At 32.6% G+C, this 115,343-nt stretch carries 115 protein-coding genes, 4 tRNA genes and 10 pseudogenes (2 of these 129 cut by a window edge); 81 read left to right on the top strand and 48 right to left on the bottom strand.

From position 1 onward, the window contains the following. The 3 genes in view from ACFE3K_RS02785 to ACFE3K_RS02795 are tightly spaced (at most 12 nt apart) and all read right to left on the bottom strand, a layout consistent with a single transcriptional unit that may run on beyond the window. A protein-coding gene (locus ACFE3K_RS02785; RefSeq protein ID WP_375359273.1) for a phospholipid-binding protein MlaC crosses the window boundary here: on the bottom strand, window positions 1–168 show its 5' end (the start). The gene continues 414 nt to the left of window position 1, outside the view; 168 of the gene's 582 nt are visible here — the first part of the coding sequence; the start codon lies at window positions 166–168; the stop codon falls past the left edge of the window. Between the two features lie 12 nt (window positions 169–180). Further along, entirely contained in the window at window positions 181–936 is a 756-nt protein-coding gene (locus tag ACFE3K_RS02790; protein ID WP_375359274.1) for a VacJ family lipoprotein, read from the bottom strand. A gap of 7 nt (window positions 937–943) precedes the next feature. Continuing rightward, window positions 944–1,966 carry an SAM-dependent methyltransferase gene (locus tag ACFE3K_RS02795; protein WP_375359275.1) on the bottom strand — a complete coding sequence of 341 codons (1,023 nt, stop codon included), beginning with the start codon at window positions 1,964–1,966 and terminating at the stop codon, window positions 944–946. A gap of 228 nt (window positions 1,967–2,194) precedes the next feature. On the opposite strand from ACFE3K_RS02795, the gene ACFE3K_RS02800 reads away from it, so the two are divergent. From ACFE3K_RS02800 to ACFE3K_RS02825, 6 genes and pseudogenes are all read left to right on the top strand, one after another. Then, complete coding sequence (locus tag ACFE3K_RS02800; protein ID WP_375359276.1) at window positions 2,195–3,397, top strand: pyridoxal phosphate-dependent aminotransferase; 1,203 nt, start codon at window positions 2,195–2,197, stop codon at window positions 3,395–3,397. Beyond that, a complete protein-coding gene (locus tag ACFE3K_RS02805) occupies window positions 3,394–4,026 on the top strand; it encodes a lysophospholipid acyltransferase family protein (protein WP_375359277.1) in 633 nt (210 codons plus the stop codon). Before ACFE3K_RS02800 ends, ACFE3K_RS02805 begins: the two co-directional genes overlap by 4 nt. 8 nt (window positions 4,027–4,034) lie before the next feature. Continuing rightward, entirely contained in the window at window positions 4,035–5,321 is a 1,287-nt protein-coding gene (gene waaA, locus ACFE3K_RS02810) for a lipid IV(A) 3-deoxy-D-manno-octulosonic acid transferase (RefSeq protein WP_375359278.1), read from the top strand. A gap of 4 nt (window positions 5,322–5,325) precedes the next feature. Then, window positions 5,326–5,877 (top strand): isopentenyl-diphosphate Delta-isomerase, encoded by a 552-nt coding sequence (idi, locus tag ACFE3K_RS02815; RefSeq protein ID WP_375359279.1) that lies wholly within the window; start codon window positions 5,326–5,328, stop codon window positions 5,875–5,877. A 231-nt stretch (window positions 5,878–6,108) separates the two neighbouring features. Next, window positions 6,109–6,184: transfer RNA gene (locus tag ACFE3K_RS02820), tRNA-Ala, on the top strand. Between the two features lie 140 nt (window positions 6,185–6,324). Further along, window positions 6,325–6,747 (top strand): annotated as a pseudogene (locus tag ACFE3K_RS02825) (hypothetical protein); the annotation flags it as partial. Window positions 6,748–6,749: 2 nt separating this feature from the next. On the opposite strand, the gene ACFE3K_RS02830 reads toward ACFE3K_RS02825, so the two are convergent. Beyond that, window positions 6,750–6,947 (bottom strand): hypothetical protein, encoded by a 198-nt coding sequence (locus tag ACFE3K_RS02830; protein ID WP_375359280.1) that lies wholly within the window; start codon window positions 6,945–6,947, stop codon window positions 6,750–6,752. 229 nt (window positions 6,948–7,176) lie between these two features. Between ACFE3K_RS02830 and ACFE3K_RS02835 the strand changes: the two genes are divergently transcribed. From ACFE3K_RS02835 to ACFE3K_RS02855, 5 genes and pseudogenes are all read left to right on the top strand, one after another. Next, window positions 7,177–7,548, top strand: a complete 372-nt coding sequence (locus ACFE3K_RS02835; protein ID WP_375359281.1) for a helix-turn-helix domain-containing protein — start codon at window positions 7,177–7,179, stop codon at window positions 7,546–7,548. Window positions 7,549–7,619: 71 nt separating this feature from the next. Next, window positions 7,620–7,829, top strand: coding sequence for a hypothetical protein (locus ACFE3K_RS02840; RefSeq protein WP_375359238.1), 210 nt, complete (start codon window positions 7,620–7,622; stop codon window positions 7,827–7,829). Next, the gene (locus ACFE3K_RS02845; RefSeq protein WP_375359463.1) at window positions 7,772–8,200 is read left to right on the top strand and encodes a transposase; all 429 of its coding nucleotides are present in this window, start codon (window positions 7,772–7,774) and stop codon (window positions 8,198–8,200) included. Before ACFE3K_RS02840 ends, ACFE3K_RS02845 begins: the two co-directional genes overlap by 58 nt. Before the next feature lie 285 nt (window positions 8,201–8,485). Beyond that, window positions 8,486–9,458 (top strand): annotated as a pseudogene (gene ftsZ / locus ACFE3K_RS02850) (cell division protein FtsZ); the annotation flags it as partial. A gap of 537 nt (window positions 9,459–9,995) precedes the next feature. Continuing rightward, complete coding sequence (locus tag ACFE3K_RS02855) at window positions 9,996–10,865, top strand: TIGR01459 family HAD-type hydrolase (RefSeq protein ID WP_375359282.1); 870 nt, start codon at window positions 9,996–9,998, stop codon at window positions 10,863–10,865. An 85-nt stretch (window positions 10,866–10,950) separates the two neighbouring features. On the opposite strand, the gene ACFE3K_RS02860 is transcribed toward ACFE3K_RS02855, so the two are convergent. Together ACFE3K_RS02860 and ACFE3K_RS02865 are read right to left on the bottom strand one after the other, a co-directional pair. Beyond that, on the bottom strand, window positions 10,951–11,661 hold the full coding sequence (locus ACFE3K_RS02860) for an IS6 family transposase (protein WP_375358489.1): 711 nt from the start codon (window positions 11,659–11,661) through the stop codon (window positions 10,951–10,953). A gap of 310 nt (window positions 11,662–11,971) precedes the next feature. Next, window positions 11,972–12,475, bottom strand: a complete 504-nt coding sequence (locus ACFE3K_RS02865; RefSeq protein WP_375359283.1) for a CarD family transcriptional regulator — start codon at window positions 12,473–12,475, stop codon at window positions 11,972–11,974. Between the two features lie 399 nt (window positions 12,476–12,874). Between ACFE3K_RS02865 and ACFE3K_RS02870 the strand changes: the two genes are divergently transcribed. From ACFE3K_RS02870 to ACFE3K_RS02885, 4 genes are all read left to right on the top strand, one after another. After that, window positions 12,875–12,949, top strand: a tRNA-Cys gene (locus ACFE3K_RS02870). A 21-nt stretch (window positions 12,950–12,970) separates the two neighbouring features. Beyond that, window positions 12,971–13,900 (top strand): site-specific tyrosine recombinase XerD, encoded by a 930-nt coding sequence (locus ACFE3K_RS02875; RefSeq protein ID WP_375359284.1) that lies wholly within the window; start codon window positions 12,971–12,973, stop codon window positions 13,898–13,900. Window positions 13,901–14,006: 106 nt separating this feature from the next. After that, window positions 14,007–14,717 carry an IS6 family transposase gene (locus ACFE3K_RS02880; RefSeq protein WP_375359285.1) on the top strand — a complete coding sequence of 237 codons (711 nt, stop codon included), beginning with the start codon at window positions 14,007–14,009 and terminating at the stop codon, window positions 14,715–14,717. Between the two features lie 157 nt (window positions 14,718–14,874). Further along, window positions 14,875–16,407, top strand: coding sequence for an Npt1/Npt2 family nucleotide transporter (locus tag ACFE3K_RS02885; protein ID WP_375359286.1), 1,533 nt, complete (start codon window positions 14,875–14,877; stop codon window positions 16,405–16,407). Window positions 16,408–16,634: 227 nt separating this feature from the next. On the opposite strand, the gene ccmA is transcribed toward ACFE3K_RS02885, so the two are convergent. Further along, window positions 16,635–17,237, bottom strand: coding sequence for a heme ABC exporter ATP-binding protein CcmA (gene ccmA / locus ACFE3K_RS02890; RefSeq protein ID WP_375359287.1), 603 nt, complete (start codon window positions 17,235–17,237; stop codon window positions 16,635–16,637). Between the two features lie 404 nt (window positions 17,238–17,641). On the opposite strand from ccmA, the gene acnA reads away from it, so the two are divergent. The 7 genes from acnA (at window position 17,642) to ruvC (ending at window position 26,289) form a co-directional block, all read left to right on the top strand. Continuing rightward, window positions 17,642–20,305, top strand: a complete 2,664-nt coding sequence (acnA, locus tag ACFE3K_RS02895) for an aconitate hydratase AcnA (protein ID WP_375359464.1) — start codon at window positions 17,642–17,644, stop codon at window positions 20,303–20,305. Then, the gene (locus ACFE3K_RS02900; protein ID WP_375359288.1) at window positions 20,289–20,645 is read left to right on the top strand and encodes a hypothetical protein; all 357 of its coding nucleotides are present in this window, start codon (window positions 20,289–20,291) and stop codon (window positions 20,643–20,645) included. The genes acnA and ACFE3K_RS02900 overlap by 17 nt, the downstream gene beginning before the upstream one ends. Next, entirely contained in the window at window positions 20,645–21,475 is an 831-nt protein-coding gene (gene queF / locus ACFE3K_RS02905) for an NADPH-dependent 7-cyano-7-deazaguanine reductase QueF (protein ID WP_375359289.1), read from the top strand. Before ACFE3K_RS02900 ends, queF begins: the two co-directional genes overlap by 1 nt. A 55-nt stretch (window positions 21,476–21,530) precedes the next feature. Next, window positions 21,531–21,881 (top strand): hypothetical protein, encoded by a 351-nt coding sequence (locus ACFE3K_RS02910; RefSeq protein WP_375359290.1) that lies wholly within the window; start codon window positions 21,531–21,533, stop codon window positions 21,879–21,881. A gap of 96 nt (window positions 21,882–21,977) precedes the next feature. After that, window positions 21,978–22,637, top strand: a complete 660-nt coding sequence (locus ACFE3K_RS02915; RefSeq protein ID WP_375359291.1) for an amino acid ABC transporter permease — start codon at window positions 21,978–21,980, stop codon at window positions 22,635–22,637. Window positions 22,638–22,704: 67 nt separating this feature from the next. Next, complete coding sequence (locus ACFE3K_RS02920; protein WP_375359292.1) at window positions 22,705–25,764, top strand: efflux RND transporter permease subunit; 3,060 nt, start codon at window positions 22,705–22,707, stop codon at window positions 25,762–25,764. 39 nt (window positions 25,765–25,803) lie between these two features. Then, window positions 25,804–26,289 carry a crossover junction endodeoxyribonuclease RuvC gene (gene ruvC / locus ACFE3K_RS02925; RefSeq protein ID WP_375359293.1) on the top strand — a complete coding sequence of 162 codons (486 nt, stop codon included), beginning with the start codon at window positions 25,804–25,806 and terminating at the stop codon, window positions 26,287–26,289. Here ruvC and ACFE3K_RS02930 read toward each other — a convergent pair. The 3 genes from ACFE3K_RS02930 to ACFE3K_RS02940 all read right to left on the bottom strand — a co-directional run bounded on the left by ACFE3K_RS02930 (window position 26,284) and on the right by ACFE3K_RS02940 (window position 28,314). Continuing rightward, window positions 26,284–27,021, bottom strand: coding sequence for an IS630 family transposase (locus ACFE3K_RS02930; protein WP_375359294.1), 738 nt, complete (start codon window positions 27,019–27,021; stop codon window positions 26,284–26,286). The two genes, ruvC and ACFE3K_RS02930, sit on opposite strands and share 6 nt — an antisense overlap. After that, entirely contained in the window at window positions 27,015–27,515 is a 501-nt protein-coding gene (locus tag ACFE3K_RS02935) for a helix-turn-helix domain-containing protein (protein WP_375358543.1), read from the bottom strand. Before ACFE3K_RS02935 ends, ACFE3K_RS02930 begins: the two co-directional genes overlap by 7 nt. 451 nt (window positions 27,516–27,966) lie before the next feature. Continuing rightward, entirely contained in the window at window positions 27,967–28,314 is a 348-nt protein-coding gene (locus tag ACFE3K_RS02940) for an ATP-binding protein (RefSeq protein WP_375359465.1), read from the bottom strand. A gap of 22 nt (window positions 28,315–28,336) precedes the next feature. On the opposite strand from ACFE3K_RS02940, the gene ACFE3K_RS02945 reads away from it, so the two are divergent. The 4 genes from ACFE3K_RS02945 (at window position 28,337) to ACFE3K_RS02960 (ending at window position 30,976) form a co-directional block, all read left to right on the top strand. After that, window positions 28,337–29,062: a hypothetical protein gene (locus tag ACFE3K_RS02945; RefSeq protein ID WP_342259684.1), complete on the top strand. Its 726-nt coding sequence runs from the start codon at window positions 28,337–28,339 to the stop codon at window positions 29,060–29,062. A gap of 75 nt (window positions 29,063–29,137) precedes the next feature. Then, window positions 29,138–30,547: an AAA family ATPase gene (locus tag ACFE3K_RS02950; protein ID WP_375359295.1), complete on the top strand. Its 1,410-nt coding sequence runs from the start codon at window positions 29,138–29,140 to the stop codon at window positions 30,545–30,547. Between the two features lie 4 nt (window positions 30,548–30,551). After that, on the top strand, window positions 30,552–30,704 hold the full coding sequence (locus tag ACFE3K_RS02955; RefSeq protein ID WP_375359297.1) for a hypothetical protein: 153 nt from the start codon (window positions 30,552–30,554) through the stop codon (window positions 30,702–30,704). Window positions 30,705–30,748: 44 nt separating this feature from the next. Next, window positions 30,749–30,976: a PD-(D/E)XK nuclease domain-containing protein gene (locus ACFE3K_RS02960; RefSeq protein WP_375359298.1), complete on the top strand. Its 228-nt coding sequence runs from the start codon at window positions 30,749–30,751 to the stop codon at window positions 30,974–30,976. A gap of 489 nt (window positions 30,977–31,465) precedes the next feature. Here the strand turns inward: ACFE3K_RS02960 and ACFE3K_RS02965 are convergent, their stop codons facing one another. The 3 genes and pseudogenes from ACFE3K_RS02965 to ACFE3K_RS02975 form a co-directional block, all read right to left on the bottom strand. Continuing rightward, on the bottom strand, window positions 31,466–31,669 hold the full coding sequence (locus ACFE3K_RS02965) for a hypothetical protein (RefSeq protein WP_375359299.1): 204 nt from the start codon (window positions 31,667–31,669) through the stop codon (window positions 31,466–31,468). 81 nt (window positions 31,670–31,750) lie between these two features. Next, window positions 31,751–31,969 (bottom strand): annotated as a pseudogene (locus ACFE3K_RS02970) (recombinase family protein); the annotation flags it as partial. 129 nt (window positions 31,970–32,098) lie between these two features. Beyond that, window positions 32,099–32,173, bottom strand: a tRNA-Gln gene (locus tag ACFE3K_RS02975). Between the two features lie 313 nt (window positions 32,174–32,486). Here ACFE3K_RS02975 and ACFE3K_RS02980 point away from each other — a divergent pair. The 18 genes and pseudogenes from ACFE3K_RS02980 to ccmE all read left to right on the top strand — a co-directional run bounded on the left by ACFE3K_RS02980 (window position 32,487) and on the right by ccmE (window position 48,184). Then, window positions 32,487–32,987, top strand: coding sequence for a helix-turn-helix domain-containing protein (locus ACFE3K_RS02980; protein ID WP_375359300.1), 501 nt, complete (start codon window positions 32,487–32,489; stop codon window positions 32,985–32,987). Further along, window positions 32,981–33,475, top strand: coding sequence for a transposase (locus ACFE3K_RS02985; protein ID WP_375359301.1), 495 nt, complete (start codon window positions 32,981–32,983; stop codon window positions 33,473–33,475). The genes ACFE3K_RS02980 and ACFE3K_RS02985 overlap by 7 nt, the downstream gene beginning before the upstream one ends. Next, window positions 33,445–34,050 carry an IS6 family transposase gene (locus tag ACFE3K_RS02990; RefSeq protein WP_375359302.1) on the top strand — a complete coding sequence of 202 codons (606 nt, stop codon included), beginning with the start codon at window positions 33,445–33,447 and terminating at the stop codon, window positions 34,048–34,050. Before ACFE3K_RS02985 ends, ACFE3K_RS02990 begins: the two co-directional genes overlap by 31 nt. Window positions 34,051–34,091: 41 nt before the next feature. Then, a complete protein-coding gene (locus ACFE3K_RS02995) occupies window positions 34,092–34,220 on the top strand; it encodes a hypothetical protein (RefSeq protein WP_375359303.1) in 129 nt (42 codons plus the stop codon). A 308-nt stretch (window positions 34,221–34,528) separates the two neighbouring features. After that, window positions 34,529–35,230 carry a VirB8/TrbF family protein gene (locus tag ACFE3K_RS03000; RefSeq protein WP_375359304.1) on the top strand — a complete coding sequence of 234 codons (702 nt, stop codon included), beginning with the start codon at window positions 34,529–34,531 and terminating at the stop codon, window positions 35,228–35,230. Continuing rightward, window positions 35,227–35,973, top strand: a complete 747-nt coding sequence (gene virB9 / locus ACFE3K_RS03005; protein ID WP_375359305.1) for a P-type conjugative transfer protein VirB9 — start codon at window positions 35,227–35,229, stop codon at window positions 35,971–35,973. The genes ACFE3K_RS03000 and virB9 overlap by 4 nt, the downstream gene beginning before the upstream one ends. Before the next feature lie 36 nt (window positions 35,974–36,009). Beyond that, entirely contained in the window at window positions 36,010–36,366 is a 357-nt protein-coding gene (locus ACFE3K_RS03010) for a Na+/H+ antiporter subunit C (RefSeq protein ID WP_341752284.1), read from the top strand. After that, window positions 36,363–37,769 carry a proton-conducting transporter membrane subunit gene (locus ACFE3K_RS03015; protein WP_375359306.1) on the top strand — a complete coding sequence of 469 codons (1,407 nt, stop codon included), beginning with the start codon at window positions 36,363–36,365 and terminating at the stop codon, window positions 37,767–37,769. The genes ACFE3K_RS03010 and ACFE3K_RS03015 overlap by 4 nt, the downstream gene beginning before the upstream one ends. After that, window positions 37,769–39,238, top strand: coding sequence for a proton-conducting transporter membrane subunit (locus tag ACFE3K_RS03020; protein ID WP_375359307.1), 1,470 nt, complete (start codon window positions 37,769–37,771; stop codon window positions 39,236–39,238). The genes ACFE3K_RS03015 and ACFE3K_RS03020 overlap by 1 nt, the downstream gene beginning before the upstream one ends. Window positions 39,239–39,903: 665 nt before the next feature. Further along, complete coding sequence (locus ACFE3K_RS03025) at window positions 39,904–40,251, top strand: CPBP family intramembrane glutamic endopeptidase (RefSeq protein WP_375359308.1); 348 nt, start codon at window positions 39,904–39,906, stop codon at window positions 40,249–40,251. A gap of 40 nt (window positions 40,252–40,291) precedes the next feature. Continuing rightward, on the top strand, window positions 40,292–41,923 hold the full coding sequence (locus ACFE3K_RS03030) for a proton-conducting transporter membrane subunit (protein ID WP_375359309.1): 1,632 nt from the start codon (window positions 40,292–40,294) through the stop codon (window positions 41,921–41,923). A 1-nt stretch (window position 41,924) separates the two neighbouring features. Next, a complete protein-coding gene (locus tag ACFE3K_RS03035; RefSeq protein ID WP_375359310.1) occupies window positions 41,925–43,979 on the top strand; it encodes a S9 family peptidase in 2,055 nt (684 codons plus the stop codon). A 194-nt stretch (window positions 43,980–44,173) separates the two neighbouring features. Continuing rightward, window positions 44,174–44,527, top strand: coding sequence for a phasin family protein (locus ACFE3K_RS03040; RefSeq protein WP_375359311.1), 354 nt, complete (start codon window positions 44,174–44,176; stop codon window positions 44,525–44,527). A 102-nt stretch (window positions 44,528–44,629) separates the two neighbouring features. Beyond that, a complete protein-coding gene (locus ACFE3K_RS03045) occupies window positions 44,630–44,884 on the top strand; it encodes a hypothetical protein (protein WP_375359312.1) in 255 nt (84 codons plus the stop codon). 456 nt (window positions 44,885–45,340) lie between these two features. Beyond that, a pseudogene (locus ACFE3K_RS03050) lies at window positions 45,341–45,649 on the top strand (transposase); the annotation flags it as partial. A 336-nt stretch (window positions 45,650–45,985) separates the two neighbouring features. Continuing rightward, window positions 45,986–46,966, top strand: coding sequence for a porphobilinogen synthase (hemB, locus tag ACFE3K_RS03055; RefSeq protein WP_375359313.1), 981 nt, complete (start codon window positions 45,986–45,988; stop codon window positions 46,964–46,966). 40 nt (window positions 46,967–47,006) lie between these two features. Then, on the top strand, window positions 47,007–47,663 hold the full coding sequence (locus ACFE3K_RS03060) for an SCO family protein (RefSeq protein ID WP_375359314.1): 657 nt from the start codon (window positions 47,007–47,009) through the stop codon (window positions 47,661–47,663). A gap of 107 nt (window positions 47,664–47,770) precedes the next feature. Further along, window positions 47,771–48,184 carry a cytochrome c maturation protein CcmE gene (gene ccmE, locus ACFE3K_RS03065; protein ID WP_375359315.1) on the top strand — a complete coding sequence of 138 codons (414 nt, stop codon included), beginning with the start codon at window positions 47,771–47,773 and terminating at the stop codon, window positions 48,182–48,184. A 350-nt stretch (window positions 48,185–48,534) separates the two neighbouring features. Here the strand turns inward: ccmE and uvrC are convergent, their stop codons facing one another. From uvrC to ACFE3K_RS03085, 4 genes are all read right to left on the bottom strand, one after another. Then, window positions 48,535–50,397, bottom strand: coding sequence for an excinuclease ABC subunit UvrC (uvrC, locus tag ACFE3K_RS03070; RefSeq protein ID WP_375359316.1), 1,863 nt, complete (start codon window positions 50,395–50,397; stop codon window positions 48,535–48,537). A 224-nt stretch (window positions 50,398–50,621) separates the two neighbouring features. Then, the gene (locus tag ACFE3K_RS03075; protein WP_375359466.1) at window positions 50,622–52,031 is read right to left on the bottom strand and encodes a sodium:solute symporter; all 1,410 of its coding nucleotides are present in this window, start codon (window positions 52,029–52,031) and stop codon (window positions 50,622–50,624) included. A gap of 117 nt (window positions 52,032–52,148) precedes the next feature. After that, window positions 52,149–52,580: a tRNA (adenosine(37)-N6)-threonylcarbamoyltransferase complex ATPase subunit type 1 TsaE gene (gene tsaE, locus ACFE3K_RS03080; RefSeq protein WP_342259499.1), complete on the bottom strand. Its 432-nt coding sequence runs from the start codon at window positions 52,578–52,580 to the stop codon at window positions 52,149–52,151. A 34-nt stretch (window positions 52,581–52,614) separates the two neighbouring features. Continuing rightward, window positions 52,615–53,301 carry a hypothetical protein gene (locus tag ACFE3K_RS03085; RefSeq protein ID WP_375359317.1) on the bottom strand — a complete coding sequence of 229 codons (687 nt, stop codon included), beginning with the start codon at window positions 53,299–53,301 and terminating at the stop codon, window positions 52,615–52,617. Between the two features lie 577 nt (window positions 53,302–53,878). On the opposite strand from ACFE3K_RS03085, the gene ACFE3K_RS03090 reads away from it, so the two are divergent. Next, window positions 53,879–54,379, top strand: a complete 501-nt coding sequence (locus ACFE3K_RS03090) for a helix-turn-helix domain-containing protein (protein ID WP_375359318.1) — start codon at window positions 53,879–53,881, stop codon at window positions 54,377–54,379. Next, on the top strand, window positions 54,288–54,932 hold the full coding sequence (locus tag ACFE3K_RS03095) for an IS630 family transposase (protein WP_375359319.1): 645 nt from the start codon (window positions 54,288–54,290) through the stop codon (window positions 54,930–54,932). Before ACFE3K_RS03090 ends, ACFE3K_RS03095 begins: the two co-directional genes overlap by 92 nt. A gap of 26 nt (window positions 54,933–54,958) precedes the next feature. On the opposite strand, the gene ACFE3K_RS03100 is transcribed toward ACFE3K_RS03095, so the two are convergent. Continuing rightward, window positions 54,959–55,035, bottom strand: a tRNA-Pro gene (locus tag ACFE3K_RS03100). A 118-nt stretch (window positions 55,036–55,153) separates the two neighbouring features. Between ACFE3K_RS03100 and trmD the strand changes: the two genes are divergently transcribed. Then, window positions 55,154–55,870 (top strand): tRNA (guanosine(37)-N1)-methyltransferase TrmD, encoded by a 717-nt coding sequence (gene trmD / locus ACFE3K_RS03105; RefSeq protein ID WP_375359320.1) that lies wholly within the window; start codon window positions 55,154–55,156, stop codon window positions 55,868–55,870. Further along, window positions 55,870–56,295, top strand: coding sequence for a 50S ribosomal protein L19 (gene rplS / locus ACFE3K_RS03110; RefSeq protein ID WP_375359321.1), 426 nt, complete (start codon window positions 55,870–55,872; stop codon window positions 56,293–56,295). Before trmD ends, rplS begins: the two co-directional genes overlap by 1 nt. A 12-nt stretch (window positions 56,296–56,307) precedes the next feature. Here rplS and recN read toward each other — a convergent pair whose 3' ends face one another. The 4 genes from recN to rseP all read right to left on the bottom strand — a co-directional run bounded on the left by recN (window position 56,308) and on the right by rseP (window position 62,795). After that, the gene (gene recN, locus ACFE3K_RS03115) at window positions 56,308–58,020 is read right to left on the bottom strand and encodes a DNA repair protein RecN (RefSeq protein ID WP_375359322.1); all 1,713 of its coding nucleotides are present in this window, start codon (window positions 58,018–58,020) and stop codon (window positions 56,308–56,310) included. A gap of 489 nt (window positions 58,021–58,509) precedes the next feature. Further along, window positions 58,510–59,289 carry an outer membrane protein assembly factor BamD gene (locus ACFE3K_RS03120; RefSeq protein ID WP_375359323.1) on the bottom strand — a complete coding sequence of 260 codons (780 nt, stop codon included), beginning with the start codon at window positions 59,287–59,289 and terminating at the stop codon, window positions 58,510–58,512. Between the two features lie 81 nt (window positions 59,290–59,370). Beyond that, entirely contained in the window at window positions 59,371–61,686 is a 2,316-nt protein-coding gene (gene bamA / locus ACFE3K_RS03125; RefSeq protein WP_375359324.1) for an outer membrane protein assembly factor BamA, read from the bottom strand. A 41-nt stretch (window positions 61,687–61,727) separates the two neighbouring features. After that, entirely contained in the window at window positions 61,728–62,795 is a 1,068-nt protein-coding gene (rseP, locus tag ACFE3K_RS03130; protein ID WP_375359325.1) for an RIP metalloprotease RseP, read from the bottom strand. Between the two features lie 86 nt (window positions 62,796–62,881). Between rseP and nusB the strand changes: the two genes are divergently transcribed. After that, window positions 62,882–63,364 (top strand): transcription antitermination factor NusB, encoded by a 483-nt coding sequence (gene nusB, locus ACFE3K_RS03135; protein ID WP_375359326.1) that lies wholly within the window; start codon window positions 62,882–62,884, stop codon window positions 63,362–63,364. Next, window positions 63,354–64,064 carry an RlmE family RNA methyltransferase gene (locus tag ACFE3K_RS03140; protein WP_375359327.1) on the top strand — a complete coding sequence of 237 codons (711 nt, stop codon included), beginning with the start codon at window positions 63,354–63,356 and terminating at the stop codon, window positions 64,062–64,064. The genes nusB and ACFE3K_RS03140 overlap by 11 nt, the downstream gene beginning before the upstream one ends. 24 nt (window positions 64,065–64,088) lie before the next feature. Here ACFE3K_RS03140 and dnaJ read toward each other — a convergent pair whose 3' ends face one another. The 3 genes from dnaJ to ACFE3K_RS03155 form a co-directional block, all read right to left on the bottom strand. Beyond that, window positions 64,089–65,216, bottom strand: coding sequence for a molecular chaperone DnaJ (gene dnaJ / locus ACFE3K_RS03145; protein ID WP_375359328.1), 1,128 nt, complete (start codon window positions 65,214–65,216; stop codon window positions 64,089–64,091). A 315-nt stretch (window positions 65,217–65,531) separates the two neighbouring features. Then, window positions 65,532–67,421: a molecular chaperone DnaK gene (gene dnaK, locus ACFE3K_RS03150; protein WP_375359329.1), complete on the bottom strand. Its 1,890-nt coding sequence runs from the start codon at window positions 67,419–67,421 to the stop codon at window positions 65,532–65,534. 93 nt (window positions 67,422–67,514) lie between these two features. Continuing rightward, window positions 67,515–67,682 (bottom strand): hypothetical protein, encoded by a 168-nt coding sequence (locus ACFE3K_RS03155; RefSeq protein ID WP_375359330.1) that lies wholly within the window; start codon window positions 67,680–67,682, stop codon window positions 67,515–67,517. Between the two features lie 93 nt (window positions 67,683–67,775). On the opposite strand from ACFE3K_RS03155, the gene ACFE3K_RS03160 reads away from it, so the two are divergent. From ACFE3K_RS03160 to rplT, 4 genes are all read left to right on the top strand, one after another. Next, window positions 67,776–68,225 (top strand): helix-turn-helix domain-containing protein, encoded by a 450-nt coding sequence (locus ACFE3K_RS03160; RefSeq protein ID WP_375359331.1) that lies wholly within the window; start codon window positions 67,776–67,778, stop codon window positions 68,223–68,225. Beyond that, a complete protein-coding gene (locus ACFE3K_RS03165) occupies window positions 68,219–68,866 on the top strand; it encodes an IS630 family transposase (RefSeq protein ID WP_375359332.1) in 648 nt (215 codons plus the stop codon). The genes ACFE3K_RS03160 and ACFE3K_RS03165 overlap by 7 nt, the downstream gene beginning before the upstream one ends. A gap of 269 nt (window positions 68,867–69,135) precedes the next feature. Beyond that, on the top strand, window positions 69,136–69,339 hold the full coding sequence (gene rpmI, locus ACFE3K_RS03170; RefSeq protein WP_341747956.1) for a 50S ribosomal protein L35: 204 nt from the start codon (window positions 69,136–69,138) through the stop codon (window positions 69,337–69,339). Window positions 69,340–69,366: 27 nt separating this feature from the next. After that, the gene (rplT, locus tag ACFE3K_RS03175; protein WP_341747957.1) at window positions 69,367–69,723 is read left to right on the top strand and encodes a 50S ribosomal protein L20; all 357 of its coding nucleotides are present in this window, start codon (window positions 69,367–69,369) and stop codon (window positions 69,721–69,723) included. 748 nt (window positions 69,724–70,471) lie between these two features. Here rplT and fabF read toward each other — a convergent pair. The 4 genes and pseudogenes from fabF to ACFE3K_RS03200 form a co-directional block, all read right to left on the bottom strand. Further along, on the bottom strand, window positions 70,472–71,731 hold the full coding sequence (fabF, locus tag ACFE3K_RS03185) for a beta-ketoacyl-ACP synthase II (protein WP_375359333.1): 1,260 nt from the start codon (window positions 71,729–71,731) through the stop codon (window positions 70,472–70,474). A 9-nt stretch (window positions 71,732–71,740) separates the two neighbouring features. Next, window positions 71,741–71,998 carry an acyl carrier protein gene (gene acpP / locus ACFE3K_RS03190; RefSeq protein ID WP_341747960.1) on the bottom strand — a complete coding sequence of 86 codons (258 nt, stop codon included), beginning with the start codon at window positions 71,996–71,998 and terminating at the stop codon, window positions 71,741–71,743. A 211-nt stretch (window positions 71,999–72,209) separates the two neighbouring features. Beyond that, the gene (locus ACFE3K_RS03195) at window positions 72,210–73,112 is read right to left on the bottom strand and encodes a TerC/Alx family metal homeostasis membrane protein (protein ID WP_375359334.1); all 903 of its coding nucleotides are present in this window, start codon (window positions 73,110–73,112) and stop codon (window positions 72,210–72,212) included. Window positions 73,113–73,174: 62 nt separating this feature from the next. Next, a pseudogene (locus tag ACFE3K_RS03200) lies at window positions 73,175–73,551 on the bottom strand (YqgE/AlgH family protein). A 183-nt stretch (window positions 73,552–73,734) separates the two neighbouring features. Here ACFE3K_RS03200 and ACFE3K_RS03205 point away from each other — a divergent pair. From ACFE3K_RS03205 to ACFE3K_RS03220, 4 genes are all read left to right on the top strand, one after another. Beyond that, on the top strand, window positions 73,735–74,427 hold the full coding sequence (locus ACFE3K_RS03205; RefSeq protein WP_375359335.1) for a CvpA family protein: 693 nt from the start codon (window positions 73,735–73,737) through the stop codon (window positions 74,425–74,427). Then, on the top strand, window positions 74,420–74,683 hold the full coding sequence (locus tag ACFE3K_RS03210; RefSeq protein WP_375359336.1) for a palindromic element RPE1 domain-containing protein: 264 nt from the start codon (window positions 74,420–74,422) through the stop codon (window positions 74,681–74,683). Before ACFE3K_RS03205 ends, ACFE3K_RS03210 begins: the two co-directional genes overlap by 8 nt. Before the next feature lie 381 nt (window positions 74,684–75,064). Beyond that, window positions 75,065–75,565 carry a helix-turn-helix domain-containing protein gene (locus ACFE3K_RS03215; protein ID WP_375358475.1) on the top strand — a complete coding sequence of 167 codons (501 nt, stop codon included), beginning with the start codon at window positions 75,065–75,067 and terminating at the stop codon, window positions 75,563–75,565. Then, window positions 75,559–76,119 carry an IS630 family transposase gene (locus ACFE3K_RS03220; RefSeq protein ID WP_375358342.1) on the top strand — a complete coding sequence of 187 codons (561 nt, stop codon included), beginning with the start codon at window positions 75,559–75,561 and terminating at the stop codon, window positions 76,117–76,119. The genes ACFE3K_RS03215 and ACFE3K_RS03220 overlap by 7 nt, the downstream gene beginning before the upstream one ends. On the opposite strand, the gene ACFE3K_RS03225 is transcribed toward ACFE3K_RS03220, so the two are convergent. Next, a complete protein-coding gene (locus ACFE3K_RS03225) occupies window positions 76,085–76,510 on the bottom strand; it encodes a helix-turn-helix domain-containing protein (protein ID WP_375359337.1) in 426 nt (141 codons plus the stop codon). The two genes, ACFE3K_RS03220 and ACFE3K_RS03225, sit on opposite strands and share 35 nt — an antisense overlap. Window positions 76,511–76,632: 122 nt before the next feature. After that, window positions 76,633–76,773 (bottom strand): transposase, encoded by a 141-nt coding sequence (locus ACFE3K_RS03230; protein ID WP_375359338.1) that lies wholly within the window; start codon window positions 76,771–76,773, stop codon window positions 76,633–76,635. A gap of 746 nt (window positions 76,774–77,519) precedes the next feature. On the opposite strand from ACFE3K_RS03230, the gene ACFE3K_RS03235 reads away from it, so the two are divergent. Continuing rightward, window positions 77,520–82,262, top strand: coding sequence for an autotransporter domain-containing protein (locus ACFE3K_RS03235; RefSeq protein ID WP_375359339.1), 4,743 nt, complete (start codon window positions 77,520–77,522; stop codon window positions 82,260–82,262). Window positions 82,263–82,349: 87 nt separating this feature from the next. Here the strand turns inward: ACFE3K_RS03235 and ACFE3K_RS03240 are convergent, their stop codons facing one another. Both ACFE3K_RS03240 and ACFE3K_RS03245 read right to left on the bottom strand, forming a co-directional pair. After that, window positions 82,350–83,243 carry an IS630 family transposase gene (locus ACFE3K_RS03240; protein WP_375359341.1) on the bottom strand — a complete coding sequence of 298 codons (894 nt, stop codon included), beginning with the start codon at window positions 83,241–83,243 and terminating at the stop codon, window positions 82,350–82,352. Further along, the gene (locus tag ACFE3K_RS03245; protein ID WP_375359342.1) at window positions 83,237–83,686 is read right to left on the bottom strand and encodes a helix-turn-helix domain-containing protein; all 450 of its coding nucleotides are present in this window, start codon (window positions 83,684–83,686) and stop codon (window positions 83,237–83,239) included. Before ACFE3K_RS03245 ends, ACFE3K_RS03240 begins: the two co-directional genes overlap by 7 nt. Window positions 83,687–83,814: 128 nt before the next feature. Here ACFE3K_RS03245 and ACFE3K_RS03250 point away from each other — a divergent pair. The 4 genes and pseudogenes from ACFE3K_RS03250 to ACFE3K_RS03265 all read left to right on the top strand — a co-directional run. Further along, window positions 83,815–84,141 (top strand): annotated as a pseudogene (locus tag ACFE3K_RS03250) (transposase); the annotation flags it as partial. A 107-nt stretch (window positions 84,142–84,248) separates the two neighbouring features. After that, window positions 84,249–84,467, top strand: a pseudogene (locus tag ACFE3K_RS03255) (pseudouridine synthase); the annotation flags it as partial. After that, a complete protein-coding gene (gene rsmD, locus ACFE3K_RS03260; RefSeq protein ID WP_375359343.1) occupies window positions 84,464–85,033 on the top strand; it encodes a 16S rRNA (guanine(966)-N(2))-methyltransferase RsmD in 570 nt (189 codons plus the stop codon). The pseudogene ACFE3K_RS03255 and the gene rsmD, both read left to right, overlap by 4 nt. A 219-nt stretch (window positions 85,034–85,252) precedes the next feature. After that, window positions 85,253–85,429, top strand: a complete 177-nt coding sequence (locus tag ACFE3K_RS03265; protein ID WP_375359344.1) for a transposase — start codon at window positions 85,253–85,255, stop codon at window positions 85,427–85,429. A 68-nt stretch (window positions 85,430–85,497) separates the two neighbouring features. Here the strand turns inward: ACFE3K_RS03265 and ACFE3K_RS03270 are convergent. Next, window positions 85,498–85,644: pseudogene (locus ACFE3K_RS03270) on the bottom strand (transposase); the annotation flags it as partial. 277 nt (window positions 85,645–85,921) lie between these two features. On the opposite strand from ACFE3K_RS03270, the pseudogene ACFE3K_RS03275 reads away from it, so the two are divergent. Further along, window positions 85,922–86,438 (top strand): annotated as a pseudogene (locus ACFE3K_RS03275) (transposase); the annotation flags it as partial. A gap of 87 nt (window positions 86,439–86,525) precedes the next feature. Here ACFE3K_RS03275 and ACFE3K_RS03280 read toward each other — a convergent pair. Next, complete coding sequence (locus ACFE3K_RS03280) at window positions 86,526–88,274, bottom strand: hypothetical protein (RefSeq protein WP_375359345.1); 1,749 nt, start codon at window positions 88,272–88,274, stop codon at window positions 86,526–86,528. Between the two features lie 430 nt (window positions 88,275–88,704). On the opposite strand from ACFE3K_RS03280, the gene ACFE3K_RS03285 reads away from it, so the two are divergent. Further along, window positions 88,705–89,553: a DsbA family protein gene (locus ACFE3K_RS03285; protein ID WP_375359346.1), complete on the top strand. Its 849-nt coding sequence runs from the start codon at window positions 88,705–88,707 to the stop codon at window positions 89,551–89,553. Window positions 89,554–89,933: 380 nt separating this feature from the next. Here ACFE3K_RS03285 and ACFE3K_RS03290 read toward each other — a convergent pair whose 3' ends face one another. The 5 genes from ACFE3K_RS03290 to ACFE3K_RS03310 form a co-directional block, all read right to left on the bottom strand. Then, window positions 89,934–91,463: an HlyD family type I secretion periplasmic adaptor subunit gene (locus ACFE3K_RS03290; protein WP_375359347.1), complete on the bottom strand. Its 1,530-nt coding sequence runs from the start codon at window positions 91,461–91,463 to the stop codon at window positions 89,934–89,936. Between the two features lie 9 nt (window positions 91,464–91,472). Continuing rightward, on the bottom strand, window positions 91,473–93,230 hold the full coding sequence (locus tag ACFE3K_RS03295; RefSeq protein ID WP_375359348.1) for a type I secretion system permease/ATPase: 1,758 nt from the start codon (window positions 93,228–93,230) through the stop codon (window positions 91,473–91,475). A gap of 490 nt (window positions 93,231–93,720) precedes the next feature. Next, window positions 93,721–94,746: an aspartate-semialdehyde dehydrogenase gene (gene asd / locus ACFE3K_RS03300; protein ID WP_375359349.1), complete on the bottom strand. Its 1,026-nt coding sequence runs from the start codon at window positions 94,744–94,746 to the stop codon at window positions 93,721–93,723. A 23-nt stretch (window positions 94,747–94,769) separates the two neighbouring features. Then, window positions 94,770–95,120: an HIT domain-containing protein gene (locus ACFE3K_RS03305; RefSeq protein WP_341747712.1), complete on the bottom strand. Its 351-nt coding sequence runs from the start codon at window positions 95,118–95,120 to the stop codon at window positions 94,770–94,772. Between the two features lie 51 nt (window positions 95,121–95,171). Next, entirely contained in the window at window positions 95,172–95,537 is a 366-nt protein-coding gene (locus tag ACFE3K_RS03310; RefSeq protein ID WP_375359350.1) for a DUF2628 domain-containing protein, read from the bottom strand. 90 nt (window positions 95,538–95,627) lie between these two features. Here ACFE3K_RS03310 and hslV point away from each other — a divergent pair, with 90 nt between their 5' ends. The 10 genes and pseudogenes from hslV (at window position 95,628) to ACFE3K_RS03360 (ending at window position 100,320) form a co-directional block, all read left to right on the top strand. Continuing rightward, complete coding sequence (gene hslV / locus ACFE3K_RS03315; RefSeq protein ID WP_375359351.1) at window positions 95,628–96,188, top strand: ATP-dependent protease subunit HslV; 561 nt, start codon at window positions 95,628–95,630, stop codon at window positions 96,186–96,188. Then, entirely contained in the window at window positions 96,185–97,549 is a 1,365-nt protein-coding gene (gene hslU / locus ACFE3K_RS03320; protein WP_375359352.1) for an ATP-dependent protease ATPase subunit HslU, read from the top strand. The genes hslV and hslU overlap by 4 nt, the downstream gene beginning before the upstream one ends. Window positions 97,550–97,551: 2 nt before the next feature. Further along, a pseudogene (locus ACFE3K_RS03325) lies at window positions 97,552–97,907 on the top strand (magnesium chelatase domain-containing protein); the annotation flags it as partial. Between the two features lie 21 nt (window positions 97,908–97,928). Further along, a complete protein-coding gene (locus ACFE3K_RS03330; RefSeq protein WP_375359543.1) occupies window positions 97,929–98,153 on the top strand; it encodes a hypothetical protein in 225 nt (74 codons plus the stop codon). A gap of 2 nt (window positions 98,154–98,155) precedes the next feature. After that, window positions 98,156–98,398, top strand: a complete 243-nt coding sequence (locus ACFE3K_RS03335; protein ID WP_375359467.1) for an ATP-binding protein — start codon at window positions 98,156–98,158, stop codon at window positions 98,396–98,398. Continuing rightward, window positions 98,376–98,924, top strand: coding sequence for an ATP-binding protein (locus ACFE3K_RS03340; protein WP_375359353.1), 549 nt, complete (start codon window positions 98,376–98,378; stop codon window positions 98,922–98,924). The genes ACFE3K_RS03335 and ACFE3K_RS03340 overlap by 23 nt, the downstream gene beginning before the upstream one ends. A 100-nt stretch (window positions 98,925–99,024) precedes the next feature. Beyond that, window positions 99,025–99,339, top strand: a complete 315-nt coding sequence (locus ACFE3K_RS03345) for a helix-turn-helix domain-containing protein (protein ID WP_375359354.1) — start codon at window positions 99,025–99,027, stop codon at window positions 99,337–99,339. 17 nt (window positions 99,340–99,356) lie between these two features. Then, complete coding sequence (locus tag ACFE3K_RS03350) at window positions 99,357–99,455, top strand: hypothetical protein (RefSeq protein ID WP_375359355.1); 99 nt, start codon at window positions 99,357–99,359, stop codon at window positions 99,453–99,455. Between the two features lie 72 nt (window positions 99,456–99,527). After that, window positions 99,528–99,803 carry a transposase gene (locus ACFE3K_RS03355; RefSeq protein ID WP_375359468.1) on the top strand — a complete coding sequence of 92 codons (276 nt, stop codon included), beginning with the start codon at window positions 99,528–99,530 and terminating at the stop codon, window positions 99,801–99,803. 46 nt (window positions 99,804–99,849) lie between these two features. Beyond that, window positions 99,850–100,320 (top strand): transposase, encoded by a 471-nt coding sequence (locus ACFE3K_RS03360; protein WP_375359356.1) that lies wholly within the window; start codon window positions 99,850–99,852, stop codon window positions 100,318–100,320. Between the two features lie 63 nt (window positions 100,321–100,383). On the opposite strand, the gene holA is transcribed toward ACFE3K_RS03360, so the two are convergent. From holA to ACFE3K_RS03375, 3 genes are all read right to left on the bottom strand, one after another. After that, the gene (gene holA, locus ACFE3K_RS03365; RefSeq protein ID WP_375359357.1) at window positions 100,384–101,361 is read right to left on the bottom strand and encodes a DNA polymerase III subunit delta; all 978 of its coding nucleotides are present in this window, start codon (window positions 101,359–101,361) and stop codon (window positions 100,384–100,386) included. 135 nt (window positions 101,362–101,496) lie between these two features. Continuing rightward, window positions 101,497–102,000: a hypothetical protein gene (locus tag ACFE3K_RS03370; protein WP_375359358.1), complete on the bottom strand. Its 504-nt coding sequence runs from the start codon at window positions 101,998–102,000 to the stop codon at window positions 101,497–101,499. Window positions 102,001–102,016: 16 nt separating this feature from the next. After that, the gene (locus ACFE3K_RS03375) at window positions 102,017–104,143 is read right to left on the bottom strand and encodes a ribonuclease E/G (RefSeq protein ID WP_375359359.1); all 2,127 of its coding nucleotides are present in this window, start codon (window positions 104,141–104,143) and stop codon (window positions 102,017–102,019) included. Window positions 104,144–104,722: 579 nt separating this feature from the next. Here ACFE3K_RS03375 and ACFE3K_RS03380 point away from each other — a divergent pair. The 4 genes from ACFE3K_RS03380 to ACFE3K_RS03395 all read left to right on the top strand — a co-directional run bounded on the left by ACFE3K_RS03380 (window position 104,723) and on the right by ACFE3K_RS03395 (window position 107,781). After that, complete coding sequence (locus tag ACFE3K_RS03380) at window positions 104,723–105,865, top strand: MFS transporter (RefSeq protein ID WP_375359360.1); 1,143 nt, start codon at window positions 104,723–104,725, stop codon at window positions 105,863–105,865. A 128-nt stretch (window positions 105,866–105,993) separates the two neighbouring features. Then, on the top strand, window positions 105,994–106,443 hold the full coding sequence (locus ACFE3K_RS03385) for a helix-turn-helix domain-containing protein (protein ID WP_375358564.1): 450 nt from the start codon (window positions 105,994–105,996) through the stop codon (window positions 106,441–106,443). Beyond that, a complete protein-coding gene (locus ACFE3K_RS03390; protein WP_375359361.1) occupies window positions 106,437–106,997 on the top strand; it encodes an IS630 family transposase in 561 nt (186 codons plus the stop codon). Before ACFE3K_RS03385 ends, ACFE3K_RS03390 begins: the two co-directional genes overlap by 7 nt. A gap of 34 nt (window positions 106,998–107,031) precedes the next feature. Further along, the gene (locus ACFE3K_RS03395; RefSeq protein ID WP_375359362.1) at window positions 107,032–107,781 is read left to right on the top strand and encodes a TlyA family RNA methyltransferase; all 750 of its coding nucleotides are present in this window, start codon (window positions 107,032–107,034) and stop codon (window positions 107,779–107,781) included. Window positions 107,782–107,828: 47 nt separating this feature from the next. On the opposite strand, the gene ACFE3K_RS03400 is transcribed toward ACFE3K_RS03395, so the two are convergent. From ACFE3K_RS03400 to ACFE3K_RS03420, 5 genes are all read right to left on the bottom strand, one after another. Continuing rightward, window positions 107,829–108,575, bottom strand: coding sequence for a hypothetical protein (locus ACFE3K_RS03400; RefSeq protein WP_375359363.1), 747 nt, complete (start codon window positions 108,573–108,575; stop codon window positions 107,829–107,831). Window positions 108,576–108,666: 91 nt separating this feature from the next. Then, window positions 108,667–109,890 (bottom strand): undecaprenyldiphospho-muramoylpentapeptide beta-N-acetylglucosaminyltransferase, encoded by a 1,224-nt coding sequence (gene murG, locus ACFE3K_RS03405; RefSeq protein WP_375359364.1) that lies wholly within the window; start codon window positions 109,888–109,890, stop codon window positions 108,667–108,669. Next, entirely contained in the window at window positions 109,887–111,035 is a 1,149-nt protein-coding gene (gene ftsW / locus ACFE3K_RS03410) for a putative lipid II flippase FtsW (RefSeq protein WP_375359365.1), read from the bottom strand. Before ftsW ends, murG begins: the two co-directional genes overlap by 4 nt. Then, window positions 111,022–112,416: a UDP-N-acetylmuramoyl-L-alanine--D-glutamate ligase gene (murD, locus tag ACFE3K_RS03415; RefSeq protein WP_375359366.1), complete on the bottom strand. Its 1,395-nt coding sequence runs from the start codon at window positions 112,414–112,416 to the stop codon at window positions 111,022–111,024. Before murD ends, ftsW begins: the two co-directional genes overlap by 14 nt. A 173-nt stretch (window positions 112,417–112,589) precedes the next feature. Further along, entirely contained in the window at window positions 112,590–113,960 is a 1,371-nt protein-coding gene (locus ACFE3K_RS03420; RefSeq protein WP_375359367.1) for a M23 family metallopeptidase, read from the bottom strand. Window positions 113,961–114,400: 440 nt separating this feature from the next. Here ACFE3K_RS03420 and ACFE3K_RS03425 point away from each other — a divergent pair, with 440 nt between their 5' ends. Both ACFE3K_RS03425 and ACFE3K_RS03430 read left to right on the top strand, forming a co-directional pair. Further along, window positions 114,401–114,901, top strand: coding sequence for a DUF2155 domain-containing protein (locus ACFE3K_RS03425; RefSeq protein ID WP_342259517.1), 501 nt, complete (start codon window positions 114,401–114,403; stop codon window positions 114,899–114,901). An 11-nt stretch (window positions 114,902–114,912) separates the two neighbouring features. Beyond that, window positions 114,913–115,343: the beginning of an O-antigen ligase family protein gene (locus tag ACFE3K_RS03430; protein ID WP_375359368.1), read on the top strand. 1,006 nt of this gene lie beyond the right edge of the window; 431 of the gene's 1,437 nt are visible here — the first part of the coding sequence; its start codon is at window positions 114,913–114,915; its stop codon lies beyond the right edge, outside the window.

The raw sequence follows: 115,343 nt of genomic DNA on the forward strand, positions 1-115,343 counted from the left end.
AGTTTTAGCTATTTTGGCATCTTGATCTAAACTCTCATCATTACATACATCTAGCCCATCTCTTATTAGCTGATTAACATAATTATCAACCACCATTTTGTCATCAGTAGCAGAATAGGCTGACAAAGATAGACAACTTAAAATTAAGCAAACAATAATTTTTTTCATAAGTAACTACTCTTAATTAGGTTTAGGGCATTTAAATTGATTAGGATAGACAATTACCGATTCACGATTTTGATGCGTAGCTGATCTTACAGCTATGTAAGGGTCAGTAGAACTACATCCTATATAGTCAGTAAACGGTAATAATCCTAACCTAGTATCTATAACTTGTACACTAGAAACTATGATTTCAAAATCTCTATGTACCGTGTACATTATAGGATTTAAGTAACTATTTGTAAATATAGCATCTGTACTATCTCTTGCATTAGTACTACCAAAAAATGGTATGACTAAATATGGTCCAGGACCAACTCCATAGTGGGCAAAAGTACTACCCAAAGTTTGTTTGGTAACTCTCAATCCAATTTTATCTGCTACATCAAATAACCCACCTATACCAAACGTAGCATTGATTAAAAATCTCCATAAGCTTTTCATAGTTTGGTCATAATTCATCTGTAGGCCATAATTGACGGCAGTCAAAGGTACACTAATATTATCTAGAAAACTGCTCACTCTAGCCCTAGTATAATTATTACTAATTCGTTTATAGCCTATACTAATAGGGCGTAAGAATAGATAGTCTAAAACAGAATTAAAGGCAAAAAATTTACGATTTAGTTTCTCATAAGGGTCATAGACTTGAGTACATCCCTTACCTTCATTATAAACATACCTAAAATCTTCATCATCTTGAGTATTTTGAGTACTCGCTATTGCAGTTATAGTAGAAAAATTAACTAACAACAGTAATATAAATTGCTTCATGGCAGTATTAATGGTTTTTCTTACAAATCACCATATAGTATTTATCATTTTTTTCTATAGCTAATTCTTCACTATTTAATATGGTAAACTTAGTTTGACCTAAAGCTTTCTTAATATCTGCTATAGTAAAAATAAATTCTTTTCTCTTTAATGAAAGGTTTGTGACGTTATCTATTGGTAAACAAAATGCAAAATATCCTAATACATTAACTATAGAATAAATAGAATTAAAGTAGTCTAATAGTTTTTTAGTAAACGCAAGAGAGTTAAAACTCAGTACTACATCATATTTATTAGAGTCGTGTTTAATAAAATCCGATATTGAAATTTCTAATAACTGTTCATAAATATTGCCATATACGGTAACAAGCTTATTCATAATTTCTGAATTTTCAACACCGGTAAAAGTAAAGCCATCAGGAAAACGCTTTGTCACTTCATAACCCACTAAGCCTATATTACTACCTAACTCCAAAATATGGTAATTATCAGGTAAGTCTGTTATGTTATTCATAGTTGTACTTACAAAACTGTAAGGTAGGTATAGTTTATTATTACTACGAAATTTATTGCCATAATATTCAGCGGTAAGATTTTTATATTGATGCCAAATTTGCGGTGGAATCTCTGACAAATTATTATAATTTTGTAGAAAAGATGCTAACTTTATTTGATCAGCTTCAAAAGCTCTTTGTAGATGATACAAAGCTTTTTCATAGTTATTTTTTAAGAAATATGTCCAACCAAGCCAATAATTAGCTTGATGGTCGTTAGGAGAAAGAATTGTATCAACCAATTTAAGCCTTAGTATAGCGTCATTTAAGTTATTTTTATACAAATGTTCTATACCAAGATTAAAATTAGTTTCTTTTAAGTGTGTTACCTTATATTTTACATCGACAAAATAATTGATAGATGTAAAGATTTTCTCCCTATACCAAGATGGGAAATTCTTACTATAATTATAGTATAATTTTATTTTGTCTTTTATTGAGCCGTAACTGTTACGAATAATTTTGCTGCCGAACATAAATTGCTATAAATTTGATTTTTTAAACATATATTCATCATATGATAACATATATATCAAATGACACTAATACTTAATAGTAATAAATTATATTGTACTAAATTCTGCTTTCAAGAATTGTTTTTTTTAACAATTATAGTATAATGCACCCGAATTTTGGATAAGAATTAACAAATTCTTATCCAAAATTCGGGTAATACGAAAATAATTATAAGGTTTTATAGAATCATGCCACTTATTGCTAAACGCTTAGATCTAATAAAACCATCTCCAACTTTAGCTTTAGTAAAAAAAACATTTGAACTAAAAAAGCTAGGTAGAGATATAATCTCTCTTGGGGCTGGTGAACCTGACTTTGACACACCCAATAATATCAAAGAGGCTGCAATTAAAGCACTGCGAGATGGTTTCACAAAATATACTAATGTTGATGGCATTTTGGAGCTAAAACAAGCAGTACAGACTAAATTCAAGTATGAAAATAATTTAGATTATGATCTAGATGAAATAATCGTATCAAGCGGTGGTAAACAAGTAATCTATAATTTATTTATGGCTTCCCTTAACCAAGGGGACGAAGTAATTATTCCCAGTCCTTACTGGGTCTCCTATCCAGATATGGTAATGTTAGCTGAAGGGATTCCAGTATTTGTTAATTGTGGCATTGACAACAATTTTAAACTTACTGTTGAAGCTCTAGAACAAGTAATTATCCAAAAAACTAAATGGTTAATTATTAATTCACCAAGTAATCCAACAGGGGCTGCATACTCTTACCAAGAGTTAGCAGATATTGCTGAGTTACTACGCAAATATCCCAATGTAAATGTTATGTCAGATGATATTTACGAGCATATTATTTTTGATGATTTTAAATTTTATACTTTTGCCCAAGTAGCACCGGATTTAAAAGATCGAATATTTACGATAAATGGTGTATCAAAAGCTTATTCTATGACAGGATGGCGTATAGGATATGGGGCTGGTCCTAAATCATTAATTAAGGCAATGACTATTATTCAGTCACAAAGTACTTCTAACCCCTGCTCTATAAGCCAAATGGCAGCTATTGAAGCTTTAACTGGCACTCAAGATTTTATTAAACCTAATGCAAAAAACTTTCAAAAAAAACGTGACCTAACCTTATCAATTCTAAGTGATATCAAAGGTGTTAGTTGTGATAAACCAGCAGGAGCATTTTATCTATTTCCTAAATGTAATGAATTATTTGGTTTGAAAACTCCCACTAGTAAAATTATCAAAAATAGTAACGATTTTGGAGAATATCTGCTTGAAGAATGTAACGTTGCGGTTATTCCTGGTATTGCATTTGGTCTAGAAGGTTATTTTAGAATTTCATATGCAACTTCGATAAAAAACTTGGAGCAAGCGTGCTCGCGTATAAAGAATGCTTGTAATCAATTAACGTGATAAAAAAAATCCTTAAAAAAAACAATTTTGTACTTAGTGTAGTTACTAAGTTATTGTATACTTATTTGAGAGTGGTTTATTTTACCTGTCGCTGGCAATTTGTTTTTTCAGATAATTACACTAAACAGCAATTTTTAGCAGAAAAAGGGGTGATTTTTGCCTTTTGGCATAACAGACTTGCTTTCGGTCCAGGAATATTTGCTGGTCATAAAGATATTTATGCACTTATTTCTCCTCATTCGGATGGTAAAATAATTGGTAATATTGTCAATAAGTTTGGCTTTGGGGTAATAAATGGTTCGACTAATAAAAATTCCGTAGCAGCTTTAAAAACAATTGTCAAAAAGTTACATAACGGTAGTAATATAGTGATCACACCAGATGGTCCACGTGGACCTATTTATAAGATCAATAGTAATATTAACAAAATTGCTCAAAAATATAATATAAAATTGATACTAGTTTCTTGTAGTGCTTCTAGATATTTTTTACTCAAAAGTTGGGATAAACTGATTATGCCTCTACCTTTTGGTAAAATAACAACTTTTATAGGCTTACCACTAGCTTTTGTAGGAAATGAAAACCAAGACAATATTAATTTAGCACAAGCATTAACAGGGTTGAAGTAAATCTATCTATGATCTATTTATACCATATCTTAAGTCTTCTACTTCTTCCAGTGTATTTTTTTTTATTAGTATTAAGAGTTATTGTTGGTAAAGAAGAGATAAAAAATATTGGTGAACGTTTTGCTATTGGGCATACACATACTAAACGAAATGAAACTTTAGTTTGGATACATGCAGCCAGTGTAGGGGAATCTATTATAGCGCTTACCTTAGTTGAAAATATTAATAATCTTTGGTTAAAAAGAACTATGCCAAAAACCTCCTTAAAGTTTTTGGTTACTTCGGGAACTAGAACTTCTGGAAAAATATTACAACAAAAACTACCGCAAAATGCCATTCATCAATTCATTCCTATAGACAATATTATTTTTGTTAAAAAGTTTTTTAGAACTTGGCAACCAAACCTAGGAATTTTTGTTGAATCAGAGTTATGGCCATGTCTCATTAGTGAAGGGGCAAAACATTGTGAACTATTATTATTGAATGCACGTATTTCTGATAAATCATTTGAATCGTGGAAAAAAATAAGTTCATTTTTTAGGTCAATTACCTGTAATTTTAGTAAAATTATTGTTCAAAGTAACACCGATTTTCAGAAATTCATGCAACTTGGCATGAATAATATAGAAAATTTAGGCAACATCAAATTTGCCAACAAAAAATTATCCGTGAATGAACACGAGTTAGCAATTTTAGCACAACATGTGAGTACTAAAAGAATCATCGTATTTGCCAGCACCCATCTGGAAGATGAATCAGTATTACTTAATGTTATAAAACCAATAAAACAACGATATCCAAATTGCTATTTTATTCTAATTCCACGCCATCCTGAACGTAAAAATGATATAGGAAAAGCATGTACTCAATTAAATTTAACCTATAGCATTAAGTCTGAACAAAACATACCTATTCTGACTGATGATCTTTACATCGTTGATAAATTTGGAGAACTAGGATTATTTTTTAGCATAGCGTATATCTCATTTGTTGGCGGTTCATTTAAACAAGGTGGACATAACGTACTTGAGCCAGCATATTTTGCCAATTATATTATATTTGGACCAGATATGAGTAATTCTGCTAATATTGCTAATGAAATGCTTACTAATAAAGCTGCTACTCAAATTCGAGATGAAAACGATTTGCTGAATAAAATTGAGTATCTTCTATCTGAGACTGGTACTCAGGAAGCTAAAGTTTATCAGGCTAATGCTTTGGAATTTGTCAATAAAAACCAACAAATTTTAGGTAATTATTTAAATATTATAGAAAAACACTTAGTGGGAAATTAGTGTTATGTTATACTCAGAACATGTGGTATTAGTTGATGAACAAGATAATATCCTTGGAATAGAGGATAAGTTAAAAGCTCATAATTCTAATACTCCATTGCATAGGGGATTTTCTGTATTTCTTTTCAATAGTCAAAAAGAAATTGTTATACAAAAAAGAAGTTTACTCAAAAAAACTTGGGGTGGATTTTGGTCAAATAGTTTTTGTGGACATCCACAAATTAACGAAACTTATGAACAAGCAATTTATAGGCATGCAAAATTTGAATTAGGTTTAGTAAATCTGCAGAAAGTATATTTTGTTGCTAATTATCGTTATAAATTTGCTATAAATAATATTGTAGAAAATGAAATATGCCCCATATATTTAGCTTTATCAGATGATATTATTAAAATAAATGAACAAGAAGTAGCCGAAGTAAAATTATTTAAATGGCAAGGTTTTAAGTTATACATAGAGGAATACTCCGAAAATTTTTCCCCTTGGTGTAAGGAAGAGCTTAAAATATTAGAAAATAACGAAATATTCAAAAAATTTATGGATTCATCTTTATAACTATAGTATAAAACTGGACTATGGCTAACCCGACTAATATTTAGCCAAATTCACAAACGTCATTGCGAGTAGCTACTTTAGTAGCGACGAAGCAATCCATAAAAGTGATTAGCAATGGATTGCTTTGTCGGCTTCTGCCTCCTTGCAGTGACACCAGTTTACTATGGCTAAATGCTAAGCGGGTTAGCTATAATGAGTATACTCACCGCAAAAGAATATATAGGGTATTTAGGGGTCATAGCTCAGTTGGTAGAGCGTTTGAATGGCATTCAAGAGGTCGAGGGTTCGATTCCCTCTGGCTCCACCACCTTACAATCAACTTTTTCGTACTTCGCTTAATTTTCCCTTCATACTCCGTATGCTCACTATATGCTCATCGCGTTTTTAAAAATAGTACTATATTTGTCTTAAATACCTCTTCTAAACTGATGTTTAAGTTGAGGCCTTATGCTCACTATATGCTCATCGCATTTTACTAATGATTGTGCAACGCATAATTTTGATGATCAAAATCAAATTATTTTCTATAATTTTGTTGGCAATTTTATTCCACCTGAATGGAATAATCTCTCATCTCATAATGGAAAAATATTAAGTAAGACTGCAAGGCAGTTACTCTCTCTAATAGTCTTTCGCTTGCAAATCTATCATAATAATAGCATTGACGAACTTAAGGAAACCTATCATTTCTTTCAAGAACATTTAGGTGTCTGTCAAGAACGTGTAAGACAATGCCTACTTGAGTTACAAAAAAGTGGTTTTATTCAAGTACACAACGCAACAATCGTAAAATATGGTATTAAATGCCGCAATACTCATTGTATTAAGCTAGCTAGAAATTTCCAACCTGCTTCTAATACCAATTGCAATAATTAACACGGTGTATTTATCCAATCTCTATACATAATTGATTTTACTAAATCTACATTATGAGCAAGTTGATTCCAAGCGTAACAAGCCATAGTAACGATATATTCATATACACCATAACATGGCACCGTCAAGTTAAGAGAAATGTAAATTAAGTATTGAGCAAATGTAGGGAATAATTTATAGATTATCAGTGACAATTGTTACCTAAATTTCAGTGCTATGTGTATTATTCAATCCCCAAAGAGATATCGTTTTCCAGTAAGCATTATTAGCCATGCAGTATGGTTATATCATCGATTCAATAATAGTTATACTAATTGCAATAATTAACACGGTGTTAAAAAATGGGTTTTTAACTGATAAATAGGTACTAAAATAGCTAGGTTAATATTACCGCAAGGTTTTGAAGGTCATGATTTTATAAAAATGATGAAACATGAGCCGCATGGTCGAAATCGTATACGTTTATTGGCGATGTATCACCTTCAATTAGGCAAATCTTTTAAAGCCATATCTGAAATAGTGAAGTCACACTGGAAAACCGTGCAATCATGGCTCAGAAGATTTAGGAATCATGGTTTTGAAGGATTATTTGAATCACAAAGAAGCGGTGCCCCTAGGAAGATTAACACTATACAAGAATCTGCTCTTTTTGATAAAATCAATACGCTCAGTAAAAGTAAAACTGGTGGGTATATAACTGGAAAAGAGCTACATATCATGTTACTTGAGGAATATGGTGCTAAATGTGCTTTAAAAACAGTCTACAATACTATGCACCGCCTTGGTTTTAGCTGAATTACTTCTCGTTCAATGCATCCAAAGTCAAATCAAGAGACTCAAAATAGATATAAAAAAACTTTCCAGACATGTTAACAAAATTATTAGCAAAAAATATCGATAGATGTAAAGTTGATATATGGTCTCAGGATGAAACTAGAGTTGGGCAACAAGGTAGCTTAACTCGTATATATGGGCTAAGCGTGGCACTAGACCCCGTAAAGTTCGGCAACAGCAATTTATTTCAACATATATTTACGGAGCTGCTTGCCATGAGACAGGAGAAGCTTGTGCATTAATTTTACCATATGCAAACACACAGGCAATGAATAAATTCTTAGAAGAGCTTTCTCGCAGTATTCAAGGCAACCGACATATAGCTTTACTAACGGATAATGCAGGTTGGCACACAGCCAAAAAACTAACTGTGCCAAGCAATATCACTTTGATACTGCTTCCGCCCTATGCACCGGAACTTAATGCAATGGAACAAGTTTGGGAATGGATTAAAAATCATTTCTTGTCTAACCAATGTTATGGTGTATATGAAGATATCGTTACTATGGCTTGTTACGCTTGGAATCAACTTGCTCATAATGTAGATTTAGTCAAATCAATTATGTATAGAGATTGGATAAATACACCGTGTTCATTATTGCAATTGGTATAAAACAGCAATTGAGCAAAGAATTGCATTTGCATCAGCTAAATCCATTTTGGACGAAGCCACTCAAAGACTTCTTGCTGCCTGAAATCTAAAAATATAGCTCTTTTTGATACTATTTTACTTAACTTGACGGTGCCCTTAGTTATATTACACCGCAGTGGTACTCATGTTGATTTATTCGAGTAATTTAAAACAACTCTTAACTATAAGGAAGGTTATTTTATGGTAGAAATTTTTGGATTCTTTACTATACTAACAACAATTTAACTTAACAGGTAGAGTATTATTATGGCTTTACATTTCAAAGCACTAGAGAATATAGTTCTTAAACCAGTTATTACAGTATTTGGTGTTGGGGGAGCTGGTGGTAATGCGGTAAATAATATGGTACTTGCAAAATTACAAGGAGCAAATTTTGTTGTTGCTAATACTGATGCACAATCACTAGAACATTCTTTATGTGATAATAAAATACAGTTAGGAGTTGCTATTACTAAGGGTCTTGGAGCTGGTGCATCTCCAGAGATTGGTGCTTTAGCCGCTGAAGAATCAGCTAACGAGATTAAGGGATACTTAGAGGGTAGCAATATGGTGTTTATCACTGCCGGGATGGGTGGAGGCACTGGTACAGGTGCTTCTCCGGTTGTTGCAAAGATAGCCAAGGAACTAGGAATTCTTACTGTCGGAGTGGTAACTAAGCCTTTTCATTTTGAAGGAAAGCATAGAATTAGAACTGCCGAGCAAGGTTTACTAGATTTACAGAAATTTGTTGATACTTTGATAGTAATACCGAATCAAAATTTATTTCGTATAGCAAATGAGAGTACTACATTTGCAGATGCCTTTAAAATGGCAGATGATGTATTACATGCTGGAGTTAGAGGGGTTACTGATTTGATGATCATGCCAGGGCTTATCAATCTAGATTTTGCCGACATTAGAACGGTGATGAGCGAAATGGGTAAAGCTATGATGGGTACAGGGGAATCCTCTGGCGAGGATAGGGCAGTTAAAGCTGCTGAAGCAGCTATCTCTAACCCATTATTAGATCATAACTCAATGCGTGGTGCTAGGGGGGTTTTAATTAACATTACTGGTGGTACGGATATGACATTATTTGAAGTTGATAGTGCTGCTAATAGAATTAGAGAAGAAGTAGGTGATAGCGATGCTAATATTATTTTCGGCTCTACGTTTAATCCAGAATTAAATGGTGTTATTAGAGTATCGGTAGTTGCTACTGGTATTGATGCTGATCACTCAATAAGTAGCAAATCCCAACCTATTGAATTAATAGCAAGTACTACTACGAGTTCTGAACAGATGGATAGTCAGTCCAATTCGATAGAAACAACAATATTAGAAGAAATTCCAGATTTTGCTCAATATACTGGTGAAAAGCCTAGTTTAGTGGATTCTGAAACACAACATTTAAATTTAAGTGTTCAAGCAACATCAATTGATATGCTAAATCAGCACACTATAAGCAGTAATGATACAAAATCATCTTTACTAAGTAGAATGTGGAATTCACTCAGATCTAATACTACTCAAACTCAGGAGCAAATAAAAAAGCCTACACCCCCTATTCTTCAGAAGGATAATGTAGAAGTTGATATCCATGATATTCCAACCTTTCTAAGGAAACCAAAATAATTTGTTAACATAATTTATTTTTTTATGAGAGATTTTGTTAGGGTAGGCTTTTAAATTACCCTACAATTTTCAACAAATATATTTTACTAAAAATATTTATTGTCTATTATCATCAGATTATCCTATAAGTATAGTGTGCAAAATGACAAAACTAGATTTTAGACATATTTCATCTGTAATAGATGATTATGATGTTTTTTTATTTGATCTTTGGGGAGTGGTAGTAGAAGGTAACCAAATTTATCCCGGAGTAGTTGACAATATTAACAAGATACTTAAACAACAAAAGAAAGTTTTTTTTGTTACTAATGCCCCACGCAACACATTTTCCTTATTTACTAAAATTAACAGCTGGGGCATTAACGCAACGAAAGAAATGATTATTAGTTCTGGTGAAGTAGCAATTGATATGATACTAGAAAGTGATAAAAGATTTGGTATAAAAAATCCTATAGTTTATCATCTTGGTCAAGAAAATAACGATCTTATGGACGGATTACAGACGCCTACCACCACAAACATAAATGAAGCTAATATTTTGCTGTTAACGCTTTATCGTGATGAAGGAAAAATTGGATATTTAAATGAGTTTGACGATTTATTAAAAACTGCAGTTAAAAGAAACATGGTTAGCATATGTGCGAACCCAGACCTTGGAATTAGACAACAAGGAATACAGAGATATTGTGCTGGATACTTTGCTGCAAAAATAAAACAATTTGGTGGTGAAGTAATTTTTACCGGCAAACCCTATATAGAAATATATCATAAAGTATTAACCCAATTACCAAATATTGCATTGGAACGTATTATTATGATAGGCGATACTTTCTATACTGATATTTTAGGAGCGAATAAAGTAGGAATTAATTCAGCTTTAGTATTAACAGGTAATGCTACAAAGTTTCATAACCAGTATCATACTATTGAAGAAAAAATGTACCATTTGGAAATTGCAGCAACTGAGCAGGGAGTAATGCCAAATTTTGTTATTCAATTGACTGCAGATTGACTCAGATAGTTGCCTCTTGCAAATACTTGCGGAGGCACCGTCAAGTTAAGTAAAATAGTATCAAAAAGAGCTATATTTTTAGATTTCAGGCAGCAAGAAGTCTTTGAGTGGCTTCGTCCCAAATGGATTTAGCTGATGCAAATGCAATTCTTTGCTCAATTGCTGTTTTACTATATCTTCCAACATTTACGGCAAATATATTTCTGACTTTTCCCATCAGTGATAATTTACAGTGGGCTGAATTAGGATGCTTAAATTTAATTAATATCTTCTCGTTGCGCCTAGTTGGTTGATGAGCATTCTCAACACGATTATTTAGTCTTTTATGAGTGCGATGCTCAGTTTTAGGGCACATAAGCTTAATCGGCTTAATGTAACTTCTGAGCTTATCAGTAACAATTACTCTTGGAGCTGGATAATGACCCAATAATTTTGATAAAAAACGAATAGCTGATTTTTTGTTACGACGCTTCTGCAGTAATACTTCTAATTCATGCCCCTCAGAGTCAACAGCTCTCCATAATATCAATACCTCGCCTTTAATCTTAATATTCATCTCATCTAAATGCCATTTATCAGTTGGTTTCCTCTCGCGCTTTCTGATAACATCTTGAAAATAAACCGCAAATTTATTGCACCAAAATCTTACTGTCTCATGACTTAAAATAATACCTCGATAGGCCATCTGTTCTTGTACATCTCTGTAACTATTATTGAATCGATGATATAACCATACTGCATGGCTAATAATGCTTACTGGAAAACGATGTCTCTTTGGGGATTGAATAATACACATAGCACTGAAATTTAGGTAACAATTGTTACTGATAATCTATAAATTATTCCCTACATTTGCTCAATACTTAATTTACATTTCTCTTAACTTGACGGTGCCCCTAGCTCTTCCTGAAGTTATATACTCTTCTGCTTTGAAGAATTGTTTTTTGAAAATATCATGGATTCGCATGCGTAACTATACTGTATGTACGCCTAGCATGCTCACCATTCATTTTCAAATCCAATTCTTCAAATCATTTGAGTATACTATCGTCTATCAACTCTTGAAATCATAGCAGTATATCAACTCGGGAAAATGAATTTTCAATTTACGCAGCGAGCTTATCTCTCAATACTTCAATTAATTTATTAATTGCTTCGTTAGGATTTATATTCTCAAGAATTGCAAGCTCCCCAGCTAGCCTATTTAAGGCTGATTCATAAATAGTCCTTTCACTATAAGATCGGTCACTATCAACATTCTTATAGAGATCTCGTACCACTTCTGCTACAGATACTACATTACCAGAATTTATTTTACCCTCATATTCTTGTGCTCTTCTACTCCACATCCTATTACCTTGCTTAGCTTTACCCTGAAGCGTTGAATATATTACAGCTAAATCAGTTTTACTAACAAGTTTTCTAAGACCCGAAATAGCAGCTCTGTTTACCGGTACTTTCAAAGTCATTTTGTCTTGAGGGAATGATATTACATAAACCTTAATATCAGTACCAGCTATGACTTGGTGTTCTACATTTACTATCTCTCCAACTCCATGAGATGGATATACAATTCTTTCTCCTACTTTAAATTCAGACGATGTTGACATGCTTACTCCTTTCCATTATAAAAACTTAGACCATGGTCAATTGATTTGAATTTGTGTCAGTGAGTTGCAAATAATTAAATCATAACTATAGATATTTTGCAAATCACAACACTAAAGATAACACTCCCTAAATATACTTGAATGTGACTCCAAATGAGATTTGAAAATGAGGAGAGAACACACTAGACGTACATACGGTACGGGAGTCCTTGATATTTTCAAATAACAATTCTTCGAAACAGAATTAGTATACAACACAGACTAATTTTACTCTGTGGTAGTATAGCATATTTTAGAAGGATAACAAAGTATAAGTTATAAAAAAATATTACCCTACCTAAAACAAAAGAAAAATAAGTTGCCTTTTGCTCTAATATTGGTTAGTATCTCAGCTCTTTAGGCTAGGTAGCAAAGTGGTAATGCCGTGGACTGCAAATCCTCAATGCGCCGGTTCGATTCCGGCCCTGGCCTCCATTAAAACAAACTGTACGTAATATGGTAGAGTTTATCGAACAATTCCTAGAAATGATTATAGCGGAGCGTGGTGTAGCTAATAATTCCGTACTTGGCTACAAAGGTGATCTGTTAGATTTCCAGAAATTTTTATCACAGAATAAATTGTTAGAGCTGAATATTAAAGCTGAAAATATTAGAGACTGGATAGAATATTTGGCTGGAAATGGCTTGCAGGCAAGATCAATCAACCGGAAGATATCCACTATAAAAAACTATTATGAATTTTTAATTAGCGAAAAGCATACCAATTATAATCCTGTTTTGATGGTAGATTTACCAAGATATCAAGCTAAACTTCCTTCTACATTATCAATTGATAAAATCAAAGATTTACTTTTCTATTGCAATCAAGACAAAAACCCTGATTCCATACGCCTAAAAGCAATGATTCATTTATTATATGCAAGTGGGTTACGTGTTTCTGAGCTTGTCAGTATAAGGTTAACTGATATTTTAGTAAATCAAATGTCCCAAAATATTAGAAAAATATTTTCAATAATCGGTAAAGGTAATAAAGAAAGAATGGTGATAATCAATGAACAGGCTAGCATGAGTTTGTCCGATTATTTAACTATTCGTAGTAAATTTATAAGCAAAAAACACCCTAAAAGTCAAATTTATTTATTTTGCTCTTCTTCAACTAATAGTCATATGACTAGGCAGAATTTCGCAATTCTGTTAAAACAAGCATCTATTAAGGCTGGGCTAGACCCAAGTAATATCTCCCCACATACTTTACGTCACAGTTTTGCAAGCCATTTGTTAGAAGGCGGTGCAGATCTTAGGGTAATTCAAGAACTACTTGGACATGCTGATATTAGTACTACCCAAATTTATACACATATACAAACAAAGCATCTAAAACAGGCTTTAGATCATCATCCGCTTAAATTATCTACACTCAAATGATGTAAAGGGCACCGTCAAGTTAAGAGAAATGTAAATTAAGTATTGAGCAAATGTAGGGAATAATTTATAGATTATCAGTGACAATTGTTACCTAAATTTCAGTGCTATGTGTATTATTCAATCCCCAAAGAGACATCGTTTTCCAGTAAGCATTATTAGCCATGCAGTATGGTTATATCATCGAGTCAATAATAGTTACAGAGATGTACAAGAACAGATGGCCTATCGAGGTATTATTTTAAGTCATGAGACAGTAAGATTTTGGTGCAATAAATTTGCGGTTTATTTTCAAGATGTTATCAGAAAGCGAGAGAGGAAACCAACTGATAAATGGCATTTAGATGAGATGAATATTAAGATTCAAGTCGAGGTATTTATATTATGGAGAGCTGTTGACTCTGAGGGGCATGAATTAGAAGTATTACTGCAGAAGCGTCGTAACAAAAAATCAGCTATTCGTTTTTTATCAAAATTATTGGGTCATTATCCAGCTCCAAGAGTAATTGTTACTGATAAGCTCAGAAGTTACATTAAGCCGATTAAGCTTATGTGCCCTAAAACTGAGCATCGCACTCATAAAAGACTAAATAATCGTGTTGAGAATGCTCATCAACCAACTAGGCGCAACGAGAAGATATTAATTAAATTTAAGCATCCTAATTCAGCCCACTGTAAATTATCACTGATGGGAAAAGTCAGAAATATATTTGCCGTAAATGTTGGAAGATATAGTAAAACAGCAATTGAGCAAAGAATTGCATTTGCATCAGCTAAATCCATTTTGGACGAAGGCACTCAAAGACTTCTTGCTGCCTGAAATCTAAAAATATAGCTCTTTTTGATACTATTTTACTTAACTTGACGGTGCCGTAGCGGGATATAAAAAAACTTGATTATCGAGTATTAAATTATAAAACTACTTGACATGGTTTTTTTTATAGTTTAGGTTGCTTGGAAATGAGCATGGGTATTAAATGGATGCAGTAAATTCTTCTTGTAATATGTGGAATAGGGCTAGAAATAGTAAATTTAGACACGTTGTTTGGCCTATTAGATCTAACGAATTAGTAAAGTTTATACCTATGGCTTTACTAATGTTTTGTATTCTCCTTAACCAAAATCTAGTACGTAGTATCAAAGATAGCTTGTTAGTGACATTAATTAGTACGGAAGTTTTAAGCTTTATAAAACTTTGGGGTGAGATGCCTATGGGTGTCTTATTTGTAATTCTTTACTCCAAACTTTGTAATATTATGACAAATGAGCAAGTGTTTAGGATAGTAGTATCTTTTTTCTTGGGATTCTTCATATTATTTGGTTTTGTGTTGTTTCCATACCGGGAATATCTTCATCCAGATCCTGAAGTAATAGAATATTATGTTACCGTACTTCCACATTTAAAATGGTTTATCATCATTTGGGGAAAATGGAGTATTGTGTTATTTTATATAATGGGGGAGTTGTGGCCAGTAATTGTATTTACACTATTATACTGGCAACTTGCTAATAAGATTACCAGTATTGAAGAAGCTCCAAGGTTTTATACGTTTTTTTCCTTATTTGGTCAAACTAACTTACTAATATCTGGCAGTATAATTATATATTTTGCCAAAGGTGAACATTTTTTGTTACCTCTATTTTCCCATCTTAACGACAAAATAGAAATTCTCCTTAAATCGTTTATGCTAATCATTATAATTTCTGGCCTAATTTGTTTAATCTTGCATAGATTTGTTGAATTGAAAATTATAGAAACTACTAAAAATATTAGATTCAAAAATAAAAGAACCGATATACTAAAATTGGGGTTAGTTGACAGCAGCAAAATAATTTTTACATCTAAATATTTAGGAATTATTTGTGTATTAATGATTTCATATTCCATGACAATCAACCTAATTGAAGGATTATGGATGTCTAAAACCAAGCAATTATACCCTAGTACCCAAGCATTTATATCTTACACTGGTGAGGTGTTTTTTTGGACAGGAGTACTTACTTTAATTTGTGCTTTTCTAGGTAGTAGTTTAGTTAGGGTTTGTGGTTGGTTTTGGGGAGCAGTGATCACCCCTATCGTAACACTGTTATCAGGTATGATGTTTTTTACCTTTGTTGTACTAGAAAAACCTTTATTGGCAATTATGACTGGTCTTAGTTATTTTTCTCCATTAATGATAATTGTTTTTGTAGGTGGTTTGTGGCATGTTTTAGGGAAAAGCGTAAAATATTCATTGTTTGATTCTACTAAAGAAATGGTATATATACCTCTTGATAATGAAATGAAAACTAAGGGAAAGGCAGCAGTAGATGTACTTGGATACAAAGTAGGAAAATCTTCTGGAGCAATTATGCAATTCGTCTCTTTCAGTATTTTCCCAAATGCTGTACATAACGATCTAGCTGGTTTTCTGATGGTTGTTTTTTTTGTTGTTTGTATAGTTTGGATTTTGGGTGTAAAAGTCTTAAATCGATATTACAAAAACTTACTAAACCTGAGTTCGATGTAACAAGTTACATCGAATATAGAAACAATCAGGTTTGAAGCGGTTCTTCACCTGATTGTTAAATATTCATTTGCTAATAATTTTATTTTTATACTTATAAAAATAAAATTATTAGCGGTAATAGATTAAAATGCATTCGTAGAACCGCTGCAAGAATGCATTTTTTATTATAAGAAGCCAATTCGATATAAGAATTATTAATTCTTATATCGAATTAAGGTTACTAAGGTCTAACAATTATAATCCTTAAAATTGATTATTTGTGCTGTCTTAATATCTATATTAGAGTGGGAGGTGCACACAATAACTCCACCATTATTTGCTTTCAAAATAATCAAGTTATATAGTAATTCTTTGTTTTCTTGATCTAGGTTTGCTTCTACTTCATCTAATAGCCATAAATTTGACTGGCAAGCAATGAGTTTTGCTAAGGCAACTTTCTTTTGGTTACCAGCAGACAGCTTGTAACATTTCTCATGCAAAATATTATGTAACTTGAAATAGTATATCGAAGATTCTAAAGCTTCAAGGGAATCATAAATTGTAGACCAAAATTTTAGATGCTCTAATACAGTTATTTGGGATTTTAATCCAAGATTATGTCCAATATAATTACAATAAGGTTTCTTTAAATATTTACAGTTCAATGTTCTATACAAAACATTGCCACTTGTTGGATTTTGTATATTAGCTACAATTCTAAGTAGTGAAGTCTTCCCGCAACCATTTGCTCCCTGTAAATAAACTATAGATGATGGTAAAAAAGTCATACTAATATTAGTGAAGATAGTTTTTTCGTCTATAATAAAAGTGAGTTGTTCAAATGACAGCATTTATACGATTCTAAGAAATTTTTTATATAATTTACTTCAAATATTTATTTTTTCAAGTTAAGTTAAATGAAAGGCTTAGTGGTAGGTATTTTTAAGTGTATACTCAAAGTATGCCAATTCGGGATAAGAATTAACTAATTCTTATCCCGAATTGCCTTTAATATAAGGAAAAATGCATTCTTAAAGCGGTTTTGTAAATGCATTTTAAACCTTTCTAAAGCTAAAAATATGATTTTAATTTTTTAAAATCATGTTTTTAGCAAAATATTAATTTAACAATCAGATGCAGAGCCGTCTCAAATCTGATTGTTTCGATAATTTCACCGAATTTGGTATAAGAATTGACAAATTCTTATACCAAATTCGCGTAAACCCTAATGATTAAAAAAATTGGAGGAACGGGAATGAATCCTGATTATCTTAAAGAAATATCTGTAGGAGATAATCTTTATAAAATTTTTGATATAAATAAAGCGGCAAGTGATATTAATCTTGAGTTAAAGCGTCTACCTTATAGCTTAAGGATATTATTTGAAAATGTCCTGCGTCTAACTGGTAATAAAAAAAACTTGTTACTATTTAAAGAATGGCTTAAGGCTAGAAAATCTGACGCTGAGATACCGTTTATGCCGGCTAGGGTACTAATGCAGGATTTTACCGGAGTTCCTGCTATTGTTGATTTGGCTGCTATGCGTGATGCTATAAAAAAACTAGGGGGTAATCCATTAAAGATTAATCCTCTGATCCCGGTTGACCTTGTCATAGATCATTCTGTACAAGTTGATTATTATGGAACAAGTGATGCGTTTGCTAAGAATGTCAAAATGGAAGTAGCACGGAATCTAGAGCGTTATGAATTTTTGAAATGGGGGCAAGAAGCATTTGATAATTTTAGAGTAGTACCTCCAGGAACAGGAATCTGTCATCAAGTTAATTTGGAATATTTAGCCAATGTTGTGTGGAGCAAACAACAAAATGGTGTAACTTTCGCTTATCCGGATACATTAGTTGGCACAGATAGTCATACTACGATGATTAATGGTTTAGCAGTTCTTGGTTGGGGAGTTGGGGGAATTGAGGCTGAGGCGGCAATGCTCGGTCAACCTTTATCAATGATTTTACCAGAGGTAATTGGCTTTAAGTTAACTGGCTCTTTAAAGGGAATGATTACTGCTACAGATTTGGTGCTAACAGTTACTCAAATGCTAAGAAAGAAAAATGTAGTCGGCAAATTTGTTGAATTTTATGGAGCTGGGCTTTCCTGCCTTACATTGGCAGATAGGGCGACTATATCAAATATGGCTCCTGAGTATGGTGCTACTTGTGGGTTCTTCCCAATTGATAATGAGACTATAAAATACCTTAATTTTACAGCTAGAGATCAAAATAGAATAAAGCTAGTAGAGCAATATGCTAAGCTACAGTTATTATGGTTTGATCCAATAATTACTCCGGAATATACTGATATATTAGAACTGGATTTATCTACTTTAGAACCTTCCTTAGCTGGACCAAGACGTCCGCAAGATAGGGTTAACCTAAAAAATGCTGCTAGTAATTTTAAAACTGAACTACCTTCTCTAACTAGAGGTGATGTTGATATTGATAAAAAGTACCCTGTTGATGAACAATATAGTATAGGGCATGGTGATGTCGTAATAGCTGCAATCACAAGCTGTACAAATACTTCGAATCCTACTGTGATGATTGGAGCAGGCTTGCTTGCTAAGAAAGCAGTAGAACTTGGGTTGATGAAAAAACCATGGGTTAAAACTTCGTTAGCTCCTGGTTCAAAAGTAGTAACGGAATATCTGAAAAAAAGTGGACTTGACCAGTACCTAAATCATTTAGGTTTTAATCTTGTCGGCTATGGTTGTACTACTTGTATAGGCAATTCCGGTCCGCTTATGCAGGAAATAGAAGAGACTATTGCCGGGAACAATCTTGTTGTTGCTTCGGTGTTATCTGGTAACAGGAATTTTGAAGGAAGGGTACACCCTTTAACAATAGCTAGTTATTTGGCTTCTCCTCCCTTAGTCGTTGCTTATGCCCTAGCAGGTACTATGAACATTGATCTTAAAACTGACGTGATAGGTAAAGGTCATAATGGTAAGGATATATATCTTAAGGATATTTGGCCAACCCACCAAGAGATAAAAGAGTTAATAGAGCAATCTATTCACTCTAAAATGTTTAAAGACAAATATAGTGAGGTATTTTTAGGTGATAAAGAGTGGCGAGATATTAAAGTAACTAAAACTGATACTTATAATTGGAGCAAAGATAGTACTTATATCAACAATCCTCCTTATTTTGAAGGTATTGAACATATATCTAGTAACTTGCACAATATAGAATCTGCTAGAATATTAGCTATTTTTGGCAATTCTATTACGACTGATCATATATCTCCAGCCGGCAATATTAGTAAAACAAGTCCTGCTGCTAAGTATTTAACTGAGCATGGCATTCTACCTATTGATTTCAATTCTTATGGATCACGGCGTGGCAATCATGAAGTAATGATGCGAGGTACTTTTGCCAATAATAGGATAAAAAATGCCATGTGTCCCGGAATTGAAGGAGGGGTAACTATAAACCAACTAGGTAATCAAGAGAGTATCTATGATGCTGCAATGGATTATAAAGCTCATTCTGTGCCTTTAGTAATTTTTACAGGTAAAGAATATGGCTCTGGTTCATCAAGAGACTGGGCAGCAAAAGGTACTAGTTTACTTGGAGTAAAAGCAGTAATTGCTGAAAGTTTTGAAAGAATTCATAGATCAAATTTAGTGGGTATGGGTGTTTTACCGCTTGCTCTTGCTTCTTCTACTGTAAATGACTTAAAACTTGATGGTTCTGAGTATGTCACCATTACCGGCTTGAGTAATGAAATAACGCCTTATGAGCAACTTAATTGTATCATAAAGAGAAACAGTGGTATAGTTGAGACTATTAAAGTAATATTACAAGTTTTTACAGATAATGAGATAGACTATATAAAATATGGTAGTATAATGCATCTAGTAGTTAAAAATTTAAGAGATGAACATGGATCAGGAGATTAAGAAATATATAAATGCAGGGAAAACAAACCTTATAGTAATTTATATATTATTTCTGTGCGGAGTAGTTGCACCGTTATTACCTATTATTGGAGCAGTTTTTGCATATATTAATAAGGATATTAAAGATGGACTTTTAGCTAGCCATTACACTTTTATATTACGTACTTTTTGCATAGGATTTATTGGTATTATAATATCTATGATAACCACTATAATACTAATTGGTCCGGTGTTATACGCATGCTTGTTTGTTTGGTTTATATTAAGAATCGCTATAGGTCTCAAATATTTGTTGAATGATACAGGACATCCAAACTATATGACTTACTGGATAAAATAATGTTTCTTGAAACCGTACTTGGAAAGCAAACTAAATATGCAGATTTGTATGACAATAGTTTACTACACCCAATCAGTCGTAAATTTGCTAGAGATAGCTTACAGATAGTAGGTTCTTTGCCGTTTAATGGATTTGACATTTGGAATTGTTATGAAGTTTCTTGGCTAAGCCCAAGTGGTAAACCTGAAGTAAAAATATTGGAGTTCATGGTAAGTTGTGAGTCGTCTAATATTGTAGAATCAAAATCACTAAAGCTTTATTTAAATTCTTTTAATAATACTAAGTTTGATAATAGAGACCAAGTAAAAGAATTAATTGCAAAGGACTTAAGTTTGGTATTTCAAGCACCTGTAACTGTTTCTATAAAAGATTTAGAATCATATGAGGGAATAAAGCTGCAGTCCTTTTCAGGCATAAATTTGGATAAACTGGAGGTGACAATTACTAGTTTTGAGACTAGTCAAAATTTGCCAAAATTGTCTGAAGACAATACGCAAGTAGTAGATGAGGTGCTATATTCTAATTTGTTAAAATCGAATTGTTTAGTTACTAACCAGCCAGATTGGGCATCAGTACAAATTAGTTATAGAGGCAAGAAAATTGATCATAGTTCTTTGTTAAAATATTTATTATCATTCCGTAATCATAATAAATTTCATGAACAATGCGTTGAGCGTATTTTTTGTGATATTAATAAGTTTTGTACTCCCGATCAATTAACTGTTTATGCGAGATATACAAGACGTGGTGGCATAGATATTAACCCTATACGCTCCAATTGCAACCTAGAGGTTACAAACCTTAATAATATAAGACATATTCGTCAATAATAATGCTTAGTGGTAGTATCAATTTAGAGTATATTTATATTAAAATGGAGAAAATATGGGCAAAAATAAGTTAAACTCAAATAAAAAACTACCCCCGGATATTCAATTAAAGGACAATTCAGATAGTTCTGAAATGAAATCTGAAACAATAGACAATTTGGTTAGTCAATTATCGAGATTATCAAAAGAGTATACTGATATAGTAAATTCTGCAATTTCTAAAAATTTAGCAGTTGTTAATAGTCGTATTAGAGTAACCGAAGATATATTTAATCAACTCTTATCATCGATGAGTAAAGGGATGCAGGAGAATGTTGTCCTTACTAAAGATTTGTTAAAATGTAAGGGGTTACCAGATTTAGCTTTGTACAGCGGAAAATGTTTGAAATATATTGTACTAATATGATGAATTCTTCCATTGAGGTTGCTCGTAATATACGAAAATTTGAATAGGTAGTAAGTTTGGAACAATTCCAAAATTGAGGTTATTTAAGAGTGTTAGATGTTTGAGCGATTACTTGATTTTTCTTCTATATATTTTATTATGCAAGGGATGGTAGTAACACTGAAATACAGTATAGTTTCAGTGTTATTAGGGTTGATTATTGGTATCTTACTAGCAATTTGTAAGGTAAGTAAAAGTTGTGCGTTAAGACTGTTTGCTAATTTCTATACATCTGTTTTTCTTGGTACTCCGTTACTTATACAACTTAGCATAATTTATTTTGGTTTACCTAGTGTAATTGGCATTAAGCTTGGTGTCTTCGTTGCTGGTAGCATAGCTTTCTCATTAAACTCCGGGGCATATGTTTCGGAAATAATTAGAGCTGGAATTAATAGTGTTGATAAAGGACAGATTGAGGCAGCTAAAGCATTAGCTATACCCGAGAGATTAATGATGAAAGATATTATCTTGCCCCAAGCCATAAGAAATATCTTACCTTCACTGGTTAATGAGCTTATTAATTTAATCAAAGAATCATCAATTATATCAATGATCGGTGAAATGGATTTAATGCGTAGAGCTCAGTTAGTATCGCTTGAAAGTTATACTTATTTTACCCCTATGTTAATAGCAGGACTTTGTTACTATGTTATGGTAATAATTATCAGTAAATTAGCTAAAATTATTGAAAAAAGACTAGTAATTGGAGTGGAGTAACCCCAATTCGGGATAAGAATTGACAAATTCTTATCCCAAATTTGCATAAGTAGGATTTATTTATAATATGTACTTAAGTGAAATATGTATAAAACGTCCAGTATTTGCAACAGTATTGAGTCTAGTGGTTGTTATTTTAGGGGCGGTATTTTTTCCTAAACTGCAAATTAGGGGTATTCCCGATATTTCTTTTCCTGTAATAACAGTATATGCAAATTACCCTGGGGCAGATGCTCTTTATATGGAGAAAGAGATAACAACTCGTATTGAGAAAGCACTAAAAACTGTCAAGAACCTTGATACTATCACTTCACAAAGCTATACAGGTAGCAGTCATATTACTTTAATATTTCTATCATCGGCTGATATAGAAACAGCCTTAAACGATGTTAGGTCTAAAATTTCTAATATAAGTTCCATATTCCCCCAAGATATGAGCATGCCGTATGTTGCTAAGATGGATGCAGATAATTTACCTAGTTTGTATTTAAGTATCAGTAGTGATGTATATGATGATTTACAATTAACCCAAATTGTTCAAGATAGCGTAAAACCCATTTTAGAAAAACTTGAAACAATAGGTCAGGTTGAGATATATGGTGCTAAAGAGTACTCTATGCGTATAGAACCAGACCCGGTAAAATTATATCAGCATAAAATGTCAGTGTTAGAAATGGAGAGTGCTATAAAAAAACAAAATATCTATTATCCAGCAGGAACTATTAAAACAGCTGCACGTGATTTTACTGTAAGATTAGATGGCTCTTTAAGTAAACCGGAAGAGTTTGAAAAAATTATACTAAAAGTGAAAGATGCTAATATATTAAAGTTACGAGATATTGCTAAAATATATTTAGCCCCTCCAGATACTGAGGTAATTTTTAGATATAACGGAAAAAACTCTATAGCACTTGGTCTTATAAAACAATCGAAGGCAAACATATTTGATTTATCCCAAGAGGTTAGATATTCACTAGATAAAATAAAAAAAAATCTACCTAAAGGTATAACAATTGATATAGCCCATGATTCATCAATTCCAGTTAGGGCTTCAATCAGATCAGTGTTCTTCACTATCATGGAAGCATTAGTTTTGGTTATGGTAGTAATATATCTGTTCTTGGCATCAGTAAAAATCACCCTCATACCATTTGTAACTGTTCCGATATCATTAATTGGTACATTTATTGTTATGTATTATTTAGGATTTTCTATCAATATATTTACCCTTTTAGCAATGATATTAGCTATTGGCTTGGTAGTAGATGATGCAATAGTAATGTTAGAAAACATTTTTAGGTACAATGAGATGGGGCATTCTCCTATAGAAGCTGCCTTTCTTGCATCTAAGGAAATTGGTTTTGCCATTGTAGCGATTACTATAACACTTGTTTCAGTATTCTTACCAATAGGTTTGATAGATGGATTTATTGGTAAGTTATTCATTGAATTTGCTTGGACCTTAGCATTCTGCGTTTTATTTTCTGGTTTTGTGGCGATTACTTTAACGCCAATGATGGCAAGTCGCATGATTGGTAAAAATGATCGACCTCCTTTAGGGTTTTTAGTTCAATTTGATCAGTTCATTAAATTAGTACAAAGCAAGTATTTGTACTATTTAAATCTTGCTCTTGATCATAAAAAGAAATTCTCACTTATTATTGCACTATCTTTAGTTGTACTAGTTGTTAGTTTGATCTTTGTCAAAAAAGTTTTTATTCCCCAGGAAGATGATGGGTTTTTACAAGTTTTCTTCACTGGTCTTCAAGGTTCTAGTATTAAACAATCAGAGAAAACAGTAGTGGAAGCTGAAAAAATACTTAGTTCTCATAAAGATATAGCCGGTTATTTGACAATAATTGGCTCTGGAGGTAGTAACAGTGCTTTTGCTTTCGTACCTCTTAAAGATTGGAAAGAAAGATCAAAGTCACAAGAAGCTATAAAAAATATGCTTAATAAGCAATTTCAACAAATAGCAGGAATGTCGATTTTTGTTCAAAATACACCTTCATTGGTTAGTGGTAATGCTAGAAATGCTGTCGAATTTACTTTACAGACCTCACTTGAATATGATGAGTTAGATCAAATATCACAGAAATTTGTTAATAGAATGAAGAAATATCCAGTTTTTATCAATGTAGGTAGTGATTTAAATTCTTCTATGCCGACAATTGACGTAATTGTTAACCGAGATAAAGCTTATCTGCTTGGTGTGAGTTTAGAAAATATAGGGATAACATTGCAATATTTGCTGGCAGGAAGAAAAATTGGTGATTTCAGAATGGGCAATAATCTGTATGATATAACTATGCAATATAACCTAAAATACCGTAATAGTACCGATCATTTTAGTAAGATACTGATACCAACCAATAAACCAACTAATAATTTGCTGCCATTAAGTGTAGTTGCTAATATGGTTGAGAAAGTGTCTATTGAGTCTTATAACCACTATAATAATTCTAGATCGGTAACGATTTCGTCAGGTTTAGCTCCAAACCAAAAAATTACCGATGCCATAAATTCGATAAATACTATAGCTGATGAATTATTGGATAGTAGCACAACTATATTAGAATATATTGGAGAGATTAAAAGAATGACAGAATCACAAAGTAATCTTATTGTTACTTTCTTATTTGCTTTGTTGTTTATTTATTTAGTGCTTTCGGCCCAATTTGAAAGTTTTACTGATCCTATATTAATACTTATTGCTGTACCATTCTCAATTACTGGAGGGGTATTAATGCTCTTAATATGTGGTAATACGCTTAATATGTATAGTAATATTGGTTTGATCACTTTAATTGGTTTGATAACAAAAAATTCTATTATGATAGTAGAATTTGCTAATAACTTAAGAGACCAAGGACTAAGTGTTAGAGAAGCTGTAACTAGAGCCTCTAGCTTAAGACTTAGACCTATTCTAATGACTACTCTATCAACTATTTTTGGTGCAATGTCATTAGTGATTAGTTCTGGAGCAGGAGCAGCCGCTCAAAATTCTATTGGTTTGGTAATAGTTGGTGGAATGAGTATAGGAACTCTTTTCACTATATTTGTTATTCCAGTTTTATATCAAAGTTTTAAAAGGGAATATATTCAAATAAATGAATTGAAGAATTAGATAATTTTTTACAAAAAATCTATTAGTGGGGGAATAATTTTGATTATACTAGGAATTGACCCATCTTTAGCTGGTATGGGATGGGGGGTAATCGATACCGCTCCTCTGAAATATTTAGGTAGTGGGGTCATAAAGACTAAATCAAGCGAAGCAATGCATAAAAGGCTAGCTTTCATTAGCTCGTCCTTGCAAAAGATAATAGTACAATATAAACCTGCTATTGTTGCTATGGAGGAGACATTTGTTAATATGAATAGTGTTTCATCTTTAAAATTGGGATATGCTAGAGGAGCAGTCATGTCACTTATAGGAGGATATGATATTGCTTTTCAAGAATTTAAACCTAATGTTATCAAAAAATCTGTAGTGGGTTATGGTCATGCTGAAAAAAATCAGGTTCTGCAAATGATTAAACTTTTACTACCAGGAGCAATTGCAATCAGTAACTTTGATGAAGCAGATGCCCTTGCAGTGGCTTATGTTTGTTGGGCTTATACCTCAAAACCTCCTATAATTGAATTATAGCAATTCTTTACCTTTTTCTTCTTCTTTTTGCTTACCTTTAAATTTTGTCAGAAACTCATCTGTTATGTATATAAGACTCATACTAAAGCTAAGGAATGGAGAATCTAATATAATAGTACAACTACCATCGGCAAATCTAATCTCCTTATTACCTAATACCAATTGCAATAATGAACACGGTGTATTTATCCAATCTCTATACATAATTGATTTTACTAAATCTACATTATGAGCAAGTTGATTCCAAGCGTAACAAGCCATAGTAACGATATCTTCATATACACCATAACATTGGTTAGACAAGAAATGATTTTTAATCCATTCCCAAACTTGTTCCATTGCATTAAGTTCCGGTGCATAGGGCGGAAGCGGTATCAAAGTGATATTGCTTGGCACAGTTAGTTTTTTGGCTGTGTGCCAACCTGCATTATCCGTTAGTAAAGCTATATGTCGGTTGCCTTGAATACTGCGAGAAAGCTCTTCTAAGAATTTATTCATTGCCTGTGTGTTTGCATATGGTAAAATTAATGCACAAGCTTCTCCTGTCTCATGGCAAGCAGCTCCGTAAATATATGTTGAAATAAATTGCTGTTGCCGAACTTTACGGGGTCTAGTGCCACGCTTAGCCCATATATGAGTTAAGCTACCTTGTTGCCCAACTCTAGTTTCATCCTGAGACCATATATCAACTTTACATCTATCGATATTTTTTGCTAATAATTTTGTTAACATGTCTGGAAAGTTTTTTTATATCTATTTTGAGTCTCTTGATTTGACTTTGGATGCATTGAACGAGAAGTAATCCAGCTAAAACCAAGGCGGTGCATAGTATTGTAGACTGTTTTTAAAGCACATTTAGCACCATATTCCTCAACTAACATGATATGTAGCTCCTTTCCAGTTATATACCCACCAGTTTTACTTTCACTGAGCGTATTGATTTTATCAAAAATAGCAGACTCTTGTATACTGTTAATCTTCCTAGGGGCACCGCTTCTTTGTGATTCAAATAATCCTTCAAAACCATGATTCCTAAATCTTCTGAGCGATGATTGCACAGTTTTCCAGTGTGACTTCACTATTTCAGATATGGCTTTAAAAGATTTGCCTAATTGAAGGTGATACATCGCCAATAAACGTATACGATTTCGACCATGCGGTTCATGTTTCATCATTTTTATAAAATCATGACCATGAAAACCTTGTGGTAATATTAACCTAGCCATTTGAGTACCTTTTATCAGTTAAAAACCCATCTTAGACCACTGCGTTAATTATTGCAATTGGTATAACCAATGTTATGGTGTATATGAAGATATCGTTACTATGGCTTGTTACGCTTGGAATCAACTTGCTCATAATGTAGATTTAGTAAAATCAATTATGTATAGAGATTGGATAAATACACCGTGTTCATTATTGCAATTGGTATAATAGATGGTGGTATGTCCACCGATATCGGCTAGCATGAGAAGATATCAAACGACCCCACGGTGCTATTTCTGTCAAGGAGATGGTATTGATGTAAATTGTAATCATCTTTTGCCCCCCTATTATAATAAACTATTGACCCCTCTAACCACATAAAAAAATTAGTTAATGTTGGTTGAAATTCAGATAGAATTTTCTAAAATTATTAGAATTTTTAATTCATACCATAGTCTATTATTTTAATCTTTAATCTACATCTTTGCCTCCTCTAAAACTTTTATTACCAATTTCTATGATTTGACAATGATGCGTTATCCTATCAATAATTGCCTTTGTTGCCTTAGGATTACCAAATATATCCCCCCATTCTTCAAACCTTAAATGGGTCGTTACAATGAACGAAGATTGTTCGTATAATTTAGCAAACAGCTCAAATAATAAGAATCTAGCCTCGGCTTTTATTGGTATATAGCTCAGTTCATCTATCCAATAACATTTACAAGATTCAACAAATGAGGTTTTGTCGTATGTTGTAAATGGTAAAAGAATTAGGTATAATAAAATAAAAAATATAGCTATTAGAAATAGACCTATTAATTAACGTACTTATTTTTATATGATGAAAATTAACCAAATAATATCATTAATTAAAAACTTAGAAGAAGATTACACATTACTATTTCATGACGTTATTGGCAGTTTTATTAGCGAGATAACCGATCCGGATAATTTTGATGAAAATTCAGCAGAAGTTAATCTTCTAGAGTTAAGTAATAAATTAGGCGAGAATATTACCAATTATATGATTTATGGTGCAACAGAGTTTTTTCTGAGTAACGAATATCCACATAGGATTACTAAAACACATTGGAATTGTATTGATCACTTGTTAAAAACTCAAGGGGATTCTTTTACTGATATGGACAAAAAGTATTTGCTAGGGTTACGAGATTCTTACATGTGTATTTATAAAGTAGCAGATGTACATAGAGGAAAGAATCTGACTTTGACTAACATGATTGAGAGCAAGCACAAACCAATTATCATACAAGGCATAGACAGTAACCAAGATATAGAGATAGGAGATATTATAGGGTGTCGTGTAGTGAAGGTAAATCAGGAGTATTTACTATCATCAGTTTGTTTAGTATTAACTTCTAAAGCAGTGAGCAACGCTATCAAGATGATAAAACAAATATCTAAGATGGCGTTAACCAAAGAAAGTCTTAAATTATACATGAAAATTTATAAAGACCCTGAATTAATGTTTAAAAAGATGTGGGCTAAAGAAATCATGGAACAATGGTTCTTATATGCTAGAGAACCTTACACATTAAATTGATTAATACCATAAAGGTTTCGTTATAAAAACTAAACCTTCATACAACCAAGTAAATTATCAAATAATAAAAAAAATATGACCTTTAACCCTTTGAGCAATACAACAACTGAAAGTATTAATAGGATTTTAGATGAGCATAAACTACCTAGAATGAGGGTAGGTACTGATGACTTTAAAACGTTATTGTTAAATAGTGATGTATTTGTTGATAAAAGCTTAATGATCAAAGAATTACTAGAAGACAGTGGAGAAGTAATTCTAATTACCCGACCAAGACGTTGGGGTAAGAGCTTGAACATGGATATGATTAGAAGATTCTTTGAAATGGAAATAGATGAAAAAGGCAAGCCTTTAGCTCAAGAAAAGAGAGTAAATCATAAACTCTTTACTGGAGGCATAGTAGATTTGGACTTTGATGAAACCAAAGAGTTACAGCCTTTAAAAATATCCATTCATAAAAATATAATAAAGCGTCAAGGTCAATTTCCAGTAATATATATAAATTTTAAAGAAGTGAAGGGGAATAATTATAAGGAAATTGTTAGTAGCATTATAGATCAAATAATAGAATTATTTGAAAGATTTAATTATTTAGAACAATATATTCAAGAAGATAATAAATTTTTCAGTATTCCGCAAAAAGTAAAGTTAAAAAATTATCTAAGTGGTGACATTAATATAAGCTATTTAAAAAATAGCCTGAAGTTTTTAAGTCAAATATTGTATAAACATTTTAAACAAAAAGTATACATATTAATAGATGAATATGATACACCAATTAATAATGCGTATTTAGAATTTGATCATAAAACAAAAGAATTTGAGCAGATTCTTAAGTTATTTAGAGGAATATTTGGGAGCAGCTTAAAAACGAATCCCTACTTAGAGAAAGGCGTAATTACTGGGATATTACGGATAGCTAAGGCTAATTTGTTTTCAGATTTGAATAATGTTACTGAATATACATTACTTGATGATGATTGCTCTAAGTTCTATGGCTTCACTCAAGCAGAGGTAGATGATTTGCTTACAAAAGTACCGCTCGACACTAATACTGAACAAATTAAGGATTGGTATAATGGTTATACATTTGGTGGAGAGGTCATGTACAATCCGTGGTCACTAATGCAATGTTTAGCACACAAAGGTAAGCTTGATTATTATTGGCTAGATAGTGGAGGCACAGGTCTTGTTGATAAAGCATTATTGTCAGACGAAATGCAAGAAGATTTACAGAGCTTAGCTGCTGGAAAAAGTATTATCTCACATATTACCAAACAAATAAGTTTTGCTGATATCAATAAGCCAGTAGGATTGCTCAGTTTATTACTGTTCAGCGGTTATTTAAATCCTACTGCCAAAATATCAGAAAAAAATATCTATGAGCTATCTATCCCTAATTATGAACTAAAATATATCTATGAAACAAGAGTACTACAATGGGTTACTGATCAATTAAAAATTGATAGCTCTAGATATTATTAGTTTATTGCCAACAGGTAAAGTAGAGGAATTTAAAGAGTGTTTACAAGAATTGTTGCTAAATTCTACTAGTTTTCATCAAACAGGAGAGAAAAAGGCAGAATTATTTTATAGCGGCTTTATGCTTGGTTTAATTAATATGTTAGCACCTAGTTCATAATAGCAAGTGAACAGGAGTCAGGAAGTGGTAGAGCTGATATTATCATGATCCCCAAGGTTGGTAAAGAAGATAAGGCTATTATTATTGAGTACAAGATCGCCAAAAATACAGAAGATTTAGCCTTGGTAGCCCAAATGGGATTAAAGCAAATTATAGATAAGCAATATGATGTAAAGGTTAAAGAATATTCTTACGTCAAAAAGATCATTAAACTTTCTCTAGCTTTTTGTGGTAAAAATATGGATTTACAATATCAGGTTACAGAGCTTTAGTAATAGACTGTAAGCGTTTGAATAATCAGTAATTTTATGTCTATCGTGGTTTTGAAATTGTCCACTACGCCCCGCCATTTTTGTACAAGTTGTCGTTTTTTCAAAAATATCGAACGGGAAACGTAGAGAGGTCTCAAGTTTTTTGCCCCTTAGTTTGAGGTTCTGAAATACGAAATTTATCATTTTGCGTTTTTGAGGGCTTTCAGAACCTTTGAAGGTTTCATAGGCTTCAGAAGCTAGAGTTATTAGCATTGTAGCCGTATCAGTAAATTTATCGTCTGCTTCCTCATAAACTTTAAGTAAACGAGCAATTTCATATTGACGATCTTTTAATTGTTGTTTCTTTGCTTGGAATTCTTCTTTGCTTAGTTCGCTGCTTAATCTTAAATCAATTAATGAATTTAGTTTATTTTCATTTTCTGTATGTTCTTTCTTTAAAGTGGCCGTCGCTTGCCCATGCTCATCTTTTTTTAGCTCATTTGTATTTTTTCAATAGGCAAGGGTCTCTTTTAGCATTTCCAGGTCTTTCTTATTACCTATTCTTTTAAAAACCTCTTCTATTTGCTTTAAAACCTCATCTTCCCTTATATATATTTTCTTGTCTAGGTTATGTGGATCCCAAGTAGCTAAATATGTCCATTCATCCACTTCACCATTTGGATATGTTTTACTATGAATTTCAGATGTTACCATTTTGCCAGTTACTGCACAGGTGATTAATCCTCTAAAGAGGAAATCTTTCCCACCATATTTGAATGGCTTCTTCTTCCAACCTCAACGTACATCTTTACATGCCATAAAAATCTCTCTTGTTATAATAGGTCGATAACCATGTGACCACATCTCTTCTTTTACTCTCATCTCACCGTAATAAAATGGTTGTTGTATTAAACGATGTATAACTGTTTTATTTAGGTGACAATCCTTTTTACTTCTTAAGCCTAATTCTTTAGCCATGTTTACCATAGACCTAAGAGTATACATTCCTGTTGCATATTCTTCAAAGAGTTACGCAAATTGTTAAATCTTGTCTTTTCGAACCTAAAATTAAAAGACGGAAAGCTAAACTTGATGCTACGTCCACCGTTTGATGCATTCGTAAAATGCACTAAAATCGGAGAATGGCTGGGGCGGATGGATTCGAACCACCGAATGACGATACCAAAAACCGTTGCCTTACCACTTGGCTACGCCCCATCATTAAGTACTAGTGTATAAGTGTACACTTAATATATACAGAGCTTATAACAACAAACATTTCTTGAGTCAAATATTCTTTTTAATTTGACTATTCTTAATACGATTTTTATTGGTATTGTAGACATAAAATTAGCTTTTTGAACAGGCTAATACCAATTGCAATAATTAACACGGTGTATTTATCCAATCTCTATACATAATTGATTTTACTAAATCTACATTATGAGCAAGTTGATTCCAAGCGTAATACCAATTGCAATAATTAACGCAGTGGTCTAAGATGGGTTTTTAACTGATAAAAGGTACTCAAATGGCTAGGTTAATATTACCACAAGGTTTTCATGGTCATGATTTTATAAAAATGATGAAACATGAGCCGCACGGTCGAAATCGTATACGTTTATTGGTGATGTATCACCTTCAATTAGGCAAATCTTTTAAAGCCATATCTGAAATAGTGAAGTCACACTGGAAAACTGTGCAATCATCGCTCAGAAGATTTAGGAATCATGGTTTTGAAGGATTATTTGAATCACAAAGAAGCGGTGCCCCTAGGAAGATTAACACTATACAAGAATCTACTCTTTTTGATAAAATCAATACGCTCAGTAAAAGTAAAACTGGTGGGTATATAACTGGAAAAGAGCTACATATCATGTTAGTTGAGGAATATGGTGCTAAATGTGCTTTAAAAACAGTCTACAATACTATGCACCGCCTTGGTTTTAGCTGGATTACTTCTCGTTCAATGCATCCAAAATCAAATCAAGAGACTCAAAATAGATATAAAAAAACTTTCCAGACATGTTAACAAAATTATTAGCAAAAAATATCGATAGATGTAAAGTTGATATATGGTCTCAGGATGAAACTAGAGTTGGGCAACAAGGTAGCTTAACTCGTATATGGGCTAAGCGTGGCACTAGACCCCGTAAAGTTCGGCAACAGCAATTTATTTCAACATATATTTACGGAGCTGCTTGCCATGAGACAGGAGAAGCTTGTGCATTAATTTTACCATCAGGTTGGCACACAGCCAAAAAACTAACTGTGCCAAGCAATATCACTTTGATACCGCTTCCGCCCTATGCACCGGAACTTAATGCAATGGAACAAGTTTGGGAATGGATTAAAAATCATTTCTTGTCTAACCAATGTTATGGTGTATATGAAGATATCGTTACTATGGCTTGTTACGCTTGGAATCAACTTGCTCATAATGTAGATTTAGTAAAATCAATTATGTATAGAGATTGGATAAATACACCGTGTTCATTATTGCAATTGGTATTATTTTAAGTCATGAGACAGTAAGATTTTGGTGCAATAAATTTGCGGTTTATTTTCAAGATGTTATCAGAAAGCGAGAGAGGAAACCAACTGATACATGGCATTTAGATGAGATGAATATTAAGATTAAAGGCGAGGTATTTATATTATGGAGAGCTGTTGACTCTGAGGGGCATGAATTAGAAGTATTACTGCAGAAGCATCGTAACAAAAAATCAGCTATTCGTTTTTTATCAAAATTATTGGGTCATTATCCAGCTCCAAGAGTAATTGTTACTGATAAGCTCAGAAGTTACATTAAGCCGATTAAGCTTATGTGCCCTAAAACTGAGCATCGCACTCATAAAAGACTAAATAATCGTGTTGAGAATGCTCATCAACCAACTAGGCGCAACGAGAAGATATTAATTAAATTTAAGCATCCTAATTCAGCCCACTGTAAATTATCACTGATGGGAAAAGTCAGAAATATATTTGCCGTAAATGTTGGAAGATATAGTAAAACAGCAATTGAGCAAAGAATTGCATTTGCATCAGCTAAATCCATTTTGGACGAAGGCACTCAAAGACTTCTTGCTGCCTGAAATCTAAAAATATAGCTCTTTTTGATACTATTTTACTTAACTTGACGGTGCCTTATGGTGTATATGAAGATATCGTTACTATGGCTTGTTACGCTTGGAATCAACTTGCTCATAATGTAGATTTAGTAAAATCAATTATGTATAGAGATTGGATAAATACACCGTGTTAATTATTGCAATTGGTATCAGATATGGCTTTAAAAGATTTGCCTAATTGAAGGTGATACATCGCCAATAAACGTATACGCATTTCGACCATGCGGCTCATGTTTCATCATTTTTATAAAATCATGACCTTCAAAACCTTGCGGTAATATTAACCTAGCTATTTGAGTACCTATTTATCAGTTAAAAACCCATTTTATAACACCGTGTTAATTATTGCAATTAGTATAAAAGAATAATTTTTATAAAAAATTATAACATCTTTTCTAATATGTGTTAGAATCCGATATAGGTAAGCAATTATTTAAAACTAATGGATAAGCTGTTAAATTCTGTTCAAGAATATATTAAGTCTGGTGAATATTTTGTTGATGCGAAAAGATGGTATAATTTTGAATATATATATCCACTTGTACACAGAACATTTTTGTTGATATTTAGTGTAGTTCTTTTTGTATTATTTCTAAGTGTGGTGATTAATTTTGAGACTTTATTACCAGTAAAGCGTCAGGTGAGATACGCAATTAGTGCTAAATCCCTTAAAAGTGTAACAATAACTAACGCTAATCATATTAAGCATAATGCAATTAATTCTATTGCAGATATTATGATTAGAAATTACGTTATACATAGAGAATCATATGACTATGACTTACTTCGTCCTCAGTATATATTTATGCAAAATAATTCTACGCGTATAATATTTAGACAATTTGCCAATTTTATGAATATTGACAATCCATCGTCTCCAGTTATGCGTTACCAAAAGTCCTTAAAGCGTTCTGTTAATATATCATCAGTGGTTTATCATAAAAATAATAAGGCTGAAGTTACATTTACATCTTTGGCAAAAAACGCTTCTAATGATATTTTAGAAAATATGGTGTGGCAAGCTACAATAAATTTTGAAATAGATGCAATTAATATACATCTACCGCCTAACTCAAGATTTAATTTTGCTGTTACTGGTTACAAACTTAAGTTAATAGAAGATAAAAGTAAAAAAATAAGATGAAGCAACTAATAATATTTTTTATAGCAGTATTTTTTGTAAATACTGCGTTAGCCGTTAGGGAATCTAGACCAATGCCGATTGATAGTAGAATCAGGGTAATGGTTTATAGTCCTGATGATGTATTTAAGTTTACTGGATATTATGGTTATCAGGCTAGTATAGAGCTAGCAAATGATGAAGAAATAGTTAGTATTTCCATGGGAGATACCACTTCTTGGCAAATAGTACCAGCGGGGCATAGGATATTCATTAAACCGATGGAACAAGATGCTACAACTAATATGACGCTTATTACTAATAAGCGAACTTACTTTTTTGAACTATATGCTACAGAAGCCTTAGATATGAGAGATCCAGATATGGTTTTTAATTTAAGGTTTATTTATCCTGATGATGAAAATTCTGGAGATCACTTACAAAATTACGTTACATCTTCAGCTAACCTTGATTTATCGCATCCTGAAAAATATAATTTTAATTATTCCATAAGTGGTAATGAATCGATTGCACCAATTAAAATTTTTGATGATGGAGTGTATACTTACCTACAATTCAGAGATAAAAATGCTGAGTTACCAGCTATTTTTGCAGTTGATGAAGCTCTTAGAGAGTCGATGGTAAATTATAGACTCTCACAAGATAACGCTAATATGGTGATTATTGAACAAGTATTTCACAAGCTGTCAATACGTCATGGTAAAAAAATAGTATGTGTGTTTAATGAAGCATTTAAGCCGTATTAATTAAGTTAAGTAGCAATGTTTTTAGAAACTATATATATCTCAAAAATTTTATATTTTTTTACACTACTAGTGTTAGTTAGTGGTTTGTTTATAATGCTAACCAGTGATAATTATGTTCGTAAAATTATTGGGCTTAGTGTAATGCAAAGTTCGGTGCTAATTTTTTACCTTATGCTTGGTAAGGTAAGTGGAGGTATTGTACCAATTGAACGTACAACACTACATAGCTATTCAAGTCCACTCCCTCAGGTGTTAATGCTCACGGCTATTGTTGTTGGATTTGCTACTTTATCATTGGGTCTTAGCTTGATTTACCGTATTTCTAAGCAATTTAATACTATATCAGAAAGTGAGATTAATTTTAGTGAAACGACTAATGATCGAAGTGAATGACATTAATTAAACATTTTCCTGCTTTGCAAGTATTGCTGCCATTTTTTGGAGCGTTATTCTCAATACTCACTTTTCGCTATAGGCTTGCCACTCGAATTATAGCAGTTATTTCGATTGCACTAAGTTTATTTTTAAGTATTTGTGGTTTATCAGCAATTAATAAAGGTGCGGTGTCATATGATTTTGGTGATTGGCATGGTCCTATAGGTATTGAATATAAGCTAGATTATCTGAACCAACCTATAATCATCTATATTAATTGCGTATTATTATTTTTTCTAATTTTTTGTAACAAATTGCTTACAACTACCGTACTTAAATTTATTGATAACAAAAGGCAATCGTTATTTTACGCAGTTCTATTATTTGCCCATAGCGGCTATCTTGGTATATTAAGTACTAATGACCTCTTTAATCTTTATGTATTCATTGAAATATCTTCATTAAGTACCTATGCACTAATGGCACAGGGTAATAACCCCAAGGCTGTCATCGGTGCTTTTGATTATCTGATGCTCGGTACGGTTGGGGCAACTTTGATATTAATAGGCATTGGATTTTTATTAAGCAGCATAGGCAGCCTTAATATGTTAGACGTTTCAATGCTTCTTAAGACGCATTATGACTCCAAAATAGTGATGTTAGGCATTAGTTTTTTTCTGATTGGCTCTATACTAAAAACAGCTTTTTTCCCTATGCATTTTTGGATGATCAGAGCCTATAGTTCAGCTGCTCCGGTTATTCTGACATATCTTGCTAGTATATCCAGTATAATTGGTATTTATATAATCTTGCGGTTCATTCATTTTACTATTGATTACAATGTGATCATTAAGTATCTATCAAATTTTATCAGCTTAATCGCTTTGATAACTACTACTTTATGTACATATTTTGCTTACAGAAGTCAAAAAGTTAGAAATATTGTTATATATTCTTCGGCGGTACAAATTGGTTATATGTTTTTGCTTTTAGTTATTCCTAGAGGTGAATCACTGTTATTTCCCTTTTTGTTTGCTGATAGTATTAATAAGATTGCTTTATTTCTGATCATTGCTTATTCTGATATTTCGAAACCGTTGAATATGTTATGGCGGGTCTTGGTAGTTTTGAGCCTAATTTGCAGTTGTGGTTTGCCAATAAGTAGTATGTTTTTCATTAAGCTTAGTATTTTTGAGTTGTTGGTTGTGGAAGATATGTGGCTAGAGTTTGTTATTATTGTCATAAGTTCTGCTATGTCGTTACTTTATCATTATAAAATTGCCAAAAAACTATGTTGGGATCACTATGATTATACACAATTAAAATCGAACACTAAGTATTGTGGACTAATTTTTATTAGTATAATACAATTTTTTCTACCAATATTCTTAAACCAATTACAAATATTAGGGGGACAGTAATGTACCCTTCTGTTACCCCTAGTTTTTTGATTTTATCAACTTTACTGCTAGCTATACTAAATTTAGTTACTCCCTTTATTAGTAATAGTGATAATAATACGCGTAACTCCTTATTAATTACTATTAGCAGCTTCTTTTTTGTCAATATTTTAATTATTGATTGGTTATTTCTGAAAGGTGTAAAAGCAAATCTGTCAATAAACATATATGGTAATTTTTCTATAGGGCTGCATTTAGAAGCACTCAGTCTCATTTTCTTAACTTTACTGAGTTTCTTATGGATTTGTGAGTTAATTTACACCACCAAATATTTGGCAATTAATAATATTGATAATTCCAGTCGTTTTCTATTCTTCATTAATCTAAGTGTGTTATCTGGTGGGATGGTAGCATTATCTTCAAATCTTTTTACTATGTTTATTTTTTATGAAATATTAACATTATCAACTGCTCCATTAATTGGTCATAGTGGTGGAGATAAAGTTATGGTCGGGGTCTATAAATATTTAAAAATATTGATGATCTCGGGGATATTACTATTCTTGCCAGCCTTAATAATTATTTATGCTAAAGCAGGGCATGGTGATTTTACATCACAAGGTTTTATCGAACATTATTTTTCCAGGAATCAAATAATAATTTTATTATTAATGTTTATTTTTGGCATATCGAAGGCAGCCTTATACCCTTTGCATCAATGGTTACCAGCAGCAATGGTAGCACATTACCCAGTAAGTGCCTTACTACATGCGGTGGTAGTGGTTAAAACTGGGCTTTTTTGTATCTATAAGATTCTGATATATATTTTTGGTCTTAAATATTTACAATCTATTTTTGCAGAATTTAATTGGATTCTTTTCTTTCCTATTATCACCATATTTTATAGTTCCTTTAAAGCCTTAACTAGTGATAATATTAAGAAGATTCTAGCCTATTCTACGATTAACCAGTTAGGGATAGCTTTATTGAGTAGCTTCATGTTTACCTCAAAATCTATAGGAGCTTCTATCCTACATTTATCCTCACATTCATTCACTAAAATCTGTTTGTTTTATGGGATGGGAAGTATTTATATCTTAAAGAAAACTAACCAAGTCTCTGACCTGATCAATGCTGGTAGAGAAATGCCAAAAACTAGCCTTATGGTACTTATTGCCAGTTTATCCTTAATAGGCATTCCTCCTTTTGGTGGTTTTATTAGTAAATTTTATATTATGTTAGCTGCTGCAGAACAAAATCAAATATTAGTTATGGTAGTACTAGCTTTAAGTACGCTGTTCTCTGCACTGTATTTAGCAAAGCTGATAATATTTATTTATAAGCCTATTGATAATAATTCAAAAATATTTTCTATAGAAAATAAATTACCTAATTCTATGCTATTGAGTTTAGTTATATGCTCGTGCATGGTGGTATTATTTTATTTTATACAGATTTTTATTAAGAAGTTTTTTGTATTTATAACTTGAATTCGTGGTGATAGAATTGATGTCATTCTCGCATATGCGGCAATCTAAAGAAATAGACAGGAAGGGTGTTTTAGACATTCTATATCTAGCACCAAAACAGGGGTGCTAAAATAACTTAACACAAATATAAAGGAATCAGATGAACATAACTTATATTTTATTAATTATTACAATAATTATTGCATTGTTTCATAGAGATAAAAAGTTTTTATACATAAGCATCATTATAACAAATATTGTAGGATTATCTCAGGGCGTAATAAATATCGTTGGATTAACTTTGTTGTGTTGCTTTAGTATAATGACATACTTATATTTTCACCTTAATAATGTCAATAAAGTTTTAAAAATTCTATTCTTTATAGGAATATCCTCTTTCATAGCTGGATTTGCTTTTCATTTAATACCAGGCTTCTTTAATATATTAGTTTTAAATAAAGTCCAGCTTTCTGAGTTGTCACGTCCATTTTCTATGTTTTTAAATTTTGACAAGACTATGTCTGCACTAATACTCTATATCTATAAGTAATTTTTATATTTTAGAGAAAACTATAGATGTAAAATCTTTAAAACAAACAGCTTGTTTTCTTTTACTTTGTATTGCAGGAGTTTTAATCCCTGCTTTTATTAGTGGATATGTAAAATTCGATCCGAAGATACCAAATGTGTTATTGATTTGGGCAATTAATAACTTATTCTTTGTATGTATGGCAGAGGAAGTAATTTTTCGTGGATTCTTACAGAATACCTTAAAAACTTTATTAGAACCACTTGCAGGATTTAATATTTTAGGGATAAGAGGTAAAAATGCTCATATTATTATTGCATCTTTTATATTTGGTTTAGCTCATTTTCAAGGGGGTAGCATTTATATAATATTAGCCACGATTTGTGCTTTATGTTACGGATATACTTACGATAAAACAAATAGGATCATATGTGCAATGATGGTGCATTTTGGATTAAATTTATTCCACTTAATGTTATTTAGCTATCCTGCTGCAAATATATAAGTCAGGTTAACCTATCTCTTCATCAAATTGAGGCTAAATAATGAGAAATGCATTTTATAAAATATTTTATATTATTGTAATAATCTATCCTATAGTTGTTGGCATATTATTAATTAACAACAAAGATGAGATGGTAGTTAATCTATACAATAATAGTTTTGTTATTAATTTTAGTAGTGAAAATAAGTTAATAGCACTTGCTTTTATTGTTGTAACGCTGGCTACTAACTTATATGCCATAAGTAAAAACAGAAAATTTGAGGTAGTTATAGGTAGCCTATATTCAGCTAGTTCTTTGGTCTGTTTATTTGCTGGGGATTTTGTTTCGCTGTTTGCTTCTCTAGAAATGATGATGATATTTGCTGCTTTGTTGATTTTTCATGGCAATTACAAAAATAGTGTTAGAGCAGCAAGACAATATTTGCTTACCCATCTTATAAGTGGTAGTCTTATTTTAATAGGGATTAGTTATATAATTACTCACACCTCTAGTTCACAAATTATTTCTTTTACCTCATTGATAGAAAATCAAGAGGCTGGTTTTATATTTTATGCTCTAATACTTTGTGGTTGTTTGATTAATGTAGCTAGCATACCTTTTTCTGGATGGATTGTTAATTGCTATCCATTTGCTTCAAGCTCAGGGATGATATATTTAACTAGCTTTACTAGTAAAATATCGATAATTATACTCCTTAAACTATTTAGTGGCTTAGAAATACTTAAATTCTTTGGATTATTAATGATTATATATGGCGGGGTTTATTCTTGCTTAGAAGATAACATCAAAAGATTAGTAGGTTATCTTACTGTTTCTCAGCTTGGATTCATGCTAATTGCTATTGGCACAAAATCTCAACAAGCAAATTTAGGAATCATAGTTTTTCTTTTTGTCCATATACTGTATAAAGCTTTATTTTGTTTATACGTTGCTATATTAATAGACAAAGAAAAGATAGAAAATTGTTCTGAAATAAAAGGAATTTACTCGCCCAAAAGTCATTTGTTGTTTGTTAGTTTAATAGTTAGTGTATTGTTCATTATAGCCTTGCCTCCTTTTGCTAGTTTTGTTACCAAAATTGTTGTAACCAATGCTTTGGAGCAAGATATTAATTATTATGCTATTTTCCTACTCAAGATTGTCACATGCATTGCTTTATTTTCTGCGGTTAAATACAAATCTTTGATTAGTGGTTTTTACCTTAAGTTAAATATTCTAACTAAAGTTAGTTTATTTGTCATGCTATCGTTTTTATTAGCAACTAGCTTTTGTTTAGAAGAAGGTTTGAAACTAGTATGGTCATCTTATCCTATTGAAATAATTGATACAAATTGGTTGGATTTAGTAAAACAAATGGTACCTATAGTAATAGGTATAATATTCGCCTTAGTTCTTAGTAAAACGATTTCTAGGCGTTTAACTACCAACATAAATTTAGACTTATTTCAGTTTATTGAAAATAATATTCGTCGTATTTATTCTAAATATCACTTAGTGGGGCAGGGGTTTCATGATAGACTAGGGGCGGAGTACCCTGTTTTTAAGAGAGTAGAAAAAAATACTTTACGTAAGATGAAATCTTGGCATAATCAGTCAACCGGTTTGTTGGTAGTAATGATATTATTAATTATTTTTACCATATTATTGATTACAAGTAGTAGAGGAGAATAAAATGAAGCCACCCATAGCTAATAAGATCGATTATAGCTTTACATTGCACGGTCAGAAAATTACAGATGAATATCACTGGCTTAGAGATATCAAATGGCCTAATGTTAACGATAAAGAAATCATAGAATATTTACAGGCAGAAAATAAATATTCCGAGCAATTTTTTCAGCCGTTACAAGAAGAAAAAGATAAAATCTTTGAAGAATTAAAAGTCAGGATTAAGCTTGCTGATCAGTCAACTTATGTAAAAAAAGATAATAATTATTATTATACTAGAACTGAAGAAAATACCGAATATCCGATATATTGCCGAAAGATAGGGTCAGTAGATGCTTTGGAAGAAATTATATTAAATATCAATGTTCTTGCCAAAGATAGTAAATTTACTGATGTAGGGCAAGTAGCCGTTTCTCCTGATCATACTTTACTAGCTTATAGTGTTGATTTTACCGGTGATGAGAAATATACAATTAAAGTCTATAATTTAAAGACCAAACAATATCTACCAGATGAAATAGATAACGTTAGTCGCCATATAATTTGGCATGAAGGTTTGAAAGGATTCTTTTATATGCCGATTAATGAGAATTCTCGTTGTGATAAATTAATGTTCCACTCTTTAGGTGATGTAATTTCCAATGATAAGTTAGTACATCATATAACAAATCCATTATATCAGTTGAATGCAGGCAAATCATCTAGTCGACAATATATTTTTATTGATATTTCTGGTCATAATGAAAATGAAATATATGCTATAGAAATGAGTGATCATAGCTTCCAGCCTAAACTTATTAGAGCTGCAAAGGATGGGATTTTTTATAATGTTAAGCATAATGGTGATAATTTTTATATTAATACCAACGAGGGGGCAAAGAACTTTCGTATAGTATTAGTAAATGTACATAATTTTCAAAATGATTTATGGAAAAATGATTATATACCGGAAGACTCGGATAAATATTTGTCAAGCTTTGCCATCACTAGAAATTATTTGATAGTTAATTATCGTGATCAAGGATTACCAGTTATTAAAATAAAACATCTTAAAGAACAGGATGAAAAAATTATCCACTTCCCAGATGCTGCTTTTACTGCCTCAGCCATGTCTACTAACTTTGATGAAGATGATATTCGAGTAAATTATTCTTCACTTGCTAGACCAAACACCACTTATAGTTATGATTTTAATAGTGAGCAACTGTCAATATTGAAAGTACAAGAAATCCCAAGTGGCTTTAATCCTGAAGAATATAGGGTAGAAAGGATATTTGCTGATAATGATGGGGTTAAAGTACCAGTTACCTTATTATATAAAAAATCGTTATTTAACAAGGATGGAAAGAATCCTTTATATTTATATGGCTATGGTTCATATGGTGTTAGCATACCAGTATCCTTCCGGAATACAGCTATTTCTCTTGTAAATCGTGGATTTGTCTATGCCCTTGCCCATATTAGAGGGGGAGATGATCTCGGGCATGATTGGTATGAGGCTGCCAAGTTCCTCAATAAAAAAAGAACTTTCGATGACTTTATTGCGGTTAGTAAAGAGCTAATTAAAGAAAAATATACTAGCCAGGGTAATATAGTAATTTGTGGTGGAAGTGCAGGGGGGATGTTAATTGGTGCGGTCATTAATAAACAGCCAGAATTATTTAAAGCGGCACTTGCCCATGTACCTTTTGTTGATGTATTAAATACTATGCTCGATGAACAATTGCCGTTAACCACCGGTGAGTTTAAAGAGTGGGGGAATCCTAAAGAATTAGAATATTTTAACTATATCAAGTCTTATTCTCCGTATGATAATATAAAATCCCAAAATTACCCAAGTCTATTTATCACTGCTGGAATCTCTGACCCTAGAGTTGGCTATTGGGAAGCGGCTAAATGGGTAGCAAAGATTCGAGCAACAAAACTCGACGATAATATATTATTGCTAAAAACTAATATGGATTCAGGGCATAAAGGTTCTTCTGGTCGTTTCGATCATCTAAAAGAAGCAGCTGATGATATAATATTTATATTTAGGGTTTTTGGTATAATCAATTGATTATATTAAGATTATTATTAACCAGCTATTGACTTGTATTTTTATAAATGGTAACATGAGATTTATGATTTACACAATAAATAGATCACTTAATTTAGAGGATTTACAATGACTAATAGTACTGCCCAATTTGTAGATTTTATGAAATTCTGAATCCAGAAGTTTACATAAATTCCGTAAAAAACTTACCTGTTATGGATTTTTCTGCTATGTCAGATACTATCAAGAAAAGTACTAAAATACTTACTACAACAAATCAGATTGTTACTGAATCACTGCAGTCTATGATCCAAAAAAATTCAGAGGATTTTCAAAACAATGCTATAAATATGCTGAATTCTACACAAGATGCAATAACTTCTGGAGATTTAAACCAAATAGCCGAATGTCAGCAAAAATACCTTAAGTCGACTTGCGAAACTTCAATCAATAACATTAAAGAGTTTGTCAGTATGGCATCTGATATTTCAATGAAAATGTTTGATGCCATAAATAGTATGACAGGAGAGATGACTAAGACTTGTGATAACATAAAAAACAAAGCTTAAGAATTATTAAAGGGTATATTTTATAACTTAAATACGCATAAATTAAAGAGCTAACTAAAGATAGCATTACAATACAACTCACGAGAACCTTAGATTATAGAAATGTCAAAAGATAATTTAGATACTGACAGAAATACCGATAATAAATTTGTTGAAACAGAAGAAGAAAGAGAAAAACGACTGGATCGTGAAGAATCAGCTAGGAAACTAAAGGCAATTCTCTTTGTATTTATACCGCTTTTAGTTGGTTTCCTAACCTGCACTTATTTCTTTCTTAATTCAATAGAAGAAAAAAGTAAACTACTAAAAGAACAAACAAGTCAAAATATATCAACACCAAATAGCTCAGCAAAATAGGTGGATTTGGCTAAAGAAATTAATTTATTAGTTGAAAGGACAACATAAGGCTGTTTTCAGAAGTGATACATTTCAGAAGTGATACAGGTTGCACTTATCATCTTATACTCAGCTAGAACTGCAAGAATTAAGGTCTCGCGACCTAAATATTTCAGCTGCTCCGTTACTCATGTACGCCACGCCACTCGACTTTGCTAATGCTACCTCTTTTTGAAGTTATACTATCGTCTATCAACTCTTGAAATCATAGTAGTATATAGAAGCATAGTACCCTACATTTATATAACCACTATTAAAATGGCTGCTGATCGTCTATTAGCGAGGAGTCGCGAAAAAGCGGCGACGCGGCAATCTAGGATACGCGAAGCGTTACTCTAAAAAAACAGCTTCGCTGTTTATACCAATTGCAATAATTAACACGGTGTTAATTATTGCAATTAGTATAAATTCTTAGAAGAGCTTTCTCGCAGTATTCAAGGCAACCGACATATAGCTTTACTAACGGATAATGCAGGTTGGCACACAGCCAAAAAACTAACTGTGCCAAGCAATATCACTTTGATACCGCTTCCGCCCTATGCACCGGAACTTAATGCAATGGAACAAGTTTGGGAATGGATTAAAAATCATTTCTTGTCTAACCAATGTTATGGTGTATATGAAGATATCGTTACTATGGCTTGTTACGCTTGGAATCAACTTGCTCATAATGTAGATTTAGTAAAATCAATTATGTATAGAGATTGGATAAATACACCGTGTTAATTATTGCAATTGGTATAATACACATATATCAAGCCAGTTTTTACTTACGTCTAGACCTATTATTTTATTCATGATATAATCTCCTTCTTCTTATTGTGCAAGGCTGCTCTTTTTAAGACCACCTTCTGCAATTTGTTCAAGGTAAACTACCAAAAAGAGGGTACTTATTCTCTTAGCGACTATTTTAGTCAAGATCTATTCAAGTCACCCTCTTTAATTACTTATAACACATTTGTAAGATATAAGAACCTAAGACAGGGTAATTAAAAGCCTACTTGCGGCTTTGAACGCAAAATAATAGACTAGTGCTATTAAACAAAAAAACATGGAAAAGTGATGTACCCAACAATAAGATTAAGAAGAAATAGAAAAACGCGGTGGCTAAGAGAATTAGTAGAGGAGAATAGGCTTGGCGTGGATGATTTAGTGCTAGCATTATTTGTGGTTGAGGGCGAGAACCAGCGTCAAGAGATCAAAACTATGCCTGGCATATATAGATTATCTATTGATCAAGTAGTATTGACGGCTAGGCAGGCTTATGCAAATGGCATAAATGCTATAATACTCTTCCCTTGTATAGATCCAAAATTAAAAAGCGATAATGCTGATGAAGCATATAATCTAGACAACTTAATGTGTAGAACTATACGAAGTATAAAAAATGCCAACATCGATATTGGTATAATATGTGATGTTGCCCTAGATCCTTACACTACCCATGCACATGATGGTATTCTAAATAATGGGGATGTAGATAATGATAGAACGGTTAAAGCTTTGTGCAATCAAGCTTTAGTTTTAGCAAAAGCTGGGGTAGATATTGTAGCCCCATCTGATATGATGGATGGTAGGATTATGGGCATACGTCAAATACTAGATTCAGAAGGGTTTATTAACGTTAATATACTATCTTATGCGGTAAAATATGCTTCAAGTTGTTATGGTCCATTCAGAGATGCATTGAACAATAATAAGACAGCTTATCTAAATAAAGCGACCTACCAAATGGACGTACGTAATAGCAGAGAAGCTATGTTAGAGATAGAACATGATCTTGCCGAAGGTGCAGATATGATTATGATTAAACCTGGTATGATGTTTCTAGACATCATAGCACAAGCGGTCAATAACTTTAATACTACTATATTTGCTTATCAGGTAAGTGGTGAATATTCCATGTTAAGATTTGCGGCAGATGCCAATGCCTTAAATTGGCAAGCAAGCATAATAGAATCATTAGTATGTTTTAAGCGTGCTGGAGCAAAGGGCATTGTTAGCTATGCTGCATTAGAAGTAGCACAAATATTGAATAAGTAGTCTGTTATAAAAAAATAGTATCGCAAAGGTGAAGAATACAATGCAAAAAAAATGTAATATTAATTCGAATTGTCAGGCTAATATTGTTATAAAAATTATCTTAGTAGTAGGTTTATTGATAACTATTACGTCATTGTATTTTTGGTTATCTTTTGATATACCGCAAAAACCCCTTGCTGGGAAGGGAGGAGAGGATAATATTGACGTGCAAATTGGTGGACACTTTGAGCTAACTGATCAAGACGGCAAGACTTTTAATAGTGATAATTTGAAAGGAAAATTAAGTTTAATTTATTTTGGTTTTACTTATTGCCCTGATATTTGTCCTACTTCTTTGCAAAAATTAACAGAGGTCATTAATACTCTTGATAAATATAAAATTGATGTTGAATTTGTTTTTATTACTGTAGATCCTCAGCGTGATACTCCAGCAGTGCTTAAAGAATATTTAAAGCATTTTAATCCTAAATTTATTGGTTTAACAGGTAATGAACAACAAATTAAAGAGGTGGCTGATAAGTTTAAAGTGTATTATGCTAAAGCAAATGATGGTGAAAATTATATGATTGATCATTCTTCTTTTAGTTATTTAATGGATCAACAAGGGAAATATATAAAGCATTTTTACTTAAATAGTTCTGCTCAAGAGATTATAGATTTTATTAGAGTGAAGCAGCAAAATCAAAAAAGATATTAAGATGTTTAATTATCTACTAGTCTCATACCTGTTTGCTTTTGCTGCTCTTGCATTATTGTTAATAACAAGTTGGCTAGATTATAATAAAATTAAAGTTAGATCAAGTAATGCAAAAAAAGGTAAAAAATAGATTAAAGTTTATATTATTTTACCTTTTATGCAGTGCTGGGGGAATATATATGATATTATACAATCTTGAAGATAGTGTAGTATTTTTTTACCCTCCGTCAAAAATTAACGAGTCAAAACTTGGCAAAGAATTGAGAGTAGGGGGCTTAGTTAAAGTAGGCTCAATCAGAAAAATTACTGCTGATAAAGTGCATTTTGTCATTACAGATGACATTAAAGACCTAGAAATATCTTACCAAGGAGTTTTACCCGCCTTATTTCGTGAGAATCAAGGGATAGTAGCTGTAGGTAAGTTATCAGGTAATATATTCATAGCTCGTGAGTTATTAACTAAGCATGATGAAAATTATTCTCCAGCCTCACCTAACGTAGTTAAAAGACAAACTGGCTAAAAATATGCTATGAGACAATAATGATTATTCGAATCATCTTAATTTTAACATGTTTTTTTGTAGTTAAAGTACAAGCTTTACCTGTTACTCGTGATACAGGTAGCTTACCAGGGTGGTATAGTTCTAGACTTATCTAATCTTAATAATAGACTTCTTTCGAAACTCTACTTCTGCTGGTGATTTGGACAATAATGATGCGGTACTCGAATCCGTAACGGAATTAGAGTACGCTGCGGTTCGAGGTGAAGCTTCTCCTTCAAATCCCTCAGCACAAGCGAGTTTCGAAAGAGCAATTATCTTTTATCTAAATTTTATAAAAACTATTTAGAAGAGTTATAATCAAATTTAGGTTATTTGTTATGTAATGATGTGCAAATATGCTTTGCAAGAGTTTTGCTTATACCTTTTACCTTAGATAATTCCTCAATAGTAGCATCACATATTGCTTTATATGAGCCAAAATAATGTAACAAGGCTTTTTTTCGGATAAGACCAACTGAATTTATGTCATCTAGACTAGAAACTTTAATGCCTTTGGAACGACGTAGCCTATGATTTTTTATAGCAAAATTATGTGCTTCATCACGCAGAATCTGTAAATATTTCATAATTGGCAGGTTTTTATCGATTGTAAAAGACTCTTTACCGGGCATATGAAATTGTTCGCATCCGGCATTTCTGTCAGGTCCTTTTGACATACAAACAAATGGAATTGCAAGGTCGAATTCTGCCATTATTTTTTGTACTACTGATAGATGTCCTTTTCCTCCATCAATAATCATCAAACTAACTATACTCTTTAGAGGTTCGTTTTTTAATCTTGTAAATCTTCTTGTTAGGACTGTTCTTAGCATTTCATAATCATCACCTCTATTAGCATCACCTCCTTTGGCATAACCACTGGAAGCGGGTATATTAAAAATCCTATATTCTTTTTTATCGAAACCGAATTTAGTTGCAACGATCATACTACCTACGGCAAATGTTCCCATAATGTGACTATTATCATAAACTTCTATTCTATCTGGTAGTAGTGGTAGGTTGAATAATTGTTGTATTTGTTGAAAGATCATTTGATTTTTAGCAAATTGTTTTAAATGCTGATCAAGTGCTAGCTGGCCATTCAATTCAGCATTTTCTAATAATTTTACTTTATTACCACGGATAGGGTGTATTATAGACAATTTATTATTAGCACTAAGTTGTTTAATAGCTTTAGTTACTAATTCTAGATCAATGATTGGATGATTTATAATTATCTCATCTGGAATCTGAGCAGTTTGATAAAATTGATTGATAAATTGTGTTAAAATTTCAGCTTTGTTGCTCTCTTCAGTGTGAATTGGGAAATAAGGTATATTTCCGTAAGATTGACTGAATCTATATACAAATAGTTGGATACAGTAATAATTATTTTTTTCAACAATAGCTATAACATCAGCATTTTTTATAGAACTACTGGATAAGGTTGATTTTAGTTGGATATAACTCAGTGCTTTTATTCGGTCTCGTATTTCGGCAGCAGCTTCAAAACGTAATTGTAGACTTAATTGTTCCATTTTGTCAGATAGAGTTTTTTGTAGTTCCTTAGTTTTACCAATTAAGAAGTCTCTTACTTGGCTAACCAGCTCACTATAATCTTCTTTAGTAATTTTGCCAACACATGGGGCAGAGCATCTACCAATTTGGTATTGTAAACAAGGACGCTGGCGGTTCTTAAAATAATTATCACTACAAGAACGTAGTTTAAAAATTTTTTGTAATTCTTTTAGGGTAGTATCTACTTGCTCTGAAGAAACAAACGGACCAAAGAATTCACCACTAGATAAATTTTTTCCTCTATATTTAATTAATTGTGGGTAATCAGTATCCAAACGTAATTTGACATAGGGAAAAGATTTGTCATCTTTAAGTAATATGTTAAATTTTGGCTGAAACTTTTTGATTAATTGTGCTTCAAGTAATAAAGCTTCAATTTCGGAGTTAGTAACATTATACTCTAAATGATGTGTTAGAGATAGCATGCGTATTGTTTTATTGTCAAGATCAGTTTTAATATAGTTAGTAAGACGTTTTTTTAGATTCTTAGCTTTCCCCACATAGATAACTTGCTGATCAGCACCCAGCATTTTATAAACCCCAGGAAGATTAGGAGCATTCTCAAGATGAGATTTTATTAATTCACTACCTATAAGTTTAGATTTTTGTAACATAATTTACCAAACAACCTGAGTTTGACATAACATTAACTGTACGTACGACTGTATACTGCTCGTAAATGAAGAGTTGGTAGACGATAGTATAACTTCAAGAAGAGCTAGGCAGTAGCAAAGTCAAGCGGCGTAGCGTACATGAGTAACTAGGCAGCTTCGATCTTTGGTCGCGGGAATGCCAATTCTTGAAGTTCTACCTGAGTATACTCCTTATTTATCAAGGCTTATAGCTCAACTTTCAAATTACCTAGCTTTTTGGTAATTAATCCTATGCAGAAGACTAACAAACTGCACATAGTACCAACAAAGACAGCCTTTAGACGAAAATTATGAGTGAAAAAATATGTCCAAATGAGAAAAGATGTGACCCCGCTTAATCCACATAAAACCATCATTTTTTGTGTTATAGTAATGTTGAAAAGAGCAAATACTAGAGGGACTAATATTAGTGGTCCCCAAAATCCAGTAATAAACATTACTAAATCAATTACATTATTAAATTTTAAGGCAACAATTATTGCAAAGCTGCCGATTACGACATTAGTGATTCTAGCAATTAACAATAATTTCTTTTGATTTTGTATTTTAAAAATAGGATTTAATAAGTCCTTCACTAAAGCTATTGAGGTAACATTTAAATCAGAATCAGCAGTAGACATAACTGCTGCAAGTAAGCCAACTATCACAAAGCCTTGTAACCCTGAGGGCACTATTTGATCAATTAGGTGTGGTAATGCAAGATTAGAGGAGTAATTGGGATAAAGATTATAGGCAATCAAACCATTTAAGGTGATAAATATTAAGAATATAGTATATATAACTGATTTTATATATATAGCGGTACTAGTCTTTTTTACATTATTATTAATTAGAGCCCTCTGAATAAAATTAGGATATAAATTCATTACACAAAAACCTAGAATGACAGTTATCGTATTAATAAATATCTCACTGGCAAAATTATTATTATAGATAAAATACACTTTTTCATTAGGTAGTTGTTGGATAAATTCACTGATGCCAACTTTATTGAGACCACATATGGCAATAACTGGAATAGCCATTATCATTGCAAAGAATTGTAATAAATTAGTAAACATAATCGATTGTAATCCACCAATAGTTGTGTAGATGATAACAATTCCATAACTTAATATTACTCCTTCTAAATAATTAATCTTTAAAATATATTGAAAAATATAACCACTAACGCTAATTTGGGCAGCAACAAAGCCTATAGATACCATAACAGATGCAGTGCCAGCAATAAAACGACCTGATATACTATAATATTTTACCATTATATCACCGACACTTTCTGCTCCATAATGTTTAGTTATTTGGGGTACAAGATAAATAGCTATGAGTATATCGATTGGTAGAGTAAGTATTAGTCCGTAGCTATACGATAAATCACCGGAAAAGGCTTTTTCAGCAATACCAAAAGTAGCACCTCCACCAACAGATGAAGCAAAAATAGTTGCAACCAACAATAGTTTACTATTGCTAGTCTTACCTTGAACGGTAGCATAATCTGTAAAACTTATAAGTCTAGATCTGTAGTATGTACCAACAATAAGTATTGATAGCAAATATACTAATACAATAATATTATCAAGGGTCATTCTAATTATTTTTATTGAAAGTGGCAGAGTATAATATAAAAAAACTTTTTCAATAACTGCAATTATCTTTATATATATCTTTTCTATGTTTTATAGCGACTATAAAAATCGTTTTGTCAAAGGATATCAGAAACAAGCAATGCTACAAGATCGTTTGTTACCTTCGAGTATTTGTAAATGAATTTTGGTTATAGGTCTAGGTAATATTTTTTCAATTAGTTCTGGCCATTCAATTAGACAAAGATTACCCTGAAGGGCTTCTTCTATACCTAGTTCATAAATTTCTTCTAAGTAGTTTAAACGATAAAGATCAAAATGATAAATCGTGAATTTTGATGTCGTATAAATTTGTAGCAAATTAAAAGTAGGACTAATAATATGAGTAGCAGAGCCACAAAAATACTTTATGATCTCTCGACATATAAATGTTTTTCCGCAGCCTAAACCACCGGAAAAAGTTATAATTTCACTAGATTCTAAATTTTTAGCAATAGTTTGTGCAAACGATATAGAATCTTGTTCATTGTTTAAAATAATAGACTCTTGTTGAAACTTCATTGGATCTACAAATTTGGGAGTGAATCAATAGAAGCTAGGAAACTGACTGTTTCTCCTCTTCCAAGCGATCAACCTTAGTTAAGAACCAATCTATATTTTTAGAGATAAGGCTTCTAGAAAACGTCCATTCTTCTTGCATATATTTTATACTACTAGTTATTTTTTCACCTGTGAATAATACTTTTATGAAAATATTATTAGCGAATGTATAAGCTTCAGAAATTTTAGCATCTAGTACGCTGCCATTGACAAATTCTCCATAAGTTTCAGAAAAAATATGGAATTCTTGTATATATCTTTTATCCACCAATGTAAGTAAATCTTCAATATCATCATCATTAGAGGCTTCAATAATCAGTTCCAAGGCTGCTTTTGCACTATGTAGAAATTTTCTTGCTTTAAATGATGGAAGTTTAGCCAATACAGCTTCAAGACCAGCTATTATAGCAGTGGAATTCTCTTCAACTATTAACCCATCAAGCTCCATAGGGTAAATAGTAGGGGTTTTTACCACGCTATGAGGCAAATTATTCTTAAAAATATTACCAGCAGCAGTTTTTGCTGTATAAGTAACGTCTTTGATTCCTGTTTCACCGAAAAAGGAAGATTTGCGTTTAGCTGGATCGTCCTCTGATGTAGAGCCAAGAGTAGCAATTAGCCTATTTATAATAATAAAAGCAACTCCAGCAAAAATCAACAACTCTATTATTTGAGCAGACATTAATATAACTCTATTAGTTTGAATTCCTTATATATCCCTAAATTCGATGTAACAAGTTAACACTAGACTCAGTGTCATCTCTGTTAGGGGTGTGATGTTACCCTAGGCTATTAAACCAATGTCTTACATCGAACTTAAGATTATACATATTCTATTGTAAAATTTAAAGATTTGGAAGTTATTTATGCACCAAAATACTTAGTGCAAGTACAAAATATGTTATAAGTGACAATTATTATTTATTTTAGGTGAATATGATAATAAAATATTTAAAAAAAATCTTTAAAGCTAAGTCCTGTAAATCACATATATTTATTGATTTTACTGCTTTAGGGAATTCGGAATTTAGGGATGTAAAAGTTAGTATAGAGGCATATCGTAAAAATGTTATAATGTTATAGTTTATCGATGTGTGAATTTAATAGCACAGTCAGCAAGTCATGTACCTTGGATAGTTAGTAAAAATAATCGAGGAGCTTTGGAAAAAATACCAAATCATCCTGTTTATAATTTATACCAATTGCAATAATTAACGCAGTGGTCTAAGATGGGTTTTTAACTGATAAAAGGTACTCAAATGGCTAGGTTAATATTACCACAAGGTTTTCATGGTCATGATTTTATAAAAATGATGAAACATGAGCCGCATGGTCGAAATCGTATACGTTTATTGGCGATGTATCACCTTCAATTAGGCAAATCTTTTAAAGCCATATCTGAAATAGTGAAGTCACACTGGAAAACCGTGCAATCATGGCTCAGAAGATTTAGGAATCATGGTTTTGAAGGATTATTTGAATCACAAAGAAGCGGTGCCCCTAGGAAGATTAACACTATACAAGAATCTGCTCTTTTTGATAAAATCAATACGCTCAGTAAAAGTAAAACTGGTGGGTATATAACTGGAAAAGAGCTACATATCATGTTAGTTGAGGAATATGGTGCTAAATGTGCTTTAAAAACAGTCTACAATACTATGCACCGCCTTGGTTTTAGCTGGATTACTTCTCGTTCAATGCATCCAAAATCAAATCAAGAGACTCAACATAGATATAAAAAAACTTTCCAGACATATTAACAAAATTATTAGCAAAAATATCGATAGATGTAAAGTTGATATATGGTCTCAGGATGAAACTAGAGTTGGGCAACAAGGTAGCTTAACTCGTATATGGGCTAAGCGTGGCACTAGACCCCGTAAAGTTCGGCAACAGCAATTTATTTCAACATATATTTACGGAGCTGCTTGCCATGAGACAGGAGAAGCTTGTGCATTAATTTTACCATATGCAAACACACAGGCAATGAATAAATTCTTAGAAGAGCTTTCTCGCAGTATTCAAGGCAACCGACATATAGCTTTACTAACGGATAATGCAGGTTGGCACACAGCCAAAAAACTAACTGTGCCAAGCAATATCACTTTGATACCGCTTCCGCCCTATGCACCGGAACTTAATGCAATGGAACAAGTTTGGGAATGGATTAAAAATCATTTCTTGTCTAACCAATGTTATGGTGTATATGAAGATATCGTTACTATGGCTTGTTACGCTTGGAATCAACTTGCTCATAATGTAGATTTAGTAAAATCAATTATGTATAGAGATTGGATAAATACACCGTGTTAATTATTACAATTGGTATAATAAGAAAGTGGTCGGAGCAGAGAGATTTGAACTCCCGACCCTTTGGTCCCAAACCAAATGCGCTACCAGGCTGCGCCATGCTCCGAAAAATAAATGATGAAGACTAACAATAAAGTGTTAGTGGATTCATATTGCCTAATTATATAAACTATAATATAAGTCAAATCAATTTTTTTATTTTAAAATTTCATCATATTTATTAAATGTCTTCATTACATGCATCAATATTAACCATATTTCCAGAAATGTTCCCTGGATTTTTGCAATATTCCCTTGCAGGGCAAGCCTTAGAAAAGGGTATTTGGTCTTATAATGTGGTTAATATAAAAGATTTTGGATTAACTCGGCATAAAAATGTTGATGATGAGCATTATGGTGGTGGTAACGGACTGATAATGCGTCCAGATGTGGTGGGTAGTTGTATAGAGCATGTTTTGTCTTCAAATCCTAATGCCAAAATATATTATCCCTCACCAAGAGGAAAGCTATTTACCCAAAATATTGCTCGTGAAATTATACAAGAAAAGCAAATAATAATTTTATGTGGTCGCTTTGAAGGGGTTGACGAACGTGTAATTGAAGAGTATAATATGACGGAAATTAGTATAGGGGATTATATTTTATCTGGTGGTGAGGTGGCAGCTCTTGCTATTCTTGATTGCTTGATTAGATTACTTCCGAATGTATTACTGAATCAAGACACATTGCAATCAGAATCTTTTGAGGAAAATGGAGAGTTCGCTGGATTGCTTGAATGTCCTCTATATACGAGACCGGCAAAGTGGAAAAATAGAGAAGTTCCGAGTATTTTGTTGTCTGGTAATCATCAGTTAATTAGAGATTGGAAAAGCAAGCAATCTTTAGAGATTACTAAAAAACGTAGGCCGGATTTATTAAATATTTATAGGAGTTTAAGGTAATGAATATTATTGAAGAGTTTGAACAACAGCAAATTCTAAAACTAACGGAAAATAAAAAGATTTCTGACTTTAAAGCAGGGGATACTGTAAAGGTTACTGTAAAAATAATTGATCGAGCAGTTGAAAAAGAGGGTAAGGAAAAATTACTAGAAAGATTTCAAATGTATGAAGGTGTAGTAATTGCTAGAAGAAATAGTGGTGTTGTATCTTCTTTTGTAGTTCGTAAGGTCAGTCATGGTGAAGGTATAGAAAGACGATTTATGATTTTCTCACCAATTGTACATTCGATTGAAGTTGTTAAATATGGTGTAGTACGTCGTGCTAAACTATATTATTTAAGAAATCTAAGTGGTAAAGCAGCTAGAATTAAAGAAAAACTTCAAGTAAATCCTAATAAAGTAATTAAGAAAAAGGTGGTTGCTTAAGGGGAAGGACGGCTAAGGATGTAGAAGCTCTTTAGCTGCCTTCAAGATCGCATCGGTAATAGATTTGCCTGAGATCATACGAGCAAGTTCAGCTTGCCTCTCTTGAAGATTTAGATTTTTTATAGTAATTTTAGTACTTTCATTCAATTGTAGCTTGTTAACGACAATATGCTGATCTGCCTTACCTGCCACTTGCGGTTGGTGAGTAATTGCGATAACTTGGGCAATAGAGCTAAGATTTTTTAGTTTTTCTCCTACTTTATCGGCTACGATACCACCAATTCCCGTATCTATTTCATCAAAAATAATAGTTTCCTTAAGTAGTTTATCAAAAAGACAAATTTTTAGTGCTAACATAAATCTTGATAATTCACCACCAGAAGCAATTTTATCAATAGGAGCAAGTTGCATACCAGGGTTAGTTGAGGCAACGAAACGCACATTATCGATACCATTATCTGATACCTTAGATAACATTACTTTAGAAGTATCCCTGTCTTCCAAAAAATGTTTATTGTCATTTTGGTTTGCAATATTATCCTTAGATACTATTTCTACTTTAAAAATCGCTTTTTCCATTTTAAGTTGTTCAAGCTCTTTTTGCATAGCTAATTCTAGGTTCTTGGCTATTTTAGAACGCTGATGCGATAAAGTTTCAGCTAGTTCAAAATATTTTTTATGACCAGCTAGCTTATTAATATCTAGGATTTTAACGTTATTAATTTTATCCTTCAGGGCATTTAATTGTTGGGTAGAATTGTCAACAAATTCAGGTATTGTATCGCAAGAAATATTATATTTTCGTGCTATGTCACGAATTTTAAACAGCCTTTCTTCCACTGCATCTAAGTTAAATTCATTTGTATCAAAGTTATTAATAATGTTTTGTAATTTTATACGTGCTTCTTCTAGACTATTATAACAATCATCTAAATTTAATGAAATAGAGGCAAATTCTTCATTTTCCTGTAAGTTACGGGCTATTAAACGTTGAACATTAGTAATGGACTTATTAATTTCAGGAGTTTCAAGATGTGATAATATATCTTGAGTTACTTGTATTTCTTTATCACGATTTTGTAAACTGCGTCTTATAGTGGTAAGTTTTTCTTCTTCTCCTACTTGATAGTCAAGAGTTTTTAATTCCTTGGTTACAAAATTTAAATAATCTATCTCTCGTTCTATAGTATCTTTATCTTTTGTGACTTTATTGATTTCTTTAGTAGTTGCTTGTAAAATATTGAAATGCTTGGATAATTCAGCTCTTAAACCTAGAAGGTTTCCATAATCGTCTAGAATATTAATATGGGAGGAGGGGGTAAGAAGGGTAGTAGGGCTATTTTGTCCATGAAGTTCAAATAAATAATCTGCTACTTGTTGTAAGGTATTTACTGTCACCGCTTGATCATTTATAAGAAATTTTTTGCGGTTACCAGATTTTTGGATACGTTTTATCAGTAATTCTTGGTCACACTCAATATTAAATTGTTCCAAAAGCTTTTTTAAATCATTATTGAGAGTAAATGTTGTAGCAACCGTACAATAATCGCATCCATGTTTTATTACATTATCAGAGAATTTGTTACCTAAAGAGAACAAAATTGCATCTAGCAAAATAGACTTACCAGCTCCAGTTTCACCGGTAATCACACATAGTCCTTTTTCAAACTCTATGTCTAATTCATCTATCAGAATAAAATTCTTCACCGAAAGACTTTGTAACATTTTGCCTCTTGTATAACTCTACTTTTGTTGCTAATTTGGGCATCTAGGTCACTCGATACCATCTAATGCGGATTCAGGATAAGAATTAACTAATTCTTATCCTGAATTCGCGTAAATAAGTTTTGCTTAATATATCCTTTATCTGCATACATAATTCCAGTTAAACCATTGGTTAACTCAGGTATACTCAGGTAGAACTTCAAGAATTGGCGTTCCCGCGACCAAAGATCGAAGCTGCCTAGTTACTCATGTACGCTACGCTGCTCGACTTTGCTACTGCCTAGCTCTTCTTGAAGTTCACCGAGTATATAATGAAACTGTTGCAATAAACCCATATATAGAGCCTAAATAAGGTACTTATGCTAGAGAATTTGTAGAAGAGGCAAGAAAAGCAGAAAACCGTAAGCAGTATGAAAGTCTGCATTATGGATTTGAACTCAAGAGTCACATAAAATCTACCAGCAAAAGTAGAATTGTAAAAAAATTCTATTATTGCGATGGTGTTTTATTTGGTCCCTTTGGAAAGTTGTTAATAAACGGTTGGCAATATTTATACCAGTTACTATCTGGATAGTTGTGACCAAGTACTGCAGCATATTTCTTTGCTTCAATGTTAAGCCCCAACATTAAATAACTTTCTACTAAACGATAAAGTGCTTCTGGTATATGTGATGTAGTTTGGTAATTATCCACAATAAGCTGAAATCTATTGATAGCAGCTATCGGGTTATTTTTACTGAGATAATAACGACCTACATCCATTTCCTTACCGGCTAAATGATCATTTACTAAATCAATTTTTAAAGATGCATCAATTGAATATTTTGTTTTAGGGAAAAGTTTTATAACATCTTCAAAACTTTCTTTAGCTAAAAAGGTTCTTGATTGATCAAGCTGTACATTTGAGATTTGCATATAATACGATAATGCCTTTAGGTAATACGCATATGCAATATCTTCATGCATTGGATGAAGCTTAATAAAAGTATCAAGTACATCTACCGCTTCCTCATACTGACATGCTAAAAATAAAGAATAGGCTTGCATTAACTCAGCTTGAGGAGTCATTTTATTACCAGGATCTTGATAAAAAATTCTAGAAAATTCCTCGGCAGCTTTCAAATATTTTTGTTTTTCCAGTAAAACAATGCCATTATTGTATAATTCAGGAGCTGGAACAATTAAATCTTCATCTATCTTCTTAGTTTTACAGCTAGATAAAGCTAAGCAGGTAGTGATGGTATAAAATAATAATTTTGTTAATTTCATATAGAGCTTACAAGTTTTTTTAAATTTAATCTCTTAATTATATAGGATTTTACTATATTATATCGAACTCATGTTACAATATTAAAAATGTGTAGAAAACTTTAGATGGAAAAGTTGCTTTTCATCATAAGGTTTCTTTTTAATTGGCCAAGCCCAATCCATTCTGATAGGGGCAAAGCGAGTAACCCATATAAAACCCACCCCAACAGAAGCACGAAGTGATTTATCATTATAAAAACTATCAGATTTATAAATACTTTTAGAATTTAATCCTACACCCCAAAGACTACCAGCATCCATAAAAACAGCTCCAGTTAAATTAAAATCTTCTGGTAAACCAGTTGGAAAGTTGAGTTCTGTTGAAAATGTATAATATTTTTCTCCGCCAAGACCTTCATTTGTTGTTTTTTCTCTAGGACCTATTCCACTAGCAGCAAATCCTCTAAGGCTATAATCACCCAAATTAAACCGATCAGCAATTCTTACAGTTTTACCTCCTACACCCATAATATCACCGACACTACTTGAAAGTTTTAAAGTGAATTTATTATTGATAAAAGATTTAAAATATTTACCGTCTAGTTCATGTTTTAAATATTTATTATTACCCCCAACACCAGCAAATTCCTGAGTGCCGCTAATAACATAACCATTTTTAGGAATAATACTACTATCAAGCTGAGCATAAGTGATAGTATGTCCGATGGCTGATGTGATGAATTTTTCCATCTGTTCAGTTAAGAATATAGAACTTGCATTACCTGGAGAGCTTAATACATCTCTCTTAAGAGTATAGTCAATTTCATGTCTTAAGTCTTCCGCAATATCATAACCAAGAGAAGGTTTGAGTCCCATAGATTTTAACGTATAATTTTGATCTCCTTGTGAAAAACATGAAGTCCCACGACCGCTATAATTATTGAAAACATTAAAACCTAGCGATACATCTTTATCAAGAAAATGAGGTTCGGTTATGCCACCATAGTAACTAATACTCTTTTTTCCTACTTGTACTCCAGCATTTAACACTTTTCCAGTACCAATTAAATTACGTTCCAAAAATGATATACGTCCAAATGGTCCTCCCGCTGTGTTATAGCCAGCATCAAAACTAATTGAAGATGTTGATTTTTCCTCAACGTCAATATTAATATCATATTTATCTTTTCGTGTTGTTGGTGTAACGCTAATAAGTACTTTTTCAAAATAATCCAAATTACGTAGATTCTGATGACCTTTTTCTATATAAGAACGGTTAAATATATCTCCTTCAGAAATTCTAAATTCTCGTCTAATAACTTTATCTTCAGTTTTGAGATTATTCATAATATTAATTTGATTAATAAATACTTTTTCTGCCTTATCTATAACAAATTTAATATCCGCAGTATTATCAGGGTTTTTACTACTTATATCAGGGTAAACATTAATTCCTGGATAACCTTTACTTGCAAAATGTGAAGAGATTTTATTTGCTATTTTATTTAAACTATTAATATTAAATGTATCACCCGACTTAACATTCATATATTTTTTAATTTCATTTATATCAATATTAGGTAATTTATTATCAATAGTAATGTTGCCAAAATTATATTTTGCCCCTTCTTCAATAGAGTAAGTGATAGTAAAATATTCTTTGGTTGGATTGAGTTCTGCTGTAACAGAAATAACACGAAAATCGGCAAATCCTACTGACTGATAGAATTCCTTTAACAATTCTTTATCATACTCTAGGCGGTCTGGATCGTAGGTATCATTTGTTTCTAAAAAGTTAAACCATTTTGACTGTTTTGTTAGGATAACAGGTTGTAGTTCTGTACTACGGTAATTATTATTTCCACTGAAATAGATTTTTTTAACAGTTGTTTTAGGTCCTTCTGCAATATCAAAAGTAACTTTTACTCTGTCATTCTCAAGCCTCTCAATTTTTGGCGTTACGGTTGTAGAAAAACGACCTGAACGTTTATATATCTCTTTAATTTTTTCCACATCTAGTTGGATTTTAGCTGGACTCATTGATTCACCAGACATGGTAAGCAATTCTTTTGATAATGAGGATGTTTTGATTTTAGAATTACCTGTAAACACTACTTTAGTAATAAACGGAGTTTCTGATACAGTAACTATCAAATTACCACCATTGACTAGTGTAATACTTATATTGTCAAACAAAGACGTTGAGTAAAGGTTTTTGATTGCTTCATCTCCTTTGGATGTATTATATTCTTCTCCTACTTGAAGCTTTAAGTAATTTTCAATAGTCGATTTTTCGATTATTTTATTACATTGAATAGTTATTTTTTTAATATACTCAGCCGATAAAGCTGATGTATTATATAAAACGGTTGTTGCCAAAATAGCTAGTTTAATAGTTGATTTGACGTTTGTTTCCACAAGAACCTTCTTTTGTTTGGTTTTATAAGTCATACTGAAATTTAAAATACTAAGTTTTTTATATCATTTGACAAGGAAATTACAATAAGAAAAATAATTATCCCCATACCTAGTCTTAGTATAACATTTTTTATAGCTGCACTAAGTGGTTTTCCAAAAATTGTTTGATATATTATGAACATTAAATGTCCACCATCTAGAACTGGAATCGGTAGCAAATTAAGTAGACCTAGATTAATTGATATCATGGCAACAAATAGGGCAAAATTTGCTACCCCTTGTTCTAAAGATTTTCCTGATTCCTTGGCAATGGTAATTGGTCCACCAATTTCATTTAACGATCTTGTTCCCATTAGCATTTGTCCAAAGTGTCTTAAAATTAAACCTGAGATATAAACAACATCTACAGAACCTTGATATATACTTTGGAAAATATTCATTTTTATAAAAATAGGTTCATTTTTAGCAATAACTCCTATATAAGGTTTTTTTATCTCAGGTTGATTATCCAATTTTTGACTAATCTCCTTTGGAGTTATAACAATATTAATAATCTCATCATGTCTTTCAACTAAAAGATTGATGGGTTTAGTCCCGCTCATGAATATATTTCTCTGTAAATCGACAAAACTATCAATTTTATTAGTGCCAATCATAATAACTTTATCATTTTCTCTAAGCCCAGCTAATTCAGCAGGTGAATTGACCGCTACTTCACCAATTATAGGAGGTATTTCTACTTGACCATGAGAAAAATAAATAGTTGTGAATATGAGAATGGCTAACAAGTAATTAGCTATAGGTCCAGCAGCTATAATTAAGAATTGAACCCAAAGAGGCTTGCTAAGAAAAGTGAGTGGTCTATTATCCTGAGTATTTTTAAGTGTTGCAGGGTCAAATCCATAAATTTTAACGTAACCACCGAAGGGTAGGGTGCAAATTTTCCATTTTACGCCATCTTTGTCGATTTTAGAGAAGAGTTCCTTACCAAAACCTATCGAGAATTCCTCAACCTTTACTCCAAATATTTTAGCTATGTAATAATGACCAAACTCATGAATAAAGACTAATAAGCTGATTGTTAGAATAAATCCGAATATTGATAACATACAACTCATTATTTTTTAAAGAGGTTTACTAAGTTATGCTTTTTTGCTATAGCTAATAGATTAAATACCAATACATCAAAATTTTTATGACCACCAAAATTAGTACCAAAACAATAGCACGTATTGCTGCAGTACAAGCAATTTATCAGTATAAACCGGAGAGTCCTGATCAAAACATAGATCGGATCATGCAACAAATTGTTCAATTCTATCAAGATGAACGAGTAGCTAATGATTTAAACAAACCAATAAAAGTGAAGTTAAGTATAAGTTATTTTGAATTGTTAGTAAAGTCTGTAGTTGTAAATTTACCTCAAATTGATAAGATGATATCAAGGCATTTGACATCGGAATGGCAAATTACTAGCTTACCTGTTCTGCTTCTTGCTCTTTTGCGTGTGGCAATTTGTGAATTACAATTTTTTCCAAATGTTCCAAGTAAAGTGGTAATTAATGAATTCACCGACATTACAAGTGATATGTTGAATGAAAATGAGGTTGGTTTTGTTAATTCTGTATTGGATAGAATTGCTAAAAAATCTAGCGAGATCATGTGTCATGACATCTAATATATTAGGGTTTAGAGGTAAATTTGTTGCCATTAAAACTACAAAAAAGCGTAAAAATTCGTCAAAACAGTGGCTCACGCGCCAATTAAATGATCCATATGTTGCTAAAGCAAAGCTTGATGGTTATAGATCTAGGTCAGCTTATAAGTTGCTGGAAATCCATGAAAAATTTAATCTGTTAAAACCAGGGATGAAATTAGTCGATTTAGGTGCTGCACCAGGTGGATGGAGTCAAGTGGCTAGCAGAATTATTAAATCTGATGAGTCACGTGGTAATAATAGCGTGATAATTGCAGTTGATTTACTTGGCATCGAACCAATTATTGGTGTGCATTGTTTGCAAAAAGACTTTTATGCTGAAGATACAAAAGAGATTATTATCAAGATGCTCGATGGTAGTGCTGATGTGGTAATGAGTGATATGGCTGCGAATACGACGGGTCATGCAACAACTGACCATATTCGGACTCTTGACTTATGTGAGCATGCGATTGACTTTGCCTTAAAAATTTTAAGACCGGGTGGGCATTTTATTGCTAAAATTTTTCGAGGTGGTACGGAGAATAATGTGCTAAACAGAGTTAAACTTAATTTTCATAAGGTCAAGCATTTTAAACCGTCTTCTAGTCGTAAAGAGTCAGTAGAGGTTTATTTAATTGCTTTAAATAAGAAATCTGAAGACAGTGAAGGAAAAACTTGATTATCGAGTAAAATGGATAAAATTTCATGACCATAAGTTTTTCATTTTATTAAAAAAACTAGCATCATCCTCATCTTTGTCGCTTGTAAATTCTTTATCCAGCAATTCTAGTAATTCTTTTTGTTTTTTATTAAGATTCTTTGGTATCTCAATATGTATGTGAGCAAACATATCACCTCTAATGCTTGATCTAACCTTAGACATACCTTTGCCTTTTAACCTAAGTTGTTCGCCATTTTGTGTGCCAGCGGGTATTTGTAATTTTACCTTACCGCCTTCTATATCGGGAACTTCTACTTCTCCACCTAAAACAGCTTTAATAAAGCTAATGGGTAGTCTGCAATGCAAATTAATTCCATCAACTTTATAGAGGTCATGCGGTTTAATAGTAACAAAAATATACAAATCCCCGTTATTTCCTCCTCGTACTCCGGCATCTCCTTCACCAGTAAGCCTTATTCTAGTACCTTCTTCAATACCAGCTGGAATATTTACTAATAAATTTCTATGTTGTGAGTAACGCCCCTGACCATGACATTTTTTGCATGGATTTTTAATTATTTGTCCTGCACCTTGGCATTTTGCACAAGTTTGTTCTAATGTAAAGAAGCCTTGTTGTCTTCTAGTAACCCCTTGTCCTGCACAAGCGTTACATTTGGTCATTCCGGCATTACTTTCTGACCCGTTGCCGTTACATGTTTGGCATTTTACTTCACTGGTAAAACTAATATTTTTGTCGATACCACGAAATGCTTCTTGCAAAGTAACTGTGATATCATATTTTAGATCTGAACCTCTAATATTAGTTGATGGTCGTTGTCTTCTTGTCCCGCTGCCCATAAAATCATTAAAAAACTCACCAAATATATCATTTATATCAGGTCCACTATTGTTATGTCTTCCAGCTGACGATGCTCCACCTGAATTCTGAAAGGCATCATGTCCAAAACGATCATAGGCAGCTCTTTTTTGTTCATCTTTTAGGATATCATAAGCACTGCTTATTTCCTTGAACTTTTTTTCTGCTTGTTTATCCTGTGTATTACGGTCAGGATGATATTGCATCGCCAATTTATGATAAGCTTTTTTTAGCTCTTCCTGGGTAGCAGTTTTACTAACCCCAAGTATTTGGTAATAATCTTTTGTCGACATAATTAAGTATATCTTATTTTAAATTTTACTTTTAGCTAACTCGAATAGGGTTACTCGTCATTGCGAGGAGTCGCGAAAAAGCGGCTACGCGGCAATCCAGGGTACACGAAGCTTTACTCTAAAAAAAACAGCTTCCTGTTTACCTGGATCGCCACGGCATCTAAAGAGCCTTGCTATGACGATTATAGAAAAATGTAGGGTACTATGTGGTTGCCACTACACTCATGTGGTCTTGTAATGACGGAAGTATTTTCACCCATCGTCATTGCGAGGAGCCACTTTAGCGGCAACGAAGCAATCTACATTCATTAGTAATTACTTATTGCTTACATCCTCGTAATTAGCATCAACTACTTTATCGTCATTACTTGCTTCAGATTCCGCATTATTATCGTCGCCTGACGGAGATTTATACATAGCTTCTCCTATTTTCATACTACTAGCCATCAGAGTGTTAGTTTTTGCTTTAATTTCTTCAAGATTATCAGACTCTAAAGCTGCTTTTAACTCTGTTATGCTATTTTCTACTTCTTGTTTATCACTAGCTGATATTTTACTATCGTGTTCTTTTAGAGTTTTTTCAGTTGAATAAATTAAGCTATCAGCACTATTTCTAGCCTCAATTAATTCACGACGCTTTTTATCATCCTCAGCGTTTTTTTCTGCATCTTTTACCATTTGTTCAATTTCTGTATCACTAAGACCTCCAGAAGCTTGAATAGTTACTTTTTGTTCCTTACCACTAGCTTTATCCTTGGCAGAAACATGAACTATACCATTAACGTCTATATCAAAAGTTACTTCAATTTGCGGTAATCCTCGTGGTGCAGGCGGAATGCCATCAAGATTAAATTGGCCAAGTATCTTATTATCAGATGCCATTTCCCGTTCACCTTGGAATACCCTAATCGTTACAGCATGCTGGTTATCATCAGCAGTAGAGAATACCTGACTCTTTTTAGTCGGAATAGTAGTATTACGATCAATCAGCCTAGTAAATACCCCACCAAGAGTTTCAATACCTAAAGATAAAGGGGTGACATCTAGCAATAATATATCAGTAACTTCTTTATTTAATACCCCGCCTTGAATAGCAGCACCTAGAGCCACGACTTCATCAGGGTTAACTCCTCTATGTGGTTCACGACCAAAGAATTCCTTTACTTTCTCAATAACTTTTGGCATTCTAGTCATACCACCAACAAGTACTACTTCTTGAATATCCGAAGCTTTTAGCCCAGCATCTTTTAAAGCTTTCTTACATGGTTCTATTGTATCATCAATTAGCGTTGCCACTAAGGATTCTAATTTCGCCCTAGTAAATTTTATATTTAAATGCTTAGGACCTGAGCTATCAGCCGTAATATATGGCAAATTAACATCAGTTTGAGGTACAGATGATAATTCTTTTTTAGCTTTTTCAGCAGCTTCTTTCAGACGTTGCAAAGCTAAAGGATCTTTGCGTAAATCCATACCACTTTCTTTCTTAAATTCATCAATTAAATAATCTAGAATTCTTGAATCAAAATCTTCTCCGCCAAGGAAAGTATTACCGTTGGTAGATTTAACTTCAAATACACCATTACCTATTTCTAAAATTGATACATCGAACGTACCACCACCAAGATCATAAACGGCAATTATTTTGCTTTCGGCTTTATCAAAACCATATGCTAAAGCGGCCGCTGTTGGTTCATTGATTATCCTTAATACTTCCAAACCAGCAATTTTACCAGCATCTTTGGTTGCTTGACGTTGTGCATCATTAAAATATGCCGGTACAGTAATGACTGCTTGTGTTACCTTCTCACCAAGATAATTCTCGGCTGTTTCTTTCATTTTCTGTAGAATATAAGCACTAATCTGACTAGGAGAATATTTTTCTCCTTTAACTTCAACCCAAGCATCATTATTAGCAGCTTTTACTATCTTGTATGGTACAAGATCTTGGTCTTTTTTTACCATAGGATCAGAGAAACCTCTACCTATCAATCTTTTAATACCATATAAAGTATTTTGTGGATTGGTTACAGCTTGACGTTTTGCTGGATCGCCAATTAATTTTTCACCGTCATTACCAAATCCTACCATTGAAGGAGTAGTCCTAACTCCTTCAGCATTTGCTATAACTCTTGGTTCTTTTCCTTCCATTACCGCGACGCAAGAATTTGTTGTTCCTAAATCTATACCTATGATCTTTGCCATATACACTCCTAATCCCAATTTAATAAATCAACTTGATAAGTTTTGATATAGTGTCTTCTCGTCAATTTTACAAGAGGTAGCTGTGAAAAAAAATTATATCATGTCCTTATCGCCAGAGCAGAACATTTGGGACGAGTCACCTATTTCACTTTGTACATTTCTACGATTTTGAATACCCCTAATTCTCTCTTTATTAGAATTTTCTCTTACCTCGATTAATCCTTGTATAAGATATTTTATACTAATTGCAATAATGAACACGGTGTTATAAAATGGGTTTTTAACTGATAAATAGGTACTCAAATAGCTAGGTTAATATTACCGCAAGGTTTTGAAGGTCATGATTTTATAAAAATGATGAAACATGAGCCGCATGGTCGAAATCGTATACGTGTATTGGCGATGTATCACCTTCAATTAGGCAAATCTTTTAAAGCCATATCTGAAATAGTGAAGTCACACTGGAAAACTGTGCAATCATGGCTCAGAAGATTTAGGAATCATGGTTTTGAAGGATTATTTGAATCACAAAGAAGCGCTGCCCCTAGGAAGATTAACAGTATACAAGAGTCTGCTATTTTTGATAAAATCAATACGCTCAGTGAAAGTAAAACTGGTGGGTATATAACTGGAAAGGAGCTACATATCATGTTAGTTGAGGAATATGGTGCTAAATGTGCTTTAAAAACAGTCTACAATACTATGCACCGCCTTGGTTTTAGCTGGGTTACTTCTCGTTCAATGCATCCAAAATCACATCAAGAGACTCAAAATAGATATAAAAAAACTTTCCAGACATGTTAACAAAATTATTAGCAAAAAATATCGATAGATGTAAAGTTGATATATGGTCTCAGGATGAAACTAGAGTTGGGCAACAAGGTAGCTTAACTCGTATATGGGCTAAGCGTGGCACTAGACCCCGTAAAGTTCGGCAACAGCAATTTATTTCAACATATATTTACGGAGCTGCTTGCCATGAGACAGGAGAAGCTTGTGCATTAATTTTACCATATGCAAACACACAGGCAATGAATAAATTCTTAGAAGAGCTTTCTCGCAGTATTCAAGGCAACCGACATATAGCTTTACTAACGGATAATGCAGGTTGGCACACAGCCAAAAAACTAACTGTGCCAAGCAATATCACTTTGATACCGCTTCCGCCCTATGCACCGGAACTTAATGCAATGGAACAAGTTTGGGAATGGATTAAAAATCATTTCTTGTCTAACCAATGTTATGGTGTATATGAAGATATCGTTACTATGGTTTGTTACGCTTGGAATCAACTTGCTCATAATGTAGATTTAGTAAAATCAATTATGTATAGAGATTGGATAAATACACCGTGTTCATTATTGCAATTAGTATTATACCACCAAAATCTAACCGTAAAGTATAACGTGAATATGATAAACATACTTATAAGGAACGATATTTAATTGAGTACTTATTTGGTAAAATCAAACATTTTAGGCGTATATTTTCTAGATTTGATAAGGCTCCAGCCACTTTCTTAGCTTTTCTAAATTTCGTTGGAACTTTAATATGGTTACGTTAAAATTTTTGTCAACAGAACCTAGCCAAAATATTTGCAAAATTGACTTGCAATAATACTTAAAAACATTATACTTACGTCTATTAGCAACGTGGCTTTGGTATGCCTAGTTTTTGCTAGACTGATCTTAAAATACCAAATAAAGGAATTATAATGCCTAAATTAAAAACAAAATCAGCGGTAAAAAAGCGCTTTAAGCTTACTGCTACTGGCAAAGTCTGTGCCACTCAAGCTGGAAAAAAGCACTTCATGCGACGTCGTACAAAATCTCAGCTTCGTAACCTTAGAGGAACAACAATTCTCTGTGATCAAGATGCAAAGAACTTGAAAAAATTCTTTCTTCCATATGGAATTTAATAATTTAAATAAGGAAATAGGTGAGATATGTCACGAGTAAAATCAGGAAAAGTTTCAAAAAATCGTCATAAAAAAATTCTCAAACTTGCTAAAGGTTATAGGGGGAGATCGAATAATTGCTTTAGGGTAGCAATTGAAAAAGTTGAAAAAGCTCTACAATATGCTTATAGAGATCGTAGAAATCGTAAGCGTGATTTTAGAGGGCTTTGGATACAAAGAATTAATGCAGCAGTACGTGAGCATGATTTAGTATATTCGCAGTTTATGGGTGGACTGAAAAAAGCTGCCATAGATATTGATCGCAAGGTGCTAGCTGAATTGGCAGTCAACAACCCACAAGGTTTTGCAGATATAGTAGTGCAGGTAAAGACTCATCTGCAATAGACTTATTATTAAACCGCTTGAATCATTCTACTTTTGCTGGTAATTTGGACGTTGGGATTAGACTCGAATCCGTAACGGAATTAGAGTATGCTGCGGTTCGAGGTGAAGCGTCTCCTTCAAATCCCTCAGCATAAGCGAGTTTCGAAAGAGGTCTATTGAATGGAGTGTTATATTTTAATAATCAGGTGGGCAGCTGCTTCAAACCTGATTGTTTCTATATATAACACTGAATTCGCAGGCTATTTTAATTAATTTCAACCACTATTTGGTTGCCAATCTAGAACCGATTTAACTGTAACCGCTATACTGCATGATACCATTGAGGATACTAAACTTACCAACAGCAAGATTGCCTATATCTTTAGTGATCTAATCGCTGATCAGATAGAAAAACTAACTAGGGGTAAGTGCGACAGAAAGATTAGCTCGGCATAAATCATGGAATTATTATAGCAGCACAAGATATATGATATCATAATGGTTAAAATATTTGACAGAATTCACAATTTAGAAACTGTTAGTATAAAATCTCTAGAAAAGATTAAGAAAATAATAGAAGAAACTTTTAAAAATTTTATAAGTATTAGCATGTGTTGTGGAACAAAACAACTAGAAAATATATTAACATACTTTATGTTACAAACATTTACCAATTACTGAATCCCCCTTAGAGCTTACAACAATTATCCAACATAAATACCAGCTTCCTACTGCAACTTTTGCAAATGATACAAACCAAAAGTAAATTCTATACTTTCTTAATAATTAAGCTTGCATTAGTTCCTCCAAATCCGAATGAATTAGAAAGTACATAACTAATTTTTGTATTTCTAGCTTCTAAAGCAACTAAATCTATTTTTGCTTCTGCTATCGGTTTATGCAAATTTAGAGTTGGTGGAGCAACTTGGTCTCGCATAGCAAGAATTGAATATATTAATTCTACGCTACCAGCTGCTCCAAGCAAATGCCCAATAGATGATTTGGTTGACGACATAAGAACATTCGGGTTAGCATCCAAAAATAATTTTTGAACAGCCGTTAACTCTATAGCATCACCAACTTGGGTAGAAGTGCCGTGAGCATTGATATAATCAATAAGACTTGCATCAATTTTTGCATCTTTAAGAGCATAAAACATAGCTCTATAAGCACCTCTTCCATCGGGATGAGGTGAGGTCATATGATACGCATCGCCAGTAGAACCATATCCAATAATTTCAGCATAAATCTTAGCGTTTCTAGCACAAGCATGCTCATATTCTTCAAGTACTACAACACCTGCCCCTTCTCCCATTACAAATCCATCACGATCTTGATCCCATGGTCTTGATGCAAGTTCAGGCGTAGAATTATATTTAGTAGATAATGCTCTTGCAGCAACGAATCCAGCCACCCCGACCGGAGTAACCGGTGCTTCGGCCCCACCAGCAACCATAACATCTACATTACCATATTGAATCATACGCATAGCATCCCCTATAGCATGAGAGCCAGTGGAACAAGCTGTAACGACAGCTTGGTTTGGTCCGGTGAATCCGTATTTAATGGAAACATGACCTGCAAAGAGATTAATTAATGAGGAGGGGATAAAAAATGGACTAACTTTGCCATTATTTTCTTTATGAAACTTTACGGATGTTTTTTCGATCATCCCAAGTCCACCTATTCCTGAACCAAGTATTAAGCCGGTTCTATCTCCCGATAATTCATCTTTTACTTTCCACCCGCTATCCTCGATTGCCTCAGTAGCTGCTCCTATACCATATTGGATAAATAAATCCATCTTATGGACATTGCGAGGGTCAATAAATTTTTCCGGGTTAAAACCATTATCTGTTGAGTGATCCACTGTACCCGCTATTTTACAGGCAAGGTTAGAAGTGTCAAATTTTGTGATTGACTTGATGCTACTGCGGTTCTTTATAATACCTTCCCAAGAGGGCTTTACACCAACTCCTAGTGGTGTGATAAGCCCAATACCGGTTATAACAACTCTTCTAGTCGACATGATTATTTATTAATTAGTTATTTTTTTATTTATGTACTGTACAACATCAGAGACAGTTAAAATTTTACTGGCATCTTCATCTGGTATATCACATTTATACTTTGCTTCTATTGCCATCATTAATTCAACTGTATCTAAACTATCGGCTTTAAGATCCTCAACAAATCTAGACTCAAGGGTGATTGAATCTTTCTTTACTTTTAATGTATTAGCAACGATTTCAATAACATCTTGTTCGATGATATTCTGAGCAACACTTGCATCCATAATTAGAACCTCATAACTTAATTTAATTTTAGTAAAATATTCAAACTCTAGCCACTCATGATTGACTTGTATGGAATAAACATAATCTATACATAAGTAAGCTTTGAATAAGACGATACAATAATTCCAAACTTCTAGCATAAAAAAATATTTTATGCCAGTGTAAAATTTCTTTAGTTCTTAAATTAAAATATTACTAATGGTTTACAGTTTAGTATACACTCCTTCTCCTGATAATAGAAGCAATAATACCAAACAACAGAAGAGTAATAGTCATAGCCAATGCAGCGTAAGATGGAATCTCAATAAAATGTTCAGCGAATATTTTTATGCCAATAAATATTAATATTAATGCTAGCGAATATTTTATATAACTGAATTGCTCAACAATATTAGCTAAACATAAGAATAAGGCACGTAAACCTAATATGGCAAAAATATTAGAAGTATAAATTATGTAAGGATCCTTAGTGATAGCAAATATTGCTGGTATACTATCAATGGCAAAGACAATATCCATGATTTCTATAATTATTAATGATGCAAGAAGAGGCGTAATACTTAACCTATTATTAGTTTTAACAAAAAATTTATAACCGGAAATTTTAGGAGTAAGATGAAAGTATTTTTGTAGAATTCTATAAATATACGATTCCTCTACTTTAAAACTTTTTTTTGCTATATAAAAAGTTTTGATGCCTGTAACTATAAGAATAGCTGCAAAAATATATAATAACCAAGAGAATTTCGAGATAACAATGACACCTAGATATATAATTATGGCTCTAAAAACAATGACACCTAGAATTCCCAAGAATAATATCCGATGCTGATATATTAAAGGAATAGAGAAAAACTGAAAAACCATCAATATAATAAAAATATTATCCAATGACATAGCTTTCTCTATAAAAAAGCAAGTGTAGTATTCCCGGGCTTTTTCTCCCCCCATATCAAAAAAAATGAAAATACCGAAGAGGCATGCTATAATTAAATAAAAAAGGCTAAAATAAATAGTTTGGCGGAAGCTCATCACTTTATTTTCTTGGTTTGCAAAACCAAGATCGTAGATTAGTAAACCTGCAATCACTGTACAAAAAACAACCCAAGTCAAGATTCCCTCCATAAACTACTATAACAACTTGAAGAATTAATTCTCAAGTTTATGATCTGATGTTAAGCATTAGCCATTCGTGAAGTAAAGTGGGATTCTTTGATACCGAGATTGTGTAAAGCATTGTGCCACTTATTCTCTGGATGATCAGAAAAAATAAATTCTTTATCACATTTTGTTGTTATCCACAAATTCTCCTTAATCTCTGTTTCAATCTGCCCTGCCTTCCAAGCAGTGTATCCAATACATCAGATATTTTAAAAAACGATTTTACCTCTATATGATTCACCAAATTATTACAAATTAAACCCATTGCTCCTTCTGCTGTATGAGACAGCATATAAGTAAGTGATTTATTAAATATACCATCAAGCATGTAAGGAGTAGCGATCAGAACCTTATCAGATAAATTATCAAAAATCTTATCGTTTACACTCATAATGTTTATTGTATTTTAAAATTTATTAACATACTAGCTTTTAGATACATATAATGTTAAATTACTGCTATTCAATAGACCTCTTTTGAAACTTCATCTGAGAGGTTTAATAAAAATTAAAAACATGATAGTAAATATACTCAACTTCTGTTCTAAACTTAAAGTAATTTTTTAAAAAGTCTAATGTTTACTTGGTTTGATATAATAATACTGGCAATTATTACTACTTCATCGATGTTTGGGGCATATGGAGGAATAATAAAGCTTACTATTGGCTTACTTGGCTTTATAGTCTCAATTCTTTTTGCCTATTACCTATCTCCATATACTATTTCCATTATTACTCGATATTTTAATAACCACATTGCATTGTTAGTTACCTCTGGGATTATTTCCTATATTATCTCTCTAATCATATGCTCCTTTGTAACCCGTAAATTTCTTTTGATGATTTCTATTACAAGTGGTAGGGTCATTGACAGATCTCTAGGCTTAGCCGTAGGCATGCTTAGAGGTATGATTATTTGTTTAGGTATCTTCCTAGTCCTAACAATTTTCTTTTCTGACAGTTACTTACAAGCAGAAACCCTAAAAGACGTTATGCAAAATACCACTATTGATAAATATCCAAGATGGCTTAAGGAATCTGTGACTACATCGTATCTAGATAATTTAAGTAAAAATCTTATAAGAACTCTACCACAAGATAGTTTGGAGTTCATTAAATTACCTAAAAAATCAAAGATTATTGATACTACAAATGTGTTAGAAAAATCACAATCTCAAGAATCTCCCAATAAAGTAAAACAACTCCCTGAAGATCTTATGCAAGAACTTGATGAAGTATTATCAAAAAAAGTAGAGAATCATGACTAGGCTATTAAATAACTATAATAGACCTCTTTCGAAACTCGCTTGTGCTGAGGGATTTGAAGGAGACGCGGAACGCAGAACCGCAGCAGCGTACTCTAATGTACGTGAGGATTCGAGTACCGCATCGACGTACAAATCACCAGCAGAAGTAGAGTTTCGAAAGAAGTCTAATAAAAAGAGTTATATTATTGGTAGATATATTCAAGATATAGCTAATCATGAGTTTATTCAAGAGCAAAAATTTGTTGTCGAAATATAAGGTAATTTAACCTAAGTTCGATGTAACAAATTATCAGTATTATCTCTGTTAGAGGTGACATCGGGGCTATTAAACCGATGTCTTACATCGAACTCAGATTACATGAATGCTATCTAGACTAAGTTAGTTTACACAAAAGTTCCTAAATATTAAAGATATTGTTATTATTTGCTTGACATTAGTTAACAGATATTATTCTAGTAGTATACTATAGTAAATAAATTTTTAATAATCTATAATATAACTGGAGAGAGAAAATATGGGACTTATTAATAAGTATATTAAAGGAGATTGGGTTAATCAGAACCGGAAGAGTCATACCAATTGCAATAATTAACGCAGTGGTCTAAGATGGGTTTTTAACTGATAAAAGGTACTCAAATGGCTAGGTTAATATTACCACAAGGTTTTCATGGTCATGATTTTATAAAAATGATGAAACATGAGCCGCATGGTCGAAATCGTATACGTTTATTGGCGATGTATCACCTTCAATTAGGCAAATCTTTTAAAGCCATATCTGAAATAGTGAAGTCACACTGGAAAACCGTGCAATCATCGCTCAGAAGATTTAGGAATCATGGTTTTGAAGGATTATTTGAATCACAAAGAAGCGGTGCCCCTAGGAAGATTAACACTATACAAGAATCTGCTCTTTTTGATAAAATCAATACGCTCAGTAAAAGTAAAACTGGTGGATATATAACTGGAAAAGAGCTACATATCATGTTACTTGAGGAATATGGTGCTAAATGTGCTTTAAAAACAGTCTACAATACTATGCACCGCCTTGGTTTTAGCTGGATTACTTCTCGTTCAATGCATCCAAAGTCAAATCAAGAGACTCAAAATAGATATAAAAAAACTTTCCAGACATGTTAACAAAATTATTAGCAAAAAATATCGATAGATGTAAAGTTGATATATGGTCTCAGGATGAAACTAGAGTTGGGCAACAAGGTAGCTTAACTCGTATATGGGCTAAGCGTGGCACTAGACCCCGTAAAGTTCGGCAACAGCAATTTATTTCAACATATATTTACGGAGCTGCTTGCCATGAGACAGGAGAAGCTTGTGCATTAATTTTACCATATGCAAACACACAGGCAATGAATAAATTCTTAGAAGAGCTTTCTCGCAGTATTCAAGGCAACCGACATATAGCTTTACTAACGGATAATGCAGGTTGGCACACAGCCAAAAAACTAACTGTGCCAAGCAATATCACTTTGATACCGCTTCCGCCCTATGCACCGGAACTTAATGCAATGGAACAAGTTTGGGAATGGATTAAAAATCATTTCTTGTCTAACCAATGTTATGGTGTATATGAAGATATCGTTACTATGGCTTGTTACGCTTGGAATCAACTTGCTCATAATGTAGATTTAGTAAAATCAATTATGTATAGAGATTGGATAAATACACCGTGTTAATTATTGCAATTGGTATAATCCAGCTAAAACCAAGGCGGTGCATAGTATTGTAGACTGTTTTTAAAGCACACTTAGCACCATATTCCTCAACTAACATGATATGTAGCTCCTTTCCAGTTATATACCCACCAGTTTTACTTTCACTGAGCGTATTGATTTTATCAAAAATAGCAGACTCTTGTATACTGTTAATCTTCCTAGGGGCACCGCTTCTTTGTGATTCAAATAATCCTTCAAAACCATGATTCCTAAATCTTCTGAGCGATGATTGCACAGTTTTCCAGTGTGACTTCACTATTTCAGATATGGCTTTAAAAGATTTGCCTAATTGAAGGTGATACATCGCCAATAAACGTATACGATTTCGACCATGCGGCTCATGTGTCATCATTTTTATAAAATCATGACCTTCAAAACCTTGCGGTAATATTAACCTAGCTATTTGAGTACCTATTTATCAGTTAAAAACCCATTTTATAACACCGTGTTAATTATTGCAATTAGTATAATCCATTAAATCCTCCCATATACCTTTGTCAACCATCTCTTAAATCTGCGATAAATACTGTACCAACAACCATAATCATCAGCTAGAAAACGCCATTGGCAACCTGTTCTAACAATAAACCATATTGCTTCAATAAAATGTCTCATTTTTTTCTTCATTCTTGTTGTGTATACCATTTCTTTCATTAAAAAATGATAAAATTACTTCCCATGCTTGTTCTTCTATGTAATACTTCATATTGGTAGTTCCTTTTTTTGATAACTAGAAACTACCATTTCTTCTTACTATGGCAACTTTTTATTCCTCTTGCCTAACTATAATTTTTGTCAACAGAACCTAGGGTAATTTAACCTGAATTCGATGTAACTTGTTACATCGAATTCAGTATTATATGGTTTAAAGAAGGATTCATTTTAGGCTATGCCTTAAGATTGATAGATCACCACAACAGTTTGTTTATGTTATCACAAATGCACAGTGGTTTGTTTGGTGCTTGGAAGAAAGTTTGGGAGTCAAGTAAGTCAAACTATCATGTATAACAAATTTCTATAGCTGTTTCAAATATAACACAGTTGATAGAAATTTATCAAAAAAATAGTCAAGTATCTTGTAATTAATTATTTTTACATATATTATACATATATAGTAGCTGCGTGTTTAGATATTTCTAAAAAGTTTTTTAAGGTATTATGATTGCGTAGGGTCATCCCTGTGCATTCGATGGTTACCCTTGCGAAAGTATGGGGCTAGAAAAGTTTAATATAGTCTGCTAGGCTGTTTTTTTAGATTTCTCTACCTGCACGGGAATCACATAGAGCAGAAATAATTTTTGAAACTAATTGCTCTAAGAAACTGTATTTAGAAAATGAATTAACTTAAATAGGAAAAAATTATGAATAATAAAAGTGAAAAAAGCAGTTTTTTGAAAAAATTGCTAGCGACTGCTTCTATTGCTTCAGTTATAGTCGGTGGAAGTAATACGGCATTTGCTGTTGATAAAGCTAGGATTACTACTAATACCCCAGCTAACGTTAGTGCAAAAGCTGGTGCAAATAGTAATTGGGCAGAGGTAAATGATGTTGGTGCTGTTATCAATCGTACTGGGGGGCTAGCAGGTCCAACTGATAATCAGGCAGCTATATTTGGTGATAATAAGCATATTATTAATATTGATGCTCCTCGGATACTTACGGCAATTAGTTCTGGTGGCAAGGATAATTCTGTTGTACAGCTTAATGCAAATCTTACTGTTGGTTCTGTCGTTGATATTCTTGGTGATGCTAATGCTAATGCTAATGCTAATGTAGTACAATTTACTTTTGTTGCTCCTGGTAGTACTCTTACCTTAAACGGTGCAGCTGCTGATAAGTCTAAACATGGTTTTACTGCAGATAATAACAATTATGACGCTTTAGGTACGATTCGCTTCATAAATTCAGGTGTTCAGACCTTGAATATTAGTCCTACTGCTCCTGCTAACATCGTATTTGAGAAATTTAAAGTTGAGAACGGTACAAGTGCAACATTGAATATTGACAATGCTAACTCTAAGACAACATTTAAGCAATCAGAAGTTGCTAAAGCCTACATAATTAACATCTCTGATGATAGTGTTGTTGAATTCAGCTCTACTAGTAATATCTCGTTTAAATTACAACAGGAAAAAGATAGTAGAATCAACTTTGGTGCGAATGGTGATGGTACATTGTTATTTACTTCTAATGCTCCTGGTCATTCTAAGTTTATAGTTATGAATGGATCTCTTGGTGGTAATAATAAAGATGGAGATGGTACAATTCACTTCGATAGTGCTGCGCACCTTAGCACTTTTAGTCATACAATTGTAGATGCTGCCGTAGTTGGTATAAATAAGGAGAATAGAGCTAAAAAATTCATAGTTACTGCTAATAGAGATCATCGTGCAGTAATTGAAGGAAGAGTATATACTAAAGAGCTTGAATTACGCGGTGGGAAGATTGTTTTCAGCAATGAGGTTGATGTAGGAGATCAGGGTAAGACAAACATGATAACAGCAGTGTCGAATGTAACTCTAAACGACAATAGTAATCTTGGTACAACAGATTTCCATGATATAAATAGTGTAATTACTGTGGAACCTGGTAAAATCCTTGAAGGAAACTTTCATGCTAACTTAAACGCTGCTGGTAGCGCTGGTGGAACGATAGTTTTTAAAGGTGGGGGTGCATTAAAAGGTACAGTAAACAACTTGCTTGTAATTGAACATAACGTTGGTATTCTGAAATTGTCAGGACAGCATACTGTCACTGAACTAAAAGGAATGAAGACTGGTACACATTTTAAATTTGATAAGGATTATAAACTGATCGGTAATATTCATCATAATAACCCTACTGATTCAAATTTAATGTTTGAGGGTGATGCTGAAATTATTGGTAATATTACAGCTGGTAATATTATCATCCCTAAGGATAGCACAGTAAAAGTTGCTGGTCATATGATTAGTGCTGCTAGTATCTTTGATGATGCTGATAGTGGAACATTGAAATTAACTCATAAAGCAGGTGATGTAACCATTAAATCTACAATGAGTACTAATAGTGGCGGTATTATTGATGCAACTGAAATGAAAAAGGATAGTACTTTAAATATTACTGGCATTATTGGTACGAATCCTGCTGGTAATGATCCTAATGCTTTAAAGAAATTATTACTGAACGGACAAAAACCTAACTTTAATATAGATGCAGCTGCAGCTGACAATAAATGGGTTAATATTGCTGGAATTGATTTTGGTGGTGGAGCTTCAACAGTCAAGATGAATGTTGATGCTGCTAAATATGCCTTTGGAGCTTTAACAAATGCAGAGGAAGCTAAATTTGAAGTTAGTGAGAATGTTGACTTATATAATACAACAACCTCTCAGGATGGGGGAGTAAAGGAAATCAAGTTTACAGAATACAATAAGACTCTTACTCTTCATAAAGGTAATGATATTACTGCTAAGTGTATAACTGCTTTCGGTGGAGATAATGGAAGTAATCTAGTTTTTGCTGGGGATGCTGCTCTAAAAGGCGACATAGGAACATCAACCAGGCAATTTAAAGGTCTCAAAGTAAATGCTGGTGTTAAGGCAATTACATCGGGTCAAGGCTTTTTCAGCGAAAATATAGAATTAGCAGATGCCGAATCTACATTAGTTGTAGATGGTAATTATACTACTAAAGCAGTTGCTGGTAAGGGAACACTGAAATTTGTTAATGATGCTGGTGTTGGTACTGGTGTAAAATTCACTACTACAGCAGCTGCTAATGCTGGTGTTATTAACGGTATATCTACCTTAGAATTGCATGGTGGTAATGTTGAATTAGTAGGTGATAACGGTCTAAAATTTAGCAATATTAAGTTTGCAACTGCTGCAAGCTTAACTTTAGCTTCAAATATGAAACTTGATGGGATAAGTGTTGATAGTACTCTTGATAGTGCGAGTTCTAAAGGTGCTAGACCTACAGTTATATTATCAGCTATTGATCACACTATTAGTAAACCTAACCATATTGGTGATAAGGAACATTTGGTTAATCTACAATTTGCTGGAGATAATACCTTAAATGTTACTACTACAGACTTCTTTGCTGGTGTAACAACTACAACTGATAATCAAGGTGCTGTTAACTTTAAGGCTGGTTCTGATAAGGTTTATGGTTTAGGTTCTAGCGGACTCAACTTAAAAGCTGCAACTTTTGAAGTAAATACCGAAAACTTTGGTGATACTTATGTCAGTAATGCTATTATTAATGACAAATTGAAGTACACAGCTGGTGGAAAAGTAGCTGGTGGACTACAAGTTGGTAGTGATAAAGGTAGTTCTGTAGCTGAGTTTAAAGATGGTGTTATTTTGACAGCTGCTGTAACCAGTAAGGGAGCAGATAATAAGATTAACTTCACAGATAATGCTGCTATTATTGGTACTAAGCTTGGTACAGAGAATGCTCGTTTTAAGGCTATAACATTTAATGGCAATAAAAAAGTAGGCTTGAAGAATGCTGCTATGTATGCAGAAGTAGTTAACTTCGGTACTGAAAATATCGTAATTGCTGATAACAACATAATTAGTGGTACTTCACATGTTAATGGCAGTATTAATTTGAACTCTGGTAAGTTAATCTTCCAAGATAACAAAAATGATGTAAATTCTACATGGGGTCCTAAAACTTCTATTAAAACTACCTTAACTGCAGATGAAAAACTTGGTTCTATAGAAGTTAATACTCCTATAGAGGTGGCTGCTAGTGTACCAGTTAATGTTATAGTCATGCAGGATGAAGCTCAATTAGGGGCGGAACAAGAGTACAAGTTGATTAGCAATGGTAAAAATCTAATTCTAGGTAATGATGCACGATTTGGTCCTCTAACAGTAGCAAAATCAACAAATCAAGCATATGTAAAGTGGACTGTTTCTACTAAAGATGATCAAGATTTTTACTTGTTGCGTTCAAATGATGCTGCAACTATAGCTCCAGCTGATGTGAAACTTGCTGGTGGTGATGATAAAGATCAGGAAAATGCTGCTTTGCTTGGTCGTGAGGCACCAGGTCCTATGACTGATGTTGGTACGTTATCACAAGACCCAAAAGTACGTGGTGATGCACTAAAAAGAATTGTAAATGCTGAGAATGCACTAGTAACTGATGCTGTCGAACATACTAATGCTGGGATTGCTAGTTTAGTGGGAGCAAGACTTGCTCAAGTTGATGAACAACAAAAACCTGTAGGTAGTGGTTCTAATGATGTAGCTGGTGCATCAATGGGTGCATGGGCTATGCCATACTATAATCAAGCTGTTCAGAAGGGTGAAGGTAGTGTTGTTGGCTATAAAACGAAATCTGCTGGTGGAATCCTTGGTTTCGATGCTTTAGCAAACGAAAATCTAATGATCGGTGCTGCTGTTAGTATTGTTAGAACTGATATGAAATACAAAGATTATAAAATTGGAGAAAAAACAAACATTAATACTGTGATGCTCTCTATTTATGGATCACAACAACTTGATAAAAATTTCTTTGTACAAGGTTTGGTTTCTCTTGGTTCAAATAAAATTAAGAATAGCGATCCTAGAAAAGTTCCTACTTCTCGTAATGCTAGTGGTCAGCAGATTGCTCAAGCTAGTTATGATTCTCTGTCTTACGGTGGTCAAGTATTATTTGGTTACAATGCTAAAATGTCTGACTCAATGTCATTAATACCGATGGCTGGAATTCGTTATACAGGTTCTAGCGATGAAGGTTATAAAGAAACTGGTACAGACAACGTAAATAAGGTCGTTGCTAATAAGACTAACAATAAAGTTGAAGCTGTGCTTGGTACTAGATTTGCAGTTTCTGTAGATACTAGCGGTATTACAGTGATGCCTGAAGCACATGCTTTTGTTTCTCAAAAGTTATTTGGTGATTCAGGGAAAGTTAGTGCTAAATTAGATGGTATGACTAGTTCGTTTGCTACTAGATCTGACAAAGAGGCAAAAACATTATTTAACCTTGGTTTAGGCGTTACTGCTAAAGCTGGTAATATGGACTATGGAGCTGGTTACGATGCATATTTAGCTAGTAAATATGTTGGTCACCAAGGTACTTTAAAAGTTCGTGTAAACTTCTAAACTAATCTTTTAAGTTTACTTATCTATTACTTCAAACAAAAGGGTTTTCTTTTAAAAAAGAAAGCCCTTTTTGTTTAATAAGAGTGCTTACGAATTGATTCTTCCTGATAAGTTTGTCGTCAGAATTTGCTTTCTCTTCTTATATAATGGGCTAAAAAATTTAGACAAAAAAGCATGTAGTTTTGTTTCGTAATAAGATAGAATAAAAAAGCCTTTAATCTTAATATTCATCTCATCTAAATGCCATTTATCAGTTGGTTTCCTCTCTCGCTTTCTGATAACATCTTGAAAATAAACCGCAAATTTATTGCACCAAAATCTTACTGTCTCATGACTTAAAATAATACCTCGATAGGCCATCTGTTCTTGTACATCTCTGTAACTATTATTGAATCGATGATATAATACCAATTGCAATAATGCACACGGTGTATTTATCCAATCTCTATACATAATTGATTTTACTAAATCTACATTATGAGCAAGTTGATTCCAAGCGTAACAAGCCATAGTAACGATATCTTCATATACACCATAACATTGGTTAGACAAGAAATGGTTTTTGATCCATTCCCAAACTTGTTCCATTGCATTAAGTTCCGGTGCATAGGGCGGAAGCGGTATCAAAGTGATATTGCTTGGCACAGTGAGTTTTTTGGCTGTGTGCCAACCTGCATTATCCGTTAGTAAAGCTATATGTCGGTTGCCTTGAATACTGCGAGAAAGCTCTTCTAAGAATTTATTCATTGCCTGTGTGTTTGCATATGGTAAAATTAATGCACAAGCTTCTCCTGTCTCATGGCAAGCAGCTCCGTAAATATATGTTGAAATAAATTGCTGTTGCCGAACTTTACGGGGTCTAGTGCCACGCTTAGCCCATATACGAGTTAAGCTACCTTGTTGCCCAACTCTAGTTTCATCCTGAGACCATATATCAACTTTACATCTATCGATATTTTTTGGTAATAATGTTGTTAACATGTCTGGAAAGTTTTCTTATATCTATTTTGAGTCTCTTGATTTGACTTTGGATGCATTGAACGAGAAGTAATCCAGCTAAAACCAAGGCGGTGCATAGTATTGTAGACTGTTTTTAAAGCACGCTTAGCACCATATTCCTCAAGTAACATGATATGTAGCTCTTTTCCAGTTATATACCCACCAGTTTTACTTTTACTGAGCGTATTGATTTTATCAAAAAGAGCAGATTCTTGTATAGTGTTAATCTTCCTAGGGGCACCGCTTCTTTGTGATTCAAATAATCCTTCAAAACCATGATTCCTAAATCTTCTGAGCGATGATTGCACAGTTTTCCAGTGTGACTTCACTATTTCAGATATGGCTTTAAAAGATTTGCCTAATTGAAGGTGATACATCGCCAATAAACGTATACGATTTCGACCATGCGGCTCATGTTTCATCATTTTTATAAAATCATGACCTTCAAAACCTTGCGGTAATATTAACCTAGCTATTTGAGTACCTATTTATCAGTTAAAAACCCATTTTATAACACCGTGTTAATTATTGCAATTAGTATAAATTCTTAGAAGAGCTTTCTCGCAGTATTCAAGGCAACCGACATATAGCTTTACTAACGGATAATGCAGGTTGGCACACAGCCAAAAAACTAACTGTGCCAAGCAATATCACTTTGATACCGCTTCCGCCCTATGCACCGGAACTTAATGCAATGGAACAAGTTTGGGAATGGATTAAAAATCATTTCTTGTCTAACCAATGTTATGGTGTATATGAAGATATCGTTACTATGGCTTGTTACGCTTGGAATCAACTTGCTCATAATGTAGATTTAGTAAAATCAATTATGTATAGAGATTGGATAAATACACCGTGTTCATTATTGCAATTGGTATAATACACATAGCACTGAAATTTAGGTAACAATTGTCACTGATAATCTATAAATTATTCCCTACATTTGCTCAATACTTAATTTACATTTCTCTTAACTTGACGGTGCCTCCTAAATCAATTAAATTAATAAAATCAGGTAGGACAAATTGTTGGTTTGAAGTAGTTTTGACTGAAGGTAAAAATCGTGAAATTAGAAAGATATTTGAACATTTTGGCTTGACTGTTAACCGGTTAATTAGAATTAGCTATGGAGATTTTTTATTAGGTAATTTGCAACCAAATCAGTATAAAGAACAGCCATTCGAAAAATTTAAGAAATTTTTATGATTAGAATTATAGCAGGCAAACATAAAAATCGGATCATACCTACCTTAAAAAACTCTAACTATCGTCCTTCCACAGGGAAAATCCGAGAGGCGATTTTTAGTATACTAACTTCAGGAGAATTCATTGATTGTAGGTTATTTAACAATGAATCTAAAGTTCTCGATTTATTTGCTGGCACGGGTAGTTTAGCTTTTGAGAGCTGTTCTAGAGGTACTGGAGCAGTTACATTAGTTGATATAAATGCTAATTATTTACAGGCAGCAAAAGAGTTTGCTAGTAAAATAGGTGAGCTGGATAAAATGACTTTCTTAAATATCAATGCTATAGCTTTGCCAAAATGTAAAAACAGCTTTGATTTAATTTTTATTGATCCGCCATACGGTCATAATCTTGTCCCAAAAACAGTAAATGCTTTAAAAAAAGGTCAATGGTTAAAAGATGGTAGCATTATTGTAGTCGAACTTGCTAAAAATGAAGATTTTACTGATAACTCTTTGGAACTCATTAAAGAAAAAATATACGGTGATAGTAAATTGCTTATCTTAAAATACATAAATGTTCTATAATATATATTATGGAAAATAAAACTTTAGCAATTTATTTCAACATATATTTACGGAGCTGCTTGCCATGAGACAGGAGAAGCTTGTGCATTAATTTTACCATATGCAAACACACAGGCAATGAATAAATTCTTAGAAGAGCTTTCTCGCAGTATTCAAGGCAACTGACATATAGCTTTACTAACGGATAATGCAGGTTGGCACACAGCCAAAAAACTAACTGTGCCAAGCAATATCACTTTGATACCGCTTCCGCCCTATGCACCGGAACTTAATGCAATGGAACAAGTTTGGGAATGGATTAAAAATCATTTCTTGTCTAATACCAATTGCAATAATGAACACGGTGTATTTATCCAATCTCTATACATAATTGATTTTACTAAATCTACATTATGAGCAAGTTGATTCCAAGCGTAACAAGCCATAGTAACGATATCTTCATATACACCATAACATTGGTTAGACAAGAAATGATTTTTAATCCATTCCCAAACTTGTTCCATTGCATTAAGTTCCGGTGCATAGGGCGGAAGCGGTATCAAAGTGATATTGCTTGGCACAGTTAGTTTTTTGGCTGTGTGCCAACCTGCATTATCCGTTAGTAAAGCTATATGTCAGTTGCCTTGAATACTGCGAGAAAGCTCTTCTAAGAATTTATACTAATTGCAATAATTAACACCGTGTTAATTATTACAATTGGTATAATACTGAATTTGTTGATAGTTATAAGGTAGAGACAAATTCTAGAAAGCTTTTAAAAAATCTAGGGTCAAAGTTAGTTCATATTGTTGAAAACAATACTAGGTTCTGTTGACAAAAATTATAGTTAGGCAAGAGGAATAAAAAGTTGCCATAGTCAGAAGAAATGGTAGTTTCTAGTTATCAAAAAAAGGAACTACCAACAAGAATGAAGAAAAAATGAGATATTTTCTTGAAACAATATGGTTTATTGTTAGAACAGGTTGCCAATGGCGTCTTCTAGCTGATGATTATGGTTGTTGGTACAGTATTTATCGCAGGAGTACATGCTTGCTCATCTGGATATATCCCCAAAGGTAATCAAGAAGAAGCGGCTTTAGGTAGCAGCAGAGGTGGTTTTAGTACTAAAATTCATGCCCTTGTTGATGTCCTTGGTAATCCATTAAAGTTTATACTAACTGCTGGGCAAAGAAATGATGGTGCTAGGCAAAGCGGATAAATTACAGTTGGTGAAAATCCAACCTACGTAAAGTTTAGCCAACAGCGTAGAACCAAATTTCACATAACTTATAAGGAACGATATTTAATTGAGTGCTTATTTGGTAAAATCAAACATTTTAGGCATATATTTTCTAGATTTGATAATGCTCCAGCCACTTTCTTAGCTTTTCTAAATTTCGTTGGAACTTTAATATGGTTACGTTAAAATTTTTGTCAACAGAACCTAGCATCAAATTCTTCTGAATTGGCTTTAATATAAGGAGAAATGCCCCCTAAAAAAGGGTTCTTATATCTAATTGAGGTTAGTATATTCATTTAGAATTCTCTTGATATTATTGAGCATGGTAAGTTCATTTTTCTTTCTAGTAAATACACAATATATTACTTTACTTATAGTGGTGCGTTTTTTAACTTGCATAACCAACTCTTGTTGAACGATTGTTCGAATTGTCATTAGATTACCATTAATTAAAAATTGTGATAAAAGTTGAAGCTGTTCAACACTAAAATTTGTTAGTAATATTCTAATAATTACCGTAACATAACCTGAAGGAGTTGTTATACTAGTTCTCCTGACATATTTTTTAAAACTTAAACTAGATGTTTTATTTAAATATTTGTCACTAAAAATTTCTACAAAATTTATTTCACATAATTGTTTTTTTACTTCTAACCTTTCTTGTTCAATTAGTCTTAACGTTTTAACTGAAGTAACATTGCTATTTATCTTATAATCAGCTGCAATTTTACATGTTATTACCTGTTGTACAAACTCTGCATAATTTAGCTCTTTTTTTAATAATGAAGTAATATTTTTAAATAACAACTGATACCTAGTTTTTAAAGCATTTTTAGTAAAACTATCTAAAGAAGCATATCGTTTAATAATTTTAACTTCAAGTTTTGCAGAAAATTTAGACTCAATAGAAGAAATCATTAAAGAAATAGTATGACCACTTTGGATATTTTGAGTTAACCTTTTTCTAATCTGAGCTAATATATAATTCAGATCAGAATCTTCTGTTATATTGAGCATCCTGATAGCATCTATATGCTTTGTAATATTAATTAAAATTTCATGCATAAAGACATTTTGCCGGAGTAAGAATCTTTCTATTATAGCGAACTCTGCATTTTCTATCTGATGTATTATTGCATTATAATTTTCAAATAATACTGAAAGCTCATATCCTGAATTATTAAGTTTACTGAAACTCTTCCTAAATTTTGATTCATCATGTATTCTTAGCAAAATATGGTTTATGGTCTGAGATTTAATAGATAAATCTTTTAGCCTATTATATAAGCAAATTAACTTAGCATTGGTTAACTCCATCAATACATTGTGATCATCTATTAAAAAATTAGTAATTTTTTTTAAAATGTATGTGTAATCTACAGTGTTTTCTTCTTTCAGTGTTAATAATATATTGGCATGAAATAACAATGGAACAGATTCTTTCTTTATGTCAATAGTAGAATCAATCTGCCATAATTCTTTAATGAGCAACAATTGATCTAAAAGTAGATTTTGTTGCTCAAGCGATAAATTATCTAAATTTAAAACAATTGCAGTTGCTTGTAGATTATTTATAACATCTTGATTTTTAATATCTTCAGTTATTAATATACAACAATGTTGTACAAAGTTTCTAGCTAAATCCATTACAGGTTTTAGTGCCTTATTATTTTCTTCATGATATAAAGTGGAAGAACTTTTTAAGCAATCAACCAATTGATTAAGAGAGGTAACAAAATTTGTTACTTCTTCCATTTGATATTTTTGTTGCTTTAACGTTTCAATAGAGAGAGGTCCGTAATGCTCAAGAACAGAGAGCAAGTTCTTTTGACTATCTAGACTAAGATAATCAAGCAACTCACTATTCTGTTGTAGAATCTTTATAATATTAAAAGTACGTAAAGACCTTTTTAAAGTACTAGGATATTTACAAGACACGATGCATTCAGAGCTTAAAGAGACAAAACAGCCTTTTAATCTTTCTTCATACTTACTAATAACCTTAGTATTAAAATCTTTCATAATTAATTTTCTTATCGTGTTATTCAGTATCTAGGGAGGAGAATCAATTAACTAATCAGAACATAAATTATACGTATGTATACCCATTTCATGCTTCCATCAAGCATTATATCAGTATCATCATGGTATCCCAATATATTTTTCACTTCTTCTTGGGTTGTGTTACCTTATTTGCAAATAAGACTTAATTATCACGAAAGTTACGAAGGGATTCAAATCATTATAACAGTATTTTTATTTTAACTAATAGTATTTTTTATTTATTAGAAAAATATTTATAGTATATAAATTAATTATTTTGTTACGAATAAGTAAAAATTTTTATTGCTTAAATATCAGTAAAACCTTATTTTTATAAGGGCTTCTCATAAGGAATATAAAATCCTGAAGAGTAAAGTATTTAATTTAACTAAAAACTATATCAAAACTTATGCATAATATCCTTATCATTATAATTTCATTATTGTTAATATCATGTTCGGAAGAAAGTGATAAATCTAATAATAAAAACAAACAACCTGATAATAAGGTTGAAGTGACGCAGGAAAAAGCTCCACAAGAAGAAAATAATGACAACCTTGCCAATGATAAATGGAATACAATAGTAAATCCTCAAGACAGTACGGCTTCAACTAATACGGAAGAACCTCTAGATACGGTAGAGGATTCTGCTACTAACTCTACTGATATAAATGATGTTAGCTTGAAACAGATGCCTTATAAACCAACTTTCAATGTTAGCCAAAATGATATAGTTCTTGGTAATGTTAAGGCAACTGTAGTGGTAGTTGAGTATTTTTCTCCAACTTGCCCACATTGTGCTTATTATCATGAAAAAATTCTACCTGAGCTTAAAAAGAAATATATTGATACCAATAAAATTGCTTATATAATTCGTGAATTTATCGGTAATAAGCAAGATTTAGATGCAGCAATTTTGGCACGTTGTCCAAATGATCTAGATAGTTTTCTTAAATTCCAAAGTGTAATACTAGCACAACAAGATAAATGGGGTAGTAGCAATAGATATCGTGAATTACTAACAAATATAGCTCAAATTGGTGGAGTATCCGCAGAAACTTATGCTAAATGTCTTAATAATAATAAAATTTTCGAAACATTACTTGCTAATACTAACCTTGCTGCTAGTTCACAAGGTTTTGTTGGTACACCCGCATTTTTTGTTAATGGCATACTAACAAATGGATATAGTTTAGAAATCCTTTCTAGGGTAATTGATAAAACGTTAGAAAACTCTAGTATCAAATCCGAAAATTAATACACTTACTTAATCTCAACTATCGATGTAACAAGTTAACCATAGTACCCTACATTTTTCTATAATCGTCGTAGCAAGGCTCTTTAGATGCCGTGGCGATCTAGGTAAACAGCGCAGCTGTTTTTTTAGAGTAACGCTTCGCGTATCCTGATCTTGGATTGTTGCGTCGCCGCTTTTTCGCGACTCCTGGCTAATAGACGATCAGCAGCCATTTTAATGGTGGTTATATAAAAAAAGTAGGGTATTATGATAACATACCTTCTATGTTATTTTTTTAGATTCCCGCAATTGCTTAGAATGACAGCGTTTTGACGTTAGTACTATAGTTATAGTACTAGGATGACATCGTTTTTGGCTAAAACCTTTTCGGGGTAACTGTATTATTTCTCTTTAAATGCTCTAAACATCGTATCAGTAATAGGATCAAGTAAATATTTCAGGAGAGTCCTTGTGCCAGTAACAATTTGAACTTCCGCTTGCATACCAGGATGTAACTCTAACTTTTTAGCTTTTGCAATCTTATTAAACTCATCCATATCAATCTCAATTCTAGCGATATAATAAGTGGTAGGATCTTGGCTTGGAGTATTTCTGTCTTGTACAATATCAGGAGATATTTTAACAACTTTGCCAGTAAATAACGGCGTTGTTCTAGATTTAAAAGCACTGAAGCGAATTTTTGCTACCAAGCCTTCATGCACTGAATCTATATTCTTGCTTGGAACTTTTGCTTCTATTATTAAATTATCATCAGTTGGAGAAATCTCTAGAATCGGATAACTTGGTGAAATCACCTGTCCTATTGTATGATAGTTCAATACATTTATAATACCATCAACTGGTGATTTAATAACCACTCGATTTAAAGAGTCCTGATGTGCATTAAATGCTTCTTTAAAACGAGCTACTAGCTCTTGTGCCTCTTTTAGTTCAGTCAGAGTTTTCTCTGTATATTTATTCTGTAAGTTAATAATGCTAATCTCACACTCTATAATCGAATGCTTAATAGATGCAATCTCAGCTTCTGCCATAGCTATCTCACTTTTGTACTGTGCTTCCTTAGCTTCTAAGTCTAATAAAGCGGCTTTATTGGCAAAACCTTTTCCATGCAATGTACCCATTGCCTTTAAACGATCCTTAACAACCTCTAGAGTTTTTACATTTGCAACTTTTTTAGCCTGCGTACCTTCAATTTTTTTATTTAATTGCTCGATCCTTTGCTGTAAGGCATTTTTTTCACTTTTATATACTTCTTTTTTAGACTGAAATAAATTTTCTTGGGTATGTATAATCCTTGCTACTTCAGGTAAATTGATATCTTTGGTTAATAATTCTGGAAATTCAATCTGAGCTTGATTATCTCTCTCGGCAATTAAACGACTTTCCGTTGCTAAAGCATGTCTATATTGGCTTAAATTACTTTCATATGCTGACTTAATTCTTGTATCTTCTAGCTCTATTAATTTATCTCCTTCTTTAACTTGATCACCTTGTTTAACAAAAATATTAGCTATAATTCCACCTTCTTGGTGATTAATTGTCTTCTTATTACCACTCGTTATAACAACACCCAATGCTGTAGCAGCACTATCAAGAGGAGCAAAACTGCCCCATACCCCTCCAACTAATACAAAAAAGATTATTACATATACCCCAAAAAGAATTGGGGATCTAGCAATTTGCACTACATCATTGCGATCAACATCATTATTTTTAGTAACAAAATTGACGAAACGATCAAGATAATATAATGTATTTTTAATGGCATTAGAAATCTTTACTATTACCTTTTGTGATACAATAGCTCCCTTTGTTTTTTTTGTGTGTGTTAAATCATTTTGTAGCGACAAAAGTTGTTTAAGTTGCTCCGCTGTAAATGCCGGCTTATTGTTATTTGACTTTTCTTCCATATTTAAAACTTATTCATTAATGTGGATTACACCATTTTGCAACAGTTTAACTCGATTTTGCATTTCTTCTTGAGTGCCATAAAGAGCTACCACCCCATCTTGTAATACCAAAATCTTATCTACCACCGATAATACAGAAGGTCTATGAGAGATAACAACTACAGCAATACCCTTAGATTTTGCTTGCTTTAAGCAATGTGATAGGGCTATTTCACCTGCTTCGTCAAGATTTGCATTAGGTTCATCTAAAATAAGTAATTTAGGATTACCATAAAATGCTCTAGCAAGACCAACTCGTTGCTTTTGTCCGCCAGAAAGATTAGAGCCTGCTATTCCAATATCTGAATCATAGCCATCTGGTAATCTTAAGATCATTTCATGAGCCCCAGCAATTTTAGCTGCCTCAATTACTTTTTCTGGCTCAGCATTTTCAGCCATCCTAGCTATATTTTGCTTTATACTACCACTAAATAACTCTATTCCTTGCGGCAAATATCCTACATGTTTACCAAAGTCTTCCCTGTTCCAACGATAAATTTCTCCACTATCAAGCCTAACAGTCCCTGACGATGCTTTCCATACCCCAACTAAAACTTTTGCTAAAGTTGACTTACCTGCTGCAGAAGGTCCTATAATTGCTAATATCTCACCAGGCTGCACCGCAAAGGACACTCCTTTTAAAATGTATCTTGGTACTGGCGGTTGTGGTATATGTGGAGGAATTGGTATCGAATAATAAATATTCTCCACAGTTAAATGTCCTTCAACATTTGGAATTGGCATTGCTTCTTCTCTTAATTTATACGAAGCAAATAGTTGATTAATATTTTTATAAGATTTTATAGCTCCGCTCATACTTTTCCATAACTCAATAGCGTTATCAAAAGGGGCTAAAGCTCTACCAACTATAATGGAACTCATAATCATACCACCAGTAGTCATCTCTCTTCCTGAAGTACTAACAACAACATAAGCCCCAATACCAGTTACCAGCATCTGCATAACATTACGGATAAATCTTGAAAAATTAGAAATAGCACCATTACGGTAGCTAGCAATTGATTGCTTCTCCAAAGCAGCAATATTAAACTGATGCCAATTTGTCGTAACATTTTTCATCATGCCCATAGCTTCTACAACTTCTGAATTTCTATTGGCGATGTCAGCTTGCGTCATACCCTTTATAGAAAATTCAGTAGCTTCACCGAGAGTTTTATTAGTTGCAGCTGCATTAAAGAAAGCCGTAGATACAATAATAATAGCCCCAGCTAATGTAAGGATTCCAATATATGGATGAATTAAGAAAATTACTATTATATAGACAACACTCCAAGGAGCATCAAATAAAGTATTAATACCAGTGCTAGTTAGAAAGGTTTTTACTGCTTGGAAATCACGAAGTAACTGACTAGCACCGATATTAGTACGAGTTGCAGAGGCTGAAATAGAGTGACCAAAAATTACAGGACCAATTGTTTTATCCAACCATTCACCAACTTTAATTAGGGTGAATGATCTAGCAATTTGCAATAACCCATAAATAAAATAGATCGTACCAATAACAATAGACAACCACATTAATGTAAATAAGTTACCACTTCCTATAACCCGATCAAGAACTTGCAAGGAATAAAGAGGTGTTATCAACATTAACAAGTTAATAACAAACGCAAAACTAAAAACTATCCAAAACGCAATTTTGCATTTCTCAAGAGCAGTAGTTAGGGGATTTATTACTTGAGATACTAATGCACTATTATTTCTCATATTACCATTGTTATATTATATTTTTCTGAATATATAATCTATATCATCTAACACAAATTAAATTAGCCTGTCCTGATAATAGTAGTTATCCGAACCTGATGGCTTCCTGGCTCTATTATATTTTTTACTGCTAATTGGTAAAAATTATACTATTTGTAATATTTTTTATTTGACTCTACACTATACGCAAAATAAATAATATGGCAACCTCTTTATTATACCTTTAGAGCTTAGAAGTATAACAGAGTAATTTTAAAATCACAACTAATGATAAAAAATACTAAATTATAGAAACGAATAGTTGTCATCGCGAGCCACAAAGTGGCGTGGCGATCCAAATAAACAGCTTGCTGTTTTATTTTTTGCCATTGCAACTTTTGGATTACCATGTCGCCGCTTTGCGGCTCATTGCAATGACATTTATGCATTAAAAAAACAAACTTTTCTATCATTAGTTGTGACTTTTAAATTACCCTGAAATATAACCTAATTACTTTTTCGACAAATATCCTTTTATCAACTCCTCAGCAATTTGTACAGCGTTTAAAGCTGCTCCTTTACGTAAATTATCTACTGTAATCCATAAATTAATGGTATTTTTTTGACTAGGATCATTTCTAATTCGCGAAACATAAACAAGATCTTTACCAACAACATCTATGGGAGAAACATATTGTGTTTTATCCAAATGAGAATTAACTACAATAGAGTCTGATTCTTGTAGTATTTCTTCTATTTCTTTAGTATCTATCTCTCCACTAAACTCAACATTCACTGAAATAGAATGACCAACAAACACTGGCACTCTTACGCAAGTTACACTAAATTTAGCATGTGATCCTATAATTTTTTCTAATTCCAAGGAAATCTTCGATTCTTCACTAGTAGAACCGTCTTTATTAAAATCACCTATATGTGGGAATAAATTAAAAGCTATTTGTTGTGGGAAAACTTTAGGCTCGATGTCCTTAAAGACATATTTTGCCTTGGTTTGCTCATAAAGCTCATCCATTCCTCTCTTTCCTGCTCCTGAAGTCGATTGATAAGTCGATATCACCATTCTCTTAATCTTTACTGCATTATACAAAGGCTTTAATACAGTAGCTATAGGAGCAGTACAACAATTCGGATTAGCTATAATATTTTTAATAGTATAATCTTTAAGGCTCGCTAGATTGGCTTCTGGAACTATCAAAGGAACATCAGAATCAAGTCTGAAAAATGACGATTTATCGATAACTATGCAACCTTGTTCTGCAACCTTGGGTACATATTTCTTTGATATTTCTGAACCAGCTGAGAAAAAAGCAATATCGATTTTACTAAAATCTACACTGTCTATGTCAGATATTTTTATAGTGCCATCTCCAAAGCTAACCTCTTTACCATTAGACTCACTCGAAGCTATAGCGTGGATATTATTAATTGGAAAATTTCTCTCAAACAAAATTTCTAAAGTTTCTCGCCCAACATTACCCGACGCACCAATTACCGCAATATTATATTGTTTTGTCATCTACATATCTTTTTATCAATTGACTATATCAGCTTAGAAATAGTTTTTCCCCCTATAATATGGAAATGAAAATGGAACACACTCTGTCCAGACTTTACCCCTTTATTAGTAATCAAACGATAGCCATCTTGATCTAAACCAACTAGCGATGCAATATAGGCTAGTTTGGTGAAATAATCTTTAATTTCATCGCTAGAAGCTTTAAGGATAAAATCACTATAGTCAATATACTCTTTTTTTGGTATAATTATTATATGTACTGGAGCTACAGGATTTATATCATTAAATGCTATTAGATTATCATCTTCATATATTATCTCTGCTGGAATATCTTTACCAATAATTTTTACAAAAACATTATTCTTGTCATACATATTATACTCTCATTTTTATTATCTACTCCCAAATGTCAATATTTGAGATTACTATAACACATTTTTTTCATCCTCTAAGCGTTCTAAAAATTTTAATTCAGCTTCTATCTCAGATTTTGCTAATATTATGTCTGTCAGTTGGTATTTCTTTTTTTGCAAATCATATTCTCTCATATCATCGCTGAAAAAACCAAATATCAACATAATGGCGAGTTGACTTACAGAAATAAAATTAGTACAACCTAAACTTGATATAAAAATACTTAATATCAAAGTAGTTATTAGTGGTAACCACATTCTATGATAGAATGCCCAAAACACGCTTAAAAACGCAGCAAATAATGAAAAACCTTGCTTGATAAGAATAAAATCATTATCTTTTTTTTGAGGATTAACATATATTGAATAAATATTCATAGGAAAGTCTTGTAATTACGATATTAAATGATTACTTAAATAGCATAATAATAAACAAATAGCCAAACATCAATATTTAAAAGATTCTTTATGTCAGATAACTCGCCCGGTCCTGTCACATTACACGGTACTACTATACTTTGCTTAAGAAAAGGTGGGAATGTTGTAATCGCAGCAGATGGTCAGGTCTCCCATGGTAATACAATTTTAAAATCTACAGCAAGAAAATTAAGAGTCATGTTCAATAATAGTATTATTGCTGGCTTCGCTGGATCTACTGCAGATGCTCTAACTTTATTTGAAAAATTAGAATTAAAGTTGGAGAAATATTCGTATCAGTTACTGAGAAGTGCTGTAGAACTGGCAAAAGATTGGCGTAGCGATAAATATTTATGTAAACTTGAAGCAATGATGATCGTTGCAGATCAAAAAAATATATTAATTTTAACTGGTAATGGCGATGTAGTTGAACCTGATGGTGACGTTGCTGCCATTGGCTCTGGTGGATTATATGCACTGTCTGCTGCTAGAGGTTTAATGTCTTTTGACAATGACCTAACTGCAGAAGAGATTGCTTTAAAATCAATGAATATTGCAGCCGACATCTGTGTTTTCTCCAATCATAATATTATTTTAGAAAAAGTTATATGAGTACTAATATTAAGAAAAAATCAGTGGGATTAACTCCCGCTAAATCTATGGGATTAACTCCTGCTAAAATCGTAGCTGAACTTGATAGATTCATTGTTGGGCAATATAAAGCTAAAAAAGCTGTTGCGATAGCGTTGCGGAATCGCTGTAGACGTAGAAATGTAGACGAACCACTTCGTCAAGAAATAGTGCCAAAAAATATTTTAATGATAGGACCAACTGGCGTAGGCAAGACTGAAATCGCTAGGCGACTTGCGAAGCTTAGCGACTCACCATTTCTTAAAGTAGAAGCAACAAAATTCACTGAAGTAGGATATGTTGGACGAGATGTTGAGTCAATAATACGAGACTTAGTGGAAATAGCTGTTAACACACAAAAAGCTAATGCTAAAAAAGCAGTGATTGCTAATGCACATTTAAAAACTGTAGAGAGGATTTTGGATGCTTTAGTCGGCAAATCAGCATCAACTGAAACTAGAGAAAAATTTTGTCGCAAGCTTGAAAAAGGTGAACTTGACAATACTGAAATTGAAATAAGTATAACAGATTCAGGTGGCTTATTTGGTAGTAGTAATTTTGAGATTCCTGGTATGCCAGGAGCTGCCATGGGCGTATTAAATATTTCTGATATGATCGGCAAAGCTATCGGTACTAATAAAACAAAAACTAAGAAAATGCTGGTTAAAGATGCTCATTTAATTATTTCTGCCGAAGAGTCAGAAAAATTAATCGATCAAGAAAAAATTATTCAAGATGCCTTAGTGCTAGCACAAAATGATGGTATAGTATTTTTGGATGAAATAGATAAAATCACCTCAAGAGCTGAGGGGAAAAGTTCAGAAATTAGTAGAGAAGGAGTGCAAAGAGATTTATTACCTATTATTGAGGGTACAACTGTTAATACAAAACATGGACCTATAGAAACTGCACATATATTATTTATAGCATCAGGTGCTTTCCATTTATCAAAACCATCTGATTTGTTACCTGAATTGCAAGGAAGGCTACCTATTAGAGTAGAGTTAAGCTCACTTACTAAGGACGATATGATAAAAATTTTAATTGAACCAGAATCAAGTTTAATAAAACAATATTCAGCCTTAATTGCAACCGAAGGGGTAAAATTAAAATTTACTGATAATGCAATAGATAAAATTGCTACTTATGCAGCAAATGTTAACTTAGAAGTTGAAGATATTGGAGCAAGAAGATTACATACTATTCTAGAAAATTTATTGGAGGAGATAAGCTTCAATGTAAGTGATACGAAAGAAAAAGAGATAGTTATTGACGAACATTTTGTCGACCAGCAATTATCAAAAATTATCAAGAATCTTGATCTAGTAAAATTTATTTTATAAAAATGATAGTTCACCTTGGTAGTTTAACTTTTAGCGGTATAGATATTATCGATGTTGATGTGCAAGTACAGATATCACCAGGGATACCTAATTTTACTATAGTAGGACTTGCTGATAAAACTATTGGCGAGTCTAAAGAACGAGTTAGAGCAGCACTTTCTTCAATAGGTCTTGCCTTGCCTGCTTAAAAAATACTGATAAATTTAGCTCCAGCTGATTTGGTTAAAGAAGGTAGTCATTTTGACCTTGCTATTGCTTGTGCTATACTTAGCAGCATGAAAATGCTGAGGAAATACAAGAATATCTAGTAATAGGCGAATTATCTCTAGATGGTTCTATTCTACCTGTCAGCGGGGCTTTACCTGCTGCTATTGGTGCTTTGGCTAGAAATAAAGGGCTAATTTGTTCAAAATCTAATGGTCAGGAAGCTGCATGGTCTGGCAATAATAATATTTTGGTAGCAGGAAATTTAATAGAGTTAGTTAACCATTTTAAAGGCTCACAAATATTATCATCACCTGAATTAGAAATTGACACTAGTATAATAAATTACCTTAATTTTAAAGATATCAAAAAGGACAAAAAGCCACTAAGCGAGCTTTAGAAATAGCAGCCTCTGGTGGTCACAATCTATTAATGCTTGGTCCACCTGGTACTGGCAAATCTATGTTGGCACAATGTATACCTGGTATATTACCCAAAATGCGACCCGAAGAAATATTGGAGTGCAGTACTATAGCAAGCGTTGCAGGCAAGCTAGCAAACGGGAAACTATCAAGAGCTAGACCTTTTCGCACCCCCCCACTACTCATGCTCGATAGCAGCGATGGTCGGCGGTGGGGTTGGTAAAAGAGTAAAACCTGGAGAGATCTCGTTAGCACATAACGGAGTGTTGTTTTTAGATGAATTACCAGAATTTTCACCTAACGTTATCGAATCTTTAAGGCAACCAATTGAAACCGGAGAAATACTAATTGCTAGAGCAAATTCGCATATAAAATATCCTGCTCACTTTCAGTTAATAGCAGCAATGAATCCTTGTAAATGTGGTTATTTAAGCGATCCTCACAAAGCATGTTCTAAAGCCCCAAAATGTGGGAGCGATTATCAGATGCGAATTTCTGGTCCTATCATGGATCGATTTGATCTACATATAGAGGTAGGATCTATCGACTCATATAACTATGATTTAATAGAAGATAATACAGAAGAAGAGTCGAGGCAGATAGCATACAGGGTCGAAATGGCTCGTAATATTCAACAAACTAGATATGAAGGATATAATATCAAAACAAATAACCGTTTGGACGGACAGTTGCTTATCGAACATGCATTGCCAGTAGATGACGGTAAGGATTTATACCAATTGCAATAATTAACACGGTGTTATAAAATGGGTTTTTAACTGATAAATAGGTACTCAAATAGCTAGGTTAATATTACCGCAAGGTTTTGAAGGTCATGATTTTATAAAAATGATGAAACATGAGCCGCATGGTCGAAATCGTATACGTTTATTGGCGATGTATCACCTTCAATTAGGCAAATCTTTTAAAGCCATATCTAAAATAGTGAAGTCACACTGGAAAACTGTGCAATCATGGCTCAGAAGATTTAGGAATCATGGTTTTGAAGGATTATTTGAATCACAAAGAAGCGCTGCCCCTAGGAAGATTAACAGTATACAAGAGTCTGCTATTTTTGATAAAATCAATACGCTCAGTGAAAGTAAAACTGGTGGGTATATAACTGGAAAGGAGCTACATATCATGGTGCTAAATGTGCTTTAAAAACAGTCTACAATACTATGCACCGCCTTGGTTTTAGCTGGATTACTTCTCGTTCAATGCATCCAAAATCAAATCAAGAGACTCAAAATAGATATAATACCAATTGTAATAATTAACACGGTGTTAATTATTGCAATTAGTATAAATTCTTAGAAGAGCTTTCTCGCAGTATTCAAGGCAACTGACATATAGCTTTACTAACGGATAATGCAGGTTGGCACACAGCCAAAAAACTAACTGTGCCAAGCAATATCACTTTGATACTGCTTCCGCCCTATGCACCGGAACTTAATGCAATGGAACAAGTTTGGGAATGGATTAAAAATCATTTCTTGTCTAACCAATGTTATGGTGTATATGAAGATATCGTTACTATGGCTTGTTACGCTTGGAATCAACTTGCTCATAATGTAGATTTAGTAAAATCAATTATGTATAGAGATTGGATAAATACACCGTGTTAATTATTGCAATTGGTATAAAAACTATTTGCAGTGGAATCCGCTACCAATGCCAAAAATAAAGTTTTCTTTATATGGTACTACTTCAAAGCAGAATAGCTATATTGAAGAGCCGTGTGTGGGAAAACCACACGCACAGTTCTGTGAGGGCGATCATAGCAATGAAACTTTATTAATTAAAGGAGATGGTAAGAGCTATGATTTCTACTCGGCTATAACTCAAGCGGGAAATCTTACTCAAGATGTTCAGAATACGACTGTGATAGCCGATAAAGGATACGATAGTAGTGCATTTGTAGAAAGTTTAGAAAATCAGGGGTATGAGATTGTTATACCACCAAAATCTAACCGTAAAGTACAACGTGAATATGATAAACATACTTATAAGGAACGATATTTAATTGAGTGCTTATTTGGTAAAATCAAACATTTTAGGCGTATATTTTCTAGATTTGATAAGGCTCCAGCCACTTTCTTAGCTTTTCTAAATTTCGTTGGAACTTTAATATGGTTACGTTAAAATTTTTGTCAACAGAACCTAGAAGATTCCTTAAAAATTTGCTTTATGCATAATTATCTCCAATCAGTATGTTTTAACATAAACTTGTTGATATATATCAAAGCCAGCTGGATTTAGCTTGTAATCAATTTCTGCTTGCTCTAAATGTTTCAATGTTTTAATGCAATCTTCTAAGTTAACCTTATTTAGAGCTTGCTTAAAATTTGGCACATATTTATAGAAAATTGGTGGAGATACTGATTTTATAGCCATATCTATATTAACACCCATTGCTAATTTATTCAATACAGTGTATAGATTTAGATAATACCTGATTAATGCTCTGATAATTAGCACTTCATTAATATTTTGTTGTTTTAGTTTGGTAAATTCTTGTAAAAAATTATCAAGATTTCCTGAGGAAAAATAAACGCATAAATTATCCCCATTCCCTGTAAAATCATCACTAACTACAGCTAGTGCGTCATCCAAGGTGATTTGATCTTTATCAAATGTAAAATATATTAACTTATTGATTTCATTAATTAGTGTTTGATGGTCACCTTTTAAACGATCTGTTAAATAGTTAACAGTATCTTCACTTATAACCTTACCAACACTGTTACATTTTTGTAAAATTATCTTAGTAATTTTGTGTTCATCATCGTGATAGCAAGCTAGAGAAGCTAGATAAGTTTCAGTTTCAAAAAACTTACGTATACTAGAAGCAGCTGATAATTCATCCGCAATAAAAACTAAGAAATGCAATGACTCTTTACTGAGAGCCAGTTTTAAAGATTTATCTATAGACTCGCCAACTGACCTTACTATAATCAATTGTTTTTTCATAAAGAAATTTTGGGTATTAACTAACGTCTCGAGAGATCGATTTTTAATTTCAGAATATTCTATAGAGGTTTTTAGTAAGTCAAATTTCTTCACTAAAGTCTTACAAACTGTATCAATGTACCCTTTATCTGGACCATAAAGCAACAGAGCCTTAATTTGTCCATTTTCTACCTTATCAAGTAGCTGAATGATTTGTGATAGGTAAAGCTTCATCTTTAATTCTATTGTGTTAAAACAAACTGATTCTTTTTAGTAATTCTGTCGTCAAAATTTGCTTCCGTTCCTCACGTACATTAAGTACGTTGCGGTACTTAGCTACATTGCTCCTAAAAATTCCTCAAAAATTATTCAGTTCGTAGGCACTCTCTTAAAATATAAAATTAATCTTGCTAGGATATCATCTGCTCCTTGTTTTGTAAAGTCTTTCAATGCTACTTCTTCATCTATATAGCTATGATATGGTAAAGCAGCTGTACTATAAGAGGTTATATGACTAAATGTTCCTGTTGTCACTTCTCTATTAGTAACAATATCAACTAACCTATATTGAACAGTTTGACTGATTGCTTCTCTTAACACATCAGAATTCTTTTGAAGAATAAGTGGTAAACGTTTGTTGGTAAATTTTACCTTTAATAAATACTTTGTTGTTGCTGTTGTAGACCTTGGTAAAATACTCGATAAATAGTAACAAAATTCTGCACCTTCAATAGATGCTATTGGTTCAATTTCAATGCTACTTAATTGGCTTAATTCTTGCGTACTATATTTATTACTATATACAGGTTTTAAACTACAAGAGGTAAATAAAAATAAGTAAGCAAGAGCTAATAATAAATTTAAACGTACCATATTGTATTTACCATTTTTAACTATTAGCTACCTCCTGAGATTGTCCACTATCATTATTATTTACCTTACGTTTATTATAGTTACGTACTCTAGAGGGGCGAGAATAATTTGATTTTTTCTCAATATATTGACGGCTTGACTTATTGGTGTCAAGGTCATTATCTCCGTTATCCGATTCATTTACCACTACTGGCTTATTAGTTTCTTTAATAGCATCAATTACCTCTTTATCAATTTGTTCTATATCCTTATTTGATTCACTACTAGTTTCTAATTTATTAGATATTTTCCATTTTTGCTTCTTCTTGTTAGGAACAGGAGTCTCTTTAATACTCTTTTCTTCTTGATAATTAGAGGACTGATTCTGAATTAATGGCTTATTACCAGTTTCTGTATGGCTAGATTTCTTCGGCAATTTTATTTTTTCAATTGAATAATTATCAGAAGTGGCAGAAGGATCAACGTGGAATTTTAACTTTAAATTATATTTGTCTTCAATTAGAGATATTTCTGAACGTTTATTATTCAGTAAATAGATAACTGAATGAATATTAGCAAAAATATTTACTAAATCAATATTTTCATTAAAAATTTCATTTTCTACTGTACGTAGAATCAACATAGCATTTGACTCATCTGCCCTAACAAGACCCTTACCGTTACAATATGAACAAATCGATGAATTTGATTCCAAAAATGAAGGGCTTAATCTTTGACGAGACATCTCAAGCAAACCAAATTGACTAATATGAGCAGTTTGAATTCTTGCACGATCTCTACTTAGAAATTCCTTAAAAGACCTCTCGACAATCCTACGATTTCTAGCCTCATACATATCGATAAAATCAATAACCACTAAGCCTGATAAATCTCTTAATTTAATTTGCCTAGCAATTTCTCTAGCCGCTTCTAAGTTAGTCTTTAATGCCGTTTCTTCAATATTTTTTTCAGAAGTTGCTTTTCCTGAATTAACATCAATTGAAATAAGTGCTTCTGTTGGATTTATCACTATATAACCACCAGAAGGTAAAGCAAAAACTGGTTGGTATAGTTTTGCTAGTTGTTCCTCAACAGCAAATTTTGTAAAAATTGGCACCTTATTTTTGTATTCTTTGAGCTTAACCAAATCAATAGGTAATATATCCTTCATGAATTTCACAGCATTTTGATAAGCCCCACTACCTTGTATTATCAACTCTTTAACAGTAGGATCACACATATCTCTTATGACTTTTTGAATTAGACCATCTTCTTCATGTATAAAACAGGGAGCTACAGATTTAAGAGTATTCTCCCTAATTTTATTCCATAATCTTGCTAAATAATCATAATCTCTTTTTATGTCTAAAGTAGTACAGCCAGCACCAGCTGTACGAATTATGATACTTGACCCACTACTGTTATTATTTGCAGTTATTTTACTGACTATATTCTTAAGCCTTTTTCGCTCATCAGCATTGGATATCTTCCGAGATACACCATTCTGCAATGGAGTATTAGCCATCAGAACGCAATACTTTCCCGCAAGAGATATAAAGGTTGTAAATGATGCACCTTTATTAGCTCTTTCCTCTTTTGTAACTTGAACAAGCATAACTTGTCCTTTTTTTATTACTTCTTGAATTTTGTATTGCTTTTGTTTATTGTCTTCTTCTCTATCACTTTTGTCTACACTTATTGTTTCAATATCATTATCTAAGACATCCAAATTAAATTCTACCTGAATTTTTTCGTCCACTAATCTTTCTATGGCATTTAAATCAATTTCTTCACTATCTATTATCGGATTATAATCCCTCTTTGTTTCAGATTCTACAAAATCATCTTGGGTAATATCTAAAAGAGAAATTTCTTGTAATTTATTTATAGAAGTCAAAGATTTAAGATCAGATACTGGTACATTATAATAATATGGATGAATTTCATTGAAAGACAAGAATCCGCTTTTGTCCGGACCATAATCTATAAAGGCAGCCTGCAACGCTGGTTCAACTCTTATAACTTTTGCAAGATATATATTACCTTTGATTTGTTGTTTTATGGCTGTTTCATATTCAATATCCTCGATATTGTTACTATGATTCAGTAAAACCACCCTTGTTTCATTAGGGAAGTTAGCATCAACTATAATTTTTTTACTCATTAATTTTTTACTCGTAAATTTCTAGGTATACTCTTCTGCTCCTACGAATTGTTTTTTGAAAATATCATGGTTTGCATGCGTAACTATACTATATGTACGTCTAGCATACTCACCATTCATTTTCGAACCCAATTCTTCAAATCATTTGAGTATATATCTCTAAGCTCTGTAAATTTAGCAATATTAGAGAATATTATAACAAATTTAAAACTTAATATTAAGTTTTAATGAGAAAACATTTAACAAGTACATGAACCTAACAAATCACTAAAAAACTCTACTTAACCTAAATTCGATATAACATTACTATGCCATTGATCATTCCTAGCTAAAAGCAGAAATCCATGATACCTAACAGTTATTCAAGATGTTTGGATTCTACAGTGAAGCGGGGATGACATCGAGAACTATTATACCTACTTGGTTATATAATATTTTATTAATGGTCAAAATAACAAATTAATTAGACAAATCATAATGAGTGATATAATGTACTTTTGGTTATATAAAAACCTCTGAAACGCCTCTCAACTAACAAAATTTATATACGATGTAATCTAGTTTAGCAAACAATTATTTATGACCCAAAATAATCATTTAAAAACAGTTTTGCTATTGTTTCTTAGCGTATTTCTTTTTGCATGTATCACTTACATCAATGCAATTATAATGCCAAGTTTTCTGCTAAGTAAAGGCTTATCTGGGGAGGAACTAAACCATATCGAATCAATCGAAATGTTAGGTTATATAATAGCTGGTTTATTCTTAACCCCATTAATTAACAAAATCAGTGATAACAAAACTACCATTATTAGTTTAGTTATACTTATAATAGGTATATTAAACATAATTATGATGCAGGACTACACACTCCTTAGAATCAATTTTATTGTAATGGCCTCTGCATACTACACTTATATAACCATAACTATCATAAAAATTATAGAATCTACTAATAATTACAAATATTTCTCTCTTATCATTTTTTCTTTGTTATGGATAGCTGGGTATTTTGTAGTTAATTCACTAACCGACTTTTTCGTATCAGGCATAAACGGGTTATTATTATGCGTATTACTTTATAGTTTCATTATTATAACTTGCTTACAAAAAGAGAGTGTTAATAAAAATACAACTTTAGTTTCTAGGTTTTCATTCTTAATAGAAAATATAGAATTACAGATACTAACAGGCTTTATGGTATCTTACATTACTTTCGATATATTGTGGTATTATGAAGAATTTGCATTGGAAAAACATCTTCCTGTATCAAAGATAGAATCTATTACACATTCTACACTTATAAGCATATTTTTCTTAATATCACCTGTTATTCTATTATTAAAAATAATCAATAAATATCTTGCTAACTTAATATTGATAATTATCCTTTTAGTCAGCTTTATTCTTTTACCGAATTATGGGGTAACTTTAATAGGTAATATCTATCTCCTTTCTACAATTGGCGTATGTTTATGTGCTATTTTTATTTGTAACATATTAATATTATCCAATAAATTTGAGACACAAGATTTTAGAACCGCACTTGTAATATATTTAACTATGTGTGCTATTGGTGCGTATTCTGGAGCTTTATCTTCATATATATCTTATGGTCTTTCTGATGAACAAGGTTTTTTGTTTTCTACATTTAGCGTTGTTGGAACTTTTGTACTTTATTATTTTTGGTATTTTTTTAAACGGAAATTGTACAGGTGGTAGGGGTATAATCTAATACTAATTGCAATAATGAACACGGTGTTATAAAATGGGTTTTTAACTGATAAATAGGTACTCAAATAGCTAGGTTAATATTACCGCAAGGTTTTGAAGGTCATGATTTTATAAAAATGATGAAACATGAGCCGCATGGTCGAAATCGTATACGTTTATTGGCGATGTATCACCTTCAATTAGGCAAATCTTTTAAAGCCATATCTGAAATAGTGAAGTCACACTGGAAAACTGTGCAATCATGGCTCAGAAGATTTAGGAATCATGGTTTTGAAGGATTATTTGAATCACAAAGAAGCGGTGCCCCTAGGAAGATTAACACTATACAAGAATCTGCTCTTTTTGATAAAATCAATACGCTCAGTAAAAGTAAAACTGGTGGGTATATAACTGGAAAAGAGCTACATATCATGTTACTTGAGGAATATGGTGCTAAATGTGCTTTAAAAACAGTCTACAATACTATGCACCGCCTTGGTTTTAGCTGGATTACTTCTCGTTCAATGCATCCAAAATCAAATCAAGAGACTCAAAATAGATATAAAAAAACTTTCCAGACATGTTAACAAAATTATTACCAAAAAATATCGATAGATGTAAAGTTGATATATGGTCTCAGGATGAAACTAGAGTTGGGCAACAAGGTATCTTAACTCGTATATGGGCTAAGCGTGGCACTAGACCCCGTAAAGTTCGGCAACAGCAATTTATTTCAACATATATTTACGGAGCTGCTTGCCATGAGACAGGAGAAGCTTGTGCATTAATTTTACCATATGCAAACACACAGGCAATGAATAAATTTTTAGAAGAGCTTTCTCGCAGTATTCAAGGCAACCGACATATAGCTTTACTAACGGATAATGCAGGTTGGCACACAGCCAAAAAACTAACTGTGCCAAGCAATATCACTTTGATACCGCTTCCACCCTATGCACCGGAACTTAATGCAATGGAACAAGTTTGGGAATGGATTAAAAATCATTTCTTGTCTAACCAATGTTATGGTGTATATGAAGATATCGTTACTATGGCTTGTTACGCTTGGAATCAACTTACTCATAATGTAGATTTAGTAAAATCAATTATGTATAGAGATTGGATAAATACACCGTGTTAATTATTGCAATTGGTATAAGTTGCTATGAAGATTTATGAAAAAAATAAGACTTGACCAGCATTTGGTAGAATGCCAATTAGTTGATGATATTAACGTAGCACGAAGCTTAATAATACAAGGCAAAGTATATGTTAATCAGCAGCAAAATACTAAACCAGGTACTGGCATATCAACTGATACTCGTGATATTATTATAAAACGCCCGATACATGATTATGTATCACGAGGGGCGTTAAAGTTAATTGCTGCTCTAGACCATTTCAATATTGACCCACAAGGGCTAGTCTGTCTAGATATAGGCTCTAGTACTGGTGGATTTACTGAGGTGTTGCTCCGTAGGAATGCTGAAAAGATTTTTGCAGTAGATGTAGGATATGGTGAACTACATCATAAGCTACGTAATAATCCTAGAATTTCAGTAATTGAAAGAACTAATGCCCGGTATTTAACAATTGAGCAAATTAGTTTACCACCAGACCTGATCGTTTGCGATGCTAGTTTCATTAGCCTTACCACCATATTACCCACTGCATTTAGCTTGGCAAAAGATAATTGTAGTTTAGTTGCTCTAATTAAGCCCCAATTTGAAGTGGCAAAGAACGAGGTAGGGGATGGTGGCATTGTTAGAAACCAACTCTTACACCAAAGAGTATGTGATAAAATTCAACAATGGCTAGAATCCAATTATAATTTTAACATATATGGGATAATACCCAGCCCTATTCTAGGAGCAAAAGGCAACCAGGAATTCCTAATTTATGGACAACGTAACAAAAAACTATAATTAACCCGAGTTGCCAATTCTTGAAGTTCACCGAGTATAATCTGTATTTATATTGCACGAGGCGGTAACTGAAATTTCTCTTGTTCATTAACAATAGTACTATTCACTCTATTATTAGTGTCGTTTTTACCAACTTTCCCATTAGGATCATTTACCTTTATATCATCATAATCTTCACTAAGAAATTTTCTTTTCATTTCCGATTTATTGAGCACACTCTTAGTTTTATTAGTTTCTAGCTTTTTAATTGTTTTATGACTATCTGTTTCTATTGGTAACATATCAGCACTTTGTGTTTTAACATTTTTCCCCGCAGGACAACTATACTGTTCTAAATCTTTTTTAGTTTCATGCAGCATAGCTTTAATTTGCTCTAGCTCTTTGTGCAACTTACTGTTTTCCTCATCACTATTTCGCTTTTTTACCCTATCACTTGCTAAGTTCAATGAAGGATAATCTTTATCTTGATTTAACTTCTGCCTTCTTTTGCGATCTGCATCCTGTTTTACCATCTTAAGATACATCTGACGATTTCTTAAAGTTGGATTAATTGTTTCCGTATCAGCTTCACTAAGTAAATCTTCCTCATCGTCATCAAAATTTTCTTCCGTGACGTTCCTTTTTGCCATTGATATATACTTCTTATTATAAAGAGGCGGTCGCTTACCACCTTCAAAACCTTTTGTATCTATAATTTTATTATTAGCAGATTTTTTAAAATATCCTCTAAAACCATCAGTACAACCTGAAAGTAGGAACAATCCCAAAACTGTAATAATAGTTTTCCTTAACATAAAACAATCCGATAATTTTTTAATAAGCCATAATTAATGACACAGAATTATTAAAGTTGCAAGAAGCAATTCCCTCAACTGAATTAAAAAGTCAGCTTATTATTTCTTCTACTGCATCAGCTAAAACCTTACTACCATCATGCTTCCTTTTTAATAACTCAATAGATGTTTTTTTTAGTATATCACGATTTTTTACCAGCACTAAGATTTTATCGGCTAATTTTTCTGCTGTGATTGTACTTTGTTCAAAACACCACCCTGCCCCACTATCTTCTAGAGCCTTGGCATTATAGAATTGATGGTTTTCGCTAGCTGAAGGTAGTGGAATAAAAATCGCCGGCAATCCTACATAACAAAGCTCAGAAATAGTCGATGCCCCAGCTCTTGATATTACTAATTCTTGACTCGCATATTGCTGTTCCATATCATAAAAAAAATCTGCTAATTTATATGGAATTTTCAACTGAGCATAAATTTTCGCAATATTATCATGATCTTCTAAGGAAGCTTGTTGGGTAATATGCAATTTAATATCAGGATTTGATTGCACTAATATCTGAATAGCTTCAGGTATTAAAGTAGACAAAACCTTTGCTCCTTGGCTTCCTCCAAAAATAAATATTCGGAAAGTATCATTATTAAAATTTTCCCTAACTTTCAGGTTTTTAACATTTTCCCGTACTATATTTCCTATAACCAATTTCTTATTCTTATCAAGAATATTATAATTTTTAGTTTCATCATATGTAAGAGCAACTTTCCTAGCATATTTTAAGAAAAATCTATTAGCTTTACCAATAAAGCAATTTTGTTCATAAACTATGATAGGAATACGTAAAAATACTGCAGCGAGCAATGGAGGAAAAGTCGGATAGCCACCAAACCCAATTATAGCATATGGTTTAATCTTCACTAATAGTAATAACATCTTAAAAGTTACAAATAACAAAGAAATCAATAACTTAAACCTATTAATTAACCCTTTAGGTGCTAATCTAAAATTTATTATATGTGGTATAAGCTTTAAATCTTCAGTTAAATATTTTTGGCATCTAACATCGGTGATAAGGTGCAACTCATACCCACGCTGCATTAATTCTTCACCTAAAGCAATAGCGGGAAACAAATGACCAGCTGTACCACCCCCAGCAACAATTATATTAGACTTCTTGCATAATTCTACTTCTGCTGGTAATTTATTCGTCGCTCCGGTACTCGAATCCTCACGTACACTAGAGTACGCTGCGGTTCTGCGTTCCGTGGCTTCTTTAAATTCCTCAGCAGAAGCGAATTCTGCAAGAAGTCTATTCTTCATATGTCAATATCTTGAATTTTATACTTACTAAGAGAGGTTTTATGTTTGGTAAAACCAAGCAGCATCCCCGTAGCAATGGCTATAGCAAGAGTTGAAGAACCACCATAACTAATAAAGGGTAACGTCATACCTTTGGTTGGCAATAAATTCAAGGTTACACCAATATTAATAATTGCTTGTAACCCTATTTGGGAAATAATACCACTTGCTGCTAATTGAATAAATTTATCTTCTTCATTAATAAGTTTAAGTAAACTACGAATCACTATAAAAGCAAATATCCCTACAATGATTAAGCAAATAATTGCCCCAAATTCTTCACCAGCAACAGCAAAGATAAAATCAGTATGCGAATCCGGCAATACTTGTTTTACCGCCCCTTCACCAGGACCACGACCGTATAAACCTCCATGCTCAAACGCCCTGATTGACTTACCAACTTGGTAATTACTACTACTATCAGGATCCAAGAAACTATTAATCCTTTTTGTTACATGAGGAAGCCAAAAGTAAGCTGCTGTAACCCCAAATACCAACATAAAAGCAGCAAGTATAATCCAAAATATCGGCATACCAGCAATAAAAATTTGAATACCAAAAACAGCAGTCACCATCACTAACATACCAAAATCTGGCTGGATAATTAATAATAAAGCAACGATACTATAAAGACTTATGCAAATAGAAAAACTTGGAAATTCATCTTCAAATTTCAGCGATAATATCCAGCCTGCCACCACTGCAAAAAATGGTTTTACAAATTCTGAAGGTTGTACAGAGAGACCTAGAATATTAATCCAACGAGTAGCCCCCTTAACCTCATAACCATAAAATCTAACTAAAATTAATAATAATATACTACCAATAAACCCTAGAATTGAGAATCTCTTTAACCATTTTCTTGAGAAAAAAGAAAAAAAAATGATTAGTAACAAAGCACTAGCAAGGTAGAATAATTGTCTAGATGCAAAATAATACTCATTAAGTCCAATTCTATTTGCTACTGCTGATCCTGATGTAGTAACCAACATTATACTAAACACAAATAGGATTACTAAAGCAATAATCATTTGCTGGTCAATACTACGCCACCACCATTTTATATAGTTGTTAGACAATTCATTATTATGATTATCTTTTATCATGGGTAGCAATAATATTATATAATTTAATAAATAATTCTCCGCGTTCCTCAAAATTTTTAAATTGATCGTAGGAAGCACAAGCTGGGGCTAGCAGAATATTCTTTATACCCCCTTCCTCCATTGCATCTCTAAAGGCAAAATTAAAAGCCTCCGTTAAATCTTGACAAATTTGGTAATCTACCTTGCCCTTAAGTGACGATGCAAAAAGCTCTTTATCTTGACCAAAAAGATAAGCCTTATGAATTTTATTAAACCATGGCTCTAAATTTGTTATTCCTCCTTCTTTTGCCATCCCTCCAGCTAACCAATATATATTATCAAGTGCTGCAATGGATTTAGAAGCAGCGATACTATTGGTAGCCTTACTATCGTTATAAAAATTTATCTTACTCAAATGGTCTGAGTATATTGTACCAACATATTGCATTCTATGTGGTAAACCCTTAAATAGCCCGATAGCGGCAATTATTTGTTCTGGTCTTGCCCCTATAATTCGACAAGCTGCATAGCTAGCGGCGATATTTTCTTGATTATGTATCCCTTGTAGATAGTTATTATTATGGAAATTAATAGTAATAGGTTCAAAAATATTGTCATAAATAATATTATTACAAATTGATACTCCTTTATTAAGAATTTCATAAGTAGAGATTGGTACTACATTTGTTCTATTTTCCTTTTGTAATTCTAGAGAAATATTCTTGGTAATTTCATTATCAACACTAATTATGGTAAATGAATCTTTGTCCATTCGATCAAAGATCTTTTTTTTAGCAGCAATATAGCCTTGCATATTATTATGTCGGTCTAAATGATCTTGCGTGATATTAAGAAGCACCACAATTTTGGCTTTAAAACTGTTTAATAAATCTAATTGGAATGAGGATAGCTCCAATACATATCCTTTACTATCTAACCTCATAGCCAAAACAGGAAAACCTATATTTCCTCCAACTTGATAATCAAAACCACAAGATTGTAAAATATGACCGGTTAAAGCAGTGGTAGTACTCTTACCATTAGTACCAGTTATGCCAATGAAATTAGCTGCCTCAGCCTCTCTTAACCTAACTTCCTCAAATAACAGATCTATATCTGAAGTTATCGGTATATTATAAGAATCAGCCATTGTAACAATGTCATGAGACAAAGGAATACCTGGACTCAGTAGAATCTTATCAAGATTTTGCCACTGCAGATCAGATAAACTAACAAGACTATCACTCCCATAAATTTTGGTAAAAGCATCCCGACTACTCTTTGCTTGATCATAGCAAATTACTTTAGCTACTTTATTCAGTACTTCCCAAGCGGCTATACCAGTCTTACCCAAACCAACTATACCTATCTTCTTATGTTTTTGTGAAAGAAACGATGCCATAATTTTTAGGCTTACCTTGTTTTACTTATGTTTACTATTTACATTACTGAGCTGCATTTTGACTAAAAATTACTCAAATAATTTAGTAAGATTGTATTTTTTCTAAACTCATCAAGGGTTTTTTCTTTATCACACTTGATGAAATAATAAGAAACGAGAAGTATATTAACTCCTTAAGATTTTAATAATTTTGTTGCTGAATTTTCAGCAAGCTCTGACTTATTATCAAGCTCATTACTTAAAGACCTTACATTACTTTTAAATTGTTTAAATTTTGCTAATTGCTTGCCAGCAAGTTCTATGCCTGGAGTAGATTTAACGTGCATAGGGTTTATGTTCTTACCACCTATTTTAACTTCATAATGTAAATGTGGCCCAGTAGTTCTACCAGTACTACCAACATACGCAATAACTTGACCTTGTTTAACTATACTTCCTAGCTTAAGATTGTTAGCAAAATTAGAAGCATGAGCATAAGCAGTTGATAGATTTTGACTATGTTTAATCTGTATAAATTTTCCGTAGCCAGATTTCCATCCTATTTCAGTTATCACCCCATTACCTGCAGCATAAATCGGCGTACCAGTTGGAGCAGCAAAATCAACACCTTTGTGCATTTTAGTATAGCCTAAAGTAGGATGATGTCTATTACCATAATGAGAAGAAACTCTAACTAATTTAACAGGTGTTCTAAGCAAACTTCTTTTGACACTTTTACCATCCTCAGAAAAGAAATCATGATTATTTTGTGCATTATTTGGAGAATATCGAAAAATATTATATTCCTTACCAGATAAATTAAGTGATACATATAAAACCTTACCATGATGAGAAAATTTACCATCCTCGGTAACAAATTTTTCGGTTATAACAGTTACAGTGTCACCACTCTTAATTTGACGTTGAAAATCAATTTGATAACTATATGAGTTGATCATTTCAATTATACTATTACTCGATAACCCTAACGATTTTAAAGCTGACATAAAGTTTGAATTAATAACTACCGACGATTTAGTTAATAGCTTATTGAAAACTTTGGTGACGTCTCTTGCAAGGAAATCTTTACCTTCTCTAATAATTTCTAAAGATTTGACTTTATCATACGCTATAGTCAGTTTATTTAATGTACGTGATTCAGCAGCAAGGTCTTCATCATATTGTTCAATAATCTTTATTTCGTAATCGAAAACCAGTTGCTGCCCTATCTTCAGAGAAGATTCAATATTTTTATCTTTTGCTATTTTTATAATTTGGGTTATTTCTTTATTTGGAATTGGTTGATGCAAAAGTATTGCCTTTAATGTATCACCTTTTTTGACTGTTATAATTTGGGAAATTTCATTTGACAGTTCTTCTGAAGACTCAAGTATCTCTGGCTCTGCTATGGTCATTGACATAGTATCACTAACAAACTTATTGATCGATAAAGATACAAAAGTAGCAAACCCCATAAAAAGGAATATAGAAAAGTATGAAAAAATGACCCTAAATTTAAACTTAATCTGCGGGTTTATTAATATAAGGCGGATAATAGATTGCATTAATGCTAACTCTAGTGAGATTGATTCATAAGAAAACAAATAACTAACCAAAAATTAAAATATTTTTAGTTTTCATTTGATCTTTATGTAGTGATCCTACCAATATGGAGTATAGAAAAATAAATTACAATAAAAATATTACTAAAGTTTTACTTATTTTAAACTACTAGCGATGAATTACACTATCATAAAATTTTATATATACAATTTTGCTGCATGCTAGTATAATTCAGCACAGTCCAAATTCGGTGAAATTATAGATTGCTTCGTCGACCTACGCTCTCCTCGCTAATAGACGTATATGTCTATTAGCGAGCGAACATGAGTGTGGCAATCCATAATATTAAAGCCCATTCGAGATAAGAATTAGTTAATTCTTATCCCGAATTGGGGCAAATTATAACTAAAAGAATTGTTATTTTCGCATGTTGCAGAAATTGATGAAGCACCTTATATTTGCTAGTATAATGGGGTTTTTATGTATTCTTTCTTCTTATGGACAAGCTGAAGATACTACCCAAAATATGGAATTCCTTGATACTACAGATGAAAGTAATGAATTAAAAAATCATAATTTTACTGAGCATGTTGCTGATTCTAATAACTTACCTAATATACAAAATAATGTTGAACATTCAGAATTAAAAACTTACAGTATTGGTAAGGTTATTGCTTTAAATAAAATCACAGCAACATCAAAGGAGCTGGTATTAAAGCCTAATGAACCACAATATTTTGGTAATATTCAAATTAAACTGCATAAATGTATTAAAAATCTTGATCCTTACAATGAGGATAATTACATGCTATTAACCATTACAGAGCATAAAATTGATGAGGATGCTATGTTAATTTTCCAAGGATGGATTATCTCGTCAAGTATCTCAGTCTCCACCTTTGAACATCCTATTTATGAAATCTTTGCTAAAAATTGTTTATAGGATATTTAAGAATGATACAATCCCTGTTTTACATTTTAGTAATGCTATTTCCAGTAGTTGGATTGATTTCTGGTTTTTCTGCTGCAGTAACAGTTCCTCTGTTGTTATTAACTATATTAATTGCTTTGCGAGATAAAATCTTTATTCATTTTAAATACGCCACTATTAAACAAACTTTGTTATCCAATTGGAAACTGGAATTACTATTTTGTCTTTGGTGTCTTATAACAAATTTTTATTCACCTAATTACCCCTCCTCTTTATTTAACTATCTACAGGTTTGTTTAATTGTTCTAATAGGATTTATCGTAAATAGCAATATTGACAAATTATCCATAAATATAAGTAAAATAAAAATATACTTTATATACTTTATTATAGGAATAATAGCAGCAATTGCTTTGTTTTTTATAGAATACGCATCTCACGGTATTATAACAAG

Origin of the sequence: Candidatus Tisiphia endosymbiont of Neophilaenus lineatus (assembly GCF_964264975.1) — a bacterium.
In the GTDB taxonomy this organism is placed as follows: domain Bacteria; phylum Pseudomonadota; class Alphaproteobacteria; order Rickettsiales; family Rickettsiaceae; genus Tisiphia.

Bases quoted from the DNA above. Each gene is read 5' to 3' on its own strand.
- ACFE3K_RS02855 (WP_375359282.1), top strand. From the start codon at position 9,996: ATGACAAAACTAGATTTTAGACATATTTCATCTGTAATAGATGATTAT.
- murG (WP_375359364.1), bottom strand. From the start codon at position 109,890: ATGAAGAATAGACTTCTTGCAGAATTCGCTTCTGCTGAGGAATTTAAA.
- ACFE3K_RS03210 (WP_375359336.1), top strand. From the start codon at position 74,420: ATGACTAGGCTATTAAATAACTATAATAGACCTCTTTCGAAACTCGCT.
- ACFE3K_RS03290 (WP_375359347.1), bottom strand. From the start codon at position 91,463: ATGGAAGAAAAGTCAAATAACAATAAGCCGGCATTTACAGCGGAGCAA.
- tsaE (WP_342259499.1), bottom strand. From the start codon at position 52,580: ATGAAGTTTCAACAAGAGTCTATTATTTTAAACAATGAACAAGATTCT.
- acpP (WP_341747960.1), bottom strand. From the start codon at position 71,998: ATGGATGCAAGTGTTGCTCAGAATATCATCGAACAAGATGTTATTGAA.
- idi (WP_375359279.1), top strand. From the start codon at position 5,326: ATGTTATACTCAGAACATGTGGTATTAGTTGATGAACAAGATAATATC.
- ACFE3K_RS03205 (WP_375359335.1), top strand. From the start codon at position 73,735: ATGTTTACTTGGTTTGATATAATAATACTGGCAATTATTACTACTTCA.
- ACFE3K_RS02860 (WP_375358489.1), bottom strand. From the start codon at position 11,661: ATGTGTATTATTCAATCCCCAAAGAGACATCGTTTTCCAGTAAGCATT.
- uvrC (WP_375359316.1), bottom strand. From the start codon at position 50,397: ATGTTACAAAAATCTAAACTTATAGGTAGTGAATTAATAAAATCTCAT.
- ACFE3K_RS03295 (WP_375359348.1), bottom strand. From the start codon at position 93,230: ATGAGAAATAATAGTGCATTAGTATCTCAAGTAATAAATCCCCTAACT.
- ACFE3K_RS03230 (WP_375359338.1), bottom strand. From the start codon at position 76,773: ATGAGACATTTTATTGAAGCAATATGGTTTATTGTTAGAACAGGTTGC.
- asd (WP_375359349.1), bottom strand. From the start codon at position 94,746: ATGACAAAACAATATAATATTGCGGTAATTGGTGCGTCGGGTAATGTT.
- ACFE3K_RS03285 (WP_375359346.1), top strand. From the start codon at position 88,705: ATGCATAATATCCTTATCATTATAATTTCATTATTGTTAATATCATGT.
- acnA (WP_375359464.1), top strand. From the start codon at position 17,642: ATGAATCCTGATTATCTTAAAGAAATATCTGTAGGAGATAATCTTTAT.
- ACFE3K_RS03345 (WP_375359354.1), top strand. From the start codon at position 99,025: ATGATGAAACATGAGCCGCATGGTCGAAATCGTATACGTTTATTGGCG.
- waaA (WP_375359278.1), top strand. From the start codon at position 4,035: ATGATCTATTTATACCATATCTTAAGTCTTCTACTTCTTCCAGTGTAT.
- rsmD (WP_375359343.1), top strand. From the start codon at position 84,464: ATGATTAGAATTATAGCAGGCAAACATAAAAATCGGATCATACCTACC.
- ACFE3K_RS03395 (WP_375359362.1), top strand. From the start codon at position 107,032: ATGAAAAAAATAAGACTTGACCAGCATTTGGTAGAATGCCAATTAGTT.
- ACFE3K_RS03035 (WP_375359310.1), top strand. From the start codon at position 41,925: ATGAAGCCACCCATAGCTAATAAGATCGATTATAGCTTTACATTGCAC.
- ACFE3K_RS03030 (WP_375359309.1), top strand. From the start codon at position 40,292: ATGAGAAATGCATTTTATAAAATATTTTATATTATTGTAATAATCTAT.
- ACFE3K_RS03235 (WP_375359339.1), top strand. From the start codon at position 77,520: ATGAATAATAAAAGTGAAAAAAGCAGTTTTTTGAAAAAATTGCTAGCG.
- ccmE (WP_375359315.1), top strand. From the start codon at position 47,771: ATGCAAAAAAAGGTAAAAAATAGATTAAAGTTTATATTATTTTACCTT.
- ACFE3K_RS02910 (WP_375359290.1), top strand. From the start codon at position 21,531: ATGGGCAAAAATAAGTTAAACTCAAATAAAAAACTACCCCCGGATATT.
- ACFE3K_RS02880 (WP_375359285.1), top strand. From the start codon at position 14,007: ATGTGTATTATTCAATCCCCAAAGAGACATCGTTTTCCAGTAAGCATT.
- ACFE3K_RS02840 (WP_375359238.1), top strand. From the start codon at position 7,620: ATGTTAACAAAATTATTAGCAAAAAATATCGATAGATGTAAAGTTGAT.
- ACFE3K_RS03120 (WP_375359323.1), bottom strand. From the start codon at position 59,289: ATGAAATTAACAAAATTATTATTTTATACCATCACTACCTGCTTAGCT.
- hemB (WP_375359313.1), top strand. From the start codon at position 45,986: ATGTACCCAACAATAAGATTAAGAAGAAATAGAAAAACGCGGTGGCTA.
- rseP (WP_375359325.1), bottom strand. From the start codon at position 62,795: ATGTTATCAATATTCGGATTTATTCTAACAATCAGCTTATTAGTCTTT.
- nusB (WP_375359326.1), top strand. From the start codon at position 62,882: ATGACCACCAAAATTAGTACCAAAACAATAGCACGTATTGCTGCAGTA.
- ACFE3K_RS03350 (WP_375359355.1), top strand. From the start codon at position 99,357: ATGCACCGCCTTGGTTTTAGCTGGATTACTTCTCGTTCAATGCATCCA.
- ACFE3K_RS02885 (WP_375359286.1), top strand. From the start codon at position 14,875: ATGGATGCAGTAAATTCTTCTTGTAATATGTGGAATAGGGCTAGAAAT.
- ACFE3K_RS02980 (WP_375359300.1), top strand. From the start codon at position 32,487: ATGGCTAGGTTAATATTACCACAAGGTTTTCATGGTCATGATTTTATA.
- ACFE3K_RS03245 (WP_375359342.1), bottom strand. From the start codon at position 83,686: ATGATGAAACATGAGCCGCATGGTCGAAATCGTATACGTTTATTGGCG.
- ACFE3K_RS03215 (WP_375358475.1), top strand. From the start codon at position 75,065: ATGGCTAGGTTAATATTACCACAAGGTTTTCATGGTCATGATTTTATA.
- ACFE3K_RS03085 (WP_375359317.1), bottom strand. From the start codon at position 53,301: ATGTCTGCTCAAATAATAGAGTTGTTGATTTTTGCTGGAGTTGCTTTT.
- ACFE3K_RS02935 (WP_375358543.1), bottom strand. From the start codon at position 27,515: ATGGCTAGGTTAATATTACCACAAGGTTTTCATGGTCATGATTTTATA.
- ACFE3K_RS02865 (WP_375359283.1), bottom strand. From the start codon at position 12,475: ATGTCAACATCGTCTGAATTTAAAGTAGGAGAAAGAATTGTATATCCA.
- trmD (WP_375359320.1), top strand. From the start codon at position 55,154: ATGTCTTCATTACATGCATCAATATTAACCATATTTCCAGAAATGTTC.
- ACFE3K_RS03060 (WP_375359314.1), top strand. From the start codon at position 47,007: ATGCAAAAAAAATGTAATATTAATTCGAATTGTCAGGCTAATATTGTT.
- murD (WP_375359366.1), bottom strand. From the start codon at position 112,416: ATGGCATCGTTTCTTTCACAAAAACATAAGAAGATAGGTATAGTTGGT.
- ACFE3K_RS02945 (WP_342259684.1), top strand. From the start codon at position 28,337: ATGATGAAAATTAACCAAATAATATCATTAATTAAAAACTTAGAAGAA.
- ACFE3K_RS03165 (WP_375359332.1), top strand. From the start codon at position 68,219: ATGTTAACAAAATTATTAGCAAAAAATATCGATAGATGTAAAGTTGAT.
- ACFE3K_RS03040 (WP_375359311.1), top strand. From the start codon at position 44,174: ATGGATTTTTCTGCTATGTCAGATACTATCAAGAAAAGTACTAAAATA.
- ACFE3K_RS02965 (WP_375359299.1), bottom strand. From the start codon at position 31,669: ATGGTAACATCTGAAATTCATAGTAAAACATATCCAAATGGTGAAGTG.
- ACFE3K_RS03420 (WP_375359367.1), bottom strand. From the start codon at position 113,960: ATGCAATCTATTATCCGCCTTATATTAATAAACCCGCAGATTAAGTTT.
- ACFE3K_RS02875 (WP_375359284.1), top strand. From the start codon at position 12,971: ATGGTAGAGTTTATCGAACAATTCCTAGAAATGATTATAGCGGAGCGT.
- ACFE3K_RS03020 (WP_375359307.1), top strand. From the start codon at position 37,769: ATGTACCCTTCTGTTACCCCTAGTTTTTTGATTTTATCAACTTTACTG.
- ACFE3K_RS03370 (WP_375359358.1), bottom strand. From the start codon at position 102,000: ATGGTACGTTTAAATTTATTATTAGCTCTTGCTTACTTATTTTTATTT.
- ACFE3K_RS02950 (WP_375359295.1), top strand. From the start codon at position 29,138: ATGACCTTTAACCCTTTGAGCAATACAACAACTGAAAGTATTAATAGG.
- ACFE3K_RS02795 (WP_375359275.1), bottom strand. From the start codon at position 1,966: ATGTTCGGCAGCAAAATTATTCGTAACAGTTACGGCTCAATAAAAGAC.
- ACFE3K_RS02800 (WP_375359276.1), top strand. From the start codon at position 2,195: ATGCCACTTATTGCTAAACGCTTAGATCTAATAAAACCATCTCCAACT.
- ccmA (WP_375359287.1), bottom strand. From the start codon at position 17,237: ATGCTGTCATTTGAACAACTCACTTTTATTATAGACGAAAAAACTATC.
- ACFE3K_RS03015 (WP_375359306.1), top strand. From the start codon at position 36,363: ATGACATTAATTAAACATTTTCCTGCTTTGCAAGTATTGCTGCCATTT.
- queF (WP_375359289.1), top strand. From the start codon at position 20,645: ATGTTTCTTGAAACCGTACTTGGAAAGCAAACTAAATATGCAGATTTG.
- ACFE3K_RS02920 (WP_375359292.1), top strand. From the start codon at position 22,705: ATGTACTTAAGTGAAATATGTATAAAACGTCCAGTATTTGCAACAGTA.
- ACFE3K_RS03305 (WP_341747712.1), bottom strand. From the start codon at position 95,120: ATGTATGACAAGAATAATGTTTTTGTAAAAATTATTGGTAAAGATATT.
- ftsW (WP_375359365.1), bottom strand. From the start codon at position 111,035: ATGATAAAAGATAATCATAATAATGAATTGTCTAACAACTATATAAAA.
- recN (WP_375359322.1), bottom strand. From the start codon at position 58,020: ATGTTACAAAGTCTTTCGGTGAAGAATTTTATTCTGATAGATGAATTA.
- ACFE3K_RS02930 (WP_375359294.1), bottom strand. From the start codon at position 27,021: ATGTTAACAAAATTATTAGCAAAAAATATCGATAGATGTAAAGTTGAT.
- ACFE3K_RS03140 (WP_375359327.1), top strand. From the start codon at position 63,354: ATGACATCTAATATATTAGGGTTTAGAGGTAAATTTGTTGCCATTAAA.
- ACFE3K_RS03380 (WP_375359360.1), top strand. From the start codon at position 104,723: ATGACCCAAAATAATCATTTAAAAACAGTTTTGCTATTGTTTCTTAGC.
- ACFE3K_RS03225 (WP_375359337.1), bottom strand. From the start codon at position 76,510: ATGATGACACATGAGCCGCATGGTCGAAATCGTATACGTTTATTGGCG.
- ACFE3K_RS02985 (WP_375359301.1), top strand. From the start codon at position 32,981: ATGTTAACAAAATTATTAGCAAAAAATATCGATAGATGTAAAGTTGAT.
- ACFE3K_RS03340 (WP_375359353.1), top strand. From the start codon at position 98,376: ATGGTCGGCGGTGGGGTTGGTAAAAGAGTAAAACCTGGAGAGATCTCG.
- ACFE3K_RS03045 (WP_375359312.1), top strand. From the start codon at position 44,630: ATGTCAAAAGATAATTTAGATACTGACAGAAATACCGATAATAAATTT.
- ACFE3K_RS03400 (WP_375359363.1), bottom strand. From the start codon at position 108,575: ATGTTAAGGAAAACTATTATTACAGTTTTGGGATTGTTCCTACTTTCA.
- dnaJ (WP_375359328.1), bottom strand. From the start codon at position 65,216: ATGTCGACAAAAGATTATTACCAAATACTTGGGGTTAGTAAAACTGCT.
- ACFE3K_RS03160 (WP_375359331.1), top strand. From the start codon at position 67,776: ATGATGAAACATGAGCCGCATGGTCGAAATCGTATACGTGTATTGGCG.
- ACFE3K_RS03360 (WP_375359356.1), top strand. From the start codon at position 99,850: ATGCCAAAAATAAAGTTTTCTTTATATGGTACTACTTCAAAGCAGAAT.
- hslU (WP_375359352.1), top strand. From the start codon at position 96,185: ATGAGTACTAATATTAAGAAAAAATCAGTGGGATTAACTCCCGCTAAA.
- rplS (WP_375359321.1), top strand. From the start codon at position 55,870: ATGAATATTATTGAAGAGTTTGAACAACAGCAAATTCTAAAACTAACG.
- ACFE3K_RS02915 (WP_375359291.1), top strand. From the start codon at position 21,978: ATGTTTGAGCGATTACTTGATTTTTCTTCTATATATTTTATTATGCAA.
- ACFE3K_RS03280 (WP_375359345.1), bottom strand. From the start codon at position 88,274: ATGAAAGATTTTAATACTAAGGTTATTAGTAAGTATGAAGAAAGATTA.
- rplT (WP_341747957.1), top strand. From the start codon at position 69,367: ATGTCACGAGTAAAATCAGGAAAAGTTTCAAAAAATCGTCATAAAAAA.
- ACFE3K_RS03090 (WP_375359318.1), top strand. From the start codon at position 53,879: ATGGCTAGGTTAATATTACCACAAGGTTTTCATGGTCATGATTTTATA.
- ACFE3K_RS03390 (WP_375359361.1), top strand. From the start codon at position 106,437: ATGTTAACAAAATTATTACCAAAAAATATCGATAGATGTAAAGTTGAT.
- ACFE3K_RS02900 (WP_375359288.1), top strand. From the start codon at position 20,289: ATGGATCAGGAGATTAAGAAATATATAAATGCAGGGAAAACAAACCTT.
- ACFE3K_RS03385 (WP_375358564.1), top strand. From the start codon at position 105,994: ATGATGAAACATGAGCCGCATGGTCGAAATCGTATACGTTTATTGGCG.
- ACFE3K_RS02790 (WP_375359274.1), bottom strand. From the start codon at position 936: ATGAAGCAATTTATATTACTGTTGTTAGTTAATTTTTCTACTATAACT.
- ACFE3K_RS03240 (WP_375359341.1), bottom strand. From the start codon at position 83,243: ATGTTAACAACATTATTACCAAAAAATATCGATAGATGTAAAGTTGAT.
- ACFE3K_RS02960 (WP_375359298.1), top strand. From the start codon at position 30,749: ATGATCCCCAAGGTTGGTAAAGAAGATAAGGCTATTATTATTGAGTAC.
- ACFE3K_RS03310 (WP_375359350.1), bottom strand. From the start codon at position 95,537: ATGAATATTTATTCAATATATGTTAATCCTCAAAAAAAAGATAATGAT.
- fabF (WP_375359333.1), bottom strand. From the start codon at position 71,731: ATGTCGACTAGAAGAGTTGTTATAACCGGTATTGGGCTTATCACACCA.
- virB9 (WP_375359305.1), top strand. From the start codon at position 35,227: ATGAAGCAACTAATAATATTTTTTATAGCAGTATTTTTTGTAAATACT.
- ACFE3K_RS03425 (WP_342259517.1), top strand. From the start codon at position 114,401: ATGAAGCACCTTATATTTGCTAGTATAATGGGGTTTTTATGTATTCTT.
- dnaK (WP_375359329.1), bottom strand. From the start codon at position 67,421: ATGGCAAAGATCATAGGTATAGATTTAGGAACAACAAATTCTTGCGTC.
- ACFE3K_RS03220 (WP_375358342.1), top strand. From the start codon at position 75,559: ATGTTAACAAAATTATTAGCAAAAAATATCGATAGATGTAAAGTTGAT.
- ACFE3K_RS03375 (WP_375359359.1), bottom strand. From the start codon at position 104,143: ATGAGTAAAAAAATTATAGTTGATGCTAACTTCCCTAATGAAACAAGG.
- ACFE3K_RS02835 (WP_375359281.1), top strand. From the start codon at position 7,177: ATGATGAAACATGAGCCGCATGGTCGAAATCGTATACGTTTATTGGCG.
- holA (WP_375359357.1), bottom strand. From the start codon at position 101,361: ATGAAGCTTTACCTATCACAAATCATTCAGCTACTTGATAAGGTAGAA.
- hslV (WP_375359351.1), top strand. From the start codon at position 95,628: ATGTCAGATAACTCGCCCGGTCCTGTCACATTACACGGTACTACTATA.
- ACFE3K_RS03000 (WP_375359304.1), top strand. From the start codon at position 34,529: ATGGATAAGCTGTTAAATTCTGTTCAAGAATATATTAAGTCTGGTGAA.
- rpmI (WP_341747956.1), top strand. From the start codon at position 69,136: ATGCCTAAATTAAAAACAAAATCAGCGGTAAAAAAGCGCTTTAAGCTT.